This window comes from Bradyrhizobium ottawaense, assembly GCF_900099825.1.
Taxonomy (GTDB): domain Bacteria; phylum Pseudomonadota; class Alphaproteobacteria; order Rhizobiales; family Xanthobacteraceae; genus Bradyrhizobium; species Bradyrhizobium ottawaense_A.
In genome coordinates, this window is the sequence record NZ_LT629693.1 from 4,123,295 (window position 1) to 4,234,825 (window position 111,531).

Annotated in this window: 110 protein-coding genes and 1 pseudogene (2 of these 111 only partly in view); 58 read left to right on the top strand and 53 right to left on the bottom strand. The window is 63.1% G+C overall.

Features of this window, described 5'->3' with window-relative positions; genetic code table 11:
- Together BLR13_RS19240 and BLR13_RS19245 are read left to right on the top strand one after the other, a co-directional pair.
- A protein-coding gene (locus BLR13_RS19240; protein ID WP_244525260.1) for an SRPBCC domain-containing protein crosses the window boundary here: on the top strand, positions 1-220 show its 3' end. Its footprint begins 254 nt before the window's first position; 220 of the gene's 474 nt are visible here — the last part of the coding sequence; its start codon lies off the left edge, out of view; the stop codon is at positions 218-220.
- 20 nt (positions 221-240) lie between these two features.
- Positions 241-708, top strand: coding sequence for a GyrI-like domain-containing protein (locus BLR13_RS19245; RefSeq protein WP_074820546.1), 468 nt, complete (start codon positions 241-243; stop codon positions 706-708).
- 6 nt (positions 709-714) lie between these two features.
- Here BLR13_RS19245 and BLR13_RS19250 read toward each other — a convergent pair whose 3' ends face one another.
- The 3 genes from BLR13_RS19250 to BLR13_RS19260 are packed head-to-tail and all read right to left on the bottom strand — an operon-like array spanning position 715 to position 3,928.
- Positions 715-2,274, bottom strand: a complete 1,560-nt coding sequence (locus tag BLR13_RS19250) for an MDR family MFS transporter (RefSeq protein ID WP_074820544.1) — start codon at positions 2,272-2,274, stop codon at positions 715-717.
- Between the two features lie 9 nt (positions 2,275-2,283).
- Positions 2,284-3,453: an HlyD family secretion protein gene (locus BLR13_RS19255; protein ID WP_074820542.1), complete on the bottom strand. Its 1,170-nt coding sequence runs from the start codon at positions 3,451-3,453 to the stop codon at positions 2,284-2,286.
- Positions 3,446-3,928, bottom strand: a complete 483-nt coding sequence (locus BLR13_RS19260; RefSeq protein WP_074820539.1) for a MarR family winged helix-turn-helix transcriptional regulator — start codon at positions 3,926-3,928, stop codon at positions 3,446-3,448. Before BLR13_RS19260 ends, BLR13_RS19255 begins: the two co-directional genes overlap by 8 nt.
- Before the next feature lie 163 nt (positions 3,929-4,091).
- On the opposite strand from BLR13_RS19260, the gene BLR13_RS19265 reads away from it, so the two are divergent.
- Together BLR13_RS19265 and BLR13_RS19270 are read left to right on the top strand one after the other, a co-directional pair.
- Complete coding sequence (locus BLR13_RS19265) at positions 4,092-4,589, top strand: Fur family transcriptional regulator (protein WP_074831335.1); 498 nt, start codon at positions 4,092-4,094, stop codon at positions 4,587-4,589.
- A gap of 78 nt (positions 4,590-4,667) precedes the next feature.
- Positions 4,668-5,606, top strand: a complete 939-nt coding sequence (locus BLR13_RS19270) for a DMT family transporter (RefSeq protein WP_074820538.1) — start codon at positions 4,668-4,670, stop codon at positions 5,604-5,606.
- A 48-nt stretch (positions 5,607-5,654) separates the two neighbouring features.
- Here the strand turns inward: BLR13_RS19270 and BLR13_RS19275 are convergent, their stop codons facing one another.
- Positions 5,655-6,413 (bottom strand): sulfite exporter TauE/SafE family protein, encoded by a 759-nt coding sequence (locus tag BLR13_RS19275; RefSeq protein ID WP_074820536.1) that lies wholly within the window; start codon positions 6,411-6,413, stop codon positions 5,655-5,657.
- Positions 6,414-6,676: 263 nt separating this feature from the next.
- Between BLR13_RS19275 and BLR13_RS19280 the strand changes: the two genes are divergently transcribed.
- The 3 genes from BLR13_RS19280 (at position 6,677) to BLR13_RS19290 (ending at position 9,731) form a co-directional block, all read left to right on the top strand.
- Positions 6,677-7,789, top strand: a complete 1,113-nt coding sequence (locus BLR13_RS19280; protein ID WP_074820532.1) for a hypothetical protein — start codon at positions 6,677-6,679, stop codon at positions 7,787-7,789.
- Positions 7,790-7,917: 128 nt separating this feature from the next.
- On the top strand, positions 7,918-8,916 hold the full coding sequence (locus tag BLR13_RS19285) for an N-acetylmuramoyl-L-alanine amidase family protein (RefSeq protein WP_244525209.1): 999 nt from the start codon (positions 7,918-7,920) through the stop codon (positions 8,914-8,916).
- Between the two features lie 20 nt (positions 8,917-8,936).
- The gene (locus tag BLR13_RS19290; protein WP_244525210.1) at positions 8,937-9,731 is read left to right on the top strand and encodes a M15 family metallopeptidase; all 795 of its coding nucleotides are present in this window, start codon (positions 8,937-8,939) and stop codon (positions 9,729-9,731) included.
- Between the two features lie 37 nt (positions 9,732-9,768).
- Here the strand turns inward: BLR13_RS19290 and BLR13_RS19295 are convergent, their stop codons facing one another.
- Together BLR13_RS19295 and BLR13_RS19300 are read right to left on the bottom strand one after the other, a co-directional pair.
- The gene (locus tag BLR13_RS19295; RefSeq protein WP_283806902.1) at positions 9,769-10,689 is read right to left on the bottom strand and encodes an NAD(P)-dependent oxidoreductase; all 921 of its coding nucleotides are present in this window, start codon (positions 10,687-10,689) and stop codon (positions 9,769-9,771) included.
- 179 nt (positions 10,690-10,868) lie between these two features.
- Complete coding sequence (locus BLR13_RS19300; protein ID WP_074820530.1) at positions 10,869-11,300, bottom strand: MerR family transcriptional regulator; 432 nt, start codon at positions 11,298-11,300, stop codon at positions 10,869-10,871.
- Positions 11,301-11,348: 48 nt separating this feature from the next.
- Between BLR13_RS19300 and BLR13_RS19305 the strand changes: the two genes are divergently transcribed.
- Genes BLR13_RS19305 through BLR13_RS41765 form a run of 3 tightly spaced genes read left to right on the top strand, consistent with a single transcriptional unit; the run spans position 11,349 to position 12,287 of the window.
- On the top strand, positions 11,349-11,735 hold the full coding sequence (locus tag BLR13_RS19305; protein ID WP_074820528.1) for a mercuric transporter MerT family protein: 387 nt from the start codon (positions 11,349-11,351) through the stop codon (positions 11,733-11,735).
- A 14-nt stretch (positions 11,736-11,749) separates the two neighbouring features.
- The gene (locus tag BLR13_RS19310; protein ID WP_074820526.1) at positions 11,750-12,037 is read left to right on the top strand and encodes a cation transporter; all 288 of its coding nucleotides are present in this window, start codon (positions 11,750-11,752) and stop codon (positions 12,035-12,037) included.
- Positions 12,038-12,041: 4 nt separating this feature from the next.
- Positions 12,042-12,287: a GDCCVxC domain-containing (seleno)protein gene (locus BLR13_RS41765; protein WP_074820524.1), complete on the top strand. Its 246-nt coding sequence runs from the start codon at positions 12,042-12,044 to the stop codon at positions 12,285-12,287.
- A gap of 137 nt (positions 12,288-12,424) precedes the next feature.
- Here BLR13_RS41765 and BLR13_RS19320 read toward each other — a convergent pair whose 3' ends face one another.
- A complete protein-coding gene (locus BLR13_RS19320) occupies positions 12,425-12,835 on the bottom strand; it encodes a DoxX family protein (protein WP_074820522.1) in 411 nt (136 codons plus the stop codon).
- 170 nt (positions 12,836-13,005) lie between these two features.
- Between BLR13_RS19320 and BLR13_RS19325 the strand changes: the two genes are divergently transcribed.
- The 6 genes from BLR13_RS19325 (at position 13,006) to BLR13_RS19350 (ending at position 20,731) form a co-directional block, all read left to right on the top strand.
- Positions 13,006-14,751, top strand: coding sequence for a CocE/NonD family hydrolase (locus BLR13_RS19325; protein ID WP_074820520.1), 1,746 nt, complete (start codon positions 13,006-13,008; stop codon positions 14,749-14,751).
- Between the two features lie 22 nt (positions 14,752-14,773).
- Complete coding sequence (locus tag BLR13_RS19330) at positions 14,774-15,562, top strand: enoyl-CoA hydratase/isomerase family protein (RefSeq protein WP_074820518.1); 789 nt, start codon at positions 14,774-14,776, stop codon at positions 15,560-15,562.
- Positions 15,563-15,626: 64 nt separating this feature from the next.
- A complete protein-coding gene (locus tag BLR13_RS19335) occupies positions 15,627-17,360 on the top strand; it encodes an AMP-binding protein (RefSeq protein WP_079586152.1) in 1,734 nt (577 codons plus the stop codon).
- Between the two features lie 63 nt (positions 17,361-17,423).
- Positions 17,424-18,620, top strand: a complete 1,197-nt coding sequence (locus tag BLR13_RS19340) for an FAD-dependent monooxygenase (protein WP_074820515.1) — start codon at positions 17,424-17,426, stop codon at positions 18,618-18,620.
- The gene (locus BLR13_RS19345) at positions 18,539-19,933 is read left to right on the top strand and encodes an MFS transporter (RefSeq protein WP_079586151.1); all 1,395 of its coding nucleotides are present in this window, start codon (positions 18,539-18,541) and stop codon (positions 19,931-19,933) included. Before BLR13_RS19340 ends, BLR13_RS19345 begins: the two co-directional genes overlap by 82 nt.
- Positions 19,934-20,035: 102 nt before the next feature.
- Positions 20,036-20,731 (top strand): TetR/AcrR family transcriptional regulator, encoded by a 696-nt coding sequence (locus BLR13_RS19350; RefSeq protein WP_074820512.1) that lies wholly within the window; start codon positions 20,036-20,038, stop codon positions 20,729-20,731.
- A gap of 752 nt (positions 20,732-21,483) precedes the next feature.
- On the opposite strand, the gene BLR13_RS19355 is transcribed toward BLR13_RS19350, so the two are convergent.
- Positions 21,484-22,359 carry a sulfurtransferase gene (locus tag BLR13_RS19355; protein WP_074820509.1) on the bottom strand — a complete coding sequence of 292 codons (876 nt, stop codon included), beginning with the start codon at positions 22,357-22,359 and terminating at the stop codon, positions 21,484-21,486.
- Positions 22,360-22,627: 268 nt separating this feature from the next.
- Between BLR13_RS19355 and ispG the strand changes: the two genes are divergently transcribed.
- The 3 genes from ispG (at position 22,628) to BLR13_RS19370 (ending at position 26,351) form a co-directional block, all read left to right on the top strand.
- Positions 22,628-23,920 (top strand): flavodoxin-dependent (E)-4-hydroxy-3-methylbut-2-enyl-diphosphate synthase, encoded by a 1,293-nt coding sequence (ispG, locus tag BLR13_RS19360; protein ID WP_074820506.1) that lies wholly within the window; start codon positions 22,628-22,630, stop codon positions 23,918-23,920.
- 134 nt (positions 23,921-24,054) lie between these two features.
- On the top strand, positions 24,055-24,936 hold the full coding sequence (locus tag BLR13_RS19365) for a TauD/TfdA dioxygenase family protein (RefSeq protein ID WP_074820504.1): 882 nt from the start codon (positions 24,055-24,057) through the stop codon (positions 24,934-24,936).
- Positions 24,937-25,010: 74 nt separating this feature from the next.
- Entirely contained in the window at positions 25,011-26,351 is a 1,341-nt protein-coding gene (locus BLR13_RS19370) for a Rieske 2Fe-2S domain-containing protein (protein WP_074820503.1), read from the top strand.
- A gap of 144 nt (positions 26,352-26,495) precedes the next feature.
- Here the strand turns inward: BLR13_RS19370 and BLR13_RS19375 are convergent, their stop codons facing one another.
- The 3 genes from BLR13_RS19375 to BLR13_RS19385 all read right to left on the bottom strand — a co-directional run bounded on the left by BLR13_RS19375 (position 26,496) and on the right by BLR13_RS19385 (position 28,953).
- Positions 26,496-28,103 (bottom strand): Na+/H+ antiporter, encoded by a 1,608-nt coding sequence (locus tag BLR13_RS19375; protein ID WP_074820499.1) that lies wholly within the window; start codon positions 28,101-28,103, stop codon positions 26,496-26,498.
- A gap of 86 nt (positions 28,104-28,189) precedes the next feature.
- Positions 28,190-28,558 carry a hypothetical protein gene (locus BLR13_RS19380; RefSeq protein ID WP_074831330.1) on the bottom strand — a complete coding sequence of 123 codons (369 nt, stop codon included), beginning with the start codon at positions 28,556-28,558 and terminating at the stop codon, positions 28,190-28,192.
- Between the two features lie 20 nt (positions 28,559-28,578).
- On the bottom strand, positions 28,579-28,953 hold the full coding sequence (locus BLR13_RS19385; RefSeq protein WP_074820497.1) for a nuclear transport factor 2 family protein: 375 nt from the start codon (positions 28,951-28,953) through the stop codon (positions 28,579-28,581).
- A 98-nt stretch (positions 28,954-29,051) separates the two neighbouring features.
- Between BLR13_RS19385 and BLR13_RS19390 the strand changes: the two genes are divergently transcribed.
- Positions 29,052-29,480: a GFA family protein gene (locus BLR13_RS19390; RefSeq protein WP_074820495.1), complete on the top strand. Its 429-nt coding sequence runs from the start codon at positions 29,052-29,054 to the stop codon at positions 29,478-29,480.
- A gap of 226 nt (positions 29,481-29,706) precedes the next feature.
- Positions 29,707-31,491, top strand: coding sequence for a caspase family protein (locus BLR13_RS19395; protein WP_079586149.1), 1,785 nt, complete (start codon positions 29,707-29,709; stop codon positions 31,489-31,491).
- Position 31,492: 1 nt separating this feature from the next.
- Here BLR13_RS19395 and BLR13_RS19400 read toward each other — a convergent pair whose 3' ends face one another.
- Both BLR13_RS19400 and BLR13_RS19405 read right to left on the bottom strand, forming a co-directional pair.
- Complete coding sequence (locus tag BLR13_RS19400) at positions 31,493-32,131, bottom strand: DUF1345 domain-containing protein (protein ID WP_074820493.1); 639 nt, start codon at positions 32,129-32,131, stop codon at positions 31,493-31,495.
- Positions 32,132-32,183: 52 nt separating this feature from the next.
- Positions 32,184-33,104: a polyprenyl synthetase family protein gene (locus tag BLR13_RS19405; protein ID WP_074820491.1), complete on the bottom strand. Its 921-nt coding sequence runs from the start codon at positions 33,102-33,104 to the stop codon at positions 32,184-32,186.
- A gap of 234 nt (positions 33,105-33,338) precedes the next feature.
- Here BLR13_RS19405 and mtgA point away from each other — a divergent pair, with 234 nt between their 5' ends.
- The 3 genes from mtgA to BLR13_RS19420 all read left to right on the top strand — a co-directional run bounded on the left by mtgA (position 33,339) and on the right by BLR13_RS19420 (position 35,164).
- Positions 33,339-34,016, top strand: a complete 678-nt coding sequence (gene mtgA, locus BLR13_RS19410) for a monofunctional biosynthetic peptidoglycan transglycosylase (protein WP_074820489.1) — start codon at positions 33,339-33,341, stop codon at positions 34,014-34,016.
- 152 nt (positions 34,017-34,168) lie between these two features.
- Positions 34,169-34,354: a 50S ribosomal protein L32 gene (gene rpmF, locus BLR13_RS19415; RefSeq protein WP_027540899.1), complete on the top strand. Its 186-nt coding sequence runs from the start codon at positions 34,169-34,171 to the stop codon at positions 34,352-34,354.
- A 171-nt stretch (positions 34,355-34,525) separates the two neighbouring features.
- Positions 34,526-35,164, top strand: a complete 639-nt coding sequence (locus tag BLR13_RS19420; RefSeq protein WP_074820486.1) for a hypothetical protein — start codon at positions 34,526-34,528, stop codon at positions 35,162-35,164.
- 28 nt (positions 35,165-35,192) lie between these two features.
- Here the strand turns inward: BLR13_RS19420 and BLR13_RS19425 are convergent, their stop codons facing one another.
- Positions 35,193-35,480 (bottom strand): hypothetical protein, encoded by a 288-nt coding sequence (locus BLR13_RS19425; protein ID WP_074820483.1) that lies wholly within the window; start codon positions 35,478-35,480, stop codon positions 35,193-35,195.
- A 229-nt stretch (positions 35,481-35,709) separates the two neighbouring features.
- Between BLR13_RS19425 and BLR13_RS19430 the strand changes: the two genes are divergently transcribed.
- A complete protein-coding gene (locus BLR13_RS19430; protein ID WP_074820481.1) occupies positions 35,710-37,401 on the top strand; it encodes a bifunctional diguanylate cyclase/phosphodiesterase in 1,692 nt (563 codons plus the stop codon).
- 137 nt (positions 37,402-37,538) lie between these two features.
- Here BLR13_RS19430 and phaR read toward each other — a convergent pair whose 3' ends face one another.
- A complete protein-coding gene (gene phaR / locus BLR13_RS19435) occupies positions 37,539-38,138 on the bottom strand; it encodes a polyhydroxyalkanoate synthesis repressor PhaR (protein WP_074820479.1) in 600 nt (199 codons plus the stop codon).
- A 315-nt stretch (positions 38,139-38,453) separates the two neighbouring features.
- Here phaR and BLR13_RS19440 point away from each other — a divergent pair, with 315 nt between their 5' ends.
- The 3 genes from BLR13_RS19440 (at position 38,454) to yddG (ending at position 41,633) form a co-directional block, all read left to right on the top strand.
- Positions 38,454-39,632 carry an acetyl-CoA C-acetyltransferase gene (locus tag BLR13_RS19440; protein ID WP_074820477.1) on the top strand — a complete coding sequence of 393 codons (1,179 nt, stop codon included), beginning with the start codon at positions 38,454-38,456 and terminating at the stop codon, positions 39,630-39,632.
- A 183-nt stretch (positions 39,633-39,815) separates the two neighbouring features.
- Positions 39,816-40,541, top strand: coding sequence for an acetoacetyl-CoA reductase (gene phbB, locus BLR13_RS19445; protein WP_074820475.1), 726 nt, complete (start codon positions 39,816-39,818; stop codon positions 40,539-40,541).
- Positions 40,542-40,760: 219 nt separating this feature from the next.
- A complete protein-coding gene (gene yddG, locus BLR13_RS19450; RefSeq protein WP_074820473.1) occupies positions 40,761-41,633 on the top strand; it encodes an aromatic amino acid exporter YddG in 873 nt (290 codons plus the stop codon).
- Between the two features lie 90 nt (positions 41,634-41,723).
- Here yddG and BLR13_RS19455 read toward each other — a convergent pair whose 3' ends face one another.
- The 3 genes from BLR13_RS19455 to gloB form a co-directional block, all read right to left on the bottom strand.
- The gene (locus BLR13_RS19455; protein WP_074820471.1) at positions 41,724-42,404 is read right to left on the bottom strand and encodes a flavin reductase family protein; all 681 of its coding nucleotides are present in this window, start codon (positions 42,402-42,404) and stop codon (positions 41,724-41,726) included.
- 73 nt (positions 42,405-42,477) lie between these two features.
- Entirely contained in the window at positions 42,478-42,906 is a 429-nt protein-coding gene (locus BLR13_RS19460; protein WP_074831329.1) for a cupin domain-containing protein, read from the bottom strand.
- Between the two features lie 5 nt (positions 42,907-42,911).
- Positions 42,912-43,679: a hydroxyacylglutathione hydrolase gene (gloB, locus tag BLR13_RS19465; RefSeq protein ID WP_074820469.1), complete on the bottom strand. Its 768-nt coding sequence runs from the start codon at positions 43,677-43,679 to the stop codon at positions 42,912-42,914.
- A gap of 222 nt (positions 43,680-43,901) precedes the next feature.
- Between gloB and BLR13_RS19470 the strand changes: the two genes are divergently transcribed.
- Positions 43,902-44,645 (top strand): methyltransferase domain-containing protein, encoded by a 744-nt coding sequence (locus tag BLR13_RS19470; RefSeq protein WP_074820467.1) that lies wholly within the window; start codon positions 43,902-43,904, stop codon positions 44,643-44,645.
- 67 nt (positions 44,646-44,712) lie between these two features.
- On the opposite strand, the gene BLR13_RS19475 is transcribed toward BLR13_RS19470, so the two are convergent.
- From BLR13_RS19475 to BLR13_RS19495, 5 genes are all read right to left on the bottom strand, one after another.
- Positions 44,713-45,480, bottom strand: coding sequence for a DUF4167 domain-containing protein (locus BLR13_RS19475; protein WP_074820465.1), 768 nt, complete (start codon positions 45,478-45,480; stop codon positions 44,713-44,715).
- A gap of 490 nt (positions 45,481-45,970) precedes the next feature.
- Positions 45,971-46,861, bottom strand: a complete 891-nt coding sequence (gene prmC / locus BLR13_RS19480; RefSeq protein WP_074820464.1) for a peptide chain release factor N(5)-glutamine methyltransferase — start codon at positions 46,859-46,861, stop codon at positions 45,971-45,973.
- Positions 46,858-47,937 (bottom strand): peptide chain release factor 1, encoded by a 1,080-nt coding sequence (gene prfA / locus BLR13_RS19485; protein WP_074820462.1) that lies wholly within the window; start codon positions 47,935-47,937, stop codon positions 46,858-46,860. Before prfA ends, prmC begins: the two co-directional genes overlap by 4 nt.
- A 52-nt stretch (positions 47,938-47,989) precedes the next feature.
- Positions 47,990-50,257, bottom strand: coding sequence for a phosphoenolpyruvate--protein phosphotransferase (gene ptsP, locus BLR13_RS19490; protein WP_074820460.1), 2,268 nt, complete (start codon positions 50,255-50,257; stop codon positions 47,990-47,992).
- 290 nt (positions 50,258-50,547) lie between these two features.
- Positions 50,548-51,801: an aspartate kinase gene (locus BLR13_RS19495; protein WP_074820458.1), complete on the bottom strand. Its 1,254-nt coding sequence runs from the start codon at positions 51,799-51,801 to the stop codon at positions 50,548-50,550.
- 174 nt (positions 51,802-51,975) lie between these two features.
- On the opposite strand from BLR13_RS19495, the gene BLR13_RS19500 reads away from it, so the two are divergent.
- The 3 genes from BLR13_RS19500 to BLR13_RS19510 all read left to right on the top strand — a co-directional run bounded on the left by BLR13_RS19500 (position 51,976) and on the right by BLR13_RS19510 (position 54,258).
- Positions 51,976-52,455 carry a PH domain-containing protein gene (locus tag BLR13_RS19500; protein WP_074820457.1) on the top strand — a complete coding sequence of 160 codons (480 nt, stop codon included), beginning with the start codon at positions 51,976-51,978 and terminating at the stop codon, positions 52,453-52,455.
- Positions 52,456-52,457: 2 nt separating this feature from the next.
- Complete coding sequence (gene ubiG / locus BLR13_RS19505) at positions 52,458-53,228, top strand: bifunctional 2-polyprenyl-6-hydroxyphenol methylase/3-demethylubiquinol 3-O-methyltransferase UbiG (RefSeq protein WP_074820455.1); 771 nt, start codon at positions 52,458-52,460, stop codon at positions 53,226-53,228.
- A gap of 130 nt (positions 53,229-53,358) precedes the next feature.
- Entirely contained in the window at positions 53,359-54,258 is a 900-nt protein-coding gene (locus tag BLR13_RS19510; protein WP_074820453.1) for an EamA family transporter, read from the top strand.
- On the opposite strand, the gene BLR13_RS19515 is transcribed toward BLR13_RS19510, so the two are convergent.
- From BLR13_RS19515 to BLR13_RS19540, 6 genes are all read right to left on the bottom strand, one after another.
- Positions 54,259-54,699: an EamA family transporter gene (locus BLR13_RS19515; RefSeq protein ID WP_074831327.1), complete on the bottom strand. Its 441-nt coding sequence runs from the start codon at positions 54,697-54,699 to the stop codon at positions 54,259-54,261. It abuts the gene before it with no gap.
- A gap of 147 nt (positions 54,700-54,846) precedes the next feature.
- Positions 54,847-55,314 carry a DUF1178 family protein gene (locus tag BLR13_RS19520; RefSeq protein ID WP_074820451.1) on the bottom strand — a complete coding sequence of 156 codons (468 nt, stop codon included), beginning with the start codon at positions 55,312-55,314 and terminating at the stop codon, positions 54,847-54,849.
- The gene (locus BLR13_RS19525; RefSeq protein WP_074820448.1) at positions 55,311-56,189 is read right to left on the bottom strand and encodes a carbon-nitrogen hydrolase family protein; all 879 of its coding nucleotides are present in this window, start codon (positions 56,187-56,189) and stop codon (positions 55,311-55,313) included. The genes BLR13_RS19520 and BLR13_RS19525 overlap by 4 nt, the downstream gene beginning before the upstream one ends.
- Positions 56,186-56,461: a glutaredoxin 3 gene (grxC, locus tag BLR13_RS19530; RefSeq protein ID WP_074820446.1), complete on the bottom strand. Its 276-nt coding sequence runs from the start codon at positions 56,459-56,461 to the stop codon at positions 56,186-56,188. Before grxC ends, BLR13_RS19525 begins: the two co-directional genes overlap by 4 nt.
- Before the next feature lie 43 nt (positions 56,462-56,504).
- Complete coding sequence (locus tag BLR13_RS19535; protein WP_074820445.1) at positions 56,505-57,314, bottom strand: ComF family protein; 810 nt, start codon at positions 57,312-57,314, stop codon at positions 56,505-56,507.
- Between the two features lie 55 nt (positions 57,315-57,369).
- Positions 57,370-57,675: an NIPSNAP family protein gene (locus BLR13_RS19540; RefSeq protein ID WP_074831326.1), complete on the bottom strand. Its 306-nt coding sequence runs from the start codon at positions 57,673-57,675 to the stop codon at positions 57,370-57,372.
- 155 nt (positions 57,676-57,830) lie between these two features.
- Here BLR13_RS19540 and BLR13_RS19545 point away from each other — a divergent pair, with 155 nt between their 5' ends.
- Positions 57,831-58,673: a methyltransferase domain-containing protein gene (locus tag BLR13_RS19545; RefSeq protein WP_074820443.1), complete on the top strand. Its 843-nt coding sequence runs from the start codon at positions 57,831-57,833 to the stop codon at positions 58,671-58,673.
- Between the two features lie 138 nt (positions 58,674-58,811).
- On the opposite strand, the gene BLR13_RS19550 is transcribed toward BLR13_RS19545, so the two are convergent.
- The 3 genes from BLR13_RS19550 to BLR13_RS19560 form a co-directional block, all read right to left on the bottom strand.
- Positions 58,812-59,222, bottom strand: coding sequence for a (deoxy)nucleoside triphosphate pyrophosphohydrolase (locus BLR13_RS19550; RefSeq protein ID WP_074820441.1), 411 nt, complete (start codon positions 59,220-59,222; stop codon positions 58,812-58,814).
- Positions 59,223-59,249: 27 nt separating this feature from the next.
- Positions 59,250-60,491 (bottom strand): bifunctional glutamate N-acetyltransferase/amino-acid acetyltransferase ArgJ, encoded by a 1,242-nt coding sequence (gene argJ, locus BLR13_RS19555; protein WP_074831324.1) that lies wholly within the window; start codon positions 60,489-60,491, stop codon positions 59,250-59,252.
- A gap of 169 nt (positions 60,492-60,660) precedes the next feature.
- Positions 60,661-61,602: a peptidylprolyl isomerase gene (locus tag BLR13_RS19560; RefSeq protein WP_074820439.1), complete on the bottom strand. Its 942-nt coding sequence runs from the start codon at positions 61,600-61,602 to the stop codon at positions 60,661-60,663.
- 347 nt (positions 61,603-61,949) lie between these two features.
- On the opposite strand from BLR13_RS19560, the gene secA reads away from it, so the two are divergent.
- Positions 61,950-64,787, top strand: a complete 2,838-nt coding sequence (gene secA, locus BLR13_RS19565) for a preprotein translocase subunit SecA (protein ID WP_074820438.1) — start codon at positions 61,950-61,952, stop codon at positions 64,785-64,787.
- Positions 64,788-64,926: 139 nt separating this feature from the next.
- Here secA and BLR13_RS40230 read toward each other — a convergent pair whose 3' ends face one another.
- The gene (locus BLR13_RS40230) at positions 64,927-65,184 is read right to left on the bottom strand and encodes a hypothetical protein (RefSeq protein ID WP_143039714.1); all 258 of its coding nucleotides are present in this window, start codon (positions 65,182-65,184) and stop codon (positions 64,927-64,929) included.
- Between the two features lie 271 nt (positions 65,185-65,455).
- The gene (locus BLR13_RS19570) at positions 65,456-65,674 is read right to left on the bottom strand and encodes a hypothetical protein (RefSeq protein WP_074820436.1); all 219 of its coding nucleotides are present in this window, start codon (positions 65,672-65,674) and stop codon (positions 65,456-65,458) included.
- 594 nt (positions 65,675-66,268) lie between these two features.
- Here BLR13_RS19570 and BLR13_RS40235 point away from each other — a divergent pair.
- The 3 genes and pseudogenes from BLR13_RS40235 to BLR13_RS19590 all read left to right on the top strand — a co-directional run.
- On the top strand, positions 66,269-66,805 hold the full coding sequence (locus BLR13_RS40235) for a peptidoglycan-binding domain-containing protein (protein ID WP_171944902.1): 537 nt from the start codon (positions 66,269-66,271) through the stop codon (positions 66,803-66,805).
- Positions 66,806-66,845: 40 nt separating this feature from the next.
- Positions 66,846-67,791, top strand: a protein-coding gene (locus tag BLR13_RS19585) for an IS630 family transposase (protein ID WP_143039769.1) whose coding sequence is annotated in 2 segments (ribosomal slippage) — positions 66,846-67,183 and positions 67,182-67,791 — 948 coding nt in all. Because the reading frame shifts where the segments join, the coding sequence is not laid out codon by codon here.
- A 9-nt stretch (positions 67,792-67,800) separates the two neighbouring features.
- Positions 67,801-68,382: pseudogene (locus tag BLR13_RS19590) on the top strand (L,D-transpeptidase); the annotation flags it as partial.
- Between the two features lie 3 nt (positions 68,383-68,385).
- Here the strand turns inward: BLR13_RS19590 and BLR13_RS40240 are convergent.
- The 5 genes from BLR13_RS40240 to BLR13_RS19610 all read right to left on the bottom strand — a co-directional run bounded on the left by BLR13_RS40240 (position 68,386) and on the right by BLR13_RS19610 (position 72,683).
- Positions 68,386-68,589 (bottom strand): low affinity iron permease family protein, encoded by a 204-nt coding sequence (locus tag BLR13_RS40240; protein ID WP_283806918.1) that lies wholly within the window; start codon positions 68,587-68,589, stop codon positions 68,386-68,388.
- A 13-nt stretch (positions 68,590-68,602) separates the two neighbouring features.
- Complete coding sequence (locus tag BLR13_RS19595) at positions 68,603-70,102, bottom strand: L,D-transpeptidase family protein (protein WP_074820425.1); 1,500 nt, start codon at positions 70,100-70,102, stop codon at positions 68,603-68,605.
- A 293-nt stretch (positions 70,103-70,395) separates the two neighbouring features.
- Positions 70,396-71,358: an acetyl-CoA carboxylase carboxyltransferase subunit alpha gene (locus BLR13_RS19600; RefSeq protein WP_074820424.1), complete on the bottom strand. Its 963-nt coding sequence runs from the start codon at positions 71,356-71,358 to the stop codon at positions 70,396-70,398.
- Positions 71,359-71,560: 202 nt separating this feature from the next.
- A complete protein-coding gene (gene xerD / locus BLR13_RS19605) occupies positions 71,561-72,520 on the bottom strand; it encodes a site-specific tyrosine recombinase XerD (RefSeq protein ID WP_074820422.1) in 960 nt (319 codons plus the stop codon).
- A 16-nt stretch (positions 72,521-72,536) separates the two neighbouring features.
- Positions 72,537-72,683, bottom strand: a complete 147-nt coding sequence (locus BLR13_RS19610) for a histidine kinase (RefSeq protein ID WP_074820420.1) — start codon at positions 72,681-72,683, stop codon at positions 72,537-72,539.
- Positions 72,684-72,825: 142 nt separating this feature from the next.
- Between BLR13_RS19610 and BLR13_RS19615 the strand changes: the two genes are divergently transcribed.
- Genes BLR13_RS19615 through BLR13_RS19625 form a run of 3 tightly spaced genes read left to right on the top strand, consistent with a single transcriptional unit; the run spans position 72,826 to position 75,956 of the window.
- A complete protein-coding gene (locus tag BLR13_RS19615; RefSeq protein ID WP_074820418.1) occupies positions 72,826-73,458 on the top strand; it encodes a shikimate kinase in 633 nt (210 codons plus the stop codon).
- A 13-nt stretch (positions 73,459-73,471) separates the two neighbouring features.
- Positions 73,472-74,617: a 3-dehydroquinate synthase gene (aroB, locus tag BLR13_RS19620; protein ID WP_074820416.1), complete on the top strand. Its 1,146-nt coding sequence runs from the start codon at positions 73,472-73,474 to the stop codon at positions 74,615-74,617.
- 34 nt (positions 74,618-74,651) lie between these two features.
- Complete coding sequence (locus BLR13_RS19625) at positions 74,652-75,956, top strand: HlyC/CorC family transporter (protein WP_074820414.1); 1,305 nt, start codon at positions 74,652-74,654, stop codon at positions 75,954-75,956.
- A gap of 99 nt (positions 75,957-76,055) precedes the next feature.
- Here the strand turns inward: BLR13_RS19625 and BLR13_RS19630 are convergent, their stop codons facing one another.
- Together BLR13_RS19630 and BLR13_RS19635 are read right to left on the bottom strand one after the other, a co-directional pair.
- Positions 76,056-76,499 (bottom strand): hypothetical protein, encoded by a 444-nt coding sequence (locus BLR13_RS19630; protein WP_074820413.1) that lies wholly within the window; start codon positions 76,497-76,499, stop codon positions 76,056-76,058.
- Positions 76,500-76,677: 178 nt separating this feature from the next.
- Positions 76,678-76,953, bottom strand: a complete 276-nt coding sequence (locus BLR13_RS19635) for a BolA family protein (protein ID WP_074820411.1) — start codon at positions 76,951-76,953, stop codon at positions 76,678-76,680.
- A 110-nt stretch (positions 76,954-77,063) separates the two neighbouring features.
- On the opposite strand from BLR13_RS19635, the gene BLR13_RS19640 reads away from it, so the two are divergent.
- Complete coding sequence (locus BLR13_RS19640; protein WP_074820410.1) at positions 77,064-77,711, top strand: J domain-containing protein; 648 nt, start codon at positions 77,064-77,066, stop codon at positions 77,709-77,711.
- 166 nt (positions 77,712-77,877) lie between these two features.
- Here the strand turns inward: BLR13_RS19640 and BLR13_RS19645 are convergent, their stop codons facing one another.
- On the bottom strand, positions 77,878-78,969 hold the full coding sequence (locus BLR13_RS19645) for a citrate synthase/methylcitrate synthase (protein WP_074820408.1): 1,092 nt from the start codon (positions 78,967-78,969) through the stop codon (positions 77,878-77,880).
- Between the two features lie 73 nt (positions 78,970-79,042).
- On the opposite strand from BLR13_RS19645, the gene BLR13_RS19650 reads away from it, so the two are divergent.
- Complete coding sequence (locus BLR13_RS19650) at positions 79,043-80,254, top strand: citrate synthase family protein (protein WP_074820407.1); 1,212 nt, start codon at positions 79,043-79,045, stop codon at positions 80,252-80,254.
- Between the two features lie 15 nt (positions 80,255-80,269).
- Here BLR13_RS19650 and BLR13_RS19655 read toward each other — a convergent pair whose 3' ends face one another.
- Positions 80,270-80,926 carry a DedA family protein gene (locus BLR13_RS19655; RefSeq protein WP_074820405.1) on the bottom strand — a complete coding sequence of 219 codons (657 nt, stop codon included), beginning with the start codon at positions 80,924-80,926 and terminating at the stop codon, positions 80,270-80,272.
- Positions 80,927-81,291: 365 nt separating this feature from the next.
- Between BLR13_RS19655 and cobS the strand changes: the two genes are divergently transcribed.
- The 8 genes from cobS to BLR13_RS19695 all read left to right on the top strand — a co-directional run bounded on the left by cobS (position 81,292) and on the right by BLR13_RS19695 (position 88,992).
- Positions 81,292-82,290, top strand: coding sequence for a cobaltochelatase subunit CobS (cobS, locus tag BLR13_RS19660; protein ID WP_074820403.1), 999 nt, complete (start codon positions 81,292-81,294; stop codon positions 82,288-82,290).
- A gap of 3 nt (positions 82,291-82,293) precedes the next feature.
- The gene (locus BLR13_RS19665; protein WP_074820401.1) at positions 82,294-82,704 is read left to right on the top strand and encodes a GNAT family N-acetyltransferase; all 411 of its coding nucleotides are present in this window, start codon (positions 82,294-82,296) and stop codon (positions 82,702-82,704) included.
- A complete protein-coding gene (gene cobT, locus BLR13_RS19670) occupies positions 82,701-84,605 on the top strand; it encodes a cobaltochelatase subunit CobT (RefSeq protein WP_074820399.1) in 1,905 nt (634 codons plus the stop codon). The genes BLR13_RS19665 and cobT overlap by 4 nt, the downstream gene beginning before the upstream one ends.
- Before the next feature lies 1 nt (position 84,606).
- On the top strand, positions 84,607-85,677 hold the full coding sequence (locus tag BLR13_RS19675; protein ID WP_074820397.1) for an esterase-like activity of phytase family protein: 1,071 nt from the start codon (positions 84,607-84,609) through the stop codon (positions 85,675-85,677).
- 71 nt (positions 85,678-85,748) lie between these two features.
- Positions 85,749-86,111, top strand: a complete 363-nt coding sequence (locus BLR13_RS19680; protein WP_074820395.1) for a hypothetical protein — start codon at positions 85,749-85,751, stop codon at positions 86,109-86,111.
- Between the two features lie 99 nt (positions 86,112-86,210).
- On the top strand, positions 86,211-86,453 hold the full coding sequence (locus tag BLR13_RS19685; protein WP_074820394.1) for a hypothetical protein: 243 nt from the start codon (positions 86,211-86,213) through the stop codon (positions 86,451-86,453).
- A gap of 92 nt (positions 86,454-86,545) precedes the next feature.
- Positions 86,546-87,658: an NADH:flavin oxidoreductase/NADH oxidase gene (locus tag BLR13_RS19690; protein ID WP_074820392.1), complete on the top strand. Its 1,113-nt coding sequence runs from the start codon at positions 86,546-86,548 to the stop codon at positions 87,656-87,658.
- A gap of 233 nt (positions 87,659-87,891) precedes the next feature.
- Positions 87,892-88,992 (top strand): LLM class flavin-dependent oxidoreductase, encoded by a 1,101-nt coding sequence (locus BLR13_RS19695; RefSeq protein WP_074820390.1) that lies wholly within the window; start codon positions 87,892-87,894, stop codon positions 88,990-88,992.
- Positions 88,993-89,091: 99 nt separating this feature from the next.
- On the opposite strand, the gene BLR13_RS19700 is transcribed toward BLR13_RS19695, so the two are convergent.
- The gene (locus BLR13_RS19700) at positions 89,092-90,216 is read right to left on the bottom strand and encodes a DUF2336 domain-containing protein (RefSeq protein WP_074820388.1); all 1,125 of its coding nucleotides are present in this window, start codon (positions 90,214-90,216) and stop codon (positions 89,092-89,094) included.
- A gap of 195 nt (positions 90,217-90,411) precedes the next feature.
- Here BLR13_RS19700 and BLR13_RS19705 point away from each other — a divergent pair, with 195 nt between their 5' ends.
- The 3 genes from BLR13_RS19705 (at position 90,412) to BLR13_RS19715 (ending at position 96,221) form a co-directional block, all read left to right on the top strand.
- Positions 90,412-92,187 (top strand): flavin-containing monooxygenase, encoded by a 1,776-nt coding sequence (locus BLR13_RS19705; protein WP_074820386.1) that lies wholly within the window; start codon positions 90,412-90,414, stop codon positions 92,185-92,187.
- 213 nt (positions 92,188-92,400) lie between these two features.
- Positions 92,401-94,569 (top strand): RDD family protein, encoded by a 2,169-nt coding sequence (locus BLR13_RS19710; RefSeq protein ID WP_074820384.1) that lies wholly within the window; start codon positions 92,401-92,403, stop codon positions 94,567-94,569.
- A gap of 689 nt (positions 94,570-95,258) precedes the next feature.
- Positions 95,259-96,221, top strand: coding sequence for an IS110 family transposase (locus tag BLR13_RS19715; RefSeq protein WP_091976312.1), 963 nt, complete (start codon positions 95,259-95,261; stop codon positions 96,219-96,221).
- Positions 96,222-96,657: 436 nt separating this feature from the next.
- Here BLR13_RS19715 and BLR13_RS19720 read toward each other — a convergent pair whose 3' ends face one another.
- From BLR13_RS19720 to rpmB, 8 genes are all read right to left on the bottom strand, one after another.
- On the bottom strand, positions 96,658-97,944 hold the full coding sequence (locus BLR13_RS19720) for a DUF2235 domain-containing protein (RefSeq protein WP_074820381.1): 1,287 nt from the start codon (positions 97,942-97,944) through the stop codon (positions 96,658-96,660).
- A 97-nt stretch (positions 97,945-98,041) separates the two neighbouring features.
- Positions 98,042-98,689, bottom strand: a complete 648-nt coding sequence (locus BLR13_RS19725) for a hypothetical protein (RefSeq protein ID WP_143039710.1) — start codon at positions 98,687-98,689, stop codon at positions 98,042-98,044.
- Entirely contained in the window at positions 98,686-99,264 is a 579-nt protein-coding gene (locus BLR13_RS19730; RefSeq protein WP_074820377.1) for a hypothetical protein, read from the bottom strand. The genes BLR13_RS19725 and BLR13_RS19730 overlap by 4 nt, the downstream gene beginning before the upstream one ends.
- Complete coding sequence (locus BLR13_RS19735; protein WP_074820375.1) at positions 99,257-100,198, bottom strand: CBASS oligonucleotide cyclase; 942 nt, start codon at positions 100,196-100,198, stop codon at positions 99,257-99,259. The genes BLR13_RS19730 and BLR13_RS19735 overlap by 8 nt, the downstream gene beginning before the upstream one ends.
- A 263-nt stretch (positions 100,199-100,461) precedes the next feature.
- Positions 100,462-101,172 carry a hypothetical protein gene (locus tag BLR13_RS19740; protein WP_091976602.1) on the bottom strand — a complete coding sequence of 237 codons (711 nt, stop codon included), beginning with the start codon at positions 101,170-101,172 and terminating at the stop codon, positions 100,462-100,464.
- Positions 101,124-101,714 carry a 7-cyano-7-deazaguanine synthase gene (locus BLR13_RS42600; RefSeq protein WP_074831323.1) on the bottom strand — a complete coding sequence of 197 codons (591 nt, stop codon included), beginning with the start codon at positions 101,712-101,714 and terminating at the stop codon, positions 101,124-101,126. The genes BLR13_RS19740 and BLR13_RS42600 overlap by 49 nt, the downstream gene beginning before the upstream one ends.
- Positions 101,715-101,894: 180 nt before the next feature.
- Positions 101,895-102,530, bottom strand: coding sequence for a hypothetical protein (locus tag BLR13_RS19750; protein ID WP_074820373.1), 636 nt, complete (start codon positions 102,528-102,530; stop codon positions 101,895-101,897).
- A 272-nt stretch (positions 102,531-102,802) separates the two neighbouring features.
- Entirely contained in the window at positions 102,803-103,132 is a 330-nt protein-coding gene (gene rpmB / locus BLR13_RS19755; protein ID WP_074831321.1) for a 50S ribosomal protein L28, read from the bottom strand.
- Positions 103,133-103,512: 380 nt separating this feature from the next.
- On the opposite strand from rpmB, the gene BLR13_RS19760 reads away from it, so the two are divergent.
- From BLR13_RS19760 to BLR13_RS19780, 5 genes are all read left to right on the top strand, one after another.
- A complete protein-coding gene (locus tag BLR13_RS19760; protein ID WP_079586139.1) occupies positions 103,513-104,403 on the top strand; it encodes a DUF3108 domain-containing protein in 891 nt (296 codons plus the stop codon).
- A gap of 520 nt (positions 104,404-104,923) precedes the next feature.
- Complete coding sequence (locus tag BLR13_RS19765; protein WP_074820371.1) at positions 104,924-108,382, top strand: helicase-related protein; 3,459 nt, start codon at positions 104,924-104,926, stop codon at positions 108,380-108,382.
- Between the two features lie 54 nt (positions 108,383-108,436).
- Positions 108,437-108,706, top strand: coding sequence for an RNA-binding S4 domain-containing protein (locus BLR13_RS19770; protein ID WP_074820368.1), 270 nt, complete (start codon positions 108,437-108,439; stop codon positions 108,704-108,706).
- Positions 108,707-108,838: 132 nt separating this feature from the next.
- Positions 108,839-109,177, top strand: a complete 339-nt coding sequence (gene fdxA / locus BLR13_RS19775) for a ferredoxin FdxA (RefSeq protein ID WP_074820365.1) — start codon at positions 108,839-108,841, stop codon at positions 109,175-109,177.
- Positions 109,178-109,613: 436 nt separating this feature from the next.
- Complete coding sequence (locus BLR13_RS19780) at positions 109,614-110,435, top strand: CarD family transcriptional regulator (RefSeq protein ID WP_074820363.1); 822 nt, start codon at positions 109,614-109,616, stop codon at positions 110,433-110,435.
- Between the two features lie 324 nt (positions 110,436-110,759).
- On the opposite strand, the gene BLR13_RS19785 is transcribed toward BLR13_RS19780, so the two are convergent.
- Positions 110,760-111,531, bottom strand: partial view of a M48 family metalloprotease gene (locus BLR13_RS19785; protein WP_079586138.1) — the 3' portion only. Its footprint extends 719 nt past the window's final position; 772 of the gene's 1,491 nt are visible here — the last part of the coding sequence; its start codon lies off the right edge, out of view; the stop codon is at positions 110,760-110,762.

The following is a 111,531-nucleotide window of genomic DNA, read 5'->3' on the forward strand; positions in this document are numbered from 1 at the left end:
GCTCGTTCACGTCGAGCGGATGCACATGCCGGATCCGACACCTGACAACCATATCGAAACGACGTTCGCGCCCGACGGCTCCGGCACCTTGATGACGATGCGAATGACGCTGCCGGATGCCACCACGCGAACCATGATGCTGTCGAGCGGCATGGAGCATGGCATGGAAGCGAGTTACGTCCGGCTCGAGACCTTCATCAATTCGTCCGGGCTCGCTTGAGCCGCGTCGGGAGCACAGCCATGATCGAACCGCTTCGCACCGTCAAAACCGCGCCACAGCATATCGCCCTGATTCCGATCCAGGTGCCGCGCGCGGAAATTCAGAAGGTCATGGGCCCGGGCCTCATGGAATTGAAGGCCGCCGTCGCCGCGCAGAACATTGCGGTCGTCGGCCCATGGTTTACCCACCATGTGCGCGATCCCGGCGCTGTCTTCGATTTCGAGATCTGCCTGCCGGTTGCTTCACCTGTCGCGGCGGTCAATCGCGTCAAGCCGGCGCAATGGCCGGCGATGACCATCGTCCAGACCACCTATCATGGCGGCTACGAAGGACTCGGCGGCGCCTGGGGCGAATTCATCGCGATGATCAAGGCCACAGGGCACAAGACCGCGGACGGCCTCTATGAGACCTACGCGGTCGGCCCGGAGACCAGCATGGATCCGGGTGCGTGGCGCACGGTGCTGAGCAAGGAAGTAGCGGCGCCTTAGTCGCCGCTACTCGATCACCGCATGATCGGGGGCCGCCGACTGCGCGCGCAGCGTGGCCTTGGTCGAGCCGATCATGATCGTCAGCGGTATCGAGACCAGGATGAAGACCATCACCAGCTGGTAGTCCTGGGAGAAGGCGATGATCTGCGCCTGCACCTTCACCATGACGTCGGCCATGGCGCGGCCGGCATCGGTCGACAAATCGATCATGCCGCGCACATTGGGCATCTGCATGGCATGGTTGAACGGGTTGATGTGCTCCGACAGCACCGCGTAGACGCGCGTCGATCCCTGCGTCAGTTGCGAGATCACGATGGAAATGCCGATCGAGCTGGCGACGTTGCGCATCAAGGTCAGCATCGAGGTGCCGTCGGTGCGCAAGTGGTTGGGCAGCGTCAGGAACGCCACCGTGGAGAGCGGCACGAACACCAGTCCGAAACCAAATCCCTGGACGATGCTGACCGTGACAATCTCGGTGACGCCGGTCTGATCGGTCCAGCCGGTCATCTGAAACAGGGAAGCCGCGGTCAGGCTGAGGCCGGTAATGATCAGCGTGCGCGCCTCGACATAGCGCATCACCCGTCCAACCAGCATCATGGCGACGAAGGTGCCGGATCCACGGGTCGCGAGCAGCATGCCGGCGGTGATGATGGGGTAGCCGATCACGTTCTGCAGGAACGGCGACGACAGCGCCATGGTCGAATACAGCACCAGCCCCATGACCGCCATGAACACGCAGCCGCCGACGAAGTTCTTGTCCTTGAACAGCGCGAACTGGATGAACGGCTTCGAGGTCGTGAACGAATGCGCGAAGAAATAGTAGAAGCCGATCGCCGAAACGATGAATTCGCCGATGATCTCGTTGGATTCCAGCCAGCCGAGCTGCTCGCCGCGGTCGAGCGCCAGCTGCAACGAGCCGATCGCGATCGCGAGCGCCGAAAAGCCGAACCAGTCGAAGCGCAGGTTGAGGTCCTTCTTGGTCTCGTCCATGAAGATCACGAGGCCGAGCACCGTGAAGATGCCGAACGGCAGGTTGACGAAGAACACCCAGTGCCAGGAATAGGTTTCGGTCAGCCACGCCCCGAGCGAGGGGCCCATGATCGGCCCCATCATCACGCCCATGCCCCAGATCGACATCGCCTTGGCGCGCTCATGCAGCGCGTAGGTATCGAGCATGACCGCCTGCGACAGCGGCACCAGGGCTGCGCCGAATACGCCCTGCAGCAGGCGGAACAGCACCATCTGGTTGATGTCCTGCGCCAGTCCGCACAGCACGGAGGCGAAGGTGAACCCGGCGGAGCAGACGATGAAGATATTCTTGCGACCGAAGCGATTGGCGATCCACCCCACCGGCGCCGTCATGATCGCGGCGGCGACGATGTAGGAGGTCAGCACCCAGTTGATCTGGTCCTGCGATGCCGACAGCGAACCCTGCATGTAGGGCAGTGCGACATTGGCGATGGTGGTGTCCAGCGCCTGCATGATGGTCGCCGTCATGGCGCAGATCGTCACCATGTTCCGGCGCAGGCCGGGAACGGCTGATGGTGACGGACCCGGCGTCGGCATAATGACGGCCTATTCGTGTTCGTTGTTGGCCGCGGCCGGCGAGAAGCCGAACAGGGCTGCCAGCGAACGGCTGTGTTTGGTGTCGATGGTGGCGTAGACGCTCATGCCGGCCTTCAGCTTGCGCACGAACTTGTCGTTGTTGTCGAAATAGATCCGCACCGGCACGCGCTGCACCACCTTGACGAAATTGCCCGACGCGTTCTGCGGCGGCAGGATTGCGAACTGCGCGCCGGTGCCTGGAGACAGCGAGCCGACCGTGCCCTTGAACACATGGTTGGGGAACGCATCGACGTCGAGTTCGACGGTCTGTCCGACCGCGACATAGGTGAAATCGGATTCCTTCGGGTTGGCGTCGACCCACGGGTTCGCGGTGTCGATGATGCTGAACACCGGCGCACCTGCCGCGACGAAGCGGCCGAGCTGGATCTGGTCGACCTGCGTCGCGATACCCGCCATCGGCGCGCGCATCACGGTGTGGTCGAGATTGCGCTGGGCCTGGTCGAGCGCCGCCTTGGCCTGGGCGTAGGGCGGGAATTCCTCGATCGGCAGTTCGGGATTGCCGAGCAACTGGGTCTTGGCGTTGGAGAGCTGCTGCTTGACGAATTGCGCCTGCGCGGCGGCGGTCACCAGCGCGGTGCCGGAATTGTCGAGGTCGAGCTGCGAGCCGACATTGCTCTTCACCAGCGCCTGCTTGCGATCGACGTCGCGCTGCTTCAGATCGATGCCCTGTTGCGTCAGGTCGGCCATCTGGCCGTAGATCTTGATGTTGGCGACCAGGTTGTCATAGGTGACCCTGGCCTGGTCGAGCGTGGCCTTGGCTGATGCGACCGCGAGCCGGAACGGCACCGGATCGATCTCGAACAGCACGTCGCCTTCCCTGACCTGCTGGCCCTCCTTCACGACGACCTTTTCGATCTTGCCGGAGATATCCGGCGTGATCAGCACCTTCTGGGCGCCGACATAGGCGTCGTCGGTGGTCACGTAGCGGCCGCCATTGAGATAGAAGGTGATGCCGGCGATCGCGGCGACCAGCGGCAGCACCACCAGCAGCAGGAAGCGGCGATAGCGGCGCAGGCCCGCCATCAACCGGCGGCGCGGCTCGGCGGCGAGCTTCTGGCGCGACGGCGAAGCCGGGCTGGTTTTCTGCTCGGGCGGGAATTTGAGGACGGGATCAGCCATAGCGCTGCTCCTTTCGGGGAGGTTCGCCGGCTGGGTTTTGGATGGCATTGCGTACGTTCTCTTTGATCAGGTCGAGTTGGTCGAGCAGGCGGTGGGCATCGGCGGGATTGATGCCTTCCAGCGCCATCGTGGTGATTTCCGAGCGCAGCCCGGAGAGTTTTCCCAGAAGCGGCCGGGCCGTCTTGCGGAGATAGAGGCGGTTGACGCGGCGGTCGGTCTCGTCGCCGCGGCGCTCGATCCAGCCATTGTTGCAGAGCTTGTCGACCAGCCGGGTCAGCGTGATCGGCTGCATCTCCATCTGCTCGGCGAGTTCGGTCTGTTTCAGGCCCTCGGTGCGCTCCACCTTGGCCAAAACCGCCCATTGAGCGCGGGTAATGCCGTGGCGCGCGGCCTGCTTGTCGGCATAGGCGCGCACCAGCCGCTGCAATTCGCCCAGCGTAAACAGGAAGTTCATATCCACGGAACCGCGCATCAGCCCTCGCCTCCATAAGCTTTAGCTATAATAAGCTAGCTCATTAATTCTGCATCGCAAGTTAACAAGGACGTGACCCGCGCCTGCGGCATGGCTCGGAACCTGCAAGGAGAGGCAAAGCGGCGGGCTTTGGGATTGGCCGCGAAAATGCTAAGAAATGAACGAGATGACCCTGGCAAAGCCGACTTTCCCCGCGCCCGACCACGATCACGGCCGCTGCACCGCGGACGCGATGTCGCATGCCGAGCAGGTTTGCGTGCGGCGGGCGCAGAAATTCACCCCGATCCGGCGCCAGGTGCTGCAGGCGCTGCTGTCCAGCCACCGTCCGCTCGGGGCCTATGAGGTGATCGACGAACTCGCCAAGTCGATGCCGCGGCCGGCGCCGATCACGGTCTACCGCGCGCTCGATTTCCTGATGGAAAACGGCCTCGTCCACCGCATCGAGAGCCGCAACGCCTTCCTCGCCTGCGCGCATGACCACGACGAAACCTCGATGGTGGCGTTCCTGATCTGCGATCATTGCGGCTCGGTCGGCGAAATTCCGGCGGCGCCGGTCGCGCAAAGCCTCAACGCCGCGGCGCGCGCGACGGGCTTTGCGCCAAAGCTCTCGGTCGTCGAAATCGCCGGCACCTGCGCCCATTGTCAGAAGCATTTAGGGGCATGATCTCAGTCCGAAAACCGGAAGCCCACTCTTCCGGATCCTACCTGTAAGAACACGGCGCCAAGCCGGCCACGAGGATCGATGTCATCCAGTCAACTGAAGCCTTCCGCCGCGCGTGCGCTCACGCCGGGCGCCATCGCCTTGATGCTGATGCTGTGCCTGAGCTGGGGGTTCAACCAGATCGCGGTCAAGCTGGCGCTGCCAGACGTGCCGCCGATGATGCAGGCGCTGATCCGTTCCGCCGGTGCGTTGCCGGTGATGCTGGCGGTCGGCTGGTTCCGCGGCGTCAGGTTCCTTGAGCGCGACGGCACGCTCGTCCCGGGCCTGCTGGCGGGCGTGCTGTTCGGGATCGAATTCGTGCTGATCTTTACGGGCCTGGTGTTCACCTCGGCGTCGCGCGCGGCGGTGTTTCTCTACACCGCGCCGTTTTTCGTAGCGCTGGGCTCCTATCAATTTCTCGGCGAGCGGCTCTCCGCCCTGCAATGGGGCGGGCTCGGCTTGAGTTTCGCCGGCGTGGCGCTCGCCATCGGCGTGCCGCAGCCGAATGTCGATGCCAAGGTGCTGCTCGGCGATCTCCTGGTGGTCGCCGGAGGCGCGCTGTGGGCGGCGACCACGCTGATCGCCAAGGGAACGGGTTTGCGCAACGCCGCACCTGAAAAGGCGCTCGGCTACCAGGTCGCGGTGTCGATACCGATTTTGGCCGGGGCATCGTGGCTGTCCGGCGAGACCATCACCCACATGCCGGGTCTGCTGTCGATCTCGCTCCTGGCCTATCAGGCGATCTGGGTGGTCGGCTGCACCTTCGTGCTGTGGTTCGCGCTGGTCAAAACCTATTCGGCGAGCAAGCTTTCGGCCTTCACCTTCATCACGCCGCTGTTCGGCGTCGTCGCCGCCTACTTCATCATGAAGGATTCGCTGACCATTGCGTTTGGTGCGGCGGCGCTGCTGGTCATTGCCGGGCTCTATCTCGTCAACAAGCCGGATCCGAAGCTGATGCCGGATCCGAACGTGCCGGCGTGATCGGTCAGCAGCGCTTTTGAACCAACGCGGGATATTCGCAGTTCGAATTTATCCGAGATAGCCGGAAACGCCGTCCCACAATAATTTCAATGCGGTCACGACCAGCAATCCGTAACAGGCGCGATAAATCTGTTGCTGGTCCAGCCTGCCGTGAAGCCGCCAACCAAGCCATACCCCGGTGGGGATGGCGAGCAGGCAGGCCGCCATCACGATCCAGACGTTGCCTGCCGGTCTCACCAGCAGCAACCACGGCACCGCCTTGGTCGCGTTGCCGACGGTGAAGAACAGACTCGTCGTTCCGGCATAGACTTCCTTGCTGAGGCCGAGCGGCAGCAGATACATCGCCAGCGGCGGTCCGCCGGAATGCGCCACCATGGTGGAAACGCCCGAGGCGAGACCGGCAGCGACCGCCTTCGGCGACGAACGCGGAGCTATTTTCACCTCCGAACCTCCGGCAAGCCACAGGCCGACAAACATCAACGTGGTCATTGCCATCACGATCGCGACGGCACGGTGGTCCAGCACGCGGAATAGCAGATAGCCAAAGCCGATGCCGATCACGAGCCCGGGCAGCAGCAGCGCCAGGTCGGGCTTCGACCACGTTGACGGCTTCCAGTAGCGAAGCGCGTACAGGTCCATCGCGATGAACAACGGCGCGAGAAGGCCGCCGGCCGTCACCGGGTCCATCACGAACGACAGCAGCGGAATGCCGACGATCGAGAAGCCGCCGCCGAACGCGCCCTTCATGAAGCAGATCAGGAACACGCCGGCGAAAGCGATTAAAACCGTGGCTGCTGTCAGTTCCATGGCTTCTCTCCATAGTGGCCGCGGGTCCAGCACATCCGGGCGTGGGTCAATCGCGGTGCAATCGGTGCAATGTGATCAATGTAGCAATAATGCTCCGATTTATGTCTCGGTTCAAATAAAACATTGTACTCGGTGCAATTTAGCGCGAACGCCTGGTTCCAGCAGGCAGCGCCGTTTGTCGACCGTGGCCTTGGTCGCGCGAGGGGGAGGCTTCGGACTGCGCCGCGTGATATCCACTCCAGCCTGAGCGTTGGGGGACGGCGATGGGAATCAAAAGCTGTTGCGCCGCGTCCGCGGCTCTCGTTCTCGGGCTCTGCCTCGTCCCGGCCGCGGTCGGCCGGTTCGGCCTGGTCTCTCCTGCGATGGCGCAGGCGGGCGCGCTCACGAAACCACAATCGGACGCGCTCAATACCTACGACGCCGCGGTCAAAAATTTCGAGGCGATCCTCGCCCAGCGCCGCGCGCAGCTCGCGTCGAAGCAATTGCCGAACCTGCCGGGCCAGGCGCTTTACCTCGCCCGCAACGTCATGATGGGCGCGCGCAAGGACCTCACCGACGTATTGCCGTCGAAAATCGGCCGGCCCAACAAGTTCGGAATACCGCCGGCCTATTTCGACGCTGACAGCGAGCAGCTGATCGACGACTACAAAAAGCTGTTCGAGATCATGCAGGCCCCGCCGGCCGGCGCGCAGAACTCGGCAACCCCGTTCAAGGACGTGGTCGACCTCGGCACCGCGATTGCGCGCGCCAGGGGCCTCGATACGGCAACGGCCGACGCGGCGGGGCGCATCAGCCTCGGGCTGTTCTTTGCCGAAACCAACGGCAATCAGAACATCGGCAACGCGCGCTCGAATACCTACAAGGGCAGTTTTCAGACCGGCCCGTCCGAGGATCAGAACGGCCGCAAAAAATGGGCGGCGATCAAACCGTCGATCGCAGCGTTCGATGCCGCGCTGATCGCCCGCGACGACAAGGAGGAGGCGCGCGCCGGCAATCTCGATCGCCGCTACAACCACTGGACCGCGGTGCGCGACGGCCTGATGAACGCCCATGCCGAGCTGTTTCTGCAGATACCGGCGATCGTGAAAACGCTGCCCGATCCGGTCGACCAGATGAAGCTGTTCGAACTGATCCAGATCGTGCCGAGCCCGACCCGGTCCGCGCTCAGGTCGGGCAACCTGCTCGGCTATCGCATTTCCGATCCGACCATCATGAAATACCTGCGCAACAACAGTGTGTTCGCCTTCGGGCAGGCTGACAGGGCCAGAACATCCGCAACCTTCCGCGAAGTTATGGATGCGATGTGGCTGTTCAACGAAAAATTCGAACGGGCGCTTGCCACCTTCGACGAGATCAAGGCGCGGCCGAAGGGGTGATGCCAATCGGCCCGCCGCCAATTTCTGTTGGCTCGCGGCCGATAGTCGCTGTTAAAAAGCGTCCGGTGTCGCCATGCTGACAACGCGGACAGGGAATCACTCCGGGGAAGCAGGAATTGCTGTCGGTCGTGCGAAAATCAGCCGGGGCAGGCTTGGGCGGCCATCGCGGCCGTCGCATCATCGTCACTGCTACGGCCGCCTTGCTGCTTCTGCCGATCGAGGCGAGCGACGCCGGCTGGCTTTCGGATATCTTCAAGGGCTCGAAATCCAACAAGCCGCCAAAGCATTCCGTCGCGCCAAAGCAGGCCGCGGAGCCGAGACGGGCCAAGCCGGCGAAACCTGCGCCATCGCCAAAACCCCGCGCTGAAAAACTTGCCGTCGCCAAACCGGCCGCCCCGAATCCGGCTGCCGCGAAACCGGTCACCACACGGTGCGAGCCGCCAAAATTCCGCATCGTCATCGATGTCGGGCATACCGCCGAATCGGAAGGCGCCATCAGCGCCCGCAATGTCGCCGAGTTTGTCTTCAACCTGCGGCTGGCAAAGCGGATCGAGGCGCAACTGAAGGCCGACGGCTTTGCCGGCACCCGGTTGCTCGTGACCGAGGGCAAGGCGAGGCGCAGCCTCGTCACCCGGGTCAACGCCGCCAACAATCTGGCGCCCAATCTCTTGTTGTCGATCCACCACGACTCCGTGCCCGACAAATTCCTCGAGGACTGGGAATTCGAAGGCCAGAAGCGCCACTACAGCGACCGCTTCAGCGGCTATTCGGTCTTCGTCTCCCGCGACAATCCGGATTTTCAGACCAGTCTTGCCTTCGCCGAACTGCTCGCCAGGGAAATGAAGGCGCAGGGGCTCACCTATGCCAAACAATACAGCCAGCCGATCATGGGCCGGTTTCAGCACCCGCTGCTGAACAAGGAGACCGGCGTCTACAGCTACGATCAGCTCATCGTCTTGAGAAAAACCAAAATGGCGGCGGTCCTGCTCGAGTCGGGCTCGATCATCAACCGCGAAGAAGAGCTGAAAATGGACTCCGACGAACACCGCAACGTCGTCAGCCACGGTGTCGCCACGGCCGTGAAGGAATTCTGCGATTCCCGATGGGCCATCCTCGGTCCGCTCTGACGGTGGCGTGAGCGAACACGATGCCACACAACGAGCGCCGCAACATGCCGATACGGACCTGCGCAGCCCTGATAACGCTGCTGCTGCCGGTTGCGGCCTGGGCGGGCGCTGCTTTGCCCAGGGGGTTCGTCTATATGCGCGAGGTTGACCCCACCATCGTTCAGGACATTCGCTATGCCGGATCGCACAATTTCGTGGGCCGGCCGATCAAGGGCTATCTCGCCGCCGAATGCATCCTGAGCGAGCCCGCCGCCCGTGCGCTGAAGGCGGTGCAGAACAAGCTGGCCGCGAAAGCTCTCTCGTTGATCGTCTGGGATTGCTATCGGCCGAAGCGGGCGGTCGATGACTTTTTGCGCTGGAGCAGGGATCCGGCCCGCACCGAGATGAAGACCGAGTTCTATCCGCGCACCGACAAGCAAAGCCTGTTCGCGCTGGGCTATCTCGCGGTCCGCTCGGCGCATTCGCGCGGCAGCACCGTGGATCTTGGCATCGTGCCATCCTCGTTTTCTATGGCACCGCAGCCGGGCGCGCTTCCGCCGCTCAAGCCGTGTACCGCGCCAGAGCGGTTCGTGGACGGCACGATCGATTTCGGCACCGGCTATGATTGCCTGGATGTGCTCGGCACCACGTCGAACCCGCGCGTCGGCGTCATCGCGTCAGCCAACCGCCAGATGCTGAAAGCCACCATGCGGGAGGCCGGCTTTCGTCCCTATTTCAGGGAATGGTGGCACTTCGAATTGGCCCATGAGCCGTTCAATAACGGGTTCGACTTCGAGATCACGGCACCGCCGTCGCGCGAAAAGCCGGTACGCTGAACCGGGTAACGGCGCGAACTGCAGAGAAGCCGTCGCGTCAGTCGCTGGCTTCGTTGTTTGCCTTCAACACCTCGAACACGGCGGCGGTGTCCTGATGGCCCAGTCCCATCGCCATCGCCTGCGTGTAAACCGGCTGCGTCAGCGTAAACAGCGGCGTTTCGCAGCCGAGTTCGCCGGCGAACTCGGCGATGATGGCCATGTCCTTTTTCCAGGTCGAGATTCGCATCGTCGCTGGCTCGTAGCTGCGCTTGGCCATCATCGGCGCCCGCATCTGGAACATCCGCGATCCGCCCGCGCCAGGCGCGACCATCTCGATGACCTGGTTCAGATCGAGGCCGGCCCGCTCGGCCAGCAGCATTGCTTCGGCCGAGGCCACGTTGTGGATGGCGACCAGGTGGTTGGCGACGAATTTCATCCGGCTGCCGTTGCCGTAGTCGCCGAGATCGGCGCTCTGCTTGGCAAAGTCTGCAAACAGGCCGGCACATCGCGCGATCGCGGGCTTGTCGCCGCTCGCATAGACGACGAGGTCGCGGACCGCGGCCTGCGCGCCGGTGCCGCTGAGCGGACAGTCGAGCGCAATATGACCTGCGGGCTCGAGAATGGCCTTGAAGTGCTGCTTGTCGGCGATGGTGAGCGTGCTGGTTTCGACGACGATGCGCGCAGGTGGGCCGCACGCGGCAATTTCCGTCGCGACGGCATTGGCGGCATCGGCGTTGGGCAGGCTGGTGATGATCATCGAGGTTTGGGATGCGACGGCGCGCGCGCCGTCGACGATGGTCACGCCGGCAAGCGCAAGCTCGTTGCGGCGCGACGGATCGGTGTCGAATCCAATGACGACCCAGCCGCGTTCGACCAGGTTGCGGGCCATCGCACCACCCATGATGCCCAGCCCGATGATGCCTGCTTTCCGATCTGCCACGTTACCTCCCGGCCTGCTGCTCCGCTGGAATGGAGCCACACCGTATCGACCGGAATGGGTCAAGTGAAAAGGTGTAACCCCGACCGTGGATCACGGCGCACACGTTGCGACACGCCATACGGGCTGTCTGCTTTGCCGCCGGCAGCAGACATTGGGCCACGCAGCGTGATGTCCACTAAGTGCTGCCAATACCGGAAGCGGCCAACCTCATTCGATGTCTAGCCTTGCCGACCGGCATCCAGAATATCGAGCACCGGGCAGTCGGGGGTAGCGCCATCAGTGCATTGGGCGACGGTTTCCGCCAGGATAGCTTCGAGCTTGATGAGGTCGGAGAGCTTGCTGCGAACGCTCGCGAGATGGGCGCTCGCTATCTTGTGCACGTCGGCGCACGACGCACGTTCTGACCCTCCCAAGGCCAGCAGGGCTCGAATTTCCTCAAGTGGAAACCCGAGTTCACGGGAACGCCGGATGAAAGCCAACGTCCGCTTTTCGGCTGGCCCATAGACTCGCCGCCCGCTCGCCGTGCGCGGCGGCGGCGGCAGCATTTTGATGCGCTCGTAATAGCGGATGGTCTCGATGTTCACGCCGCTATGCTTGGACAATTCACCGATCGAGAAGCTTTCGGCTCCCGAAGGCGTGATGATGCGCATGAAATAGTCCTTGATCCTGTAGTGGCTACAGGATGCATGGCTTAGCCCATGACGATCAATCAAGCCGTTCACATTGGCGACAACCGGCTGCGGCAAAGTCTTATGGCGGCGGGAGGCCTGCTTGGGGCGCTCGCGGCCTCGTCGTGCTGCATCTTGCCCCTCGCCCTGTTTGGCCTCGGGGTCAGTGGGGCATGGATTGGGAATTTCACCCGGCTTGCCGCCTATCAGCCGTACTTCATCGCCGCGACGCTTGCGTTCCTGGGTTACGGCTATTGGCTGGTTTACCGCTCCTCAATGCGCGCCTGTACCGACGGCGAAGCCTGCGCGCGCCCGCTGCCGAACCGCATCGTCAAGACAAGCCTCATCCTCGCAACGATCCTCGTTATCGCCGCGCTCGGCCTCGACTTCGTCGCGCCGCTCTTTCTCAACTCGTGACCGGAGAATTCCCCATGAACAGGCAGCTTCCGGCCCTTGCGGCTCTTGCCCTCGGCATCATCGCATCGTCATCGGTGATGGCAGCAGAGAAAACCCTTACGCTGGCCGTAAAAAATATGGATTGCGCGGCCTGCCCTTCCATCGTCAAGGGTAGTCTGGAAGCCGTCCCGGGTGTTGCCAGCGTCGCGGTGTCTTACAAGGACAGGACGGCCACGATCATTTACGACGACGACAAAGCCGATGTGAACCAGCTGACGTCGGCGACCACCAAGGCTGGTTATCCATCGGCACCCAAGAGTTAATTGGATGCTGCTTCAATCGACCATCACTTGTCCGCACTGCGCCGTCGCGAAAGCGGAGACAATGCCGACCGATGCCTGTCAGTTTTTCTATGAGTGCACAGGCTGTGGCGTAAAGGTGAAGCCGAAGACGGGTGATTGCTGTGTGTTCTGCTCCTTCGGCTCGGTGCCGTGTCCGCCAATTCAGGCACTACGCTCCGGCGAATCGGGTGATGCCCTTCGCACAAAATATTCCGCTTCCGTCGTCGGGTAGAAACACCTTACCAACTCCCGCCATCCTGTCTCACCTGAGGGGCCATCGTAAGGCCCATTGCCGAGCGCGTTCGATGTTCGCCGGCGCCGCGCTCGGTTGCTCTTCCAGGGTTGATTCATCGGCCTGGATTCAGTCCCTCATGTCGTCGCGCCCGCGACTTTTTTCGGATCGCGCGCGTCCAGGCTGAAGCGTCCGGCGCCAAAATGCGCGATCTGCAAGAGGCCGCCGATGATCATGAGGTTCTTGAGAAAATGGATCATCTGATTCTGATCGGCGAAATTCCGGTGAAAGAAGATGGCCGTTGCCAACGTGAACACGGCCATGCCGAACGCGACCGCTCGCGCACGAAAACCGAGCACCAGCAGCAGACCGCCGCCGATCTCGAAGGCAACGGCAATCGCCCAGCCAAGCGGGGCAAGCGGCAAGCCGACACTGCCGATATAGGCCGTCGTTGCGCCATAGGCGGTTAGCTTGCCAACGCCGCTCATGAGAAACGGCAGGCCGATAAGCAGGCGGCCAAGCAGGGGCAGAAACCTCGTGACGTCCATATTCAGCTCTCCTTGCAGGGGTTGAGAATTCGATCCGGTGCGACCGCACGCGGTCGTGATCAATATTATACTTTACGATCGTAAAGTAAAGTGGTATGAGTCCTTCTGTGTGGTGCCGCGATTGCAAGAAGTCGGCAGTCAGCGCCGCGAAAAACGGGCGGAGACGAGCGATGATCGAGGAGCGGGACATTTACGTCGCCATGAGGGACGGCACGCGGCTCGCGGTCGACGTCTATCGGCCGGATGCGCCGGGAAAATACCCCGTGCTGTATGCGTCGGCGCTGCACAACAAGGACATCCAGGGTCCCGACATCGCGGATATCCTGCCGCCGCAGCCGGCACATGCGCCGCTCTGGTTCGGCCCCATCGAGGCGGGCGACACCCGGCGCTTCATCGCCAACGGCTACGTTCACGTGATTGCGCAGCCCAGGGGCTCCGCCAAGTCAGAAGGGCATTACGGCCACGAGGACACCGACCACTACGACCTGATCGAATGGATCACGCAGCAGCCCTGGTCAGACGGCAAGGTCGGAATGGTCGGCATCTCCGGATTTGCCGGAGAACAATGGCGCGCGGCGGCGCAGGGACATCCGGCGCTGAAAGCCATTTTTCCATACGATGCCTGCAGCGCCTATGGCGGCATGTTCGGATTCCGCGACTTCAATCCCGGTGGCGTCCTGCATTCCTTCCCTTATCTGCTCGACGTCTTCAGTACGGTTCACGAGTCGCGCGACCGGCCCGCAGAACTTACCGCCGCGGAGGAGGAACTCTGGCGCCGGGCGATGCGGAATCCCGACTACAAGCAGTACATCAATCTCTTCAACATCCTCACGCAAAAGGGTCAGCGCACCTTCATCATGTATCTCATGATGACGCATCCCTGGGAGCTCGCTGGCACCGTCGAGCGCGCCGAAGAGACCTTCAAGAAAATCAAGATACCGTTCTATACCGGCTCGGGAGCCTACGCTTACACCTACAAGCTCCATTGGCTGGGTGCACAGCACTACTTCGGGAATGTCGATTCGCCAAAGAAGCTGCTGTTTACCGGGCCGGCTCACCTGGAGCGGCCGTTCCATCAACACCACGACGAGATCATCCGCTGGTACGACCATTGGCTGAAGGGGAAGAGCACCGGCATCATGGACGAGCCGCCGGTGCGCTACTGGCTGATGGGCGCCAACGAGTGGCGGACCGGAGCGAATTGGCCGCTGCCGGAGACGCAGTGGACCAAATACTATCTCTCCCATTGGGAGACGCTGTCGACCGAGCCGCCGCGACCGGCCTCCGAGGTCGGCGCTGCGGCGCGCGAGCCCGATGTCTTCACGCAGATGCCGGTGACGCGGACGACCAAGGTCGAGCGGCTGCGCTACATGACCGATCCGCTGCCGCACGACGTTACCGTCGCCGGTCCGATCACGCTGACGCTATACGCGGCAATCGATCAGGAAGACACCAACTGGATTATCGTGCTCAAGGACGTTGGGCCCGACGTCTCGGTTCGGACCGCACGCGAGGGTGAGCGCGATGTTCCGTCGACGCTGCCCGAACGGGAGCTGACGCGAGGCTGGCTGAAGGCATCCTATCGGGCACTCGACGAGAAGCGTTCGAAGCCGTGGGAGCCGTTCCACAAGCTGACGCAGGATGCGGTAGCTCCCGTGAAGCCGGGCGAAGTGGTCGAGTACCAGATACAGATTCTCGCTACGGCGAACCAGTTCAAGGCGGGTCATCGGATCTGCCTCGACATCACCTCCATGGATGTCCCGACCGGCACCGGGGCGATGACCAACGTCGAATACATTCCGTACCACGTCTGCAGCAGCCAGACGGTGACCCACCGGATCTATCGGGATGCCGAGCGTCCATCACATCTGCTGCTGCCGCTCATCCCCGCATCCGCCAACCAGCGCGCGGCCTGAAGCTCAAGGAGGAGCATTTGCCATGACAACGATCCGATTTGAACGAGACGGTGCCATTGGAAATATCGTGCTGGCCAATCCGCCTTTTAACCGGCTCGACCTGCGCTTCACGGAAGCGTTGAGAGTGGCCGTGCACCAGGCCAGCGCAAGCGACATCCGTGTGCTTGTTATCAGCGCCGAGGGGCCGCACTTCAGCTTCGGCGGCGAGGTGCGCGAATGGCCGGGAAAGGACGTCAACTGGTTCAGGACGTTTGTCGCCGAAATAAACGCCTCCTATCGCGCGATCGAAATGCTGAAGATACCGACGGTGGCCGTGGTGCAGGGGATCGCCTTCGGCGGCGGCTTCGAGCTGGCGCTGGCGTGCGATTTTCTGGTCGCGGCCGACAATGCGACGCTTCGCTGCGTCGAAGTCACGACGGCGATGCTGCCGATCGCCGGCGCCTTGCAGCGGATTGCCGAACGCGCCGGGCGGGCGCGCGCCACGCGTCTGGCCATGCTCGGTGAGCCGATTTCCGGACGCGACGCCGGTGTGTTCGGAATTGCGACCCATGTGGTGCCCGAGAACGAGCTTTCGGCAACGGCGGCCGCCTTGGTCGGACAACTCGCGACCGGGCCGACCAGGTCGTACGCCGCGACGCGCACGCTGCTCAAGGCCTGGTCGAGCGGAGGCGTTGCCGCCGCGGATCTGGTGATGCTCGATATCGCGATGGAGCTCTACAACGGTGCCGACGCCCAGCGCGGCTTCGCGAGCACAGCGGTCGCCTTCGACAAGGACATTGAACCGCCAACGCTCGTATTCGAAGGAAAATGAACCGGCGCAAGTTTGGGTGCGCGCCGGCGGTTACCCAGGATTTCGTTATCGACGGGAGGTATTCGTGCAACGCGAAAGCTACGTACATGGCAACAGTGGACCGCCTCTGATCGGAAAGACCATCGGCGCACTTCTGGACGAAGTAAGCGCGAGCGATGGAACGCGTGAAGCACTGGTCGTCGCGCACCAGAAGATTCGCTGGAGCTACGCCGAGCTCAAATCGCGTTCTGACGCATTCGCGTCGGGGCTGCTGGCTCTCGGCCTGGAGCCGGGGGATCGGGTCGGGATCTGGTCACCGAACTGCGCGGAATGGACGATCGCGCAATTTGCGACGGCGAAAGCCGGCCTGATTCTGGTCAACATCAATCCCGCCTATCGCTTGAGCGAGCTGGAACACGTCTTGCAATCGGTGGGATGTCGCGCGTTGATAACCGCTGCCCGGTTCAAGTCCAGCGACTATATCGCAATGGTCCGCGAGATTGTCCCGGAATTGGGAAACGGAGGCGACGAACTGCATAGTGCGTGCCTGCCGGAGCTGCGATACGTCATCGCAATCGCGGGCAAGTGCGATGGCTGCCTGTCGTTCGACTGGATACTGGAGAACGGCCAGCGGGCCGGTAACTCGAGACTGGAATCCGTGTCGGCGGCGGTCCAGATGGACGACGCCGTCAACATCCAGTTCACCAGCGGGACCACCGGATTGCCGAAGGGCGCAACGCTTTCGCACCACAATCTGATCAACAATGCCTTCTTCGTGGGCGAAGCGACCGGGATCGGACCCGGTTCTCGCGTGTGCATCCCGGTGCCGCTATATCACTGCTTCGGCATGGTGATGGGTAACCTCGGCTGCGTCACCCATGCGGCGACAATGGTCTACCCATCCGATTCCTTTGATCCGCTGAGCACCCTGCAGACCATCGAGGCAGAGCGTTGTGACGTACTCTATGGGGTACCCACGATGTTCATCGCCCAACTGAACCATCCTGAATTCTCGCGCTTCGATCTGAGCTCGCTCCAGCGAGGGATCATGGCAGGCGCACCATGCCCGATCGAGGTCATGAAGGAAGTCGCATCGGCCATGCACATGGGTGGAATAACGATCGCCTATGGGATGACCGAAACCAGCCCCGTCAGCTTCCAGAGCAGTCGCGACGATCCGCTCGAACTGCGCGTCTCGACGGTTGGAAGGATTCAGCCGCATCTCGAAGTCAAGATTGTCGACCGCCACGGCCGGGTCGTGCCGCGGGGAGAGGCCGGCGAGCTGTGCACGAGGGGATACTCGGTCATGCTCGGCTACTGGAAGGACGAGGAGCGGACAAAGGAAGCCATCGATGCGGCGGGCTGGATGCACACGGGCGATCTGGCAACCATCGACGACGATGGGTACTGCCGCATCGTCGGAAGAATCAAGGACATGGTGATCCGCGGTGGCGAGAACGTCTATCCCCGTGAAATCGAAGAGTACCTGTATCGGCACCCGGATATTCAGGATGTTCAGGTTTTCGGCGTACCGGACCCAAAGTACGGCGAAGAACTCTGTGCCTGGATCATTTCAAAAGCCGGCGCCACCCTCGACGAGGAAAGCATCCGCAAGTTCTGTCAGGATCGCATCTCACACTACAAGATTCCTCGCTACATCCGGTTCGTGGAGCAATTCCCGTCCACTGTGACCGGCAAGATCCAGAAGTTTGCGATGCGTGAGACGATGATTGAGGAATTCGCCCGCGCAACAAAAATTGCACATGAGCATGACGAAAAGCGCATCCGTGGCATGTCGGCCGGGAGGTCCCGCGGATAATCGCAGCCAATCGGTACCCTCGCGCGGCTTGTGGTTGGTGCGCATAGAAAAGGTCTGAAGGAAATGCCTGGTTCAGTCCGTGTTGCAATCATCGGCGGCGGTATTGGCGGTCTGACTGCTGCGCTCGCACTTCGGGCGCGGGGTCTCGATGTCACCGTGTTCGAGCAGGCCGAGGTTGTCAGGGAGATCGGTGCCGGGGTCTCGCTCCATCCAAATGCCGCCCGATTGCTGAAGCGCATCGGCCTCGATGACCAGTTGCGGAAGATCGGCTCACCGATCAGCAACATTACGCTACGCACGTCGCAGGGCGATGCGATCACCACCCCGGCGGGGCCGGCAACGCCTGCATTTTCGCGGGATGGTGGTCAGGGGTACAACGTTCATCGTGCTGATTTCCTGAACCTGCTGTTTGCCGCGCTACCGAAAGGAACGGTCAATCTCGGTCATCGGTGCATCCAGCTTAAGGAAGACGGCGATCGGGTCCGCTTTTCGTTTGCGAACGGCGTTGCTGCGGACGCAGACGTCGTGATCGGTGCTGACGGAATTCGTTCCGTCGTCCAGCGCGAAATCGGGCTGCACAGTCGCCCGACAAGCGAAGGAATCATGGCCTACCGGGGACTGATCCCCGCCGAGCGGCTCGCGTGGGCCCGCGATCTCACGGACCCCGCGCTTTGGCTTGGGTCCGGCCGGAGTTTCCTGCTTTATCCCGTCGCGGGCGGGCGCTTGATCAACATGGTGGCTTTCGTTCCCACCGACACCGAGTCAGAGGAATCCTGGTCTGCGCCAGGCGACCTCAAGGCGCTGGCGGCCGAGTATGCCGGTTGGGACAAGCCGGTCCAGGACACCATCCATTCGCTCGACGAGACCTTTCGTTGGGGAATCTACGATCGCGCCCCGTTACCGTACTGGTCGACTGGCCGCATCACGCTGATGGGCGATGCGGCACATCCCATGGTCCCCCACGTGGGCCAGGGTGCTGGTCAGTCAATCGAAGATGCAATGACACTCGCGGTTGTTCTGGAGGGATGTACCGCCGCCGACGTCGCAGGCCGCCTGAAGCTGTATGAGGCGCTCAGGCTGGGGCGGACCAGCCGCGTCCAGGCGCTCGCGCGCGCCGCGGGCAAACTCTATCGCTCCGAGCATGACAACCCTTCGGAAAAGGCCGAGCGCCTGCACGAATGGATGGCGCAGGGAAAGTGGGTATTCGAGCACGACGCGGAAGAAGCCGCCCGGGATGCTCTCGCGAAGTCGGGGCACTGAGCAAAGTCGATCGAAAAGCGCGGGAGGGGGAAGACATGTCTCAAGGAACAGTTTTCGCAAGCAGATGGTGGATCGTGTTCGGCGCGACGCTGTCGATGCTGGTGGCTCAAGGACCCGTCATTCTGTATACCTTGGGCCTGTTCATCAAACCGCTGAACCAGGAATTCGGCTGGGATCGCGCGAGCATCTCTGCCGCCGGAGGCATTGCCGCAATCTGCTCTGCGATCACCATTCCCTTCGTGGGATCGATGATGGACCGCTGGGGTGTCCGGACCGTTCTGCTTCCGGTCGCTGTGCTTTGCGCTTCAAGCGTCGCACTCATTGCGCTGACCCCGAAATCAATCGTGGTATTCATGTTGTTGTTTGCGATCACCGGCGTCTTGGGATCAGGCCAGGGACCGCTCGGTTATGCAAAATGCGTCTCTGCCTGGTTTGACGACAGGCGAGGACTGGCGCTGGGAATAACGATGAGCGGGATCGGTCTGGGAGCGGCCTTGATTCCCCAGTACACCCAGTTTCTCATCGGCAATCTCGGCTGGCGCGCAGCCTATGCCGGTCTCGGCCTGCTCACGCTGATGGTGGCCTTTCCGGCCGTATTTCTGTTCATTCGCGAGCCGAAGGCAAAGACTGCGGCCGACAGTGTGCTCGCGCCATCTTCGGCCTCCGAAGACCGGCCGCCCGACCTCGAGGTGCGGGAGGCACTTGGCGGCCGGCGGTTCTGGCTCATCGCTTCCGCCTTGTTGCTGGTTTCGACCGTGACGCAAGGATTGGTCGTACACACGGTGCCGCTCTTGACGGACAAGGGCTATTCGCCTGAAGCGGCGGCGACCCTGATGATTGCCGTCGGCCTCTCCACGATGGCTGGGCGCCTGCTATCCGGATATCTGGTTGACAGGATCTTCGCGCCTTTCGTCGCAGCGTTCTTTTTTCTGCTCCCGTGCCTGGGAATCTACTTGCTCGACAGCGCTGTTTCACCGGTCGTGGGCATCATCAGTCTCGGTCTGGCATCCGGCACCGAAATTGACATGATTGGATTTCTGACGTCCCGATATTTCGGAATGAAACGCTTCGGTCAGTTGTACGGATACCTGTTCGCCAGCTTTGTCGTCGGTTCGGCTGTCGGACCCTACATGATGGGCCTGGCTTTCGAGCGGCTGCATTCCTACGAACCCGCCCTCTGGACGTTTTGCGCGTTCATGCTTCTCGCAAGCGGCGCGATACTCTCGCTCGGTCCCTATCGCTATCCGGCTGAAGAAAAACCTCTGGTCGGCTCCGGACGAGACGTGAACGCTCCCGCCGCCGAACACGCCTGAGGGGGCATGTGCCGACCAACCAGCGGCCTGTGATACATTCATGAAGAGCCATTCAACACTCCGCGTGGCGTTCGGTTGGGAGCTATGTTAACTGAAGGCCCGATGCCGAAGAAAACGAAACTGGCTGCCGGGCGCCGGGAGCGCCCGCGCAAGAGAGCCGAACAACAGCGTTCGGTCGAGACGCGGGCGGCGATCCTCAATGCCGCCATCGCGGAATTTGCCGAGCGAGGATTTGAAGGCGCGAGCATTCGCGCTATCGCCGATCGGCTCGATCTGCAACATCCACTGATCACCTATCATTATCGCAGCAAGGACATTCTCTGGCGGGCCGCGGCCGAGCATGCTTTCGCGCAGATACGGACCGCGTGGGATATTTTGCCGCCCGAAGGATCTGAATTGTCGCCGCTGGTGCGGCTGCGCCAGGAGTACACGGCGCTGTTTCGGTATACCGTCGCGTTTCCCGAATTTCATCGGTTCATGCGCCAGGAAGCCTTGACCAATAATCCGCGGCTGGAATGGCTGGCGGAAACGGTCCTGGCTCCGCTTCTGGCGCGGTTGCTGCCTCAGATCATTGAGGCCCAGAAACGAGGTCTGCTTCCTGCGGTCGATCCGATTCTTTTCCACTATATGATGGTCAGCCTTACCGCCGCGCTTTCGGAATTCGGTCCTGAAATGCAGGTGACGAGCGGACTGTCATCCGGGGACACCAAGGTGGTCGAAGCGTATTGGCGCCTGGTTGACGAGACGGTCTTCGGAGAGCAGCCGAAGACCGATCGCGCAGCGGCAAGGACGCGCTGAAGGCGTGCGTTGCAACAAGCAAGGCGTGAGCCGGCCAGCGCCATCTCCATCCCTGTTGGGACGCACTGATTTGCCCGACGAGGCAACCCACAAGGCCCGCGACAAATTGGCACGACGGGCAAATCACCAAAGTCTGTCCAGCCCTTCGCATAAAAATATTTCGCTTTTCCCGTCGCGCAAATCAGATTTACGACTCGCGCCATCCTGTCCCACCAGAGGGGCGTAGGCCATCGTCGCAGACGTGGGGGCGGGTAGCGGTGGACGCGATAGCGGCGAAGACGAACGCTGCTGTTGCGTACGGTGAAGTCGTGTGGGCCTGACGCCCCGGTGCTGGCGTCAAGTGAGCGGAGCAATTCGCTGATGATGGTGGCAAGAAAGCCGGTCACCAGGGCGAACGCGTATAAGCCGTAAAGCCATTGCGCAGGGAAGGCCGGGTGTTCTCCGCTGAACCTGTATGCTCGTGTGCAGTATTTGTTTGTGCATCAAGCACGCGAGACCGCGGGTGCAGCGCGCACCCGGTCTTCCCTGCGCCCTCTGTTCTCAGGAGGGACAACGAAATGCAAAACTTCGGGCGCGTGGCGCCGCGAGAATACGAGGTCGTATTCAGTTGTCATCGTCCGCCTTGTGCGCAATTGCGCACTGGGGCGGACGATCCAGTATCCCAGAGACGTTCATGATTGAATCGATAAGCCACGGCGTACTGGATACTCCGCCTTCGCGGAGTATGACGACGGTGGGTGGAACGCGTTTCGTCAATCCGTCTCGATCGGCAGCGACGCATCCTTGGCCCATTCGCCCATCGAGCCGTCATAGAGCGTGAGATTTTGGTAGCCGAGCCGATGCAGCAAAAACAGGTCGATCGTGGCCGAGATGCCGCCGCCGCAATAGGCGACCACGCGCTTGTCCCTGGTGATGCCTTGCGTGGTGAATTTTGTTTCCGCTTCCGCCAGCGGAATGAACGCCTTGGTGGCGGAATCGAGCAGCGTCGCGGCCGAGACGTTGCAACTGCCGGGGACGCGGCCGGGCCGGCCGTAGCGGCTCGGCTCGAGGCCCTTGTGGAATTGCGGGCCGAGCGCGTTGACGACGACGGTGTTGCGCGCGGTGGTGGCCTCAAACGTCGCGTGCTTGTCGACGAAAAATCCCGGTTTCGGTTTCGCGGTGAAGGTCGCGGGTGTGTGGCCCTTCGCCGGTCCGGTCTCGAGCGCGCGGCCTTCGAGCTTCCATTTGTCGAGGCCGCCGTCGAGCACGGCTGTGTTTTCAAATCCAAGCGACGTCAGCATCCACCAGAACCGCGTCGCCCACATCGGGGTGCCGATGCTGTACAGCACCACCTCGCTGTCGCTGGAGATGCCATGACGGCCGAACGCCGCCGAGAGCAGCGCGACGCCGGGCATCATGAAGCGAAGCTCGGTATCCTCATCGGAGAACTCGGCTTGCAGGTCGAGGAAATCCGCGCCCGGGATATGCCCGGCCTCGAAGGTGTGCCGTCCGGGCACGGCCAGATAGGGCAGGCTGCTGCCTTCAGGCGCGGGTTCGAGGTAGGTCGTGCAGTCGAACAGCCGCAGGTTCGGCTGGCCGAGAATATCAGCGAGTTCCGCCGTGCTGATCAGCCCGTTACGTCCCGACATGCCTGCCTCCCATTATATCTGGGCCGATGCTACGGCGTGGACCCCGCCATGAAAAGGCGGCCGCAGACCCCGGCTCGCCCTTCCAATCCAGCGATTCCTGTCCAATATAGTGGGTTACGGGAAGGCGTCGCCGATGGTGGCGCCTTCGACCGTCGTGGCTTGTCTAAGTCATTGAATAAACAGAGTAAAATTTCAATTCGGGAGAAGGTGGGCGCTGTCGTCCCCGTTCCCTTGGTGAATGTCACCAAAACCTGATATTCGAGGCCCCATGAACAAGCCCGAAAAACTCCCGCAAGACGACGTCGCCGGCCCGCGCGCCCGGCATCAAACCACCCAGGTCATGGTCGGCAATGTCGCCGTCGGCGGCGGCGCGCCGATCGTCGTGCAGTCGATGACCAACACCGACACCGCCGATATCGCCGGCACCATCGCGCAGGTCGCGGCACTGTCGCGCGCCGGCTCGGAAATGGTCCGCATCACGGTCGATCGCGAGGAAGCTGCCGCTGCCGTTCCGCACATCCGCGACGGCCTGCGCAAGCAGGGCATCACCACGCCCCTGATCGGCGACTTCCATTACATCGGTCACAAGCTGCTCGCCGACTATCCGGCCTGCGCCGAGGCGCTCGACAAATACCGCATCAATCCCGGCAATGTCGGCTTCAAGAACAAGCGCGACACCCAGTTCGCCGACATCATCGAGATCGCCAACAAGAACGGCAAGCCGGTCCGCATCGGCGCCAACTGGGGCTCGCTCGACCAGGAATTGCTGACCAAGCTGATGGACGAAAACGCGCTGTTGCCGCAGCCGAAGGATGTCCGCGCGGTGACGCGTGAAGCGATGGTGCAGTCGGCGCTATTGTCGGCCGCCCGCGCGCAAGAGCTCGGCATGCCCAAGAACAGGATGATCCTGTCGGCGAAGGTTTCCGCCGTGCAGGACCTGATCGCGGTCTATCAGACGCTGGCGTCGCGGTCGGACTACTGCATTCATCTCGGCCTCACCGAGGCCGGCATGGGATCGAAGGGCATCGTCGCCTCGTCGGCCGCGCTCGGCATCCTGCTGCAGGACGGCATCGGCGACACCGTCCGCATTTCGCTGACGCCGGAGCCCGGCGGCGACCGCACGCTGGAAGTTCAGGTCGCGCAGGAATTGCTGCAGACCATGGGCTTCCGCACCTTCGTGCCGCTGGTCGCGGCATGCCCCGGCTGCGGCCGCACCACCTCGACCACGTTCCAGGAACTGGCGCGCTCGATCCAGGATTTCATCCGCACCGAAATGCCGGGCTGGAAGACACAATATCCCGGCGTCGAGGAACTCAACGTCGCGGTCATGGGCTGCATCGTCAACGGCCCCGGCGAATCCAAGCACGCCAATATCGGCATCTCCTTGCCCGGCACCGGCGAAGCCCCGGCGGCGCCCGTGTTCGTCGACGGCAAGAAGTTCCGCACCCTGCGCGGGCCCTCGATCGCCACCGACTTCAAGGCGCTGGTGATCGACTATATCGACCAGCGCTACGGCGCCGCCAGCAAGACCCCCGCGAGCACGGTGACGGCGGCGGAGTAACGCGTCGCCCGTAGCCCGGATGAGCGTCAGCGAAATCCGGGGGCTGGGTTGTTGGCGGATTGTTCGATCCCGGATTGCGCTTCGCTTCATCCGGGCTACGATGGCGCAAATAAACAAGCCATCGGAGGACGTCCATGAGCTCGCTGTCCAGCAAGCAGGGACCTCGCTACCGGCACGTCGCCGGCGAGACCGAGCCCTACGAGACCATCGGCGTCGAGAAGCTGACGCCAATCATCGGCGCCGAGATTTCCGGCGTCGATCTCGCGGGTTCGCTCTCCAACCGCACCATGGACGAGATCCATCGCGCGCTTGCCGAAAACCTCGTGATATTTTTTCGCGACCAGCACATCACCCCGGCCCAGCACCTCGCCTTCGGCCGCAAGTTCGGCGACCTGCACATCCATCCCGCCGCACCGCATGAAGGCGACGATGCGGCGTTGATGAAGATCTATGCCGACAAGGATAGCCCACGCGCCAATGGCGAGGGCTGGCACACCGACGTGTCCTGCGACGAGGAGCCGCCGATGGGCTCGATCCTCTACATCAAGCAGTGCCCGCCGCGCGGCGGCGACACGCTGTTCGCCAACATGTACGCGGCTTACGAATCCTTGTCGGACCGGATGAAGGCCTATCTCGATGGGCTCACCGCGCTGCATGACGGCGAGCAGACCTATCGCGGGCTGTACGCCAATTACGGCGTCGCCGACCGGCCGCAATATCCGCGCGCCGAGCATCCGGTCGTGCGCACCCATCCGGTGACGGGCAAGAAGGCGCTCTACGTCAACCGCGGCTTCACCCGCTTCCTGATCGGCGTCCCCCGCGACGAGAGCGACGCCATGCTGGCCTATCTCTACCAGCACGCGGAAAATCCGCTATTCCAGTGCCGCTTCCGCTGGACCGAAAACGCGATCGCGTTCTGGGACAACCGCTGCGCCCAGCACCGCGCGATGTGGGATTACTGGCCGCACACCCGTTCCGGCACGCGGGTAACGGTGAAGGGCGAACGGCCGGTCTAGTTGGAATGCGTTGACGGCTCGCGCGACCTGCGCCAAGCTTGGCCAAAAGCAAGACAAACATCGGAGGACGCCCCATGCTCCGCGCGGAAGACAACAAATTCCTGACCGAGAGCGGCGCCGGAACCGGAATGGGCGAATTGCTGCGGCGGTTCTGGCTGCCGGTGCTGCTGTCAAAGGAATTGCCCGACGCCGACGGCACCCCGAAGAAGATTGTCGTGATGGGCGAGGAACTGCTCGCCTTCCGTGACAGCCGCGGCGTAGTCGGCGTCATCGACCAGTACTGCCCGCACCGCGGCGCCAATCTCTGGCTCGGCCGCAACGAGGAATGCGGCATCCGCTGCGTCTATCACGGCTGGAAATTCGACACCGATGGCCGCTGCGTCGACATGCCGACGTCGTATCCCGACCTCAACGCCAAGGACCTGATCCGCATCAAGTCCTATCCGGTGCGCGAATGGGGCGACATGATCTGGGCCTATATGGGCCCGGCGGAGCAGGTTCCGGAATTGCCGGCGCTGGAGATGGCGCTGGTGCCGGCCTCGCACCGCTACGTCACCAAGAAGTGGCAGGACTGCAACTGGGTGCAAGCGCTGGAAGGCGCGATCGACACCGCGCATTTCACCTTCGCGCATCTGAGCTTCGAAAAAGAAGAGAACGAAATCCTCGATATCAAGAAGCATTTCGTCAATCCGCTGACGCGGGTCGCCACCGACCATATGCGCTGGATCGCCGAAGATCCGCGCCCGGTGATCAAGATCCATCCGCACGAGGCCGGCCTGACGGTCGCCGGCGGCCGGCTGACCGGCACCGACAATATCTACTGGCGCATCGCCCAGTTCCTGATGCCGGTGCACGCCTATGCGCCGAGCTCGATGCCCGGCGAGAATATCTTCGGCCAGAGCTTCGTTCCGGTCACCGACACCGGCTGCTGGATCTACACCTATGCCTGGAACCCGGAGCGCCCGCTGACGCAGGCCGAACGCGACGGTTATGACCGTGGCAATGGCGTGATGTCGGAGGTCGACGACAACTACATACCGTTGCGTAACAGGGCGAATGATTACCTGATCGACCGCAAACTGCAGAAGACCAGCAGCTACACCGGCATCAAGGGCGTGTCCGAACAGGACGCCGCCGTGCAGGATAGCCAGGGCCGGATTGCCGATCGCACCCGCGAGCATCTTGGGCCGACCGATCTCGGGATTCTGCATTTCCGCAAACTGGTGATGGAAGCCGCCCGCGCGCTGCAGAAGGGCGAAGCGCCCTCACACGTCGCGCATCAGGACCGCTACACGGTGCGCTCCGGCGCCTGCGTCACCAGCAAGGCCAAGGACCTGACCGCGGTCATGATCGAACGGTTCGGCGATGCGGCCGGATACGTCGGCGCGCCGGGCAGGAATGCGGCGGCGGAGTAGGGCTCTCTCGTCGTCCCCGCGAAGGCGGGGACCCATAACCACCGGCTGCAATTGTTGAAGAAGGTGGCAACTCCATCGCCCGATCGATAGGCCGCGGCGTATGGGTCCCGGCTCAAGGCCGGGACGACAGGTGGTGATATATCGTCACAACGGTATCCGCCGGTACTCCCGGTTGCTCAGGCTCGCCTCCTCCAGATCGAGGTCGCGCTCGATCCGGCGGCGCGTTTCGTCGGTGATCTTGCCGTCGCGCAGCAAAACGTGGATGAATTTTCGCTCCGCCGCGATCAGTTCGCGTGTCAGCGCGGTGCCGGCTGCCGAGACGTCGTGCTTGTCGGGATCGAGCGTATCCGGCAACTGGTTGGCGCGAATCTCGTGCCGCGCGCGCAGCAGCTTCACGACTTCGTCGGATAGTTCGCGGTCGTCGGTGATGGCATCGAGCGATTTGAGGGCGGCAGCGAGCGCCTCGCGCCGCGCCTCGATCTCGGCTTCATGCTCGGCGATGTGTTCGTCATGGCCGGCTTGCGCGACGCCGAGCCATCGCACCAGCGGTGGCAATCCCAATCCGGTCCCGACCAGGGTGATCAGGATGACACCGAAGGTGACGAACAGGATCAGGTCGCGATAGGGAAACGCCTCGCCGTTCGACAGGGTGTAGGGCAGCGCAAGCGCTGCGGCCAGCGACACCGCGCCGCGCACGCCGGTGAAGGCGATTACGAACACCGTGCGCCAGGATGGGTAAGGGTCGCGCTCGCGCAGCCGCTTGTTGAAGGTTCGCGGCAGATAGGTTGCGGGATAGACCCAGGCAAAGCGCGCGACGACGACGATGACCACGACCAGCCCGACCGCAAACAGAATGTCGTGGAGCGGAAACGCCTTCGACTTCTCCAGCAGCGAGCGCATCTGAAAGCCGGTCAGCAGGAACAGCAGGCCTTCGATCAGGTAGATCACGAGGTCCCAGACGAAGATGCCCTGCAGACGCGTCGCCGACGAGATCCATAGCGGCCCGTTCCAGCTGATATAGAGGCCGCAGGCGACGGTCGCGATCACGCCGGAGCCGCCGAAATGCTCGGGGATCCAGTAGGCGACGTAGGGCGTGATCAGGGACAGCGTGATCTCGACCTGCGGATCGCGGGCGCGATGCCGGACGCGGAGCGAGAGCCAGCCGACCGCCGCGCCGAACAGGATCTCGCCGACCACGATGGCCGCAAACGTGCCGGTCGCCTGCGGCAGCGAGAACAGCCCGGTCGAAATCGCAACTACCGCGAAGCGATAGAGGGTCAGCGCGGTGGCGTCGTTGGCAAGACCCTCGCCCTCGAGCACGACGAGGATGCGGCGCGGCAGCCCGAGCTTGCGTGCGATCGCCAGCGGCGCCACCACGTCCGGCGGGGCGACAATGGCGCCGAGCAGGAAGCCGACGCCCCAGGGCAACCCGATCAGATAGTGCGTGGCGGCGGCGACCGCGAAGGCGGTGAAAATCACGCATCCGACCGACAACAGGATGATGACGCGCAGGTTGAACTTGAACTCGCGCCAGCTCATGGCAACGCCGGCCGAATAGATCAGCGGCGGCAGCACCACCAGCAGCACCAGTTCGGGCGGCAATTCAATCGACGGCATCCCCGGCACGAAGGCGAGTGCGATGCCGGCCAGCAGCAGCAGGATGGCCGGCACCGCGTTGATGCGCCGCGCCAACAGCGCGGTCCCTGCCAGCACGGCGAGCAGGATCAAGAAGATCTGAAACTTGGCTTCCATAGTGGTCCCCATTCGCAGGGAAACACCTGCAAGGTCAATGCCGCCGGGGGCGGGCGCACGGACGCAGGACAATCCGGAACCCGGGGTTATGGTGCGAGGGCCGCCTGTCGAAGCGGTCGCTCCGTTTGCGCCGACGTGTCCGGCGCCGTCGCGCCCAGCGAAAAGCCGAGTTCGATATCCTCGGGCGTCTGCTGGAACTGCTTTCTGACCGAGGCGCGCACCGCGTCGGCAAGTTCGCGGAGCGGCTTGGCGTCGTACAGCTTCGGGAAGGTGACGGTCACCGAGACGAGCCGCCCATTGTGCCAGTTGAAACCTACGCCCGGCTTCAGCCCGGTCACCTGCTCAAGATCGCTCGCGACGGCCTGCGAATGCTTGTAGCCGTCCACAAGCGTATTGATCATACCGCAGGCGGCGAGACAGGAAGCGAGAACGAGGATGGCGATAATCTTGCGCATGGTTGCACTCCGCGCGGCCGTCATTCCCTGAGATCGTAGCGATAGGATTTCGATACGATCTTCCAGCCGTCGGCCAGCTTCATCGCCACCAGATAGTCGGTGAAATAGCGCGGCGGCAACTGGCAGCGCACCTTGACGAAGGCGGTCTGGTCGTCCGAGCGGTCGATCGTGACGATAAAATCCTCGCGCGGCTTGCCTTCCGCTTTCGCCGACGGCCGCTTGCGGACGCGGTCGAGCCAGTCCGGCACGGTCAGGACCTGCAACGCGCCCTTTTCGACCCAGCGCAAATCCGCGGTCGGGTCGAAGATCGCGCTGAGCTTGTCGGCGTCGCCCTCATAGAGGCCATCGAAGTAGTTCTTGACCACGGCTTCGACGGTCGATCGGTCATGGCTCACGGCGTATCCTCCGGGATTCAGGTTTGTTTGGGCTGAATTAAGCCACGAACCGGCCCAATGCGCTATGGTGAGTTCGTCATCACCGCGAGGAATAATTCGTGTCGGGTTCAGCAATTCAAAATGCTCGCATCCTGGTCGGAGAATGCTTCTGCCGTACGGTGGGCTACGCCGTCGCTGACGCCTTCGAATACGCCCTCAACTGCCACTGTTCGAATTGCCGGCGGACCACCGGTTCGGCGTTCAAGCCGTTCGCGGGCATTGCGCGCGACAAGCTTCGTGTCACCAAGGGCGATGACGGCCTCATGATCCATGGCGACGCGACCGGCCACAACGCGCACTGCCGTCGCTGCGGCTCGCTGCTCTATTCGGTGGTCCGCGACGGCGCCTACGTCCATGTCGCGATGGGCACGCTGGTCGACGATCCCTCGATCCGCCCGACCGCCCACATCTTCGTGGGATCCAAGGCGCCCTGGGTTTCGATCACGGACGATTTGCCGCAGTATGAAGGGCATGTCGTGCCGCGCTGAGCGGGCGCGCGTTTCGGGAATACCCTGCCGCCATGAGGGGTCTATACCCCTTCGGGAACCCGACGAAAAAGCGAAGGCGGGCGAACCGGCGGCGGGTTTGCCGGACTAATAACAGAGCGGTCGCACGATCGGCACCGGAGCGGATCGTGACCCAACTCACAAAGCCCGGCTTTGGCTTCTGGTAGGCAGGCCGGTGTGTTAGAAAGTGCGAGGATCAGGACGCGTCATGATGAAATCCGGATCTCTAAAATTGTATCGATGGATTCTGACCGCCGCAGCCCTCCTGCTGGTGAGCGAACCGGCTCTTGCCGAGAAGCGCGTGGCGCTGGTGCTTGGCAATTCCGCCTACCAGAATGTCGCGCCGCTCGCCAATCCGGCCAACGACGGCGCCAAAATGGCCGCCACCTTGAAGGATGCCGGCTTCGATGTCGTCGACTCCCGCCGCGACCTTCCGGCGGCCGAGACCCGGCGCGCGCTGCGCGATTTTGCCGACCGCGCGCGCGATGCCGATATTGCGGTGGTCTATTACGCCGGCCACGGCATCGAGGTCGACGGCTCCAATTATCTCATTCCGGTGGATGCCAAGCTGGAACGCGATACCGATATCTATGACGAGGCATTTTCGCTGGACCGCATCCTGATCGCGATCGAGCCCGCCAAGAAGTTGCGGCTCGTCATTCTCGACGCCTGCCGCGACAATCCGTTTTCCAAGAAGATGAAGCGCACCGTTGCCACGCGCGCGGTTGGCCAAGGCCTCGCCAAGGTCGAGCCGACCAGTCCGAACGTGCTGATCGCCTATTCGGCCAAGGCCGGCTCCACCGCCGCCGACGGCGATGGTACCAATAGCCCGTTTACGTTAGCGCTTTCCCATCACCTGACGACGCCCGGCCTCGACGTGCGCCGTGCGTTCGGCTTTGTCCGCGACGAGGTGCTCAAGACCACCAACAACCGGCAGGAGCCGTTCGTTTATGGTTCGCTCGGCGGTGAAGACGTGCCGCTTGTGCCGGCGCCCGCCCGCGCGGCCCCCGCCGCGGCAGCCGCGCCAGCTGTGCCCGCGCTCAGCGCGCAGGCCGAGGCTCGCCGCGATTACGAACTGGCGCTGCAAGTCGGCAACAAGAGCGCGCTCAACGCCTTCCTGGCGCAATACCCTGATGGATTCTACGCCAGCCTCGCCAAACTTCAGCTCGAGAAGATCGCGGCCGAAGAGGCCCGGGTCGCCGCGACCGAGAAGGCGCGGCTGACCGAACAGGAGCGGGCGCGGCTCGCTGCCGAAGGCGCCCAGAAGACGCAGCAGGCGAAAGCCGAGGCTGACGCCAAGGCCGCCGAGCAGGCGCGCATCGCGGCTGAGAAAGCCAAGCAGGTGGCGCAGGATCAGGCCGCCGCCGCCGAGCAGAAGCGCGCCGCGGCTGAAAAGGCCGCTGCCGACAAGGACAAAAGTGTGAACCTCGCGGCCCTCAGTGCCGGGCCGCCGCAGGCCGATGTCACCAAATCGGTACAGACCGAGCTGCGCCGCGTCGGTTGTCTGACAGGGGCTGCCGATGGCGAATGGAATTCGGCCTCGCAGCGTTCGCTGAGTCAGTTCAACCGCTACGCCGGGACCAAGCTCGACGTCAAAGTGGCGAGCGTCGATACGCTCGACGCCGTCAAGCTGAAGACGTCGCGGGTCTGCCCGCTGATCTGCGAACATGGCTTCAGGGCCGATGGCGACCGCTGCAGCAAGATCAGCTGTGCCGAAGGCTCGTTCCTCAACGGCGACAATGAATGCGAGAAGCGCCCGGAGAAGAAGCCGGTCGCCAGGCGCGATACGGACGATCGCCGGGAGCGCGAGCGGTCAGTTCGGGAGCCGCAGGAACCGAGGCGCGTTATTGTCAGGCGCGCTCCAGAGCCCGCTTCCCCGCGCACTTCATCATCCGCTCCTGGGATCGGGGCTTCCGGCCAGCCACTGACCGGGCGGGAACGTGAAGTTGGTTGCAACGGTTACGGCGCCATCATGTCCGGAAAGTGCCCGTAACCTAAATCGCACTGGCGGCGATATTGACCATCAACGCGACCAGCGCGGTGTTGAACACGAACGAGATGATGCCGTGCACCGTCGCGGTGCGGCGGATGATCCGGTCGGTGATCCCGACGTCGGACACCTGCGCGGTCATGCCGATCACGAACGAGAAGTAGACGAAGTCCCAATAGTCAGCCTCGTCATCCGCGTCGCCGCTCGGAAACTGCAGGCCGCCGGGCTTGGACCCGCGATAATAGTCATGTGCGTAATGCAGCGAGAACGCGGTGTGAACCGCCGTCCATGACAGTGCGATCGTAATCGTCGCCAGCGCCAGTCCAGGCCCGCTGCGGTTCGAGGCGCCCAGTTCGAACACGATAGCGGCGATACTGGCGAAGGCGCCGAGCGCGGTCACCAGCAGGATCAGGAAGCGGCCGTCATCCTGCAGCACCGCGTTGCGGCGGATGTGCGCGATGCCGCTGCGCAGCACCATGATGTAGACCAGCGCCAGATAGAACGAGACGAAGACGTCCCAGCCGACCAGCAGCCGGGTCACCAGCCGCAGCGAACCCGGCAGCAGGAAGAACGCGACGATGCCGATCGCCATCGAGATGAACGTGCGCGGCCGCGCATAGACCACGCGGAGCGGGACCGGCATTTTCCTGAACCGGTCGATAAACCCGTCGATGTCGTGCTTGGGGGTTGGCACGTCAGCTGTTGCGTTCGGCGACGAAGCGCGCCGCCGCCCGCAGCACGTCGCCCTTGGCTCCGAAGATCGACAGCGCCGAATCGGCGCGCGCCAGCAGGTCGCGCACGCGCTGCTTGGCGCCGTCGATTCCGAGCTGGGTGACGAAGGTGGTCTTGCCGAGGGCGGCGTCCTGGCCGGTCTGTTTGCCGAGGGCTGCGGCATCGCCTTCGACGTCGAGCAGGTCGTCGGCGATCTGGAAGGCTTCGCCGAGCGCGCGGCCGTAATCGTCGAGCGCCTGATATTCCCCAGGCGTGGACTGGCCGAGGATCGCTCCGGCGATGCAGCCATAGCGCAGCAACGCGCCGGTCTTCATCTGCTGCAGCCGCGCCACGTCGACCGGCTCGCGGTCGCCGAAGCGGCCTTCGCCGGCGAGATCGAGGATCTGGCCGCCGACCATGCCGCCGAGACCGGAGGCACGCGCCAGCGCGCGCGTCAGCAGCAGGCGGACGGTCGGGTCCTTGTGCAGCTCGTCGCGGGTGATGATGTCGAACGCCAGCGTCAACAGCCCGTCGCCGGCGAGGATCGCGGTGGCGTCGTCGGTCTTCTTGTGCAGGGTCGGACGTCCCCGGCGCAGATCGCTGTTGTCCATCGCCGGCAGATCGTCATGGATCAGCGAATAGCAGTGGATGCATTCGAGCGCTGCGCCGGCCAGCAGGGCGGCCTCGCGCGGCACGCCGAACACGGCAGAGCTTTCGACCACCAGAAACGGACGCAGCCGCTTGCCGCCGCCGAGGCTGGAATAGCGCATCGCGTCCATCAGCCGCTTCGGCCGCGCGATCTCGTCCGGTAGCAGCGTGTCGGACAGCAGCTTCGCCAGCAGGGCTTCGGTATCCTCCGCGGTCTGGTCCAGTCGTTTGGCAAAGTCGAAAGTCACGGTCGTCATCCAGAATGGCTCCAAGAACGGCTACACGAATAGCTACAAGAATAGCTCTAGCTCGATTTGGCCGGACAATCGTTGATGGCACGCCCGACGTCAATTCCGGCGAGGCGACGGAAACGCCTTAAAAGTGCTGGAAAACGCTCGAATTATCATGGAGATGTCATTTGCGTGGGGGCCTATTGATCGGCGGGCCTTGTTGATCGGTCCCCCGGCGGGGCCGAACCGGAAATATTCAATTTGCGCATTGTCCGAATTCTGGGGCTGATCCTGCTGGTGGCGCTGTTGCTGCCCTATCTGGTGACGCCGTTCTATCGCACCGGTCATCCAGTCTCGACGCTGATGGCCTGGCGCTGGCTCAAGGGCGCGCCGGTGTCGCGGCCATGGATCGATTTCAGCGCGATCTCACCCTATTTGCCGCGTTCGGTGGTGGGCTCCGAGGACGCCAAGTTCTGCAGCCATCACGGGGTCGATTGGGACGCACTGCGCGACGTCATGGACGACGCCGAGGACGGCGAGGTCACGCGCGGCGGCTCGACCATTACCCAGCAGGTCGCCAAGAACCTGTTCCTGTGGCCGGGCCGCAGCGTGGTGCGCAAGGCGCTGGAGCTGCCACTGGCGCTGTGGATCGACCTGGTGCTGTCCAAGCAGCGGATTTTGGAGATCTACCTCAACATCGCCGAACTCGGACCGTCCGGGCAGTTCGGGGCCGAAGCAGGCTCAGCCTACGCGTTCGGCCATTCGACCGCGACCCTGTCGGCGCGGGAGGCGGCCTTACTGGCGGCGATCCTGCCCAACCCGGTCAGGCGCAGCGCCCGCAATCCGGGCCCCGGGGTGCGCCGTCTGGCCGCGACCTATACGGCGCGGGCCAATGCGGCGGCGTTACAGCGCTGCTGGAGCGAAAATCGCGCATTTTGAGCCAATTTTCGGCCGCTTTAACCGCAACCTGGCCTAGCTTTACGCCAGCCCATCCTCTATAAACGCGGCCTTATCGGCATCGCAGCCCGCGCCAAGCGCTGGGCGGTCCTGATCAGGACGATGCCCTCCGACAACACCCCTAGAGGACCGTTATGGCCGTTCCCAGAAGAAAAACATCGCCCTCGCGGCGTGGCATGCGCCGCTCGGCGGACGCCCTGAAGAAGCCGACCTATGCTGAGGACAAGGATTCGGGCGAATTGCGCCGTCCGCACCACCTCGACCTGAAAACCGGCATGTACAAGGGCCGGCAGGTTCTGAAGGCCAAGAAAGAATCCTGAGCGGGAATCCCGAACGGGGCTCCTCGATGAGGAATCCTGATCGGGCATTGGATAAGTCGCCGTCGATGGCGGCGTCTGCCTGAATTCGGCCAACGAGTAGGGTAACGGTTCCCGTGGTGAAGCGCGACGCTTCGCCCGGGGACGGTCCGGTTTTCCTAGCAAGGCCTCGCCATGGTCGGTTTTCCGCTACTTCTGATTCCGCTCGCGATCTACAACATCATTGTCTTCCTGATGCCCGGCGTTTCCTTCACGGATCCACTGGTCAAGCTGACGTTGATGTCGGGCACCGAGTGGCCGCTGACGCTGAGTGACGTGCTGCTCGCGCTCGGCATCCTGCTTTTGATGTGCGAAATCATCAAAGGCGCGCGCCCCGGTGCCAAATATCTCACCGACCATCTGCTGTCGCTGATCGTGTTCGGCGCGGCCGCGGCCGAATTCGTGCTGTGGCCGAAATTCGGTACCTCGACCTATTTCCTCCTTGCCGCGCTGTCGATGGTGGATTTCCTCTCCGGCCTGGCGCTGCGCACGCGGCGCGGCGCCGTTGCGGCTGCGCCTGCGGTCTCCGGCAAGCGCGCGAGAGCACCCGAGCCGCCGGCTGCCGAACCCGCATTCGATCCCGCGCCGGCGCCAACGGCGGTGCCGTCAGCGCCCCCGGCGACCCCGGTCGCCGAATCCGTGCTGCTGGATCATTCCGAGCCGACATTCGCGCAACCCGCCGTCGTGCCCCATCCGGTGTCGCCGGAAGTGCCGTCACCGGGCCTGCAGCCGGGCAGCGGTTCACATCCCTCGCCGGACACGCCGCCGCGCTAAGCTGTTCTCAAGGGTCGGCTGACGTGATCTAGACGACTTGCCGCGTCCGGTAGCCGATGCCATGGCGCAGGGGCAGACGGGCGCCGTAGGCGGTCTGTGCATCGGCCAGCGAGCCGCGCCGCAGGCTGCGGGTCTGCGGTGCCTGCGCCTCGGTCGCGATCAACTGGGTGACGAAGCCCGGATCAGGCCGCGCGACCGGGCCTTTCGGCGTCCAGTGCACGGATTGGGTCACCGGCACCAGCGCGACACAGCGGGGTTCGTCGGCGCCCAATACCTCGCCGTCCAGTACCTGTTCTGATCGATCGACATCCAGCATCGCACACCGTAACCGGTTAACTGTCACGTTTTGGGACGATACGCCCCTTAGCGATCTGAGCCTCGCAAGGTCTATGCCGGTTGGTTGCTACTAGTTCCCGGCCGGTCCGGGAATGCTATGAAACGTGGTTTCCAGATTATTTATGAACTTTGCCTAGCCTGTGATTCGAAACAGCCAGTATCCTCTTGCGTGGGAATCATCCGGCGATGTCCCGAATCGAGGCGATCTGATGCCCCCTGTCCCGCAAGCTGCCAGTATCCTCGCCTCGCTCGGGCAGGCGGCGTTCGTCTGGGATATCGCGGCCGACACCATCGCCTGGAGCCACAATGCCGCCGCCGTCTTCACCGACGTTCCGGCACAGGCGCTCGCCAGCGGCGCGGAGTTCGCAAAACTGATTGAACCGACGCGGTCGATCCGCGTCGACGCGCTCGGCCAGTCGGCGCCGCCGCGGAGCGGGGAAGGGGTGGCCTACCGGATCGAGTATGGCGTGCGGACCACGACGTCGGCGCCCGTGATCTGGATCGAGGAAACCGGCTGCTGGTTCGCCGGTTCCGACGGCAAGCCGGCGCGTGCGCAAGGCATCGTCCGCGTCGACAATGAGCGCCACGCCCGCGACGAGCAGCTCTTAAGGCTGTCGCGCAACGATCCGCTCACCGGCGAACTCAATCGCACCCACCTGATCGCCGCGCTGGCCGAAGCGATCGAGGAAACCGCGCGCTCGCGCGCGTCCTGCGCCTTCATGCTGATCGGGATCGATCATCTGGCGCGCGTCAATGACGCCTTCGGCTTCGACGTGGCCGACGCCGTGATCGCCGAAGTCGGCAGACGGATTCGGGCGCGGCTGCGCGGCGGTGACGTGCTCGGGCGCTTCTCCGGCAACAAGTTCGGCCTGATCCTGCGCAACTGCACCATCGATGACACCAATGTCGCGGCCGAGCGCTTTCTCGCCGGCATCCGCGACGAGGTGGTGCCGACCGTGTCCGGACCGGTATCGGTGACGGCCTCGATCGGCGCGATCAGCGTGCCGCGTTTCGCGCGCACCGCCGACGAGGCCGTCAACCGCGCCCAGGAAACGCTCGATGCCGCCAAGCGCCGCCGCGCCGGATCGTTCTCGCTGTGGCGTCCGAATGTCGAGCGCGACGCCCAGCGTCGCGTCAACATCCGCGTCACCGACGAGATCGTGACCGCGCTGAACGAACGCCGGATCGTCACCGCGTTCGAGCCGGTGGTGGAGGCGCGTTCGCGGCAGCCGGCGTTCTACGAATGCCTGGTGCGGATGGAGCAGGCGGACGGCCAGGCGCTGCTGGCCCCCGATATCGTTCCGGTGGCGGAGCGGCTCGGTCTCATTCGACTGGTCGATCACCGCGTGCTCGAACTCGCGGTCGCCGAACTCGCGGCCGCGCCGAACGTTCAGCTCAGCCTCAACATCTCGCCCGACACCACGATGGACCCGGACTGGTCGACCACGATCGAGTCGTTGATGCAGGCGCATCCCGGCGTCGGCGAGCGGCTGATCGTCGAGATCACCGAAACCGTCGCGATCCAGGATATCGACGACGTCAGGGGCTTCATCACGCGCCTGAAGAATTTCGGCAGCCGGATTGCGATCGACGATTTCGGCGCCGGTTACACCTCTTTCCGCAACCTGCGCAAGCTCGGCGTCGACATCGTCAAGATCGATGGCGCCTTCGTGCAGAACATCGCCCGCTCGGCCGACGATCGCGCCTTCGTGCAGACGCTGATTGATCTCGCGCGCCGGCTGCAGATCAAGACGGTGGCGGAATGGGTGCAGGACGAGGAAGCCGCCGTCATGCTGCGCGAATGGGGCTGCGATTACATCCAGGGCCGCCTGATCGGCCTGGCCTCCCCGCAGCGGCCGTGGAGCGCGGCAGCCGAGACGGTGTTGCCCGCGGCGGGATAGCTCGAAAACGGTAGTGGTCGTCATGCGCGGCCTTGTGCCGGGCATCCGCGTCTTGATGTCTTGCAGCCCAAAAACGTGGATGGCCGGGACAAGCCCGGCCATGACGCCTCAAACGATACTGTGCGCGAGAAAGAGAACTACTCTTCCTTCTTCGGCTCTTTCGACATGCGCTCGAGGCGGTCCTGCATGTCCTTCATCTGACGGCGAAGGTCGTCGATATTGTCTTCGTCGGCCGCGGGTTCCGGCAGTTTTTCCGGTTCGAGCGCGACCGATCCGGCGCGCGGCGGCACGAACGGCTTGAACATCGAGAACGTCTGCTGGAACAATTCCATGTTGCGGCGGACATGTTCCTCGAGCGGCGCGAACGGCGTTCCGCTGAAGGTGTTGGTGAGCTGCTTGCGGAATTTTTCCTGCTCGCGCGTCAGCGTGTCGATCGACTGCTCCAGATATTTCGGCACCACCATCTGCATGCTGTCGCCGTAGAAGCGGATCAACTGGCGCAGGAACGTGGTCGGCAGCAGATTCTGGCCGGCCTTGTTTTCCTGTTCGAAGATGATCTGGGCCAGCACCGAGCGCGTGATGTCGTCACCGGTCTTGGCGTCATAGACGAGAAAGTCCTCGCCATCCTTCACCATCGCTGCGAGATCCTCGAGCGTCACATAGGTGCTGGTGCCGGTATTATAGAGCCGCCGGTTAGCGTATTTTTTGATCGTTGTAGGTTGGTCTGACTTTGCCATGGGCTCACACATACACACCGAGAGCGGGGAACCCGACGGCTTCGCCGGCGGGCAGACGAGCAGCGCAACGCAGCAAAGTAAGCATTTTCAATGCGGTTCGGCTACCGTTTTGTGCGGCACGGTTAATTCCAAGGCATGGAGACTGCTCTGGAAACCGCCAAGCGCGCTATTTTGAATGCGCCGCGGCGGGATTTTGACCTCTGGCCGATTGACACAACATCCGGAGGTTAACAGGATGGGCCCAAGAGACAGGCCCGCCATCCGGCCGCCCGCCGTCGAGAAACCTCAAGCCCCAAAACGTCAAAGGAGATGTCCATGTCAGACGATGTCGTCATCGTCAGCGCCGCCCGCACCCCGGTCGGCAGTTTCAACGGCGCGTTCGCCACCACCCCGGCGCACGACCTCGGCGCGATCGCCATCAAGGCGGCGCTGGAGCGGGCCGGCATCGAGCCGGGGCGGGTTTCCGAAGTCATCATGGGCCAGATCCTGACCGCGGCGCAGGGTCAGAACCCGGCCCGCCAGGCCTCGATCGCGGCCGGCATCCCGGTGGAAAGCCCGGCCTGGGGCGTCAACCAGCTCTGCGGTTCGGGCCTGCGCACCGTCGCGCTCGGCTATCAGGCGCTGCTCAACGGCGACTCCGAAATCGTCGTGGCCGGCGGCCAGGAATCCATGAGCATGGCCCCGCACGCCCAGTACCTGCGCGGCGGCGTCAAGATGGGCGGGCTCGAGCTCGTCGACACCATGATCAAGGACGGCTTGTGGGATGCCTTCAACGGCTACCACATGGGCAACACCGCCGAGAACGTCGCCCGCCAGTACCAGATCACCCGGGCGCAGCAGGACGAGTTCGCGGTCCACTCGCAGAACAAGGCCGAGGCCGCGCAGAAGGCCGGCAAGTTCAAGGATGAGATCGTCCCCGTCACCATCAAGACCCGCAAGGGCGACATCATCGTCAGCGACGACGAATATCCGCGCCATGGCGCCACCGTCGAAGCGATGGCCAAGCTGAAGCCCGCCTTCGAGAAGGACGGCACCGTCACCGCCGGCAGTGCGTCGGGCATCAATGACGGCGCTGGCGTGGTGGTGCTGATGACCGCCAAGCAGGCCGCCAAGGAAGGCAAGAAGGTGCTCGGCCGCATCGTGTCGTGGGGCCAGGCCGGCGTCGATCCCAAGATCATGGGCACCGGCCCGATCCCGGCTTCCCGCGCCGCGCTGAAGAAGGCCGGCTGGAACATCGGCGACCTCGACCTGATCGAGGCCAACGAGGCCTTCGCCGCGCAGGCCTGCGCGGTCAACAAGGATCTCGGCTGGGATACGTCCAAGGTCAACGTCAACGGCGGCGCGATCGCGATCGGCCATCCGGTCGGCGCTTCCGGCGCGCGCGTGCTGGTGACGCTGCTGCACGAGATGCAGAAGCGCGATGCCAAGAAGGGCCTCGCGACGCTGTGCATCGGCGGCGGCATGGGCATCGCGATGTGCATTGCACGCGACTGAACTAGAGGCAGATTGGCGCGTTGAATGATGAAAAGATCATCTGTCAACAATGGCGATTGCTGATAAATAAAATGCCCGGCCTCGCGCCGGGCATTTTACGTTTTGGAAGTTGTCGAAGATCGAATGCAGTCAAAAGACCGGGATAATTCCGGCTTATGAGGGACGACCAAGGAGGAGAACGACATGGCACGTGTTGCATTGGTAACGGGCGGTACGCGAGGTATTGGTGCGGCGATCAGCAAGGCGCTGAAGGCTGCGGGCTACAAGGTGGCGGCAAGCTATGCCGGCAACGACGCCGCGGCCGAGAAGTTCAAGGCCGATACCGGCATTCCCGTCTACAAATGGGACGTCAGTTCGTTCGACGCCTGTGCGGCCGGCGTCAAAAAGGTCGAGGCCGATCTCGGTCCGGTCGATGTGCTCATCAACAATGCCGGCATCACCAAGGACGGCGCCTTCCACAAGATGACGCTCGATCAGTGGAACGCGGTCATCAACACCAATCTCGGCTCGCTGTTCAACATGACGCGCCAGGTGATCGAAGGCATGCGGGCCCGCAAGTTCGGCCGCGTCATCAACATCTCCTCGATCAACGGCCAGAAAGGTCAGTTCGGTCAGGTCAACTATTCCGCCGCCAAGGCCGGCGATATCGGCTTCACCAAGGCCTTGGCGCTGGAGAATGCCAAGGGCGGCATTACCGTCAATGCGATCTGCCCCGGCTACATCAACACCGAAATGGTGCAGGCGGTGCCGAAGGAAGTGCTCGAGAAAAGCATCCTGCCGCTGATCCCGGTCAACCGCCTCGGCGAGCCCGAGGAAATCGCCCGCGCGGTGGTGTTCCTCTCCGCCGACGAGGCCGGCGGTATTACCGGCTCGACCATGACGATCAATGGCGGCCAGTACATGGTGTGATCGGCGTTCGTCGCTGATTTGCCAGCGATGTTAGAAAGTCGTCATGCCCGGGCAAAAGCGCGAAGCGCGTCTTCGCGCCAGATGTCCCGGGCATCCACGTCTTTACAACCGACAATGAGAACACCTGGATGGCCGGGAGCGCAGACAAGTGTACGTAGTCTGCGCAAAGCAGACTACTATGCCCGGCCATGACGGAAATGCTGACTGTTGCCTGAATTCATGACCTCCCGCACCGCCACGCTGATCGGACTGACTGCGATCCTGATGTGGTCGCTGCTGTCGGTCATGACGGTCGCGACCGGCAAAATTCCGGCGTTCCAGCTCGCGGCGATGACGTTTGCGATCGGCGCTGCCGTCGCCTTCGCAAGCTTCATCTTCCGCCCACAGGCTTTCGCCGCGCTGAAACAGCCGCCGCGGGCCTGGATCGTCGGCGTCGGCGGGCTGTTCGGCTATCACGCGCTGTATTTTCTCGCGCTGCGCTTCGCGCCGCCGGCCGAGGCCGGACTGCTGAATTACCTGTGGCCGCTGTTGATCGTGCTGTTCTCGTCGCTGTTGCCGGGCGAACGGCTGGCGCCGCATCACATCATTGGCGCGCTGCTCGGGCTTGCCGGCACGGTCTTGCTGTTCGCGGGCAACGGCGGCAGCGGCTTTGCACCGGGCCAGATTCCGGGCTTGGCTGCGGCCTTTGTCGCCGCCTTCGTATGGGCCGCCTATTCGGTGATGTCGCGCAAGCTCAAGGCGGTGCCGACCGATGCGGTGGCCGGTTTCTGTTTGGTGACCGCGCTGCTTGCAGCGCTCGTCCATGGCGCGGTCGAGACCACCGTGTGGCCGGAGACAACGGGGCAGTGGCTCGCGATCATCGCGCTCGGTGTCGGCCCGGTGGGCGCTGCCTTCTTTGTCTGGGACATCGGCATGAAACGCGGCGATATCCGCGTGCTGGGCGCCGCGTCCTATGCAACGCCGCTGCTCTCGACCGCGTTCCTGATTCTGGCGGGATTTGCCAAGCCGAGCGCGGCGATCGCCATCGCCGCGGTGCTGATTGCCGGCGGTGGCCTGATCGCAGCCAGGGATATGGTGTGGCGGAAATCTTAGAACCCGGTTCTGACCAGAACCGGGTTCTAATTTTTTGTTTGACGCGTTTTCTTTTCGCGAACCGGTCGCCACTTCGCTTGAAAACGCTTTTTATGCCGCCGGCTTCCAGCCCGGCGGCTTGTACATCGCTTCCGGAATCTGCCCCAACTCGGAACGTTGCAGTTTGTCCGGTGCCAGTCCGTAGAACCGCTGAAAGCTCATGATCAGCGGGCGCCATTTGTCGGGATCGATCCGGTTGGGCTCGCCTTCCATCATCAGGCCGGCATGCGCATGCACGCGGGTGACGCGCACCTCGATCGCCGAGAGATTTCCACGCCAGACGGCATCCTCCTGCGCCATCTCATGGACCTGCGCCACCCTGGCTTCGATCTGCACCGGGCATTCCAGCGCGCGCGGTACGGCAACCGTTTCGCCTGGCACCGGCGTCAGGCCGCAGAGGCCGAACTTGTCGCGTTCATGCCGATAGCCGCGCATCGTCTTGCCCGGCGGCACCGGGTCCGAACCGGTGGTGCGCGCCAGCAGGTCGACGGCGCCGACAAGGGCGGCCGACGGCAAATTGAGGACGCATTCGCCCGAGCGAATCATGTTCTCGGTGGTTTTGGAATTGCGCGCGAGCCCGAGCATGCAGCGCCAGCCGACCCACCATGCCGATGACATCGGCGCGAGGTTGAATGAGCCGTCCTCATTGTTCGAGCCGATCAGAACGACAGGCGTGCCGAAATAGAGAATCGCCGGCTCGATCTGGTGTGAAACGCCGAAAGTCCCGTGCATCTTCCGCTCCTCTTGTGAGAGCGGAAACTAGGCGCGGGTGGCTGCGAAACCCACCCGATTCCCGAATGCAGTTTTAGTGCGAAGGCGACCAGCCGGGTGCGGCCAATTCAAATTTTGCAAACTCGAATCCCGGCGCCACGGTGCAGCCGACCAGCGTCCATTCGCCGCTGCTCTGCGCCGCCTGCCAGGCGTGCGCGGGCACGACCGCCTGCGGTACTTCTCCGGCAACGAGATCAGATCCGAGCGTCACGCGGCGCTGTCCGCCGTCGTCGGCGATTTGCAACATCAGCGCGTCGCCGGCGTAATAGTGCCAGACTTCCACCGCATCGACGCGATGCCAGTGCGAGCGTTCGCCGCGTGCCAGCAGGAAATAGATCGCGGTGGAGCGCGAACGCCCGCTGCTGTCGACACTGGCGTCGCGAAACGTCTCGCGATAGTGCCCGCCTTCCGGATGCGGCTTCAGTTCGAGCCGCTTGATGATCTCGGCTGCCGCTGTCGGGATCGCCATCAGGACTTGTTCTTGCGTTCGCGCAGTTCGCCGAACACCTCGGCGGCGCCGGCGCCCTTCATGTGCAGTTTCACTGCTACGGAAGCATCGTCCGCGCGAAGGAACACGTTGGCCTTTTTCTCTTCGCCCAGCAGCACCGGGATCGTCGGCTTGTTTTCCGCGCGCAGCCGCGTCACTTCCGCGGCACGCGCCTGCAGTGCCGGATTGTCCGACTCGACGGTCAGCGCGAACTTGACGTTGGAGGCGGTATATTCGTGGCCGCAATAGAGTTTGAAATCGTCCGGCAGCGCGCGCAGCTTCAGCAGCGAATCCCACATCATCGGGTAGGTTCCCTCGAACACCCGGCCGCAGCCGATCGAGAACAGCGTGTCGGCGGCAAACAGCGCCTTCTCGCTGTCGAACACATAGGAGATGTGGTCGAGCGTATGGCCCGGCGTTTCCAGCACCCGCGCCAACAGGCCGCCGACCTTGACGACGTCGCCATGGGCGGCGCGCAGATCGACATTGGCGATCGAGGCTGTCTTGTCGTGCGGCGCCACGACGCGGCAATTGTATTTCCGCTTCAGTTCGGCGACGCCGCCGACATGGTCATGATGGTGATGGGTGATGAGGATATCCGTCAGCGCCCAGCCCTCGCGCTCCAGCGCCTTGATGATCGGGGCGGCTTCCGGTGCGTCGATCGACGCGGTAGCCTTGGTCGCGGGATCGTGGATCAAATAGCCGAAATTGTCGCTGAGACAGGTGAAAGTACGAATTTCCGCGGCCATGATCACTCCGTAAGTAAGGCGGTTAACCCGCTTATTAGAGCGTTTTCAAGCGAAGTGGGAACCGGTTCGCGTAAAGAAAGCGCGTCATACAAAAATCCGGGGCCCGGTTCTGATCCAATCACAACCGATCAGGCTCCGGGCTCAGAAATATGGCGTTAACGCTCACACGGCAATGCCAATTTCGGCGCGCCGTAACGAAACCTGCCGTGTTAGATTGCGCCCATGACCATCGACGTCATCGATCTCCGTGACTTCTATTCGCGGCGCCTCGGCATTGTGGCGCGGCAACTGATCAACCGTGGCATCCGGGCGCGCTGGCCCGATGCCGAAGGTCTGCGCGTGCTCGGGCTCGGCTATCCGACGCCCTATCTCGGGCTGTTTCGCGAGGACTCCGAGCGCTGCATCGCCTTCATGCCGGCGGCGCAGGGCGTGCTGAAATGGCCGACCGCGCGGCCGGCGCTCGCGACCCTGATCGACGAATTTTCAATGCCGCTGCCGGATGCCGCGGTGGACCGCATCCTGCTGGTCCACTCGCTGGAAATGTCCGACGATCCGGAGCGATTGCTGCGCGAGGTATGGCGTGTGCTGGCGCCGTCCGGGCGCCTGATCGCTGTCATCCCCAACCGCCGCGGCGTTTGGACGCGCACCGACAATACGCCGTTCGGTCACGGCCGGCCCTATTCGCGCGCGCAGATCACGCAATTGCTGCGGCAGACCTGGTTTACGCCAACGGCGTGGGGTGAGGCGCTGTTCTTGCCGCCGGTCGGAAAAGGCTGGTTCCTGCGTTCGGCGATGGCGTGGGAGCGCCTAGGTGCGGCGCTGTCGCTGCCGTTCGCCGGCGTGCATATCGTGGAAGCGACCAAGCAGGTCTATCGCGCGATCCCTGCGCACCGCGAACGCACGCGGCTGATTCCGTCGCTGCCGCCGGTACTGGTGCCGTCGTCATCGACGACGGCGAGGGGATAAAAAAGGCGGGCACGCTTTCGCTGTGCCCGCCCCTGGATTGCTGAACGCCTGTCGGCGATCGCGCTATTTACTCATTTCCCGGATTGAAATCTTCGCTGGGCGCGGCCGGTGCGGCCATGCCTTCGGGGCGCGGGCCGTGCGGCCGGCGACGACGGCGCGGGAAACGTTCGCCGCCGGCATTGCCCTCGAAGCCGGGGGCGCCATTCACCTGCGGCTGCGGGCCGGTGATGAAGGACGGCAGGCGATCGACGCCGCCGGTGTCGGCGATGACGGGCTGCGGCTGCGGTTGTGGCTGATATTGCGGCTGCGGACGATGCTCGCGGGGCTGATGCTGTTCGCGCGGCGGCTGGTCGCGATAGGGCTGGCCCTCGCGCGGCTGGAAGTCGCGTTGCGTGTGGTCGCGCTGATTGTTTTCGCGCGGCACGAACGGCTGCGGCTGCTGCGGAACGAAGCCGGGCTCCTGGCCGAAATTGGAGAAGCTCTCGCCCTCGTCCTCGCCTTCGTCCGTCGAAGGCATTTCGTTTTCGGTGCGCGGCTGCGGCTGATTCTGCCGGAACTGCTCCTGGGCGGCTGCGATCAGCCGGAAATAATGTTCGGCGTGCTGGTAGTAGTTCTCGGCAGCAACCGGATCGCCCGAGGAGCGCGCATCGCGCGCGAGCTGGACGTATTTTTCCGCAACGTGGGAGGCGGTGCCACGGATCTTGATGTCGGGTCCGTTCGATTCGAACACCCGGGTCATCGGGTTTTGACCGCGCCGGTTATTATTATTGTTGTTGTTACTATTGTTGTTGTTATTCCGGTTACGCATCCGCTTGTTATTCTGACCGTTTCTCATGTCTCGCCTTTATTCCAGCCCTGAAAGTTATGCAGTTGCCGTCGTAGCCTCATCCGATTTCGCGCGCGCCGAGGCGCACCGAATCGCGATGCCGTTCAATTTCATGTCGTCGGTTTCGCCAACCATCGCGTTCAACAAAGACGCGTTCCCCAACCGCCGGCGTTCACTGCCAGCCGGACCAAATCATTCAGCCTGCCACAACCAGCCTGGTCATCAAGCATGACGTCTTCGCGTGGCGGTTTGTTGCGTAAGTCTTCAAGCGCAAAATCAGGCTTTCGTTCGCTTTGCGGTCGAGAGCAGCACAGCTTCAGCCATTGCGCTCAATTGGACCTGCGTTTTGGAACCTTTCACCCGGCGGGCTCTCGTTTCGAGAACTCTGGCCTCACCCGTGACATCTTACGGGGCCAGTAACCCTGGACCGATGCTGTGAGCGGAACGTAGTCGCTCCCGGGCAATATTCCAAGTGGTTTTTTTTCGTTCCAATAAGACTTTATCGGGGCATTTTGCGGCCCGCGACGGCCCTCGGAATGCCCGCCAGATCGGCTTTCGGGCCCCCTGTGGGCGCCAGGCCGGCCAGCCTCATCAAACCGTTAATGGGGCCGCTTTGGCCCTCACCGGCCTCCACAACCAGGGCGGCACCCGGTGCCAGAAGACCGGCGGCCTGCGGAATCAGCGCCCGATAGGCGTCCAGCCCGTCGGCGCCGCCATCGAGGGCTGCGCGCGGGTCGTGGTCCCTGACCTCCACCGCCAGACCGGCGATATCAGCTGCGCGAATATAGGGCGGGTTCGACACGATCAGGTCGAACGGGCCGGACAGTCCGGTCGCGAAATCGCAGGCGATGAACGTCGCACGCGGTGCGAGCCCGGCGCTGATCGCATTGGCGGCGGCGGTTTGCAGCGCCTGCTCCGAGATATCGGTGCCGAATCCTGCCGCCGCGGGCAGTTCCGACAACAGCGCCAGCAGGATTGCGCCCGACCCGGTGCCGAGATCGGCGATCCGCAGCGGTTGATTGGTGGCGCCGTCGGCACGCAGCAATTCCAGCGCCAGTTCGACCACGGTCTCGGTATCCGGTCGCGGCACCAGCGTCGCCGCCGACAGCCTGAGCGGCAGTCCCCAGAATTCCTTCTCGCCGACAATGCGTGCGACCGGCTCGCCCGCAAGACGACGGCGCGCGCAGTCCTCGAGCCGCGCCGATTCATCCTCCGTGAGCCGCCGCTGCGCCGATGTGATCAACCCGGTGAGATCGAGGCCGAACACATGGCCGACGAGCATCCGTGCATCGAGTTCGGGAGATTCGATCGCGGCTGATTCGAATCGCGCGGTGAGCGCGCGCCGCGCGGTTTCGACGGTTTGTCCGGCGAAGGAGTAGCTGGCGCTCACGCCGTCGCGCCTTGGGCGGCGAGCTGGGCGGCCTGATGTTCCGTCGTCAGCGCATCGGTCAGTTCACCCAGGGCTTCGCCCGCGATCACCTGCGGCAATTTGTAGAGCGTCAGGTTGATGCGGTGGTCGGTGACGCGGCCTTGCGGGAAATTGTAGGTACGGATGCGCTCGGAGCGATCGCCGGAGCCGACCTTCTCCTTGCGTTCCGCGGAGCGTACCGCGTCGATGCGTTGTTGCTCGGCGTCGTAGATCCGCGAGCGCAGGATGTTCATCGCGGAGGCGCGGTTTTTGTGCTGCGAGCGGCTGTCCTGCATCATCACGACAATGCCGGTCGGGATGTGCGTAATGCGGATCGCCGATTCCGTCTTGTTGACGTGCTGGCCGCCGGCGCCCTGTGCGCGCATGGTCTCGATCCGCAAATCGTCGCTCTTGATGTCGACGTCGACGTCCTCGACCTCGGGCAACACCGCAACCGTCGCCGCCGAGGTGTGAATGCGTCCCTGGGTTTCGGTGTCGGGCACGCGCTGCACGCGGTGCACGCCGGATTCGAACTTCAGCTTGGCGAATGCGCCGCGGCCCTGCACCTCGGCGACGATTTCCTTGTAGCCGCCCATGGTGCCCTCGCTGGCGGAAACCACCTCGACCTTCCAGCCCTGCAAGGCCGCGAACCGCTCGTACATCCGGAACAGGTCGCCGGCGAACAGCGAGGCCTCGTCGCCGCCGGTGCCGGCGCGGATTTCCAGCACCACGTTGCGGTCGTCCATGGCGTCCTTGGGCAACAGCGCCACGCGGATTTTTTGCGCGAGTTCGTCGACCTGCGCCTGCAAGGTCTCGAGCTCGGCCTCCGCCATGCCGCGCATATCGGGATCGGCGGCGGAATCCGCCAACAGGGTTTTGGTGTCCGCGATCTCGGCCAAAGCGGCGCGATAGGCTTTCACCGCGTCGATCAGCGGATTGAGCTCGGCGAGCTCGCGCGTGATCTGGACGTATTTTTCGGAACTCAACTGGCCCAGCAGTTCGGCCTCGAGCGAGGCGTGGTGGGCGAGCAGGATATCGAGTTTGGCTTCGGGTAACATGGCGGTGGTCTCAAGCGGCGGATAAGGGTGGCGTCGTCGGGCGAGAGCCTCGCTACAACGACAGCCCCTCGGCTTCCGCGAATTCCGTCAGCTTCTGCCGGATCGAGACGCTGCCGGCCGGCGCGTCGAGCAACGGCATCAAGACAGCCTCGGCCTTTTTGGCATCGAGGTCGAGAATCAGCGCCTTGACCGGCCCGTGTCCGGTGGCGGACATCGACAGCGAGCGATAGCCGAGCGCGATCAGCGCCAGCGCGCCGAGCGGCTTGGACGCCATCTCGCCGCACAGCGAGGCCGTCTTCTTCGCGGCATTGGCCTTGCGCACGATATCGCGCAGCGCCCGCAGGATCGGCGCCGACATGGTGTCGAACCGTTCGGAAACCTTTGCGTTGCCGCGATCGACCGCGAACATGAACTGGAACAGGTCGTTGGAGCCGACCGAGACGAAGTCGACCTTCTTGAGGATTTCGTCGAGCTGATAGAGCAGGGCCGGGACTTCGATCATGGTGCCGACGTCGATGCGCTCGGGCAGGGCATGGCCATGCTGGCGCAGATAGGTCAGTTCGCGCTCGACGATGGCTTTGGCCTGGTCGAATTCGGCGACTTCGGAAATCATCGGAAACATGATCTTCAGCGCGCGGCCGCCGCCGGCCCGCAGCAGCGCGCGAATCTGGCCGCGCAGAAGTCCGGGCCGGTCCAGCCCGAGCCGGATCGCGCGCCAGCCGAGCGCGGGATTTTCCTCGATCACCGTTTCCATATAGGGCAGCGCCTTGTCGCCGCCGATATCGAGCGTGCGGAACGTGACCGGCTTGCTGCCCGCCGCGTCGAGCACGGTGCGATAGAGCGCGAGCTGGTCCGAGGTGCGCGGCAGGCTCTGGCCGACCATGAACTGCAGCTCGGTGCGGAACAGCCCGATGCCGGCGCTGCCGGTGTCGTCGATATGCGGCAGGTCGATCACGAGGCCGGCATTGATCATCAGTTCGACCGGCTGGCCGTCCTTGGTGATGCAGGGCTTGTCGCGCAGCGCCGCATATTGCGCCTGACGCCGCGCCCTGAACCGTACCCGTTCGGCATAGGCCGATTCGATCTCGGCCGAAGGACGCACATAGATCGATCCCGAGGTGCCGTCGACGATGATGGCGTCGCCGGGATCGGCAATGCCAGGCGCGTTCGCGATCTCGCCGACGGCGGGAATGCCGAGCGCGCGCGCCACGATCGAGACGTGGGAGTTGGCGGTGCCTTCCTCCAGCACCAGGCCGCGCAGCCGCTTGCGGTCGTAGTCGAGCAGCGCCGCCGGGCCCATCGCGCGCGCGATCAGGATGGCGTTTTCCGGCAATTGCTCGCGCGACGGTGCGTGGTCCTGGCCGACCAGTTGCCGCATCAGGCGGTGGCCGAGATCCTCGAGGTCATGCAGGCGGTCGCGCAGGTACGGATCGGTCGAGCGCAGCATCCGCGCACGGGTATCGGATTGCACGCGTTCGACGGCGGCTTCGGCGGTGAGGCCGGTGGCAACCGCTTCATGCAGCTTGTGCGACCAGCCGTGGTCGTTGGCGAACATGCGGTAGGCTTCCAGCACCTCGCGGTGTTCGCCGCTCTCGGCGACGTCGCCGCGCTCCAGCATGCGGTCGAGGTCGGCGCGCAGCTTGGTCAGGGCCGCGTCGAGCCGCTTGATTTCCTTCGGCAGGTCTTCGGCAATGTAATTGGTGATGACGACGCGCGGCTCGTGCAGCACGACATGGCCGAGCGCGATGCCGTCCGACAGGATCGCGCCGGTCTTGTGCAGGGAGTGCCGCGCCGCGGGCTCGGCGCCCGGCTGCGCCAGCGCCGCCAGTTCGCCGGAGGCGATCATCTCCGCCAGCACCATGGCGGTGGTCTGCAGCGCCTCGACCTCTTCCTCGACATAGGTGCGCTTGGCGCGGTTCTGCACGACCAGCACGCCGAGCGTGTTGCCGGCGCGCAGGATCGGCACGCCGAGGAACGAGTGGTAGATTTCTTCGCCGGTTTCCGGGCGGAACGAGAACGCCGGATGGCTATGCGCGTCGGACAGATTGAGCGGCGTCGCCTCGCTGGCGACGAGGCCGACGAGGCCTTCATGCGCGCTCATGACGGTTCTGTGCACGGCGTCGCGGTTCAGACCTTCGGTGGCGTAGAGTTCGAGCGTGTTATCGACGCGCAGCACATAGGTCGAGCAGACCTCGGCCACCATGTTGGCCGCGATCAGCACCACGATCTTGTCCAGGCGCTCCTGCGCGGAGACCTGCTCCGCCATGGTTTCGCGGAGCCGTCTCAACAAGACGCGGGGGCCTCCCGACGCGCTCCGCATGTGCTGATACCCTCCCCGCAAAGCCAGCCCGCCGGGTCGCCGGTAGCTGGCGTAAAACGCACAAAAAACAACAATTTTAGTCATTCGGCGCCGCCGCAGGCCCCTGATCCCGGCGAATCGGGATCGCCAAAACTGTGGCACAGTTTGCGGCAGCCCACCTATCAGGCCGTATAGCCAATCAAGGCTCGCTTTGCCAAGCAAAACGCCTGCCAGAAGCAATAACGTCTGTGTCAGCACAATGCTGCGGTAGCGAAGCGCATCCGATGCGCGAAAACCGGGGAAATATCGTTCTAGGTTTTGTCGAGCCCGTAGAGCGTATGCAGCGTGCGCACCGCGAGTTCGGTATAGGCGGCGTCGATCAGCACCGAGAACTTGATCTCGGAGGTGGTGATGGCGCGGATGTTGATATTGCGCTCGGACAACGCCTTGAAGGCCTGGGCGGCGACGCCGGCATGGCTGCGCATGCCGCTGCCGATCACGGAAACCTTGGCGACGTCGGTGGCGCTGTCGAGCCGCGCATAGCCGATCTTGCCCTTTGAGGCGGTAATGGTGTCGCGGGCGCGGTTATAGTCGGAGGCCGGAACGGTGAAGGTGAGGTCGGTGGTCTTGCCGTCCTCGGAGACGTTCTGGACGATCATGTCGACATTGATGTTGGCATCCGCGAGCGGCCCGAAGATCGAGGCGGCCACACCCGGCTTGTCCTCGATCTGGCGCACGGAAATCTGGGCTTCGTCCTTGGAGAAGGCGATGCCGGTGACGACGTGGCTTTCCATGATTTCCTCCTCGCTGCAGATCAGCGTGCCCGGCGGCGTGCCGTGCGGGTCGATATCTTCGGGCTCGTCGAAGCTGGAACGGACGAATATCGGCATGTTGTGCACCATGCCGAGTTCCACCGAACGAACCTGCAGCACCTTGGCGCCCTGCGAGGCCAGTTCCAGCATGTCCTCGAACGCGATCTTGTCGAGCCGCCGCGCCTTGGGAACCACGCGCGGGTCTGTCGTATAGACGCCATCGACGTCGGTGTAGATATCGCAGCGGTCGGCATGGAGCGCAGCCGCGATCGCCACCGCCGACGTGTCCGAACCGCCGCGCCCGAGCGTGGTGATTCGGTTGGTCTGCGGATTGATGCCCTGGAAGCCGGCAATGACGGCGACTTCCTGGCGATCCTTGAAGCGGTGGATGATCTCGGTGCCGTCGATCTCGAGGATCCGCGCCGAGGCGTGGGCGTCCGAGGTCCGGATCGCGATCTGCCAGCCCTGCCAGGAACGGGCCTGAATGCCGATCGCCTGCAGCGCGATGGCCAGCAGCCCGGAGGTGACCTGCTCGCCGGACGCCACCACGGCGTCATACTCGCGTGCGTCATGCATCGGCGAGGCGTCGCGGCACCATTCCACCAGTTCGTTGGTCTTGCCGGACATGGCCGACACCACCACGGCGACGTCATGTCCCGCGTCGACTTCGCGTTTGACATGCCGCGCGACGTTGCGGATTCGATCGATATTGGCGACGGATGTACCGCCGAATTTCATCACGAGGCGGCCCATGACGACGCGTGCATTCCCTGTGAGGATAAGTAAGGTGACCCGCACGGAAATTGGAGCGCCCGGGCCGAAAGCGGCGTATACATAGCGGCGCGCTCCGGGGCAAGCAACCGGGCAGGTTTTCACCCCGGAATCGGCGTAAATTACTGTAGTGGCGGGTTAATTCAGGACGGGCGTATGGGGCGTTATATCGACGAAATCCTGCAACCCGGCGAGAAGGTGCTGTATTCCACCAATGCGCACTGGATGTTCTACCTGCCGGCCATCGCGGCGTGGGCCGTGGCCGTGGCCCTGCTGATTTTCTCCCGAACGGTAACCGCCGACGCGATGACGCTGGTTTGCCTCGCGCTGGCGGCGATCGCCGGGCTTGCGGCGCTGTACTGGACGGCAACCGCATGGTTCCATCGCTGGACCACCGAGACCGACGTCACCAATATGCGCGTTGTCCACAAGACCGGCTTCATCAAGCGCCGCACCTTCGAGATGAGCCTCGACAAGGTCGAGAGCGTCGACGTCAACCAGAGCATCCTCGGCCGCATCATGAACTACGGCGATGTGACGATCCTCGGCGTCGGCGAAGGCAAGGAAACCATTTCAACCATTGCGTCGCCGCTGGCGTTCCGCAATGCCATCACCGCACGACCGGTGGGCGCATAAACATGGCCATCCAGCATAATCCTTCTGCAAATCCCTCGGGCGTATCGGGCAGCACGGTCGACCCCGCCGAAGTCGCGAAATTTTCAAAATTGTCCGACGAGTGGTGGGATCCCAAGGGCAAGATGGCCCCGCTGCACAAGATCAACCCGCTGCGGCTGACCTATATCCGCGACGCCGCCTGCCGCAAGTTCGAGCGCAACGTCAAAAGCCTGAATTGCCTCTCGGGGTTGCGCATCCTCGATATCGGCTGCGGCGCCGGCCTGTTGTGCGAGCCGTTTACACGGCTGGGCGCGCAGGTGATCGGCATCGATCCGTCGGCGACCAATATCGCCGCCGCCAAACTGCATGCCGACAAGGGGCACCTGTCGATCGATTACCGCTGCACCACGGCCGAGGAGATGGACGTGCGCGAGCGCTTCGACATCGTGCTGGCGATGGAAGTGATCGAGCATGTCACCGATGTCGGCGCGTTCCTCGCCCGCTGCACGGCGATGCTCAAGCCGGGCGGCTTGATGGTGGTCTCGACCCTGAACCGCAACTGGAAGAGCTTTGCGCTGGCGATCGTCGGCGCGGAATATGTGCTGCGCTGGCTGCCGCGCGGCACCCATCAATGGGACAAGTTCGTCACCCCCGACGAACTGGCGCAGCACCTCGCCAACAACAAGCTCACCATCACCGATCAGGCCGGCGTGGTCTACAACCCGCTCGCCGACAAATGGAGCGTCTCGTCCGACATGGACGTGAACTACATGGTGGTGGCGGAGGGGATTTAACGTTCCTGTCGTCCCTGCGCTCAAGGGACGGCGATGGCAAACCGCATCCCTGTCATGCGCAGGCCCCGTTGACCGCGTTAGCCGTGCCCGGCACGGTGCGTCACCTTACCTGCCGGTAACCTGTTCCCCCATGTTCTCCATCGCCACGCTCTGGATTCCCTTCACCATCATCGCTGCCCTCGGGCAGGTGGCGCGCAATGCGATGCAGCGATCGCTGACGGTACCGCTCGGGACCTGGGGCGCGACCAATATCCGTTTCCTGTTCGGCTTTCCGTTCTCTGTGATTTTCTTCGTGGTCGTGGTGGCCGTGACCGGCGATCCCATTCCGTGGCCGACGGCGGCGTTCTGGCCGTGGCTGCTGCTCGGCGCGCTCTGCCAGATCGTCGCCACCGGCATGATGCTGCTGGCGATGAACGACCGCTCGTTCGTGGTGACGACGGCTTACTTGAAGACCGAGGCGATCCAGACCGCGATCTTCGGCTTCATCTTTCTCGGCGATCATCTGACCGTGCTGAAGGTGATCGCGATCCTGATCGCGACGGCAGGCGTGGTCATTGCGGCGCTGCGCCCGGGCGCCGAAAAGGGCTTTGCGGATATGAAGCCGACGCTGCTGGGCCTTGCCGCCGCCGCGGCGTTTGCGCTGTCGGCGGTCGGGTTTCGCGGTGCCGTGATCGTCGTGCCCGGCGTTACCTTCGTGACGGCGGCGTCCTATACGCTGGTGTTCGGCCTGTTCGTGCAGACGTTGGTGCTGACGATCTACCTGCTGGCGCGGGCGCCCGAGGTGCTGAAGAAGATTCTCCGGCTGTGGCGGCCCTCGATGTTCGCGGGCTTCATGGGCGCGTTCGCCTCGCAGTTCTGGTTCCTGGCATTTGCGCTGACGGCAGCCGCCAATGTGCGCACGCTGGCGCTGGTCGAGGTGCTGTTCGCACAGGCCGTGGCGTATTATTCGTTCAAGCAGCCGCTGTCCGCGCGTGAACTGGCCGGCATCGTGCTGATCGTGGTCGGCGTGGCGCTGCTGGTTTCGGTGTAATCAACGCCTGATGACGATGATGACGGCGCCGGCGGCGATCAGCGCGATCCCGAGCCAGCCGCTCATCGACGGGCGCTCGCCGAGAAACACCACGCCGAACAGCGCCACCAGCACCACGCTCAGCTTGTCGATCGGCGCCACCAGCGTCGCCGGACCGAGTTTCAGCGCCCGAAAATAGCATAGCCACGACGCGCCGGTGCCGAGACCGGACAGCAGCAGGAAAATCCATGTCTTGGTCGAGATCGGACCGGTCTGGCCGAGCTTGCCGGTGGCAAACAGGATCAAGGCCAGGCTGATCAGCACGATCACGGTGCGGATCAGCGTCGCGAGATCGGAATTGATGTCCTCGACGCCGATCTTGGCGAAGATCGCGGTCAGCGCCGCGAAGACGGCCGAGAGCACGGCCCAGGGCAGCCAGGAGGGGAAGGTGTCCGGGCTCATGTAGGGGTCCTTCAAATGGATCAAGTCGTCATTGCCTGCAACAAACGCGAAGCGTTTGTGCAAGGGAGCGAAGCGACGAAGCAATCCATTCTTTCTTCTTGCGGCGCGATGGATTGCTTCGCTTCGCTCGCAATGACGGCGGAAGCGTCAGTTCCGGTCGTCCGGCAGCACCGGCAGCGGCGAAACTTCGACGCCTTCGTCGATCAGCGAACGTGCTTCCTCGGGCGAGGCCTCGCCATAGATCGGGCGATGTTCGATATCGCCGTAATGCATCTTGCGCGCTTCGTTGGGAAAGCGCTCACCGACATTGTCGGCGTTCTTGACGATATGGTCGCGCAATTCCTTGATCTTGGCGCGCAGCTCGAGCTCCTGCGCCATCAGCAGCGGTGTCGATCCCTGTGCGGTCGCGTCCGCCGTCGGCGCCTCGGGCACGGCGGCCTCGCGGCCCTTCTTGCTGACGATCTGCGGGGCCATGATAGCGCGTTCGACCTTGACCGAGCCGCAGGCCGGGCAGCTCACCAGCTTGCGCTTCTCCTGGCTCTCATACGCCGCAGAGCTTTGGAACCAGCTTTCGAAGCTATGGCCCTTCGCGCAGCGTAGGTTGTACCGGATCATGCCGAGCCCCGGACCAGGTGCAGATGCTCCGGGCCGGCCTTGGGATCGGCAATACCGAAGCGCCGTCCATGCTGCAGCGACGGCACGGTTTTCCGCGCGGTCTCGACTTTGGAGGGATCAATCTTGGCGAGGAATACGCCGGGTTCGACGCCGCCTTCGGCCAGAATCTCGCCCCAGGGTGCGATGATCAGCGAATGCCCGTAGGTCTCGCGCTTGTTCTCGTGCATGCCGGCCTGGGCTGCGGCGAACACGAAGCAGCCGTTCTCGATGGCGCGGGCGCGCAGCAGCGTGTGCCAATGCGCCTCGCCGGTCTTTTTGGTGAAGGCCGACGGTACCGCGAGGAACGACGCGCCGGTTTCGGCGAGCGCGCGATACAGCGCGGGAAAGCGCACATCGTAGCAGATCGTGAGACCGATGCGGCCCCACGGCAGGTCCGAGATCACGGCGGTCTCGCCCGGCTGGTAATTGGCGGATTCGCGATAGCTCTCGCCGCCGGGCAGATCGATGTCGAACATGTGGATCTTGTCGTAGCAGGCGAGCACGTTGCCGTCAGGCCCGATCAGGAACGAGCGGTTGACCGCCTTCTCCGGCGAAAAGCGCAGCGCCAGCGAGCCGATATGGAGATGGATCTTCAGTTCCGCCGCCAGCGCGCAATAGGCCTTCAGCGACAGGTCGTCTTCCTCGGCGGCGAGATGCTCGAACAGCGCCTTGCGGTTCAGTTGCATCATGTTGCTCACCTCGGGGGTGAGCACATAATCGGCGCCCTGGGCGGCCGCCTCACGGATCAGTCGGGTGCCTTGCTCCAGGCTCGGCTCGGGCAACAGCCCGGTGCGCATCTGCACCATGGCCGCGGTAAAGCTCTGGTCAGCGCTCATGATGAGGCCTTTTCTCCCGCCAGCATGGCGTCTAGCTTGCCTGCGCGGTCCAGCGCATAGAGCTCGTCGCAACCGCCGACATGGGTTGCACCGATGAAGATCTGCGGAAAGGTCGAGCCGTCGCCGGCGCGATCATACATCTGATCGCGATGCGCGGGGTCGCTGGCGACGCTCAATTCGGTGAACGCGGCATTCTTGCGCGTCAGCAGCGATTTGGCGGCGGTGCAATAGCCGCAGCCCGGACGGGTGTAGATTTCAACGGCAGCGGTCATGGTGCGCTCTGGTTCGCAAGACTTTGAACTACAAGACTTTGAATTATATGGGAGCCCGGTGGGTGTCCACAACCCGCGCGAATACCAGCACGTCGACCTGCGCGGCCTTGGCGCGCAATAGGGCACGGGCGCAGGCATCCGTGGTGGCGCCAGAGGTCAGGACGTCGTCGACCAGGACGACGCGGCGTCCGGCGATATCGGCGCTGCGCTCGGGCGCGACCTTGAAGGCGCCCTGCACGTTGCTGGCGCGCTGCGGCCGCGACAGCCCGATCTGCTGCTCGGTCGCGCGGACCCGCCGCAGCGCCTCGGTGGCCAGTTTCACGCCGGTTTGGCGCGAAATCACCCGTGCCAGTGCGCCGGACTGGTTGTAGCGGCGGCTCCAGCCGCGGCGCCAATGCAGGGGAACCGGCACCAGCACGTCGGCCTCGGCGAGCAGTTCGTGGCCGGCGCGGGCCATCCAGCGGCCCATGGCGGGCGCCAGATCGGTGCGGTCCTGGTATTTCAGGGCATGGATCAGCGTGCGTGCGACGTCGTCGTAGCGCACGGCGGCGCGGGCTCTGTGGTAGGCTGGCGGATTGGCGATCGCCTCCATCGACAGCAATTCCGGCCCGGGATCGTAGATGAAGGGAATGCCGAGCCGCGGACAGAACGGCGGCGCGACGAACGACAGTTTGGCCCAGCATTCCGCACAGACGCCTTCGCCGTCGACCGGCTCGCGGCAGGAGACGCACAGCGTCGGCAGCGCAATGTCGAGCGCGAGCCGCGGAATATGCGCGAACGCGCCGCGGCACGCATTGAGCGCGCCGCGCAGATGGCCGGCGATGGAGTGTGGTGGTGATGCCTCGGCGTCCATGGTGCGAGGCTAGCGCCGTCCGGCGTCAGGCTCAAGCCGATCCCGCGGCCGCCTCTCAGGGAAACACCGGCCGGAAGAATGATCGTTCATACCGGATGAAGCAGCGGGTTTGCTTCGCAAAGTCGATCGCTTTCTGAACGTCCGGATCTCCGGCGCTGTCCTTCCGGTATTGTTCGTAGGCTGCAAGGCTCGGGAAGCTGAACATCGCGAGAGCAATGTCGCTCGCGCCTTCGGACGGCAGGAAGTAGCCGTGATGGATGCCGCCGAATCTCGGCACCAGTTCGATCCACATCCTGCCATAGGCCTCGAATTCGGCGAGCTTACCCAGAGGGACTTCGTATCGCAGGTAACAAGTGATCATCGTCCGATGCTCCGTCGCGCCGCGAACCGCGCGCGCATTGATAGCTTGGCTGGGAGGCGCGGTCATGCCGAATTTCGTTCGATTCAGTCCGGATTGGCGAAGCCGCGCGCATCGTGAGGGATTGAGATGGACTGCTGACCGTCGTACCAACCGGCATGGCTTCAGACCCGAACACTGCGCCCCATCTGTTCGACCGCGCCTTGCTGCGGGCGCGGATGGATCGTGCGCGGCGGGCCGGGCCGGTGGCGTTCCTGCTCGATCGTGTCGTGGAAGACATGGCGGACCGGCTGCAGGCGGTGACGCGCGGGTTTTCCGACGTGGCGGAAATTGGGTCACCCGGTGAATTGCTGCCATGGCCGCTCGCAGATCGCTTTGCGTCGATCACCCGCGTCGATCTCGATGAATCCGAAACCCTGCCGCTCGAGCCGGAATCGCTCGATCTCGCACTCTCCGCGCTCGCGCTTCAGTTCGTCAACGATCTGCCCGGCGTGCTGACGCAGATCCGCCGCGCGCTGAGGCCGGACGGGCTGTTGCTGGCGGCGATGGTCGGCGGCGATACGCTGACCGAACTCCGACAGTCCTTTGCCGCGGCGGAAGCCGAGTGCGAAGGCGGCGTCTCGCCGCGGGTCGCGCCGTTTGCCGATCTGCGCGACATCGGCGGCCTGCTGCAGCGCGCTGGCCTGGCGCTGCCGGTCACCGACGTCGACCGCGTCGTGGTGCGCTACGACAGCGCGTTCGCGCTGATGGCCGATTTGCGCCGGATGGGTGCGACCAACATTCTGATCGAACGGCGGCGGATACCGACCCGCCGCGCCACCATGCTGCGGATGGCGCAGATCTACGCCGAGCGTTTCGCCGACCCCGACGGGCGCATCCGCGCCACCTTCGACATCATCTGGCTCTCGGGCTGGGCGCCGCATGACAGCCAGCCCAAACCGCTGCGGCCGGGCTCGGCGAAATCGAGTCTCGAAGCGGCGGTGAAGCGGGCGCCGAAGTAAAGTCGTCATTGCCGGGCAACAGCGCGAAGCGCGTCTTCGCGCTAGGTGACCCGGCAATCCATCTCGCTTCGCAAGATTCTTTTCAGATGGATGCCCGGATCAAGTCCGGGCATGACGGCAGTGGGCGCGGTTGCCGCCTCACATCAACAAATCGATCAAATGCGGGATCAGCGGAATGTCCGCAGGCGGCATCGGGTAATCGCGCAGTTTGTTGGCGCGGACCCACGCCAGTTGCTGGCCCTCGCGGGCGGTCACGATGCCTTCCCAGCGCCGGCAAATATAGAGCGGCATCAGCAGATGGAAGGTTTCATAGGCGTGGCTGGCGAAGGTCAGCGGCGCCAGACAGGGCTCGGCGACATCGATCCCGATCTCCTCGCGCAGTTCGCGGATCAGGGCCTGCTCCGGCCGTTCGCCGGGATCGAGCTTGCCGCCGGGGAATTCCCACAGCCCGGCCAGCGCCTTGCCTTGCGGGCGTTGCGCGATCAGCACGCGCTTGTCGGCGTCGACCAGGGCACAGGCGACCACGAGGGTAAGTTTGATCTCAGCCATGCGCGGTCGCTTCGGGCTGCGAGCTATTCACGACCGGTAATCGCCGTTGATCGCGACATATTCCTTGGTGAGGTCGCAGGTCAGTACGCGGTCGCGGCCCTTGCCTAATCCAAGCGAAACCTTGATCTGGATCTTCGGGTTCTTCATCACCTCGGATACTTCCGCCTCGTTGTAGGACGGATCGCGCGCGCCGCTCTTGGCGACGCGGATGCCGTTGAACGAGATCGAGAGCTTGTCGCGGTTGGCAGGCTCGCCGGCCTTGCCGACCGCCATCACCACTCGGCCCCAATTGGCGTCCTCGCCGGCGATCGCGGTCTTGACCAGCGGCGAGTTGGCGATCGACATGGCGATCTTGCGCGCCGACGACTTGGTGGTGGCGCCCTCGACAATGATCTCGACCAGCTTGCGGGCGCCTTCGCCGTCACGCGCCACCTGCTCGGCGAGATCCGCCAGCACTTCGCGAAACGCTTTTGCAAATGCCTTCAGCCTGGGATCGCTGGCGCGGGTGATCTTTGGTGCGCCATGGGCAGCGGCAGCACCGGTGGCGAAAGCGAGCAGGGTGTCGGAGGTCGAAGTGTCGCTGTCGATGGTGACGGCGTTGAAGGTGTCCTCGACGCCGCTCTTGAGCAGCGATTGCAGCACGGCGGATGACAGCGGCGCATCGGTGAACACGAATGACAGCATCGTTGCCATGTCGGGCGCGATCATGCCGGCGCCCTTGGCCATGCCGTTGATGGTGACCTTGGCCTTGCCAAGCTTCACCGTCGCGGTCGCGACCTTCGGAAAGGTATCGGTGGTCATGATCGCCTTCGCGGCGCCCATCCAGTCGTCTGGCGTGGCACTGTCGGCCAGCGTCGCCAGCACGCCGTCGAACTTGGTGGCGTCGAGCGGTTCGCCGATCACGCCGGTGGAGGCCAGGAAGATTTCATTGGCGCTGCAGCCGACCGCTTTTGAGGCGATCGAGGCCGTCAGCGCCGTCGACTGCCGGCCGGTCTTGCCGGTGAAGGCGTTGGCATTGCCGGAATTCACCACCAGCGCGCGCGCCTTGCCGGGACCGAGCTTGGCGCGGCACCATTCGACCGGCGCGGACGGGCATTTCGACCTGGTGAAGACGCCGGCGACGGCGGTGCCCTTGTCCATGACGGCCAGTAGCACGTCGGTGCGCCCCTTGTAGCGGATGCCGGCCGCCGCGGTGGCAAGCCTGACGCCCGCAATCGCGGGCATGTCGGGGACATCGGTCGGGGCGAGGGGAGAGACAGCGGTGGACATGCGAGCACCTTCTTCGACCGGTTCGACAATCGGCAGATCCGGATTCATGCCGGCCTTCCACGTCCCCGGGGCCGGTCGACGGCATCCCCAGACGTAGAATGGCCGGGCACTTCGGCCCGGCCATGACGATGGTAAATACTATTGGTCTCGAAGAAGTGACAGCGAATTTTTACTTCTTCGCCGGCGCCATCTTGGAATCCTTCGCCGCGTCGGGTTTCGCCGGGGCGGTTTCAGGCTTGGGCGCATCCGGCTTCGCCGCGGTCTCGGCCGGCTTGTCCATGCGCTCGATCTTGGCCGCTTCGCGCAGCTTGCCGACGTATTCGGCCTGCGCCTTGCGCGTCACATAGGTCTCGATCTGAGCCTTGACCTGCTCGAAATCGGGCGCCTTGCGGCTGCGCTTTTCCTCAACCTTGATGACGTGCCAGCCGAACTGCGACTTGACCGGATCGGAGATCTTGCCGGGCTCGAGCGTGAAAGCGACGGCGGAGAATTCCGGCACCATCTGTTCCTTGGTGAAGAAGCCCAGATCGCCGCCATCGGACGCGCCGGGATCCTTGGACTTCTTCTTGGCCAGCTCGGCGAAATCCGCGCCCTTGTCCAGCTCGGCCTTGATCGCCTTGGCCTCATCCTCGGTCTCGACCAGGATGTGGCGGGCATGAACTTCCTGCTCGCCGGTGATCTGCTTGGAGGCCTCCTCGTAGACCTTCTTCATGGCGTCGTCGGTGGTCGCGGCCTTGCCTTCGGTGGCCAGCAGGCTGTCCATCAAGAGGCGGCTGCGCGTGAACGCCATCCGCCGCTTGAAATCCTCGGAATTCTCGACCTTCTTGTCCTCGGCGGCCTTGGCGACGATCTTCAGGTCGATCAGGAAGGACAGCACGTTGTCCTTTTTGGTGGCCGGATCCATCTGGGCGAGGCTGGGACCGAGTTCCTCTTCGGCGAGGGCGACGTCGCTCTGGCGGATCTCCACGCCGTTGACCTTGGCGAGAACGGGATTGTCCTCGGCTCGGACCGGCAGGCCGGTGGCCAAAAGCGCGGCCAGGCAGCCGGTCACGGCCAGGGAGGCCAAGCCGAAGCGCAGGCCGGTTTTCGTTTCCGGGAACGAGGAGGTCATGCAAAATCCTTGTCTTGAAGAAGGGGAACGCCAAAGGCGGCGGGACACTCGCCCAATCGTGAGGGCTTGGCAACGCGAAAAGTCTGTCAAAATGATGAATTCCTTGACATACGGGCCACGTTGACAACCCCCCGGCCCAGCCATATCTCTGCCGGAACCTATCGACGGTATTAAGCTTATTTTGCTGTGGTTTTTGCCGTTGAACCTTGGATTGCTTAATTCCCACTCATCAGGCGGATGGCCCCTCAAAAGGGGCGTTCGCCACGACGCGTCACGGTGAGTTGATAGGCAGCCCGGTGGGACCACGTCACGGCTGAAACGCAAGTACGGCAAAGGCAGGAATTGGCATGATCGGCGCGCTCGCCCGCAAGTTTTTCGGCTCCGCCAACGATCGGCGGGTGAAGGGATATCAGTCCCGCGTCAACGACATCAACGCGCTTGAGCCCGAGCTCGCCGCGCTGTCGGACGAGGCGCTGAAGGCCCGCACCGCCGAGTTCCGCCAGCAGCTCGCCGACGGCAAGACGCTCGACGACATCCTGGTGCCGGCCTTCGCCACCGTGCGCGAGGCGGCCAAGCGCACCCTCGGCCAGCGCCATTTCGACGTCCAGCTGATCGGCGGCATGGTGCTGCACGAGGGCGACATCGCCGAGATGAAGACCGGCGAAGGCAAGACGCTGGTCGCGACGCTTGCGGTCTACCTCAACGCGCTCGCCGGCAAGGGCGTCCACGTCGTCACCGTCAACGACTACCTCGCCAAGCGCGACTCCGAATGGATGGGCCAGATCTACGGCTTCCTCGGCATGACCACCGGCGTGATCGTCCACGGCCTCGACGATGCCGAGCGCAAGAATTCCTATGCCTGCGACATCACCTACGGCACCAACAACGAATACGGCTTCGACTATCTGCGCGACAACATGAAGTACCGGCTCGAGGACATGGTCCAGCGCAGCCACTTCTACGCCATCGTCGACGAAGTCGACTCGATCCTGATCGACGAGGCGCGCACGCCGCTGATCATTTCCGGCCCGCTCGACGATCGCTCGGAATTCTACAACACCATCGACACCTTCCTGCCCAAGCTCGACAAGACCGACTACGACGTCGACGAGAAGCAGCGCACCGTGACGCTGACCGAAGCCGGCATGGAGAAGATCGAAACGTTGCTGCGCGACGCCGGCCAGCTCAAGGGTGAATCGCTCTACGACATCGAGAACGTCTCCGTCGTGCATCACATCAACCAGGCGCTGCGCGCCCATTCGCTGTTCAATCGCGACAAGGACTACATCGTCCGCGACGGCGAAGTCGTCATCATCGACGAGTTCACCGGCCGCATGATGCAGGGCCGCCGTTATTCCGAGGGCCTGCACCAGGCGCTGGAAGCCAAGGAGCACGTCCAGGTCCAGCCGGAAAACCAGACGCTGGCCTCGATCACCTTCCAGAACTATTTCCGGATGTACGAAAAGCTCGCCGGCATGACCGGTACGGCGCTGACCGAAGCCGACGAATTGTTCGACATCTACAAGCTCGAGGTCGTGGAGATCCCGACCAATGTGAACATCGCGCGTCTCGACGAGGACGACGAAGTCTACCGTACCCAGAACGAGAAATACGCCGCGATCCTGGCCGAGATCGAGCGCGCCAATGCGCGGCTGCAGCCGGTGCTGGTCGGCACCGCCTCGATCGAGAAGTCGGAAGTGATCGCCGAATACCTCAAGAAGCACGGCTACAAGCAGATCGATTTCGGCGCGGAATCCGGCATGGACAAGCTCTATGCCGCGGCCCGCGCCGGCAAGCCGGCCAAGCTGTTCGCGGTGCTGAACGCGCGCTTCCACGAGCAGGAAGCCTATATCGTCGCCGAAGCCGGCGTCCCCGGCGCGATCACGATCGCGACCAACATGGCCGGCCGCGGTACCGACATCAAGCTCGGCGGTTCGCTGGAGATGCGGATCCTGCACGAGACCGCCGACATCACCGACGAGGCCGAGAAGGCCGCCAAGATCGAACTCATCAAGGCCGACGTCGAGCGTTTCCGCGACATCGTGCTGAAGGCCGAGGACGAGGTCGAGATCGAGCCCGCCAAGGGCGGCAAGCCCGCGAAGACCGTCAGGAAGCCGGGCGGCCTCTACATCATCGGCTCGGAACGGCACGAATCCCGCCGCATCGACAACCAGCTTCGCGGCCGCTCCGGCCGCCAGGGCGATCCCGGCCGCTCCAAATTCTTCCTGTCGCTGGAAGACGATCTGATGCGGATCTTCGGATCCGACCGGCTCGACTCGATGCTGACGCGGCTCGGCCTGAAAGAGGGCGAGGCGATCATCCATCCCTGGATCAACAAGGCGTTGGAGAAGGCGCAGCAGAAGGTCGAGGCCCGCAACTTCGACATCCGCAAGAACCTGCTCAAGTTCGACAACGTCCAGAACGACCAGCGCAAGGTGATCTTCGACCAGCGCATCGACCTGATGAAGGACGACAGTGTCGCCGAGACGGTGGCCGACATGCGCCACGCTTTCGTCGAGGACGTCGTCGCCAAGCACGTGCCCGAGCATGCCTATGCCGAGCAGTGGGACGTCGCCGGGCTGAAGGACGAATTGAAGCGCGTGCTCGACGTCGACCTGCCGGTCGAGACGTGGGCCAAGGAAGAAGGCATCGCCGACGAGGAGTTGCTGGCGCGCATCGAGAAGCATGTCGACGAGCACATGGCGGCGAAGGTCGCGCAATGGGGTCCCGACGTGATGCGCTACGTCGAGAAGACCATCCTGCTGCAGACGCTCGATCATCTCTGGCGCGAGCACCTGATCATGCTCGACCATCTGCGCCAGGTGATCGGCCTGCGCGGCTACGGCCAGCGCGACCCCTTGCAGGAATACAAGTCGGAGGCGTTCAGCCTGTTCGAGGCGATGATCGCGCATCTGCGCGAGGCGGTGACGGCGCAGTTGATGCGCGTCGAAATCGTGCCGCCGGAGGAACAGCAGCCGGCCTTGCCGCCGATGGAAGCGCACAAGCTCGATCCCAATACCGGCGAAGACGAGATGGCCTTCGCCGGCGCCTCGCTGGTGCCGGCGACCGCCGCCGCCGACCGCGATCCGAAAAACCCCGCAAGCTGGGGCAAGGTCGGCCGCAACGAGGATTGTCCGTGCGGATCCGGCAAGAAGTACAAGCACTGCCACGGGCGCTATGCTTAGGCGCACAATAGGCAATACTTTGAGTTAAGCTGGCGAATCGATCGCCGACTCATTGAAGGTATTTCAACCTGCTTGCTGATCTTCAGGGGCACCACGGCTGGAAGGCGCTCGCTCCGTCAACGAAAGGATATGGAAGACCTTACCGCTTCGGTCGGGCCAATATTACACCAACAAGAAATGCGACTCCGAGTGCTTGCAAAGGTGCCTGCCGAGTCCATTTTCTAACGACATGCAACGGCATTCCCGGCAAGTTTAATTTCCTTGCTGTTGTGTGGACCTTTTCAACCACGGAGAAAAGATCCTCCGCAAACTGGTCCACCAATGCTCGATTCGCATCTTCGGGACGCCCCTTGCCCAAGGTTTTTGGAGCGTTGAGCTTGTCAAGCAACTCACCCATTAGCAGAACTTTCTGTTGTTGAGTCTACTGCGCCTCGGGTGACGGTTAAGGCGCCGTCTTCATCCGGCGCCGAAAGTACAATGTGAAATCCGGCATCGCCAAGTTGCTGGACGTCGCACTTCGCCATCTTGGCTTCACTTTCAGGCACAACATAGTCGTGCCAACTGATGGGTTGAGCCACAGCAACCAGAGGCGTGCACGTAAGCGCTATAATAAAAAACGACCCGGTTCTCATTTCCCACCCTTCGAACAAATTGGCGGGCGACCAAAGTCAGCTACGGGGCATAATTTGTAGCTCCAGCAAAGCCAGCCGTTGCAGCGCAACAGGATCTCGTTCGCCGTCTTTGGCACTGCGGAGGATAGACTGGGCTATCGATTGTACGTTCGATGAACTCACCGGATCTGGAAGTGTTGCGACGGCCGCCTCCATCGCAGACTGCAGGATAGCGACGGTATCCGGTGAAAAGGATGCGTTAGCGAAGTCTTTCATGGCTTTGTTCCCGGCCAAGGATGCGAGCGGCGCTAAACAGGCGATGCAGGCTATGACCTCAACGGTCCAATAGGTGCGTCGTTCCGAGCTTAGCAGGTGGTTTCACGCAGAAAGCCGAGAGGGGCGGCCAGACAGCTCGACCAGGAGAGCTACGTTTAAATTGGCCTGTTCAGTGGATCGGGAACCAACGTTCTTCTCGCCGCATTGTTGAACAGTTTCATTGACCCTTCGAGGCACATCCGTGAGATTTTTGACAGTCATGCTCGTTGGAGCGTCGCTTTCGCTTGCCGCTTGCGGAAAAGACCCCGGGCCCAAGGGCGACCCAGGACCGCAGGGTCCCGCAGGGCCTCAAGGGGCGCAAGGTATTCAAGGAGTTGCCGGGACACAGGGCCAAACTGGCGCCCAAGGTCCGCAGGGGCCGCAAGGTGCTCCTGGGGACAAAGGAGTGAAGGGTGAAAAGGGAGAGAAAGGCGATAAGGGTGACCCCGGTACCCCAGTTCGTGTCGTGCAGGCCGACGGGCAGGTAAGTTGCGAGGCGACCGAGATTTTGGCCTCGGTGTTCTGCCCGAGCGGTGGTGCTCCCAATGGAGCAAATTGCGCCACCCCACCGACCGTCGCTCTCTGTTTGAAGAAGCCCTCACCGTGACCGAGCATATACCCAAGGTTCGACGCATAGCTCGCTTGTTGCCGGCTTCGAGCCTATGGGTTTGCCTGGTATTGCCCGCTTGGGGAGCAACGCTCGATGCTTCGGCAATCAATAATGCTCAATATAGCTCCAAGCGGACATCTAAAGATTCCGTAGACCCAGCAGTCGTCAAAGCCGAAATTCTCCTTGACCGTGCGCAGTTCTCGCCGGGCGAAATTGACGGCAAGCTTGGTGCGAATGCGCAAAAAGCGTTGAAGGCGTTTGCCCTGGCCAACGGTCTTCCGACAAGTGACGCTCTGACGGCGGATTCGTGGACGAAGCTCGTCGCGACTAGCCAAGACCCGGTCATCATTGAATACAAGATTACAGAAGGCGATGTGAAAGGACCTTTTTTGAAAAGGCTGCCTTCGAAGCTCGAAGATATGAAAGACCTAAAGTCTCTAGAGCATTTTCCATTTTCTGTGAATCGAAGGGATTCCCATTGAGCTGCGAATAAGATTCTGTGGCCTTCTCGGACTGAGGAGGCTGGCAATGGGGTATTCGAACGACTTACGAATTCGAGTGATCCAGGTTGTTGAGGGTGGCGCGGCGGCGCGGGCTGCGGCAAGACAGTTTGTGATTGGGGATTCGACGGCGATCCGCTGGGCACAGCGCTGGCGGGAGACCGGTAGCTTTGAGGCCAAATCCAACAAGGGTCAGAGCCGGTCGCCGTTGAAGAAGCATGAGGAATGGTTGCTTGGGTTGGTTCGGCAGGAACCGGACCTGACTCTGGAAGAGATCCAGCGCCGTCTGCTCGATGAGCATCAACAAAAGGCGGGAATCGGGTCGGTCTGGCGGTTCTTCGACCGCCACGGCATCAGCTTCAAAAAAAAGCGTTCGGGCGGCCGAGCAAGATCGGCCTGACGTCGCCGCGGCGCGGACGGCATGGGCGGACAATCAACCCAAGCTCGATCCCGACCGACTGGTCTTCATCGACGAAACCGGCACCTCGACCAAGATGGCACGGCTGTACGGCCGGGCTCCGCGCGGCGAGCGGCTGGTCGGCAAAATCCCGCATGGTCACTGGAAAACCAGCACCTTTGTTGCGGGCCTGCGCTCCACAGCCCTTACCGCACCATGCGTCATCGACGGCCCGATGAACGGCAATGCCTTCCTCGCCTATGTCGAACAGGTCCTGGTACCGACCCTCAAGCCAAACGACATTGTCGTGCTGGACAATCTCAGTGCCCATAAGGTGCCGGGGATACGTGAAGCGATCGAAGCTGCAGGCGCAAAGCTGCTTTACCTGCCTCCCTATTCGCCGGACTTCAATCCGATCGAGCAGCTCTTCGCAAAACTCAAAGCCTTGTTACGAAAGGCTGCCGAGCGCTCCGTGGAGAGCCTCTGGAACCGCATCGCCTGCCTGCTCGACGCCTTCCTGCCGGACGAATGCGCCAACTACTTCCGCAACTCCGGATATGCCGCATGCTAGGTGGAAAATGCTCTAGACTACTCCAGCCCACGGGAGGGCATCGCAGAGCGATTTCATATGAGCGAAGCTCTGCTGGTACTTTTGAATCCTGGTAAGCAGTTTGACAAAGCAGGCGACACAATTTCGGTGGCGAACGTCTTGAACAAGCGTTCAGCAACGATCGGCCGAATTGAAGTCTACAAGACGATTCAAGCCGTTAAGGTCTTCGACCCCTCGGGCGCGATGGTTGCATTTTTTCCGGCGTCTGTTGGCAGCGAAGAGAAGCCCACACCTACCGGTACGTTTAAAGTCAGCTCGTCTGATGCCAACCCAAATTATCGCTATAATCCAGATTACAAATTCAAAGGCGTGAAGACCAAAAAGCCGTTCACAATTGGGCCAGGACCAAACAATCCTGTCGGGTCATATTGGATTGGCCTGTCTGCAGAAGGCTACGGCATCCATGGCACGCCCAATCCAAGCAAGGTAGGCAAATCTGAGTCTCATGGGTGCGTCCGGTTAACCAACTGGGATGTGGCTTGGCTCGGCAAAAACGTAAAGAAAGGTACGCCTGTTGCGTTTATCGATGAGCCGCAAGCTGATCGAAAATAACGATCAAGTGGTTTTCGACACGCCCATCGTGCCGCCTTCACCGATATGGCTTCCCTTCTCACTGTTCATCTCCTTACGAACTGATTCAATTTCCCTTTCGGAAAGCTTCTCAATTCCCGCGAGCTTGTTACGAGCTTCCGTGGCTCTGATCAGCTCGTCCATATTCAGGGAATACTGGACTGGAGATTGTTGTTTTGCAGGAGTCAGAAGCGCTTCGCGCTTACTTCACTGCCCCGAAGCGGCTGTCGAACGAGTTCGACGACACGATCGGCGCCGAGCCCGCAACCTGGCTGGGTGCTGAGGGCGCAGGGGCGACGGCTTGCGCCGGCGCATCGGAGACGGACGGTTTTAACGCCGGCTTGGCGGCGGCAACCTTGGGCGCTGACGTCTTCGGGACCGATGCTTCCGGGCGCGGCGTTTCGGTTCGCTTGGCCTCGATCACCTTCGGCTTCGCGGGCGGCGGCGGTGCGCTGGCCGTGGTGGCGGTCGAATCCGCGGTGCCGCCGATGCCGACCTTGCGGGCGAGGCTGGAGAAGAAGCCGTCGTTCTGCGCTGTCGGCGCGGCGTTCGCGACCCGGGTCGGTCCGGCCGTCGGCGCCGGTGCTGCCGCCAGTTTCGGCTCTTCGGGCGCGCCCTGCAGCAGGTTGTCGGACGGCGACGCCGGCGCACGGGGCGGATTGACGGTTGACGGAATGGTGCCCGGCGCGCGCGACAGCGCCAGCACCGACAGGCCCTGGCTGTCGCCGCCTTCGGACAGGCCGGTGTTGCCTTCAGGCACCCGGGCGGCGAATATCTTGTTCATGCCGCCGTCGATGCCGGTATTGATCCGCGCAACCGGTGTTCCCTTGGCAATCAGCTTGGCGGTCTCGGCGAGATCGGTGGCCTGCTTCTCGCGCACGGCGTCGGCGACCTCTTCCGGAATCGCGTAGGCCGGGCACTTGGCGGAGGCGTCGAACACGGGGTCACGCGTGGCGTTCGGCGCCCGCATGGCATCAAACACGTATTTCTTTTCGCAGAAATCGACCTTGGGCTCCTGCTTTGTCACCTCGAAATGATCGTAGCCTTCCTTGATCATTTTCCAGAACGGCATGTTCGGGTTGTTGCGGTGCTTGGCCATGTTGATCGGCGTCATCCGGAACGGATAGGCCTGCAACTGGAACGATTTCTGGCCGCCAAAGAACGATTCGCGGCCGAGCGAATAGATTTCCGCGATCTGCTCGTCGGTCATGGCGTAGCAGCCGCGCGAGGAGCAATCGCCGTGTACCATCAACTGCGAGCCGGTACGGCCGAGCGAACGGTCGAACGCGTTGGGATAGCCGGTGTTGAAGGAGAGGTAGTAGGCCGACTGCGGATTCATCTGCGCCGGCGAAATATTGTAGAAGCCTTCCGGCGCCTGACGGTCGCCTTCGCGGACCTTGGGTCCGAGATCGCCGGACCAGCGGCAGATCGGATAGGTCTTCAGCAGCGCAAAGCGTCCTGAGCGATCCTGCTTCCAGACCTCAAGCTCGGCTTCCTGCTTGAACAGCCGGACCAGGACCGGCGAATTCAGGTCCATGTCCTTTTCGACCATCGCCTGGATCAGCTTCGGCGGGACCGGCTGATTGGCCTTGGCGTTAGTGGCGAGTGAGATTTCGTCGCTGTTGCAGCCGGCCAACAGCACACCGGCACCCGCAAGGGCAGCCGACGTGACGAGCGCGCGAACCAGCGAGCGGTATTTCAAAGGCTAAGCTCCACACCCATCGGGCAATGTTCGCACCCCAACCATAGCGTCATGCCCTGAAGCCAATGTATAAAATCTTACCCTTTGGCCCTTTTGGTCGCAACCTGAACCAACCGTGCCGGCCGGCTCCACGGCGGGCATGGTCAACAGAAGTTAAAGAACGGGCTCGGGGCCTAATTGCGGCCGAAATCAATGATTTGATCAAAAATTGGCGGTTTTGGGGGCGGCCATGGCGTTTTCGAGCGAAGTGGAGCCCGGTTCGCGTCAAGAAAACGTGTCAAAGCAAAAGTGCCCTAGCCGAGCTTGCGGCCGATATCGAGGAATTTCTGCCGGCGCTGCCGGCGGACGCCGTCCGCATCGAGGTTGCGGAGGTCGTCGAAGGCCTGCGCGATGGCATCGCCGGTGGCCGCGATCATGACGGCCGAATCACGGTGGGCGCCGCCGGCGGGCTCTTTCAGGATCTGGTCGATCACGCCGAACCGCAGCATGTCCTGGGCCGTGATCTTCATGCTGGTCGCGGCTTCCTGGGCCTTGGTGCCGTCGCGCCACAGGATCGAGGACGCCGCTTCCGGCGAGATCACGCTGTAGATCGCATGTTCGAACATCAGCACCTTGTTGGCGGTGGTGATGGCGATGGCGCCGCCGGACATGCCTTCGCCGGTGACGATCGCGACATTGGGTACGCCGAGCGACAGGCAGGCATCGGTGGAGCGCGCGATCGCTTCCGCCTGGCCGCGTTCCTCGGCGCCGATGCCGGGATAGGCGCCGGCCGAATCGACAATCGACAGCACCGGGATGCCGAACCGGTCGGCCATCTCCATCAGGCGCACGGCCTTGCGGTAGCCTTCGGGGCGCGCCATGCCGAAATTATGCTTGATGCGGCTCTCGGTGGTGGCGCCCTTTTCCTGGCCGATGACGCAGATGCTCTCGCCGCGGAAGCGGCCGAAGCCGCCCATCAGCGCCTCGTCCTCGCCGAACTTGCGGTCGCCCGCCATCGGCGTGAATTCCGATATCAGCGCGTTGACGAAATCGGTGAAGTGCGGCCGCTGCGGATGCCGCGCCACCAGCGTCTTCTGCCAGGGCGTCAGGTTGGCGTAGAGGTCCGTCAGCGCCTGCGACGCCTTGTCCTCGATCCGCGTGATCTCGTCGCCGATGTCGCTGCCGGTCGCGGCAAGCGCACGCAACTCGTCGACCTTGGCCTCGAGTTCGGCGACGGGTTTTTCGAAGTCGAGATAGCTGCGCATCTGATCCGGCATCAAATCAATATAGGGAACAACGCGACAGGACGCGAAGCGGTTTCGATCCGTCCCCAGAAAGCACGCATCTTCAATGATTTAGCGTGGATTTCAACTGCGGAGAGCCTGATTGCGAAACGCACGCCGAGCACGGCCGCGGGCGGGAGACGGCTCTTTCGGGGGAGACGGCGCGGAAGTCAAGGCGTGCGGGTCACGGCGAAGTCTACTTCTCCGCCAGCGGATGCAGGTCGCGCACCAGGCTCTTCAGCCGTTCCTCGACCACATGGGTATAGATCTGCGTGGTCGAGATATCGGTGTGGCCGAGCAGCGTCTGCACGATGCGCAGGTCGGCGCCGTTGTGCAGCAGGTGGCTGGCAAAGGCGTGGCGCAGCACGTGCGGCGACACCAGCCGCGGCGCGAGACCTGAGGCGGCCGCCAGTTCCTTCAGGTCGCGTGCAAAATGCTGTCGCGTCAGATGTCCGCTCTCGCCGAAGGAGGGAAACAGCCATTTCGAGGCGGGGGTGTTTTTCTTGTTCTCGGGCTTCAGTACCTCCATCGCGGCGAGATAGTCGGCCATCGCCTGCCGGGAGGCTTCGTTCAGTGGCACCAGCCGTTCCTTGTTGCCCTTGCCGCGCACCACGATCATGCGGATGTCGCGGCGCGAGGCCGACAGCGGCAGCGCCACCAGTTCCGAGACGCGCAGGCCGGTGGCGTACAGCACTTCCAGTAGGCAATGCAGCCGCAGCGCGCGCAGCCGCTGCTGCGGCGAGGCGTCCTGCTCCGTCAGTTCCTTGGCCCGCGTCAGCATGCGATCGACGTCCGCTATCGACAGCACCTTGGGCAGGCCGCGGCCGCGCTTCGGACCCGACAGGATCGCTGCCGGATCGTCGCTGCGGATTCGCTCGTTCAGCAGGAAGCGAAACAAGTGCCGCATCGCCGACAGCCGCCGCGCCACGCTGGAGGACTTGAAACCTCTCGCATCGAGATCGGCGAGGTAGTTCCGCAAGGCTTCCGTTTCGGCGCCGGCAAAGCTCTGGCTGCTGCGACCGAGGAATTCGGAAAAATCCGTCAGGTCGCGGCGATAGGCGTCGAGCGTATTGTCGCCAGCCCCCTGTTCCGCCGCGAGCATGTCGAGGAACAGGTTGATCAGTTTGGCGTCGGAGGTCTTCGATGGGTTCCGCATCGTCAGACCATAGCGCCTATTTCTTGAGGAACTTGTCTGCCGGAATGGTGACGGTCATTTCTCGGGGCTTCGGATTGACGAAATTCGCCAGCGCGAAAATAGCACCGTAGATCACCCCGGCGATGACGCCGACGACCGTCAGAAAGCGGAACAGACTAGGCATATGGGGGCTCAGGCGGCGAAATTAACCATTGAAATCATCCAACATGTTCCCCGCCGGCTTGCAAGAGTCTCTGGCAAGGGCGTCGCTGGGGGTAGTATAGGTGGCCCCGAACGCCCAAAAATCCATCGATGACCGAGTTTTGATGCCCGAGACCGCCGCCCAGGTACCCGCCAGTACCCCTCAGGATGCCGAGATCGCGGCCGCCCTGGGAACGCGGTCGGTCGTGCTGGTCGGCATGATGGGGGCCGGCAAATCCACCATCGGCCGCCGGCTGGCGGCGCGGCTGCGGCTGCCGTTTCTCGACGCCGACATCGAGATCGAGGCGGCGGCGAGCATGACGATACCGGAAATCTTCGCGGCCCACGGCGAGCCGTATTTCCGGGACGGCGAGGCGCGGGTGATCGCGCGGTTGCTCGACAACGGACCGGCGGTGGTTGCGACCGGCGGCGGTGCCTTCATGCGCGAGGAGACCCGCAACCTCATTCGCGCCAAGGCGGTTTCGATCTGGCTCAAGGCCGACGCCGACGTGATCATGAAACGCGTCAAGCGCCGCGCCGACCGGCCGCTGCTGCAGACCGAGGATCCGGCTGCGACCGTTAGCCGTCTGCTCGAAGCGCGCGAGCCGGTCTATCAGACGGCCGACCTGACAATCTGGTCGCGCGACGTGCCGCACGATCGCATCGTCGACGAATGTATCGATGCCTTGCGCGCCCGGCTGGGTGTCGGCTCTGCGGCGGTCCAACCAACACCGGATGGGATCAGCGCCACGCCATGACTTTGGGACCAAAATGACTGCGCCACTGAAACATTCCGCCGATATCACCGTCGACGTCGCCCTCGGCGACCGCGCCTATGACATCGTCATCGGCCGTGACGTGCTGCCATCGCTGGGCGCACGCGTCGCCGCGTTGCGGCCCGGCGTGCGGACCGCTATCGTCACCGATCGTACCGTCGCCAAGCACTGGCTGGAGCCAACCGAAAGCTCGCTGGCCGCTGCCGGCATCCCGACCTCGCGCGTCATCGTCGAGGAAGGCGAAGGGTCGAAAAGCTATTCGGGTCTGGAAAAGGTCAGCGAGGCGCTGATCGCGGCGAAGATCGAGCGCAACGATCTCGTCGTCGCACTCGGCGGCGGCGTGGTCGGCGATCTCGCCGGCTTCGCGGCGGCGATCCTGCGCCGCGGCGTCGATTTCGTGCAGGTGCCGACCTCGTTATTGGCGCAGGTGGATTCCTCCGTCGGCGGCAAGACCGGCATCAATTCGCCGCAGGGCAAGAACCTGCTCGGCGCGTTTCACCAGCCGGTGCTGGTCATCGCCGACACGTCCGTGCTCGACACGCTGTCGCCGCGCCAGTTCCGCGCCGGCTATGCCGAAGTCGCCAAGTATGGCGCGCTCGGCGACGAGGCGTTCTTCGCCTGGCTCGAGGCCAACCATGCCGATATCTTTTCGGGCGGTGCGGCGCGCGAGCACGCGATCGCGACGTCGTGCCGGGCCAAGGCGGCGATCGTGTCGCGCGACGAGCGTGAAACCGGCGAGCGCGCGCTGCTCAATCTCGGCCACACCTTCGGCCATGCGCTGGAAGCGGCAACCGGCTTCTCCGATCGCCTGTTCCATGGCGAAGGCGTTGCCGTCGGCATGGTGCTGGCGGCGGAATTTTCCGCCAAACTCGGCATGATTGCCGAACAGGATGTGGTCCGCATCGAACGCCACCTTGCTGCGGTCGGTCTGCCGACCCATTTGCAGGATATCGCAGGCTTCGCCCAGGAAGGGCTGGCAGATGCGGATGCGCTGATGGCGCTGATGGCGCAGGACAAGAAGGTCAAGCGCGGCAAGCTGACCTTCATCCTGCTCGAGGCGGTCGGCCGCGCCGTGATCGCCAACGACGTCGAGCCCGCACTGGTTCGCGATTTTCTGCAGGCCAAACTGGCCAAAGCGTGAGTGCTGTCGCTTAACTCTGTCCGGATGAAATAAATTGGACTGGTTTACCTTCTCCATCGTCATCGGTTGTCTGCTGGTCTCCGCCTTTTTCTCGGCGAGCGAGACCGCGCTGACCGGCGCCTCGCGCGCCAGCATGCTGCGGCTCACCAAGCAGGGCAACCGCGAGGCCGGCGTGGTGTCCAGCCTGTTTGCGATGCGCGAGCGCATGATCGGCGCGCTGCTGCTCGGCAACAACATCGCCAATATCGGCGCCTCAGCGCTGGCCACCGGCATCTTTACCGCGTGGTTTGGTGAGGTCGGCGTGCTCTATGCGACCGGTGTCATGACGGTGCTGGTCGTGATCTTCGCGGAAGTGCTGCCGAAGACCATCGCGATCAACGCGCCCGACCGGGTTTCGCTGTTGGTCGCCCGCCCGATGAAGCTCGTGGTCTATCTGCTCGGCCCGCTGCTGACGGTGATCGAGGCGATCGTCGTTGTGCTGATGAAAATGCTGGGCATCAAGATCGGCGCCAACCAGCCCATCCTGTCGCCGACCGAACGCCTGCGCGGCGCGGTCGACCTGCTGCACCATGAGGGCAAGGTCGAAAAGCAGGACCGCGACATGTTCGGCGGCTTGCTGGACCTGCGCGAATTGCAGGTCTCCGACGTCATGGTCCACCGCACCGAGATGGTGATGATCAACGCCGATCTGCCGGCTGAAGAGCTGGTGCGCGAAGTGCTGGCGACCGAATACACGCGCATTCCGCTGTGGCGGGAAAAGCCGGAAAACATCATCGGCGTGCTGCACGCCAAGGATCTGTTGCGCGCGATCCGCGCCGCCGAGGGCGATACCGCCAGCATCGACGTCTCGACCATTGCGCTGCCGCCATGGTTCGTGCCGGAAATGCGTTCGGTGGCAGAGCAGCTCAAGGCGTTTCGCCGCCGCAAGACCCACTTCGCACTGGTCGTCGACGAATATGGCGAAGTCGAAGGCATGGTGACGCTCGAAGACATTCTGGAAGAGATCGTCGGTGACATCTCCGACGAGCACGACGTGGTGGTGGCCGGCGTCCGCGTCCAGCCCGACGGCTCTGTCGTGGTCGACGGCTCGGTGCCGATCCGCGACCTCAACCGCGCCATGGACTGGCATCTGCCTGACGAGGAGGCAACGACGGTTGCAGGCCTCGTGATCCATGAGGCGCGTTCGATCCCCGACCGCGGCCAGAGTTTTACCTTCCACGGTTTCCGCTTCCGCGTGCTGCGCCGCGAGCGCAACCGCATCACCGCGCTGCGCATCGTTCAAGTGCCGCGCGATGCGGCGGCGCAAGAGAGGAAGCCGAGGGCCGGGACGGCGTTCTAGCGCGCTATCGGTTCTTTTGTTCGGACGCGTTTTCTTCACGCGAACCGGCGTCCACCCCAGATCAAGTCCGGGGCAGGCGTTCGCTCGAAAACGCTATGGCTATTCAATATCGATGGTAACGCCGCTGAGCCTCCACTGGCCGTCGGAAGGAATGAAGCCGAGCTGGTATTTCACCTTCTTTGGGGCGGTGTCGAAATGGCCCTTCAGGCGCAGGACGCCCTGCTCGTCGATCTTCGCATCCTCGTCGGACACGATCGGGCTCGCCACGACCGCATCGAACACGGCGTGCTTCTCGATCAGGTCCTTGAAGATGGCCCGTAGTTTTTCGGGCGGGAACTGCTCGCGGAACGGCTTTGATATCCTGGCGTGGAACACCGTGAAGTTGTCGGCGGCGACGGCGTCGTTGAGCGTAACGAGAATGCTCTTGACCAGCACTTCCTGCACAAAGGGGCTCGGCATATCCAGCGCCCGAGCCCTGGTCGAGGCCAGCGCAGCCAGCACCGTCACGGCTGCGACCCAACTGAAGCGTGCCCAATACGGCATCGGACGACCCCACGGACCAGCGATGGCCTTAAGGGGGCAGCCCGACCCCGCTAAACCCTGGGAATTGCGTCCATCGACCGGTTGGTCGCCAATCATAAATGAAAACGGCGCAGGCGTCTGCGCGATCTTGCGCGAAAACCACAGCCGCCGCCCGACGGCCGCGGCGGCGCTGCGGCGTTCAGCCCTGCTTTTCGCCTGGCGCCTGCGCTCTTAGCGCCAGCGCGTGGACGGAGCCCTTGAGTTCCGCTTCCAGCGTCGTATTCACCATGCGGTGACGTTCGATCCGGCTCTTCCCTTCGAAGGCCGGAGACACGATATAGACCCTGAAATGCGTCTCGCCGCCTGGCCTGTGACCGGCATGGCCCTCGTGCAGATGTGATTCGTCCGCAACGTCGAGGCTTTCCGGCACGAAAGCTTCACGCAACTTGTTTATGATAGCGTCCCTGGTGCTCATGATTGCGGCAGATACGTCTGCTTCCGTCTTCCGTCAATGGGTGTATCGAGAGAGAGGTATTCGCAATGTCAAGACTTGAAGCCTTGGGCATTGCGTAGTCAAAGTCAGCCATGCCGATTGATTCATCCAAATTCTTCGATTCCATTCGCATCAAGCCCAACAAGGTAAGTGCGAAGCAGCAGGCGCAGGCGCGCGAGGAAGCCGCCATGTGCGAGTGGGCGGGCTGCCCGAACAAGGGCCCGCACCGCGCGCCGAAGGGCCGCGAGAACTCGCGCGAGTACTTCCACTTCTGTCTCAATCACGTCCGCGAATACAATCAGAACTACAATTTCTTCCAGGGCATGAATGCCGACGCCGTCGCGCGCTACCAGAAGGATGCGCTGACCGGCCATCGTCCGACCTGGAAGATGGGCGCCAACACCGCCGGCAAGAAGGGCAAGCTTGCCGCCGAGGAAATGGACGGCGCGGCCGATCCGTTCAGCATGTTCTCCGAGCTGAACGGCCGTGGCCGCTGGCGGCCGGGTCCGGGCGGCGAGGCCAAGGCCGAAACCCGCAAGATCATGAATGCCGAGCGCAAGGCGCTGCAGGTGATGGGGCTCTCCACGGAAGCGACGCTCGAAGACGTCAAGGCGAAGTACAAGGCGCTGGTGAAACAGCACCATCCCGACGCCAATGGCGGCGACCGTTCCACCGAGGATCGCCTGATCGAGATCATCAAGGCGTATAATTATCTCAAGACCGTGGTGCGCGGCGCTTAGTCTTGTCGTCCCTGCGAACGCAGGGACCCATACGCCGCGGCTTCTCGATCCTAGACAGCCGGTCGCCGACTTTCATTCAACAACATCAGCCCGTGGTTATGGGTCCCTGCGTTCGCGGGGACGACAGCGGAGATTGTGGCTCCGCCGTCGCATTATCTCACTCATCTCACGCCGGCATCGGCCCGATATAGGCCGAGCTCGGCCGGATCAGGCGGCCGCCGCGCTGCTGTTCGCGGGCATGCGCGGTCCAGCCGGCAGCGCGCGCCACCGCAAAGATCGGGGTAAACGCCTGCCGCGGGATTTTCAGCGCGTCGAGCAGGATCGCGGTGAAGAACTCCACATTGGTGTCGAGCGGGCGTTCCGGATTTTTCCGCCGCAGCGCGCCGCGGATATAGGCCTCGACCTCGCCTGCAAACGGGAGATCGGTGCCGCCGCCGGCGAGCCGTTCGATCGCGTGCTTCAGCACATCGGCGCGCGGATCGCGGACGCGATAGACGCGGTGGCCGAATCCCATCAGCCGCTCGCCGCGCGCCAGTGCACTGTCGACCCAGGGCTGGATCCGCTCACTTGAGCCGATCGCATCGAGCATTTCCAGCACCGGTTCCGGGGCGCCGCCATGCAGCGGCCCGGTTAGCGCGCAATAGCCGGCGGTGACGGCCGCGAACAGATCGGCATGTGTCGAGGCCACGACGCGGGTCGTGAAGGTCGATGCGTTCATGCCGTGGTCGCACACCGTGACGAAGTAGGCGTCGAGGGCCGCGACCGCGCGCGCGTCGGGCTTGCGGCCCAGCATCATCGACAGCGTATCGGCGGCATGGCTGGCATTGGGATCGGGCGCGACCGGATCGTTGCCTGTTGAGCGCTGTACCAGCGCCCCCGCAATCACCGGAAACGCGCCGACGATGGTGGCCTCGTGCGCCAGCCCGGCCTCCGCGCGCAGGCCGGCGATCGCCGCCCGGAAGCCATCGACCACCGACAGCCCGCGCGTAATGCCGAGCAGATCCGGCAGCCGCGCAAAGGCGCGCTCCCGCCCCGCGCCCAGCGCCGCGCGCACCGCGGCCTCGCCGATCGGCTGGCCGGTGCCGCCGCTCCATAGCCTCGAGGTGACGCCCTCGAAACCAGTGTTGCGGGCGAGGTCGCCGACGCGCTCGCCGGCAATGATCAGTTCGCCGCGCTCGCCGTCGACATGGCTGAGCACGGTTTCGGCGGCGGGAACGCCGTCGAGGCCGATCGGGGTTTTTGACAGCTGAATGTTCATGGCAGGTCTCCTTTTGCGGTTCCAAAAGTCGGCCTACTCGACAGATTGATCAATCTTGATTATGTAAATCAATATGAAAAAATCAGCCGGCCTTTACCTGTCGGCCCGCGAGGCCTCCGCCGAGCTCGCGATCTCGCAGGCGACGCTCTACGCCTATGTCAGTCGCGGGCTGATCCGCTCCGAGCCGTCGCAGGATTCGCGCAGCCACCGCTACCGCGCCGAGGATGTCCGTACCCTGAAGGAGCGGCGCACGCCGTCGCCGGAGCCGCGCGGTTTGCGAAGCTTCGATGCCGATCTGCCGGTGCTGGATTCGGCGGTGGCGACCATCACCCAGGACGGCCCGATCTATCGCGGCGTCAATTGCGTCGACCTCGCCGAGCGCGACACGCTGGAACATGCCGCGACGCTGTTGTGGGACGTGACCGGCGCCGATCCGTTCGAGCAGGACAACTGCCCTGTGGTGTCGGACGCGATGCGCGCGGTCGCGGAAGCCACGCGCGCGGCCAATGCGATCGATCGGGCCATTGCGGTACTGGCGCTGGCGGCCGCTGCCGATCCGCGGGCCTTTACCCGCGCACCCGAGGGCCGCGCGATGGTCGGCGGCCGCATCATGCGGCTTGTGGTCGCCACCATGCTGAACGCGAAATCATCGCCGAAACCGCTTCATATCCAGATCGCGCGCGTCTGGGCGCCGGACCACAAGCACGCCGCCGATTTGATCCGCCGCGCGCTGGTGCTGCTGGCCGATCACGAACTCAATGCCTCGACCTTCACGGTACGCTGCGCGGCTTCGACCGGCTTGAACCTCTATGATTCCGTCATTGCCGGCCTCGTCGCGCTGAAGGGCCCGAAACATGGCGGCGCCGGCGTGCTGGCGGCGCAGCTCCTGAAGACGCTGGCGGGGGGCGAGGTCGCGCCCATGATCCGTGAGCGGGTCGCGCTCGGCGAGCGTTTCGCCGGCTTCGGCCACGGCGTCTACAAGCTCGGCGATCCCCGCGCGCATGCGCTGCTGGAAGCGTTGGCGCGCGCCGGCGCGGATCGCAAATTCACCCACGAAATTCCGGAACGGATCGCGGAGGCGACCGGCGAATTTGTCAATATCGACTATGCGCTCGCGGTGCTGATCCATACGCTCGGCCTGCCGCCCGGCCATGAACTGGTGCTGTTTTCGATGGCGCGCACGGTCGGCTGGATTGCGCATGCCTGCGAGCAATTGCAGCACGGCAAGCTGATCCGGCCCCGCGCCCGCTATATCGGTCCGGCGCCGGGACGGGGCGCGGCCTGATTATTTTTTGCCAGACTATCTCTTCGCCGGTTCGATGATGCCGCCGCCGTGGCGGCGCCGGATGGTCCAGACGCCGAAGGCAACGACTAACGCGCCGCCGAGCACGGCCAGCATCCAGAGATGCTTGCCGACATGCTCGTGATGCGGCAGGCCGGCATATTCGTGTAGTGCCGTGATCGCCAGCACGCCCGGCAGCACGTGGGCCAGTGCCCAGACCAGGATCGCGGGAATGTTGACGCTATAGAATTTCATCGGCGGCATCCCGAGCGCGCCCGCCGTGATCGGGACGAAGGCGCGGATCGGCGGCACGAAACGGGCAAAGAACACCGCCAGCGCGCCCCAGCGATTGAAAAAGGTCTCGCTCTGCGCCACTACGCCCGGATAATTCGTCAGCGGCCAGACGTTGAGGATCTCGCGTTGCGAGCGGTGGCCGGCCATGTAGGCCGCGCCGTCGCCGAGCAGGGCGCCGGCAATCGCCGACGCCAGCACGCCCCAGAGGTTCAGTTCTCCGCCCGGCACCAGCGCGCTCAGGGCCAGGATGATGGTCGAGCCCGGCACCAGTGCGCCGACCACCGGCACCGCCTCCAGCAGGGCAGCCAGAAATAGCGTGAGATAGGCCAGCCAAGCATGCGCCGAAACGAACGCGATCAGGGGATCAAGGAATGAGGTCACAAAGTTCCTGTTTCGGTGGGGCTAGAGCCGTTTCCGTTCCGATGGGATCGGAACGGGGCTCTAGATTTTCGCCGGAAAACGCTCTGACCGGCATCCAGACCTAACAACTCCGGACCGGGGTTGAAAGTGCCCTTGGCGCCCAAGATCGGGCCGGCCGGCGGTCGGGTGGCGAAAGTGCGGCGTGATTCGCAGGGCAGCCCTCCAAAAACCTTAGACATCACCTATCTCAATGATAAGGCAACGGAACTTTGATTGCGCCGCGGGCTTCTGCCGGCCGTTGCTCTCTGCTAGGTTTGTGGCAGACCCCATCCGCAGCCATTCAGCAAATCTGGTTTCGGGAAAAAGCCCGGGACCTCGGAGGATTGATGACGACCGCCGCTATGACCAAAGTTACGCAGCCCGTCGGATTGCCCGATATGAAGGTGTCGGTTAGGCAGGTCTTCGGTATCGACACCGATCTCGAAGTGCCGGCCTATTCCGAAGTCGACCCGCATGTGCCGGATGTCGATTCGGACTATCGCTTCGACCGCGCCACCACGCTCGCGATCCTCGCCGGCTTCGCCCACAATCGCCGCGTCATGGTCACCGGCTATCACGGCACCGGCAAGTCAACCCATATCGAGCAGGTTGCAGCAAGGCTGAACTGGCCCTGCGTGCGCGTCAACCTCGACAGCCACATCAGCCGTATCGATCTGGTCGGCAAGGATTCTATCGTCGTGCGCGACGGCAAGCAGGTCACCGAATTCCGTGACGGCATCCTGCCCTGGGCGCTGCAGCACAACATCGCGCTGGTGTTCGACGAATACGACGCCGGCCGTCCCGACGTCATGTTCGTGATCCAGCGCGTGCTGGAAGTCTCCGGCCGCCTGACGCTGCTCGACCAGAACAAGGTGATCAAGCCGCATCCGTCGTTCCGCCTGTTCTCGACCGCCAACACGGTCGGCCTCGGCGATACCTCGGGCCTCTATCACGGCACCCAGCAGATCAACCAGGGCCAGATGGACCGCTGGTCGATCGTCACCACGCTGAACTACCTGGCGCATGACGAGGAAGTCGAAATCGTGCTGGCGAAGGCCAAGCACTACCGCAACACCGAAGGCCGTGACATCGTCAACAAGATGGTGCGGCTCGCGGATCTGACCCGCAACGCGTTCGCCAATGGCGACCTGTCGACGGTGATGAGCCCGCGCACCGTGATCACCTGGGCCGAAAACGCCGATATCTTCTCCGACATCGGCTTTGCGTTCCGTGTCACCTTCCTCAACAAGTGCGACGAACTGGAGCGGCCGCTGGTGGCTGAATTCTATCAGCGCTGCTTCAACCAGGAACTGGCCGAGAGTTCGGTCAATGTGGCGCTGAGCTAGAACATGCCGTCGATTTCCGTCGAGCGCACCATTGGGAAGACCAAGAAGGCGGTGCTCGACGGATTGATTGCCTACAACGCCGAAAAGATGGGGAAGCAGAAATACAAGCGCCTCGCCATCTCGCTGCGTGAAGGCGACAAGATCGTCGGCGGGATTGTCGGCGAAGTCTGGAGCGCGGTGCTGTTCATACAGCTGTTCTGGATGGAGCAGAGGCTTCGCGGCAAGGACTATGGAACGCGGCTGATCAAGGCGATCGAGGACGAGGCGAGAAAGCTGGGGGCAAAACGTTCCTATCTCGACACGATGAGTTTTCAGGCGCCGGGTTTCTATCGCGCCTGCGGTTATGAGGAATTCGGCTCGATCGACGGCTATCCGGGCGACGTCACACGTCATTGGTTTACGAAAGCGCTATGAGCACATCCAACTCCAAATTCCGCACTGGATCGAAGGAAGCGCCGACCGAGCCGTTCAAGCGCGCGGTGACGTCGTGCCTGCGCGCGATTGCGAAGGCGCCGGAGCTGGAAGTGTCGTTCGCCGCCGAACGCCCCGGCCTCGCGCCCGGCAAGGCGCGGCTGCCGGAGCCGGCCCGCAAGATGACCAGGCGGGACGCCGCGATCGTGCGCGGCCATGCCGACTCCATCGCGCTGAAACTCGCCTGTCACGATCCCAAGGTGCATCGCAAGCTGATGCCGGGAAATCCGCAGGCGCGCGGCGTGTTCGAGGCGGTCGAGCAGGCCCGTGTCGAGGCGATCGGCTCGCGGCGGATGGCCGGGGTTGCGAAGAATCTCACCGCGATGCTCGACGATCATTTTCATCGCGGCAAATATGACGAGATCACCGATCGCGCCGACGCGCCGCTGTCGGATGCGCTGGCGATGCTGGTGCGCGAGCGCCTGACCGGTCTGGCGCCGCCCGCGGCCGCCAAGAAGATGGTCGATCTCTGGCGGCCCGCGCTGGAAGACAAGATCGGCACGCGGCTCGACCAGTTGAGCCGCGTCACCGAGGACCAGGCCAAGTTCGGCGATCTCGTGCACGATCTGTTGTCGGCGCTCGATCTCGGCGACGACCGCAATGCCGACGTCGATGACGACGAGAACCAGGACGACAATCAGGACGGCGAGAACGATCAGTCCGGCGCCGAAGGTTCGCCTGACTCTGACGCTGCGCAGGAAATGAGCGCCGACCAGGCACAGGCCTCCACCGACGAAATGTCGGAGAGCGCGATGGAAAGCGCGCAGGCCTCCACCAGCGATACCTTCGACGACGGCGAACTCGGCGACGACGAGACGCCGGGCGAGGCGACGCGGCCGAATTCGCGCAGCGCCAATGAACCGCGCGGACCGGAATATCACGCCTTCGCGCCAAAATTCGATGAGGTGATCGCCGCCGAAGATCTCTGCGACCATGACGAGTTAGAACGGCTGCGCAGCTATCTCGACAAGCAGCTTGCACATCTGCAAGGCATCGTGGCGCGGTTGGCCAACCGGCTGCAGCGCCGGCTGATGGCGCAGCAGAACCGCGCCTGGGAGTTCGACCTCGAGGAGGGCATCCTCGATCCCGCGCGGCTGTCGCGCGTGGTGACCGATCCCTATCACCCGCTGTCATTCATGCACGAGAAGGAAGCGACCTTCCGCGACACCGTGGTGACGTTGCTGTTGGACAATTCGGGTTCGATGCGCGGCCGTCCGATCACGGTGGCAGCGACCTGTGCCGACATCCTGGCGCGCACGCTGGAGCGTTGCGGCGTCAAGGTCGAGATTCTGGGCTTTACCACGCGCGCTTGGAAGGGCGGGCAGTCGCGCGAGGCGTGGCTGGCCGCCGGCAAGCCGGCCAATCCCGGCCGGCTGAACGATTTGCGCCACATCATCTACAAGTCCGCCGATGCGCCGTGGCGTCGCGCGCGGAAGAACCTCGGGCTGATGATGCGCGAGGGGCTGCTGAAGGAAAATATCGACGGCGAGGCGCTCGACTGGGCCCACAAGCGCCTGCTCGGCCGCGCCGAACAGCGCAAGATCCTGATGATGATTTCGGACGGCGCGCCGGTCGACGACTCCACATTGTCGGTCAACCCCGGCAATTATCTCGAGCGCCATCTGCGCCATATCATCGAGGAGATCGAGACCCGTTCGCCGGTCGAGCTTATCGCGATCGGCATCGGTCACGACGTCACGCGCTATTATCGCCGCGCCGTCACCATCGTCGATGCCGAGGAACTCGGCGGCGCGATCACCGAAAAGCTCGCCGAATTGTTCAGCGAGACTTCGGGTGCCGCGCCCACCACCACCAGCCGCCGGCCGCGCAGACTCCATTCGTGAGATGCGCGACCTCGTCAGCCGCCGCCGCTTCCTGAAATACTCGGCGGCGGGGCTTTCGGTGAGCGCCGTGCCCGGCCTCGCGCGGGCGCAGACCGCCGTTCAAGCACCGCCGAAGCAGGCAACCCCGGACGAATTCTCGGTCACGGCGCCGGTCTCGATCGAGGTCAATGCGCGGCCGCTGCCGTCGTTCGACACCCGCGACCGCTCGCATGTCCGGTTCGGTTCGCTGGAATATCGCAGCGGGCTCATTCTGACGTCGCGGTTTCGCGGCTTCGGCGGATTGTCCGGCCTGCGGCTGGATGCCAAGGGCGAACGCTTCATCGCCATCAGCGACAAGGGAACCTGGTTTACCGGCCGCATCGTCTATAACGGCCGTGTGATGACCGGGCTCGACGATGTCGAGGCTTCGCCGATGCTCGGCCCCGACGGTAAGCCGATTACCTCGCGCGGCTGGTTTGACAGCGAGTCGATCGCGCTCGACGGATCGATGGTCTATGTCGGGCTGGAGCGCGTCAATCAGGTGCTCCGGTTCGATTTTGCCAAGGGGTTCACCCGTGCGGCGGGCGAGGTGGTGCCGTTGCCGCCGGCGGCGCGCAAGCTGCCCTTCAACAAGGGGCTCGAGGCGCTGGTGATGGTGCCGAAGGGATTTGCGCTGGCGGGAACGCTGCTTGCGATCTCCGAACGCGGCCTCGATGCGCAGGGCAACATCCTCGCCTTCCTGGTCGCCGGCAAGTCACAAGGCCAGTTCACCGTCCGCCGCACCGATAATTTCGACGTCAGCGACGCGGTGCTGCTGCCGTCGGGCGACTTGCTGCTGCTGGAACGAAAATTCTCGCTGCTCGGCGGCATCGGCATCCGGATCCGGCGCATTCCGCTGGCTTCCGTCGCCCCCGGCGCCGTGATCGATGGCCCCTCGATCTTCAATGCCGACCTCGGCAACGAGATCGACAATATGGAAGGCATCGACGCCCACGTCACGCCGGACGGCGAAACGGTCCTGACCTTGGTCTCCGACGACAACTTTTGGATGATCCAGCGCAATCTGCTGCTGCAGTTCACGCTGGTGGAGTGAGCTTCCTGCTTTGTGGGAGAGGGGAAGGGGAAAGCGTCGAACCCTAATTCCCTTAAGGCCGACATATCAGGATGAAGTCCCGCATCATCCTCACCGTCCTTGCCGCATTGCTCGCGCTCGCCGTCGTGCCGGCCCACGCCACCGACGAACATACCTACGGCAAGGATGAATACGCCATCATCCGCGATGGGCTTTCACCCAACGAGAAGTTGTCGCTGGCCTCCCACGGCGACGGCGAAGGCGGCAATGAGAATTTCCATGTCTGGCTGATGTCGGAGCCGGCCCATCGCCGCATCGCGCGGCTCGAGGACATCGGGTCTCGCGGCATTCTCGATACCGGGCCCAAGGCCTATTATGCGTTCTGGTCGGCGAACTCGCGCTATGTCGCGCTCACCTACCGCAGCGAACGGCATGTGGTGGAATTCGAGCTGTAAGCGATCGAGGGCCACCGCGTCCGTCGCGTTCTGGGTCCGGGCCTGTTTAAGGACGCCACCAGCCGCGACGTCGGGCGGGAAGAGGATCAGCGCCGCGGCGTGCCCGAAGTCGAATGGAAGGGAAACGGCCGCTTCCTGCTCAAGGAGAACCGTCTGTTCCTGACCCGTGAATCGGGCTTTGCAAAAATGCTCGGCGCCTATGGGCGGATCAGGGACAAGCGCGACGACGGCAGCTTCTTCGTCGAGTTTTCCGCGGAAGCCGACTGCGTCGTGTTGCGGGGAGGCCGCTACCGGATCGTCGATCTCAGGGTCGGCAAATTCGGGGACGGCGATAACTGGTAGACGGAGGAGGGTTGCAGGGCTGGCGGTTGAGGAGGGCGGAACGTCTCGCTACACAGGAGGCGACCATTTTCCTCCCGTCCGGATATCCCCCAATGAGCGCCCTGTTTTCCCCGATCAAGCTGCGCGGCCTGACCCTTTCCAACCGCATCGTGGTATCGCCGATGTGCCAGTACTCGGCCGTCGACGGCGAAGCCAATGACTGGCACTTCACGCATATCAATTCACTGGCGCTGTCAGGTGCCGCGATGTTCTGCATCGAGGCCACTCACGTCGAAGCGATCGGGCGGATCACGCCGGGTTGCCTTGGGCTATGGAACGATGCCACCGAAGCCGCACTGAAGCCGATCCTGGCCTCGGTACGCAAACGGTCCAAGGCGGCGGTCGCGATGCAACTCGCCCATGCCGGCCGCAAGGGCTCAAGCCACACCCCCTGGGATGGCGGACAATTGATACCGCCCGCCGAAGGCGGCTGGCAGCCGGTCGGCCCCTCCGCCATTCCGCACAAGCAGGGGGAGGCGCCACCGCTGGCGCTCGATACGGCAGGGCTCGCGCGCATCCGCGATGCATTCGTGTCGGCCACGAAACGCGCCGAACGGCTCGGCATCGACGCCATCGAAATTCATGGCGCGCACGGTTACCTGCTGCATCAATTCCTGTCGCCGATCGCCAACCAGCGAACGGATCAATATGGCGGGTCGCTCGAAAATCGCATGCGCTATCCGCTGGAAGTGTTCGATGCGGTGCGCGCGGCGTTTCCCGCCGACAAGCCGGTGGGCATGCGGGTTTCCTCGACCGACTGGGTCGACGGCGGCTGGGACCTGACCCAGACCATCGCGTTCGCGAATGAACTGAAAAAGCGCGGCGTCGACTGGATCGATGCGTCCTCCGGAGGTGTTTCGCCGTTGCAGAAAATCCCGCTTGGTCCCGGCTATCAGGTGCCGTTCGCGCAGGCGATCAGGGAAGCCACCGGGCTCACCACCATGGCGGTCGGGTTGATCACGGATCCCAAGCAGGCCGAAGAGATCGTGGCATCAGGCAAGGCCGACATGGTCGCGCTGGCGCGTGGCCTGCTTTACGATCCGCGCTGGGGCTGGCACGCCGCCGCCGAACTCGGCGGTACCGTTGATGCGCCGCCGCAATATTGGCGCTCGCAACCCTCGACGCAAAAGGCGCTGTTCGGCGCAACGACGTTCGGGACGCGGTAGTTAGTCACCGCTCTTCTTCCCTTCTCTCATCGAAGTCGGATCTATCCGACTTCGACATACCGAGACGCCCAACTCGGGTAAACCCGAGTTGGGGTGGGAGAAGGGGAGTACGCACCGCTCCGCTGCACGAACTTCTGCCCGGCGGTTTTGTCATATCTCGGCCACACGCCAGGGATGCTATGCTCTCGCTTGCGCGCATCAGACGCGAATAACAAACAGCGAGAGGAAGCCCCATGGAGATCGGATATTTCACGATGCCGTCCCATCCGCCGGAATGCGGATTGAAAGAGGGTCACGACTGGGACCTGCAGACGCTGCGATGGCTGGATGAACTCGGCTATCAGGAAGCCTGGATCGGCGAGCACCACACGGCACCCTGGGAACCGCATCCGTCGCCCGATCTGCTGCTCGCGCAGGCGTTCTTGCAGACCAAGAATATCCGTCTCGGCCCCGGCGGCTTCCTGCTGCCCTATCATCACCCGGCGGAACTCGCCAACCGCGTGGCGATGCTCGATCATCTCTCCGGCGGTCGGCTGAATTTCGGCGTTGCCGCATCGGGTCTGCCAAGCGACTGGGCGATGTTCAACGTCGACGGCATGTCCGGCCAGAACCGCGACATGACCCGCGAGGCGCTGGAGATCATCCTGAAGATGTGGACCGAGGATGGCCCGTGGAATTATACCGGGAAGTTCTGGACGGTGAACAAGCCGGACACGATGTTCGATTTCCTGAAGCCGCACATCAAGCCGCTGCAACCGCCGCATCCGCCGATCGGCGTCGCCGGTCTCTCCAAGGGGTCGGACACGCTGAAGCTCGCGGGCGAGCGCGGCTACATCCCGATGAGCCTCAACCTCAACCCGGCCTATGTCGGCAGCCACTGGGAATCTGTCGAACTGGGCGCCGCCAGGACCGGACGCAAGCCGAACCGGCAGGACTGGCGGCTGGTGCGCGAGGTGTTCGTCGCCGATACCGACGAGGAGGCGTGGAAGCTCTCGACAGGTGACATGATGGGCCGGATGATGGGCGAGTATTTCCTGCCGCTGCTGGGTCATTTCGGCTTCAAGGACTATCTCAAGCACGCACCCGACGTGCCGGACTCTGACGTCACCGTCGAATATTGCGCGCGCCGCAACTGGATCGTCGGTTCGCCCGCGACCGTGACCGAGAAGATCGAGAAGATCTATCACGAGGTCGGCGGCTTCGGTACGCTGCTGGTGTTCGGTTTCGACTACAAGCACAAGCCGGAAGCCTGGCACAATTCGCTGCGGCTCTTGAAGCAGGAAGTGATGCCGCGGCTGAAGCACCTCAACGCCGACATGATCCGCGCGGCGTGACTTGATGGAGTCATTCCGGGGCGATGCGAAAGCATCGAACCCGGAATCTCGAGATTCCGGGTCTGGTCCTTCGGACCATCCCGGAATGACTCGGTTGGATCAGTTCACCTTCACCGGCGCGTCGGTCGCACGCACCTGCCAGAATCTCAGCATGCGCTGTGCGTTCTCCAGCGTCATTTTGGCATACGCGTCTTTGGCCTTGGCGAGTTCGTGCGGCCCCATCGAGCCGCAGGCGAAGCGGCTGTTGAGCACGGCCGCAACCGTGTCCCAGCCGAGCCCCGCGACCCGGCACGGAATCAGCACGCCGTCGTCGCGCAGGCTCTGCATCAAGGGACGAATGACCTCGAGGTCCGACCGCGACAGCAGCGCGAGCGCAGCTACGGTCTCCTCGTATTTTCGCTGCCTGGCAAAGCTCAACAGCGCGGACTCGTTGAGATGGCCGCTCTTGCCGAGCGACGCCACATAGTGCCGTGCGGCGTCGAAGTCGCGCGCCTTGGCCATTTCGCGGTTGGCGCCTTCGGAGGCGGCCGTGATCGCGCTGCGGATTTCCTCGAACAGATGCGGCGGCGCGCGCGACAATAGCCGCGACCGCACGGCTTCGGTGGCGTTGTGCAATAGTTTCTGCCGCAGTTCGGAAGGCAGGTCGATCCGGATGCCGGTCTGGACGGCGAGCTCGGGATCGGATTCGGCCTGCTGCAGCACGATGGCAAATCCTTCCGCCGAAACCCGCGCGCCGGGATTGTTGACGACGCGCCGGCTGACCGAGGGATAATGGCGGGCCAGCAGCGCATCGGTGACGACTTCCGTCAGCCACCAGCGGCCGGAGATCGCGAGCAGATGCTGCTCGCCCTTGGTCTGCGCCAGCTCGACCAGATCCTCCGGCGTCAACCGCGCGGATTCCGTCAGCACCGGGCCGGCGATGGTGATCTCCTCGTGCTGCGCCAGCCGGCGAACGGCAACCGGTGGGGCCTGCTTGACCGAGGCCAGTTGCGTGCTCAGCTCGGCCAATGCAATGCGGGCGCTGACATCGGCAAGCGCGCGAATTTCGATGGTCTTGATCAGGCGCTCGAGCACGTCGCCGAACAGTTCGATCTGTTCGCCGGAATAACCATCGGCGGACAGCAGAAACAGGTCCGTCACCCGCCTGATGGTCTCGAGATGTTTTTCCGCCGAGCCGGCCGCGATCGCGGCCTCGACTTCGTCGGCGATGGATCGTTCTAGCATCGCTCGTCCTGAGCGTTTCGGGAGCCAATTCTGGCTGACGGTCAAAGGTATGGGGAAAGGCTGAATGTTCGGTAAAATTCGCTCTTGTCCCCGCGCCCGGCGCATGCCGCCTTGCAGCGGCATCTGGGCGGTTGTGCCGCGGCGGATCCTGCGGTCTGATGGGGGATAACAACGAGAAATCAGCGAGATACCGCCATGCTGGACAGACCGGGGCCAAGGGGCGAGCAATCCGCCCGCGAAATTACCGAGCGCTGGACCGAGGCGCTGAACGCAGCACTTGCGGGCGGGCAGGCGGCCGCGCTGTCCGGACTTTTCGAAGCCGACAGCCACTGGCGCAACCTGTTCGGCATCTCCTGGTATTTCGCGACTTTTAGCGGCAACGCTGGGGTGGTCGAGCAACTGCTGGCCCGGGCGACCGAGGTTCACGCCAAGAATTTCCGGATCGACCCCGCCGCCCTTGCGCCGCGCCACGCCGTGGTCGCCGGCCGCGATGTGATCGAGGCGGTCTTCCGCTTCGAGACGGCCAACGGTCCCGGCTATGGCGCGGTCAGGCTCGTGCGGCAACCCGACGGCGGGGCCAAAGCCTGGACCTTCTCCACCTCGCTCGATTTCGACGCCATCTGCGCCGCCCGCGCGCGCGCGTCTACCCAATCCCACACCCGCGATTTCGCCGCGCCCGACTGGCTCGAGCAGCGCCAGGCCTCGGCGGCCTACGAGACCAGCGATCCCGACGTATTGATCGTCGGCGGCGGCCATGCCGGCATCTCGGTCGCGGTCGAACTCAATCGCATCGGCCTTTCCGCGCTGGTGATCGACCGCGAGCAACGCATCGGCGACAACTGGCGGCTGCGCTATCGCGGGCTGAAGCTGCACAACAAGACGCCGGTCAATCACTTGCGCTATCTGCCGTTCCCGTCGACGTTTCCGGACTACATCCCGAAGGACAAGGTCGCCAACTGGCTGGAAAGCTATGTCGACATTTTGGAGGTCGACTTCTGGACCCGCACCGCGTTCGACGGCGCCGATTACGACGAAGCCGCGCAGCGCTGGACCGCGCGGCTGACCCACGAGGGTGCTGCGCGCACCCTTCGCCCCAAGCATATCGTGCTCGCGACCAGCGTCAGCGGCACGCCGAATATTGCCACCATCGACGGCATCGAGAATTTCAAGGGTCCGGTGCTGCACTCCAGCCGCTTCGCCGCCGGCAAGCAGTGGTCCGGCCGCGCGGTCGCCGTGTTCGGCACCGGCACCAGCGCGCATGACATCTGCCAGGAACTGCAGGCCGCCGGCGCCGACGTCACCATGGTGCAGCGAAGCCCGACCATGGTGGTCAATGTCGAGCCGGCGCAGCTTTACGACAGGACCTATCTCGGCGACGGCCCGCCGATCGCTGTCCGTGACATCCTCAATTCCGGCGTGCCGCTGCCCGTCATGAAGGCCGCGCACAAGATCATCACCGACGAGGTGAAGAAGATCGACGCGCCGCTGCTCTCGCGGCTGGAGCGCGCCGGTTTTCGGCTCGAATTCGGCGAGGATGGCACCGGCTGGCCGCTGAAATTCCGCACCCGCGGCGGCGGCTATTATTTCAACGTCGGCGCCTCCGAGCTGATCGCCGACGGCAGGATCAGGCTGGTGCAGGCCGCCGACATCGCCGGCTATGAGCGCGATGCCATCGCCTTCAAGGACGGCACGCGCCTCACATGCGAACTCATTGTGCTCGCCACCGGCTACAAGGGCCCCGATCACCTGCTGCAGCAATTGTTCGGCGCGGATGTCGCCCAACGTGTCGGCCGGGTCTGGGGTTTTGACGAAGCCAGCCAGGAATTGCGCAACATGTGGACCCGCACACAGCAAGCGGGGCTGTGGTTTGTCGGCGGCGCGTTTTCGCAGGCCCGCATCTACAGCCGCTATATCGCGGCGCAGATAGCGGCGATCGAGGCCGGGCAGTTGTCCAGGGAATTGGCGGGCTAGTTGCGAACGCAAATGTGACAGCCATTGCCCAGGGAATGACCTTGGGGAATTGCCGGGACCGCCGTAATATTGCTGAAACCATGGCCCCGGGTGTGGGCTTGTGGCGGCTTGTGATGGCAACCGAAACGGGGCAGCATTCGTCCCGCGCCGGGTGCCGCGCGGCCGGCATTCGATTTTTCGCGATCGATCTTTGCCAACGAAGCCGGGTTTGCCTTGCCTGTTTCCGTCGACAACTTCGAATTCCAGCGCAGCGGATTCTGGCGCCGCGCCTTCGCGCTTATGATCGACGGCATCATCGTCACCCTGCTGGTGCAATGTCTGGCGATGGCGCTGTTCCCGCTCACCGGCGGGCGGGTGCAGTTCGCCAACGGCTTCAACCTGATGTACTGCGACAAGCTCGACGCGGTGCCGGCGGGCGTCAACGTTCCCGCCGATTTCGGCGCCACCGACATCACCGATTGCCGGCAGGGACCGGTGCCGGGACTGCCGTCGTCGCGGATGTTGCGGGTCAACCGGTTCACCCAGAACGGCGCGGTGACAACGACGGTCACGATCGGACGATTTCTCGACGCCGATGGCAGACTGATCGCGCCGCTGACGCTCGACAGCATGGTGCTGCCTTTGCTGTTGCTGCTGCGCTTCCTGTTCGACCGCGGCCGGGGCACGCCGGGCCGCCGGATCTGCCGCATCCGTCTCGGCGTCGCTGCCGATGGACAGATTCCGCCGCCGGCCGCGGTAGTGACCCGCCGCTACGCCGCGCTGGCCGCGACGCTGGCGCCGATCCTGCTCTGGGCGATGCTGTACGACTGGCTGATCGGCGCGAAGGCGACGGGTTCGGGCTGGCCGCTGCTGGTCACCATCGTGCTTGCCATTCCGGCGTTGATCACGCTGCTCGAGGCGCTGCATGCGGCGGCGTTCGGCAGCGATGCCTGGTACGATCGCCTGGCCGGCACGCGCATGCTGCGTGTCACGAAGAGCGGAGAGGCGATCGCCGTTCCCGTCCTGATCTCCGAGCCCGCCGCAGTCGTGGCCGCCGCGTCGTCTGAGCACGACACGCCGGCCGCGGCTGAACCGGACTGGTCGCAACCTCTCGTCCCCGAGCAGGCGGTGGCGGACGCGCTCGGCGTCGACCGCGCGCCGCTTGGCGTCGACCGCGCGCCGCTTGGCGTCGCGTACACGCCGCTGGCATTGCCGCCGCCTTTGCCGCCTCCCTCATCGAACAACTATTTCGCGCGGCACTGGCGCGGCGAGCTGTCGCTGCCAAAATCCTACTGGATCAACGGCATCGTGTTCGGCTTCATCGTCGGCATCGCGGTCGCGGCCCTCGGCTTTGCCGTCAACAGCCGCAGCGAAGCCCAGCCCGTGCTGTGGTTGGTCACGCTGATCGCAACCTGGGTGATCGTGGCCTTGTTCACGATGTGGCAAGCGGTCGGCGTCTGGCGTTCGGCGACCAACTACAAGGCTGGCGGCAAGCATTTCTGGGGCGGCCTCGCCAAGACCGTCACCGTGCTCGGCGTGCTCAACCTCGCCTATAACTGCCTGTTCGTCGGCACCGCACAGCTCGCGGATATTTATGAAATCATCGACGGTGACGCCCGCGTCGGCGCGCACCAGTTCAAGGTGCTGGCGAACGGCCAAGTGCTGGAATTTTCCGGCGGCATCACTTTTGGCGTCGCCAACGAACTCAACGGCTTCCTCGCCGCGATGGAGAACCTGCGCACCGTGCGGCTCAATTCGATGGGCGGCCGCATCCTCGAGGCGCAGCGGATGTCGGACCTGATCCGCGCCAAGGGGCTCGCGACCTCTGTCGCGCAGAATTGCATGTCGGCCTGCACCATCGTGTTCCTCGGCGGCAAGGAGCGCGTGGTGCTGCCGGCCGCGCGCATCGGTTTCCACCAGCCGGCGTTTCGCGGCATGACGGCGGCGTCGCGCCGCGCCGCGATTTCGACCGAAATCGGGCGGCTGCAGGGCTTCGGCCTCAGCCGGGATTTCGCCGAGCGCGCCAACACCGCAACCCCGAGCGGCATGTGGTTTCCCGACAAGGACGAACTGGTGCGCGAGAAGGTCGTCACCCGCGTGATGCAGCCACAGCCGGCGGCGGCGAAGCCGGCGCCGAATTCAACGCCGCCATCGCCGAGCGCGAACGCCGCATCGCCAGCGGCGGCTCCCGTGGCCGGCACACCGCAGGCGATGCCGGGCGTTGCAGCCCGCGCCGCCGCCGAAGAGGGCCGCGCCACGATTCCCGCCGACGTCATCAAGCGCCTGTCCGGCGAGATGTCGCGTTTGGGGATGAAGAAGGTGCAGCCTGTGGCGCCTGCGCCCGAGGCGGCGCCGGCGAATGCCGCGCCGGCCGACGCGGCGCCGGTGGCGGCGCAGAAGTAGCGCGCCGTCATACCCCGCGCATGCGGGGGATCCAGTACGCTGCGGCTTATCGGTTCAATCATCGGCGTCTCTGGAATACTGGGTCACCCGCCTACGCGGGTGATGACAACTGAATGTGGGTTCTCGATCTCGCGGCATGACCTGCCCGAAGTTTTGCTGGAAACCTTGCCCTCGAAATCAGAGGGCGCAGGGAAGACCGGATGCGCGCTGCACCCGCGGTCTCGCGTGCAATAGTTGCAACAAGAACACGCACACGAGCATACAGGTTCAGCGGAGAGCCTCCGGCCTTCCCTGCGCAATCGCTTTACGGCTTATACGAGTTCGTCCTGGTGACCGGCTCTCTTGCCACCATCGTCAGCTGGGCTTTCGCTTCCGCCAACTTGACGCCAGCACCGGGGCGTCGGACCCAAACGATTTCGCCGTACGCTACAGCTCGTTCGTCTCGCGTGCTGCCGCGTCCACCGCTCCCTGCCCCTCGTTTGCGACGATGGCCAACGCCCCTTGTGTCGGCAAAAACTGGCAGAATGTGCGAACGGGCGGTTGAAGCAGAACCGCCCGTTGCTGGAACTGAGCCCGTAACGCCCCAAAGCGGCAGAGCCTGTATGAGAGCGAGGGACAGCTCCGGTGTCTTCCTCAACCCGAACAGTTGCAAGGGCCGTTGAGCCCGTACCGAGCAAGGAAGGGAGTGGATGATGGCACAAAATGGTCTCGTTGTCGTCGGCATCGATGTAGCAAAGGACAAGGTCGATGCGTGCATTCGCGAGTTGGCGCTGCGGCAGACGTATCCGAGCACTGCCCAGGGTCATCGCAAGCTGGTTGCCTGGCTTCGCAAGCACAAGGTGAACAGGGCGGTGATGGAGGCCAGCGGCGGCTATGAGCGCGATTGGGGGAAGGTGCTCCGTCTGGCCGGCATCGCCGTACGGATCGTCGACCCCAAGCGAGTCCGCAGCTTTGCGCAGTCGGCCGGACGCCTGGCCAAGAACGATACGATTGATGCAGAGATGATCGCTTGGTTCGCAGAGACGTTCAGCGAGGCGCCGGGCCAAGTGCACGATGCCGCGCGCGAAGAGCTGCAGGCGCTGGTGAAAGCTCGTCTCAATCTGGTCGATCTCAAGATACGACTGGAAGCTCAAAACGAGCATGCTGCACCAGGACAGGCTCGGAAAGCGCGGACCCGTATCTTGAAGAGCTTGCTCGAGGAAATTGCCAAGCTCGAAGTCGCGATCTCGGCCCAGGTCAGGGCCACACCTCATCTTGCCGAACGCGCCGAGATCGTCGAGAGCGTGCCAGGCTTTGCCGAAACGAGCTCAGCGAACCTCATTGCTGGAATGCCGGAGCTTGGCCAAGTGAGCGACGAGATCGCCGCGGCGTTGTTAGGCGTTGCCCCTTATGACGATGATAGCGGAAAGCGCCGCGGCGAACGCCACATCAAGGGCGGCCGCCGTTGGGTCCGAAACGCCCTCTACATGCCGTGCCTCGGCGCGGCCACACAGAACAATCCTGTCTTCAAGGCCTACTATCAACGGCTACTTGCCAAGGGGAAGGAGCCGAAGGTTGCGCTCGTCGCCTGCATGCGAAAGCTGATCATCATCCTCAACACAATGATCGCACGCCGGCAGAAATGGGATCCCAGCCGTTACGCACTGAATTGAGCGAGCGCACTTCACCGCGCTCGGTCCTCGACCGAGCGCATGCCTAGCCAACAGACCGGGGAGCGGACGGCGTCAAGGCCGTAAGCCGCCGAAGGCGGGGGCGCGCCTCGCGCCAGCCTTGAGGCCAGCCGATCACCGGTCTACTTCAGCACAGTTGCTCTGGTGGGACAGGATGGCGGGAGTTAAACTTCTGATTTGCCCGAAGCTGCAACGGAAATATTTCTGCGCGAAGGGCTGGACAGACTTTTGGTGATTTGCCCGTCGTGCCAATTTGTCGCAGTACCTCGCCCCGCTTGCGGGGAGAGGTCGGCGCGTAGCGCCGGGTGAGGGGGACTCACCGCGAGTCCCACCCGTGGAGACAGCCCCTTACCCCAACCCTCCAAGAGCGAGCTTCGCTCGTCTCGACCCCGCAGGCGGGGCGAGGGAGACGAGAGAGTCACGCTTCTTCGTCCACACCTTCCGCCGCCGCCGGCCGCACCGGCATTTTCACGGTCTCGAACTTCGCCGGAAGATTGATCGGGCGATAGTTCATGTTGGGATCGTCGCGCCGGATCACCACGGATTCGTGCACCAGCGCGCCTTCCGGAATCGGGCGCGGTTCGGCGTCGGGGATGTAGAAGCCGAAATGGGCGTGTCGATCAGGCCATTCCTTGTAGCTTGCGCTCTTCGGCAGAAATTCCAACAGCCACCACGCGCCGTGCAGCGACTGGTGCAGCATCGCCTCCGGGTTCGGTGCGACATAGGAGAACGGGCTGCCCTTGCGCTGAATGCCCCAGGCGAGCTGGTTGACGGTCGAGGTGTTGACCTTGAGCCCGGCCGCGACCGCTTCGTCGATCATCCACAGCAGCGGATATTTCGACAGCCCCGATTCGGTTTCCGGATAGCCGCCGCCGATATCGGAATGCACGCCGGCGAACCACACCTGCCGGATATCCTGCGGCTCGGAATGGACGTCGTTGAACCGGTTGTGCCTGTAGACCTGCGGGTCGTCCCATTTCTTCAGGCGGAACATGCAGCGCCGCTCGTCGATCGAGATCGCCTGCCGGAACGTCTGCACGCTCGGATTCTGCAAGGTGTAGGCGAGCTCTTCCAGGCTCGGCCAGTACAGCCGGTCGGGCCGCGGCACGATCACGCTCGCGACCGTGTCCCAGACGCCGACGAAACGGATCAGCGGCCATGACGTCGAGGTGATGCGCGCGAACTGCGCGGCCTGGTCGTCCTTCGAGGCCGCCAGCGGCCCGTCGGCGTCGCCGGCATCGGTGAGCTGCTTCAGCTCGAAGCCGAGCCCGTGCTGGCCGTCCGAGGAAAACTGCTTGTAGGCGGTGAGGCCGCTGCCTGCGAGATTGGCCTGCTCCGGCGCGATCAGCCCGACCTTGTGGATCAGCCCCGCCAGCACCCGCACGGTGTAGGCGCCGCGCGAAAAGCCGAACAGGTAGATCTGGTCGCCGGGCTCGTAATGCCGGACCAGGAACAGGTAGGCCTGCAGCACCTTGTCATCGAGGCCATAGCCGGTGGCGAGGCCAAGGATGGCGGTGAAATCCTGCGCCAGCTTGCGCCACGGATTCGGCCGCGCCAGCGTGCCGACGCCGGGATCGTAAAACACCATCTGCCGCGGACTGGTTCTGTCGGTCTTGCGCAGGCAGCGATAGAACTTGAGGACGTTGGAAATGTTCTCAGAGATCTCGTTGCCGGTGCCGTCGCAGAGGATGATGATGTTTTTCATGGCGGCCTCGCGTAGGGCAGGGTGATGCTACCTTGGCGAGTATAACACAGATCAGAAACCTTGCGAGGTTGGAAGTGGTTATCGCTAAAGTGGTGTTCTAACCGACATGCGTTATTTGGTTTGCACTTGTTCGCTCCTGGAAGCGCCACAAAACTATGTCCGCAACGCTCATACTGTCGCCAGTAACTTTCGATATAGCCGTGCACATTTCGTCTACGCTGTAGTAACCGAATTGCCCGGCTAGTCGTACCAAGTGTCGATCAGGCTTTGCAGCGTCAATGCCCAAGTTCTTTGCGAGATGGCGGGCGGTGATCGAGCCAATAAATGGCAATGTAACGGCAACCCCAAAGAAATCTTCGATTAGGCTACGCTTTAGTTGTTCAAACCCTACGCGATGGACAATTCCTGCCATATCTGAAATTGCCCGCAATTTTCGTTTGTTACCGAAGGCGGACGAAGCCGCGCTAATACAAACGTCAGCGAGTTCATGAATCTCTTGCGCGGACTGCCAGTCGCAATAGCAGAGGGATATAAAATCGAAGTGTTTTCTAACTACCGCTTCTCGAAATCCAGAGTTCAATACGACCCACGCGTGTTCGCGAAGGATGTCAGACTCTGAAAAATTTGGTTGACGTAGGTTGGCTTGCCAGCGGAGTTCCTCCGCGAACATCGATCGCTCGACCCACGATTTCGCGGATTGATAAAATTCAAGTAGGCCTGAGCTGATTTGGGGAGCTGACATCATTTGTAGTTATCGCGTAGAAGAAGTTTAAGCTTTATTAACCATAAGCTTGATCCGGGCTTTTCGTCTAATATTCTGCTAATTGCTACCTTAAGTTTGTGGCGCCGCTTGAGCTTCAAAAAGTCCTTCTCGGGGACGCCAGCGCCCACATCGCTCGCCATATCGTACCGATCTGCGAGACGTTGGAAGTCACGATCCGAAACTTTCCCCAAGTTAGCGAGCAGATAGCCGGCTTCACGCTTAACTTCCGAGTACATCGTGAAACTTCGCTTGTGAGCCTCGCTTCGGCCGCGCCAGTCAGCTTTGAATTGGATAAGCGCTAGTCCGAACGTAATGCTTCCGAGTATCCCTATCCAAAGCTGGGCGTCCAAGTGTGGCGGCGTGAGCCATGGAGTCAGTCGCGGATCAACAAAGCCCATCGATGCCGTCCATGCCGAGAGTAGAAGCACCACAATATCAATCGCAGACTGCCGAGAAGCGAAGCGATCACGCAAAGCCGCATGGGCCGTGCAAAGTTGGTCAGCAACGCGCCGAATGCGCTCTATCTCGCTGCTCCGCGCGTTTTCCGTTTCAGTCATCGGTCAGCCCGAAGATAGCTTTCCATTGATCGCCAGACATGTGGGCACTAGCATTCCTCATCCGCTTCGCAATTCGCCCAAGAACGTGACTCGCCGCGGCTCTTTGAGCACTGTCCGCATCACCAAGGTAGGCATCGACGTGCACCGATTGTCCCGAACTATCTCGGATCGGTCGCAAAACAAGATCGCGAGACTTTTCAAAGAAAACGGGCAACATTCCTGTCGTCACTTTTGGCCCAGAGTAATCTTTGAAGGCAGCGATAGCTAAACTCTCGACATGATAGCCAGAAAGTCTCTGCTTTTCTGGCAAGGTACCAATGATGGCCTTCGCGAGCTTAATCGTCGGAATCAACTTGCCATTACATTCTTCATTGCGAGCGGAGAGGGCTTTCTGGAATGCACTCGGAGATATATGCGACCAGCCGTCTCGCAGGAACGAGGGCACTTTCAGTCCATCCTTGGATCGAAATGCCGGCAGTAACTGGATTTGCATTCCATCACTGTACTGCACGGTAACAGCAAGTCGGCCTGCTCCAACGGAAGCTGAGGTCGGAGCAGCGGCACGTACGATGTCTGCGACCTTGGCGAGAGCAGTTGACGGCTTCTCTGCCGCAAGGTCCGAATCGTTCAAGATCAAAAGCGAATCGATGTCGCTAAGACCATCGACGTAAGTGTGCTTCGCCACCGATCCACCAAAAAGCAAATCTGTTGAGGTCTCGAGAGAATCGTTAATTTCTCCTTTGATGTCGTCTAAGCGCTCTTGAACAAGGCTGATGTCTCGACTATTTGCGGCTGAAAGTAGTTCGCTAAGCAGTGAGTTCAACTCCGTCTCAAAAACCTTGACAGCAGTATCGTCTTCGGCTTGCCGGACTTGTTTTGCGAGTTGCTCTGGGGACCTGTTCACAAAGGGTCCGCCTCCGCCGCCTCCGCCCATCTCAATCTCCTGACAATTCGGCGCACATTTCTTGATAAGCGCTCTTGATGAGTTTGTGGTGCTTTCCGAAGTGCTCGAAATTTTCGTCGTTTAGGTGCTTCGCCATGTTGAGCTGCATTTGTCGCATGTACTGATAGTTATTTGACCAGCAGCGCCCTTCCACAACATCTGAATTGGTGCTTATGGGCAGCCTTAAAGCTCCATACGAATGGCGATATATTGTATCGCCGTCAGAAAAGGCATATCGGAGCCAGGTTAGGCCATCAAAATATCGGCACCTGCCAGAAAGAATAGGTAAGTCGAGATGGTGTCGAGGCTACCAAAACGTGGATAGGCATGTCAGGGTAGTGTCGGTCCAGCGCCTTTCTTAGCCGAGCAACGTTCATCATCCGGCTTAGAATGGAATTGCCGATTTCTTTTTCGGTCACGCCAATGATAGCGAAGTCTTTGAGCCTAGCGAGATGCGGAGTTATTCGATCTAAGCGCAGCCGAATTGAATCCTCACTTTCTGGCTTCAGTAAGAACGATCGAGCGTGCTCGCCGGCCGGAAGTACAAGACGTCTCGCTCGGTCGATCTGCTCCTTTGTGTCGGTCCTGTACTTCGGATGATCGAAGCTAACAAACACCGTCGGCGAAGAGCAGCGCCAGTTTCGTACTATTTCAGCATACCTTTCGGGAGACCATTCTTTTCCAACGTGATCGCCCTCATAGATCTCAGACAGATCCGCGTCTCTGGACGCTTCATATCCGCCGCTATCCAGAAATATAGCGGATGCGAAATCAAATTCTGGCGACAGCGTTCCGTATGATACGTCGTATGCGCTTACGAGGATTTCATCAGAAATATACTCCTCGCAGGCTTTGATGATCTTCTGAACCTTCGGGAAACCCTTGCTTGAGAACGAAGGGAGCAGAAGCGGCGTTCTCAGTTCTGTGGCGTTTCCGAGTCGGACGGTGCGCCTCTTAGCGAGCATTCCAACCTCTTTCGGTCGAGGCACGAAGCACACTGTCCACAGGAAGGTGCGGTTCCAGCTTCGCAGCTATAAGTCTCGTCGAGAGGTATGCTTTGCGATAAAAAGTAACTGTAAACATCATCTTTGCTCCAACGGACAAATGGCGCGAGGACGAACAACTTTCCTGCTGAACATTCTTGAACTAAGGCATCGACCTTCTCCAGAAAGTCTGGAGAGCAGTCGTAGTAAGGCGTGCCACTATGTATGCCGATAGCGATCGCGCCTGATCTGCAATTTCCGAGCAGTGCTGCACTGAATACGAGAAACGCATTTCTTCCCGTCAGTTCGCCGACTCCTTGGGAAGAGAGGGAGCTAGCGCAAATCTCGTCGACCGTGATCCCGATTAAATGTCTGAGGCGGTCGACCGCCTTTTGCTCTAAGACTAGTGATGCTTGCCCGTAATCAACAAACAGTCCCCGGACGGCGAACCCGCTTGATTTCAAAAACAAGGCTGTCGCCGCAGAATCAATGCCGCCACTAAGAAGAACGGTAGCTCGTTTCATGAGAATCAGTTTACCGTCGAATCTAGCAGAGGGTGTAGAAAATTCGTCAACCTATCTGTGAATGATATCAAGATATCGGCCGAGATTCCCCAAAACAAGGCCGGTCGGGTCTTCTGACCGGCCGCTTCAAAACTTCAATCTGGTAGTACAGTGCGGTGGTTGGTGGCGCGGACCTTCTTTCTAAGTCCCAGCCGGTCCCTGCGCGATATCCACCACATGGCGATCCTGCCCAACCGTAATAATGATCGTGTAGCTCTTCTTCGCGCCGTCCTGCTCGGTCGGCGGTGCAATGTGCAATTGCCCGCCGTACCATTCGCCGGGCATCAGCGTGTTGTCCTTGATGACGGACTGTTCGAGCATCGCCATGTTGCGTTGCCCGGTTTCGACGGTCGACGCGATCACGGCCTCGTTTTGGTACGCCGCGTTGTTCTGCGCGATCGCTGCAGCGGTCGGGCTGTAGAAAGTGCCGCTACGGCCACTCGGCGTGGTGTAACTGCCGTAGCCGGCGCGTGAAGCGCTGTAGGAGTTCGCGGCGACAGAAACGCCTGCCAGCACGGCGCGCGCGATCTGCCGGTTCTTTTCTTCCTGTTGCAGCATTTCAAAGGTGACGACCTGCATTCCGTAGTCGGAAGCTCCGACATGTTGGGTGGCTTCCACCTGCGAGACCACAAAGTCCGTCGGCTGTCTTCCGATGTTGTTGATGCCGACGACAAACACGGGTCGTCCGTTCGCCTGCAATTGGCGTGAAGCCGGGCGGACCAGCACCAGCGAATTTTTCTGGCGTGAGACGAGCGCAGGTTGCCCGTCGCGCATCATCGCTTGTTGCTGTGGATTAGTCGTTCGAAATGAAATGGTTTCGTTGGTCGAGACGCAGCCGCCCAACGCGGCGCAAAGCACCACGATTCCAAGATTACGCATGTTAGGAGCCTCCCCAGACCCACGGGCATACAAGCGCAACCGCAGGAGGTGAGCAAGGATGGATGCACGAGCCTTAAGTCGTATGGCCAAATACAAAAAACGGCCGGGTCTTTCGACCCAGCCGCTTCCAAACTCTAATCCGCTAGTTGCAGTGCGGTGAGGCTTGCGCCTTAGCTCGCCTTCTTAACGTCCTTGATTTCTTTCTTCACGAACACCGGCTTGCCGACCTTCTTCTCGATCGCGCGCTTCAGGTCGAGCGCACGGGGCGAGAGGTTGGCGGCGCGGGCCTTCTGCAGGAAGGCATCGAGGCCGCCATTGTGGTCGACGCTCTTCAGCGCGTTGGTCGAAACGCGCAGGCGCACGTTGCGGCCGAGCGCATCCGAGATGAAGGTGACGTTGACCAGGTTCGGCAGGAACCGGCGCTTGGTCTTGATGTTCGAGTGGCTCACCTTGTGGCCCACCTGGGGGCCCTTGGCGGTCAATTCGCACTTACGGGACATCGCAAAATCCTCTTCCATCCCCGCCTTCGGGCAGCGCATCATGCGCCGCGCGGGGGTCCAAAATCGCGTCCATTTGCAGGAACCGCGGACGTATAGGGGGAGACGCCCGAACCGTCAAGGTTTGAGGGCCAAGGAAATGCGCCGAATACGGCAGTTTATCGGCGGTTCCGGCGGCGGTTTTTCAGGCCTGTTGCGGGTGCGGCCGGCAAGGCCCGGCGGCCCGAAAACGCTGTGTTAACAGACCATATAAACGGCACATTCCCCGCCGCATCATGATGGCCGCATTCCCCGATCGCCTGCCGGGGGCTGGATCGCCCGCCGCGGGTTTTGAGGCCTGCTTTTCGCGAAATGCGCGTTGTCTGCCGGATATTTCTGCTTAGATGATCCCTGACCCGCGCCAGCTCTGGATTTCGCCGTTCGTGACCAATCCCACCGCCATCTCGCCCCGTCTGGGGCTGTTTTTCGGCCTTTGCGCCGGGGTCTGGCTCGCGGCCGCGCCGCAGGCGGCCTTCGCGCAGGGGCGGGTGGATGCCCATTATGAGGCCTCCTTGTCCGGCATTCCCGTGGGCAAGGGGACCTGGACCATCGAAATCGGCGACGACGTGTTTTCGGCCTCCGCCCAGGGCGGCAGCGCCGGGCTGTTGAAGGCGTTTTCCGGCGGCTCGGGCTCCGGCGCCAGCCAGGGCCGGGTCGTCAACGGCGCGCTGGTCTCCACTTCCTATGTCGCCACCACCACGACCCAAAAGAAATCCGAGACCATCCGGCTGAACCTCGCCAATGGCGGGGTGAAGGATTTTTCGATCGATCCGGTGCCGCCTGTTGATGCCGACCGCATCGCCGTCACCGAGGCGCAGCGCAAGAACGTGCTCGATCCCATGACCGGCTCGATGATCCGCGTGCCCGGCACCGGCGAGCTGCTGACGCCCGATGCCTGCCGCACCGGCACCGGCGTGTTCGACGGCCGCCTGCGCTACGACCTCAAGCTCGATTACAAGCGCATGGAAACCGTCAAGGCCGAGCACGGCTATCACGGCCCCGCGGTGGTCTGCGCGATCTATTTCACGCCGGTGGCGGGCTACATTCCCGATCGCCCGGTGATCAAATGGCTCGCCAACCAGCGCAACATGGAAGTCGCCTTCGTTCCCGTCGCCGGCACCCGCATCCTGGTGCCGTTCCGCATGATCATCCCGACGCCGCTGGGCCCCGCGATGCTGGAAGCGACGTCGTTCGTGACCTCAGCGGCGCCGCCAAGGGTCGCGAAGACGCAGTGATTTTACACGGTAAAGGAGCCGACCTCCTCAGCTGTCATTGCCGGGCTTGACCCGGCAATCCATCGCCTTCGAAAGAAGCTTTTGCGAAGAGGATGGATGCCCGGGTCAAGCCCGGGCATGACGAGATTGGACCTGAATCCATCTTGACTCTTCATCGCTTCTGATTCGACTCCGCGCCTGCGCCGTTCTTAACGTTTCCGCCGAAAAACCTGTTCTTGTGGAGGCCTCTCAAACTTGATCTAGTGTCGTCTCGATCGCAGCCACGCGAGATGTTGCGGAGAACGAACCCGGTTTGGGGTGGAGTCAGCGATTCGGACGCGATTCGTTCCAGACTCGTTCCAGAACTTAAGCGCGACCGCATCGCCGTCGCAGAATGAAACAGAATCGGCGAAAACCATGCCGAGGCACAAAGGTTTTCCGTCATTGCGAGCGAAGCGAAGCAATCCAAAGAAAGAATGGATTGCTTCGTCGCTTCGCTCCTCGCAATGACGCCGCAGACAGCAAGAAACACCCGTAAAATATGGCTTTCTCTCATTCCCCGTTCGGCCACGAACGCGCACCCGGCGCAGGCGTCACCGCCGTGCTCGGGCCGACCAACACCGGCAAGACGCATCTGGCGATCGAGCGGATGCTGGCGCATTCCTCCGGCGTGATCGGCCTGCCGCTGCGGCTCTTGGCGCGCGAGGTCTATAACAAGATCGTCGATCGCGCCGGCGCCGAGAGCGTCGCGCTGATAACCGGCGAAGAGAAGATCAAGCCGAAAAATCCGCGCTACTGGGTCTCGACCGTCGAGGCGATGCCACGCGATATCGACGTATCTTTTTTGGCCGTCGACGAAATCCAGATCGCGGCGGATCTGGAGCGCGGTCACGTCTTCACCGATCGCATCCTGCACCGCCGCGGCCGCGACGAGACGCTGCTGCTGGGGGCTGCGACGATGCGCCCCATCATCGAGCGGCTGCTGCCGGGCGCTTCCATCGTCACAAGGCCGCGGCTGTCGCAGCTTGAATTCGCCGGCGACCGCAAGATCACGCGCCAGCCGCGACGAACTGCCATTGTCGCGTTCTCGGCCGACGAGGTCTATGCGATTGCGGAACTGATACGGCGGCAGCACGGCGGTGCGGCCGTGGTGCTGGGCTCGCTGTCGCCCCGCACCAGGAATGCGCAGGTCGCGATGTTCCAGAACGGCGACGTCGACTATCTCGTGGCGACCGATGCCGTCGGCATGGGCCTCAACCTCGATGTCGATCACGTCGCCTTTGCGTCCGACCGCAAGTACGACGGCTACCAGTTCCGCCGCCTCAACCCGTCCGAATTCGCGCAGATCGCCGGCCGCGCCGGGCGCGCCACCCGCAACGGTACTTTTGGCACCACCGGCCGCTGCGCGCCGTTCGAGCCGGAGCTGGTCAACGCGCTGCAGAACCACACCTTCGACAGCGTCAAAATGCTGCAGTGGCGCAATTCGAAGCTGGATTTTGCTTCCCTGGGGTCGCTGCAGGTCTCCCTGGCGGTGTCGCCCAGCCACGAGGCTCTGACCCGCGCGCCGATTGCCGAGGATCTGCGCGTGCTCGACCACGCCGCCCGCGACGGCGATGTCAGGGACATGGCCCATGGCGCGGCCGCCGTGGAACGGCTGTGGGACGCCTGCCAGATCCCGGATTACCGCCGGCTGGCGCCGGCCGCCCATGCCGAACTCGTGACCACGCTGTACGGTTTTCTGATGAAAAACGGCCGGATTCCCGATGCATGGTTCGCCGCCCAGGTCGATCAGGCCGATAATGCCAATGGCGATATCGACACGCTATCGGGCCGGATCGCGCAAATCCGCACTTGGACCTTCGTCGCCAACCGACCGGACTGGCTTTCCGACCCCGATCACTGGCAAGGGATCACGCGCGAGGTCGAAAATAAATTGTCCGATGCGCTGCATGAACGGCTCACGGAGCGTTTCGTTGACCGCCGTACCAGTGTATTGATGCGCCGCCTGCGGGAGAACAGTGTTTTGAATACGGAAATTGGCAAGACCGGCGAAGTGATTGTGGAAGGCCATGCGATCGGCCGCCTCGACGGATTCACCTTTGCGCCGGATGCAGCAGAAGCCGGCAGCGATGCCAAGGCGCTGCAGGCGGCGGCGCAACAGGTATTGGCCGGCGAGATCGACGCGCGCGCGGAGAAACTTAGCACGGCCCCCGACGATCAGTTCGTGCTGGCCTCCGACGGCACCATCCGCTGGACCGGCGATGCGGTGGCCAAACTCGTCGCCGCCGACGACGCGCTGCATCCGCGGGTGCGCATCATTGCCGACGATCGCCTGAACGGCGCGCCGCGCGAGGCGGTGCAGACGCGCCTCGATCTGTGGCTGAAGACGCATATCGAAAAGCTGCTGGGTCCGCTGTTCGGGCTGTCGAAGGCTGAAGACATCACCGGCATCGGCCGCGGCATCGCGTTCCAGCTGGTCGAAGCACTCGGCGTGCTCGAGCGCACCAAAATCTCCGCCGAGATGAAGGATCTCGATCAGGCGTCGCGCGCGACCTTGCGCAAATACGGCGTCCGCTTCGGCGCCTATCACATCTATTTCCCGGCGCTGTTGAAGCCCGCGGCGCGCGCGCTGGCGTCGTTGCTGTGGGCCGAGAAGCAGGACAATGTCGACATGTCGGCGTTGTCGGGCGCGCAGCATCTGGCGAGTTCGGGCCGCACCTCGTTCCCGGTCGACAAGGCGCTGCCGCGCGACGCCTATCGGCTGCTCGGCTATCGCCAGTGCGGCGAGCGCGCGGTGCGCGTCGATATTCTGGAACGTCTCGCCGATCTGATCCGTCCTGCGCTAGCCTGGCGCGAGAGTTCGCCCGGCGAAAAGCCGGCCGGCGCGTTCGACGGCCGCAGCTTTGTGGTGACGCAGGCGATGACCTCGCTGACGGGATCGGCGGGCGAAGATTTCGCCTCGATCCTGCGCGCGCTCGGTTATCGCATGGACCGCCGCGCGCCGCTGCCGCCGAAGCCGGTACACCTGGCTGAAGCCGCGCCCGCAGAGCCCGTCGCGGATGAGGACGCGGGACCGGCCGAAATCACGATCGCGGATATTATCGATCAGCAGATGTCCGGCGATCCCGCGCCGTCGGCAGGGCTGCTGCCTGCGGTCGACGCCGTGCCTGCCGCGAGCGAGGAAGCTCCTGCTGCTGCGCCGGAGCCTGTTGTGGAAGTCGCGCCGACGCTCGCGCCTGTCGAGGCCGCGCCCGTCGAGGCCGCGCCTGTTGAACCCGCTGTCGCGGAAGCGCCTGCGGAGACTGCCTCCGAGCCCGTACCGGAAGCTGCTGCCACTGACGCTGCGCCGGCCGAAGCCGCCGCTGGCGCCGAGGCAAACCCCGATGCGCCGGCAGAACCGGTGCTGATCGACGTCTGGCGGCCCGGCGGCCGTTCGGACGAGCGCCGTCCGCATCACGACCGCAACCGCCAGCGCCATCACGGCCGCCCGCAAGGTGACGCGCAGCCCGCTGCCGCCGCCGGCGAAGGCGTTGCCGAGGGGGCGCCACGCGAGCAGCGCCACCGGCGCGGCCGTCGCAACAACGAGTTCAGAAAGCCCCGCGAAGGCGCGCCGGCAGACGGCGCCGTCGCGGCTGCCGCACCGGCTGAAGGCGCGCCGGCTGCGCCCGAGGCGCGCACCGAGCGTCCGCGCTTCGAGGGCAAGGGCCGCGACAGGGACAAGAGCGGGGCTGATCGTCCCGACCGGAAATTCGGCGGCGGCGATCGCAACAAGGGCGGCGACCGCAACAAGGGTGGCGGTGACCGCGCTCCGCGCGACAAGGGCCGCGATTTCGGCGGACGTGACAAGGGCGGTCGCGACAAGCGCGACAGCGGCCCGTCGCACCGTCAGTGGGCCACCACGGCAGCACCTCGCGACCGCGACCGTCCGGCCGATCCGAATTCGCCGTTCGCCAAACTGGCGGCGCTGAAGGAACAGCTCGCCGGCAACCGGAAAGAATAGAGTTTTATTTCTGACGCGTTTTCTGCGCGAAAACGCTTTGCCTGCGAGACATATTTGGAGCGACAGCGTCTCGATAAATGGCTGTGGCACGCGCGGGTGGTGAAGGCGCGCACCTCGGCTGCTGCGCTGGTCGAGGCCGGTCACGTCCGCATCAACGGCGTGCGCGAGAAAGCGCCGGGACATGCCGTGAAGCCCGGCGACGTCCTCACCATCGCGCTCGATAACAGCGTGCGCGTCCTCAAGGTCGCGGGATTCAGCGAGCGGCGCGGCGATGCGGCAGCCGCGCGCGTGCTCTACGAGGATTTGCAGAACGCCAAGCCGTAACTATCTGCAAAGGGCTGGCGGGACGGATGAAAACGCCCGGTTTGAGCGCGTTGCTTCCCTTGCGGCAGCGCACTTCATGCGCTACGCAAACCCCGGAAAACTATCCCCTTCGGAGCCTGTTCGGAGTCCTGGATGACTTACGTCGTCACTGAAGCCTGCATCAAATGCAAATATACCGACTGCGTTGAAGTCTGCCCCGTCGACTGCTTCTACGAGGGCGAGAACATGCTGGTCATCCATCCCGACGAATGCATCGACTGCGGCGTCTGCGAACCCGAATGTCCCGCCGACGCCATCAAGCCGGACACCGAGCCGGGGCTGGAGAAGTGGCTCGAGGTCAACACCGAATACGCCAAGAGCTGGCCCAACATCACCCAGAAGAAGGACCAGCCGCCGGACGCAAAGGAATTCGAGGGCGTCGAAGGCAAGTTCGAGAAATATTTTTCCAAGGAACCCGGTTCCGGCGACTGATTCGCGGGTCCCACGCCGACCCAAAAAAGCCGGTTAGGTCCGCTCCGGACCTGATCCAGCCCCGATCTGAACCAAATAAAGCCTGCTGATTTAACCCTGTTGACGGACTTATGACGGAAAGGTCTCCGTAAAGGTCCGGAATGGGGCGTAAATCATTGATTTTTGCGGAAAATGTGCTATATTGGGCACAATACAAGCCAAACCCGGTCATGCGTACCATGTGGCCGTCGGTGGGTTCCCGTAAAAACATCGAACAGGGGCGTGGCAGTTCCGCGCGCAGGCTGTGTCACAGAAAACGCGTAAAAAGAGTGCTTCTAAGACCACTAAAAAAGCCGCTGCGGCCAGCCGCAGCGCACCCAAAGGCCGTGCGAAGGCGCCTGTAAAGGACGCCAGGAAGGTCGCGGCCACAAAGTCCTCGAAAAATAAAAGAAGCGCAATGCCAGATAAGACTGCCAAAACTGCCGCGAAAGCGACGGGCTCGAAGGCCACTGCTTCGAAGGTCGCTCCCAAGATTGCCGCTGTTGCTCCGAAGCACGTAGCCCCCAAAGCTTTGGCCCCCAAGGCTGTGGCTCCCAAGGCCGCTGCCGTGGTCGCGCCGAAGGCTGCCGTGAAGCCGGTGGCTGCCGCCCCCAAGATCGAAGAGCCGAAGAAGGTCGTGACCCAGCGTCAGGGCTTCAAGGCCAATGAATTCGTGGTCTATCCCGCTCACGGCGTCGGCCAGATCCTGGCGATCGAGGAGCAGGAAATCGCAGGCGCCCGGCTTGAGCTGTTCGTGATCAATTTCATGAAGGACAAGATGACGCTCCGCGTGCCGACCGCCAAGGTCGCCAATGTCGGCATGCGCAAGCTGTCCGAGCCGGCGCTGGTCAAGAAGGCGCTCGAAACCCTCAAGGGCCGCGCCCGCGTCAAGCGCACGATGTGGTCGCGCCGCGCGCAGGAATACGAAGCCAAGATCAATTCGGGCGACATCGTCGCCATCGCCGAAGTGGTCCGCGATCTCTACCGTTCGGAATCGCAGCCCGAGCAGTCCTACAGCGAACGCCAGCTCTATGAAGCCGCGCTGGATCGCCTGTCGCGCGAAATCGCCGTAGTCCAGCATTCGACCGAGACCGAAGCGGTCAAGGAAATCGAAAGCCAGCTCGCCAAGAGCCCGCGCCGCGGCGCCAAGACCGACGCGACGGACGCGACCGGTGACGCCGACGAGGCCGATGTCGAAGCCGACAGCGATGACACTGCGGTGGCGGACGAAGCCGCCTGAAAGAATCCCACGGATTAAATGAAAAGCCCGGTCGAAAGACCGGGCTTTTTGTTTGGGGGCCGTATCTCGCCACCCGTCATTGCGAGCGTAGCGAAGCAATCCATACTTTCTTCGTGGCTGTGGATTGCTTCGCTACGCTCGCAATGACGGTGAGGATGACACGCTTCCGCCTTCGCTCGTTAGCTTCGGCGGACAAGTCGCTTGTCCGGGATGACGAGTAGTTTCGCAGGGTGGGCAAAGGCGCTTTTGCGCCGTGCCCACCATTCTGCTCGACATGTTATGCAAGATGGTGGGCACGCTTCGCTTTGCCCACCCTACGAAAACTCAATCCACCACGATCTTCACGCGATCGCGCGTCTTGACCTGCGCATGCTGGTCCAGCCCGTTGAGAATCCGGAACCGTTCGGCGGGGCGGTCGACGCCGGCCATGCGGTGGGCGAGGGATTCCACGGTGTCGCCGGGCTGCACGGTGATGACTTTTATGCGCAACGGTCGAGCCGCTTGAATCTCTTCGAGCGTCAGGCGGCGGAACGAGTTGACGGTTTCGCGCGCGTTGCGCTCGCTCTCGGTGGACTTCTGCTTGGTGGCGAAGATGAAGCGGTAGACGTCGCTGCCGAAGCGCAGCGCGTAGACCTTGAACTGCCAGCTGTCGCCATGCGCGGTCGCCGCCGCCGCCGGGAAGCCGTTGATGGTGATGTCCTCGGTCGAAGACTTCTCGACGCCTTCCATCCAGCCGGAATTGAGATACTCGCCGAGCGACTGCTCCGCCGGCACCCGCACCACGTCGAAGCGCATCGCCTGCGTGCCGCCCTCGCGCACGCCGATCACGGCTTGCGCGGTGTTATCCAGCGTGAAGGTGTCGGGGGCCTGGAAGGTGAAGCCGAGTTTCGGATGCAGGAAGCGGCGGCCGCGCACGAAACCCTCGCTGGGGTCTTCGCCATAGACGATGTTGTCGATCGCGGCGAGGTAGGTTTCGCGGTCGCGCTCGCCGCCCTCGGGCGAGGTGTATTGCCGGGCGCTGGCCTGCGCGTTCTGCACCCGTTCCGGCGTCGCCGGATGCGAGGACAGAAAATCCTGCGCGCGTGGATCGAGCGAA

Excerpts from the sequence above, each read along its gene's own strand:
- BLR13_RS42600 (WP_074831323.1), bottom strand. The coding sequence starts at position 101,714 with ATGAAACGAGCTACCGTTCTTCTTAGTGGCGGCATTGATTCTGCGGCG.
- gloB (WP_074820469.1), bottom strand. The coding sequence starts at position 43,679 with ATGGCCGCGGAAATTCGTACTTTCACCTGTCTCAGCGACAATTTCGGC.
- phbB (WP_074820475.1), top strand. The coding sequence starts at position 39,816 with ATGGCACGTGTTGCATTGGTAACGGGCGGTACGCGAGGTATTGGTGCG.
- BLR13_RS19365 (WP_074820504.1), top strand. The coding sequence starts at position 24,055 with ATGAGCTCGCTGTCCAGCAAGCAGGGACCTCGCTACCGGCACGTCGCC.
- BLR13_RS19615 (WP_074820418.1), top strand. The coding sequence starts at position 72,826 with ATGCCCGAGACCGCCGCCCAGGTACCCGCCAGTACCCCTCAGGATGCC.
- grxC (WP_074820446.1), bottom strand. The coding sequence starts at position 56,461 with ATGACCGCTGCCGTTGAAATCTACACCCGTCCGGGCTGCGGCTATTGC.
- BLR13_RS19630 (WP_074820413.1), bottom strand. The coding sequence starts at position 76,499 with ATGCCGTATTGGGCACGCTTCAGTTGGGTCGCAGCCGTGACGGTGCTG.
- yddG (WP_074820473.1), top strand. The coding sequence starts at position 40,761 with ATGACCTCCCGCACCGCCACGCTGATCGGACTGACTGCGATCCTGATG.
- BLR13_RS19355 (WP_074820509.1), bottom strand. The coding sequence starts at position 22,359 with ATGTCGGGACGTAACGGGCTGATCAGCACGGCGGAACTCGCTGATATT.
- BLR13_RS19330 (WP_074820518.1), top strand. The coding sequence starts at position 14,774 with ATGACAACGATCCGATTTGAACGAGACGGTGCCATTGGAAATATCGTG.
- BLR13_RS19650 (WP_074820407.1), top strand. The coding sequence starts at position 79,043 with ATGAAAAAATCAGCCGGCCTTTACCTGTCGGCCCGCGAGGCCTCCGCC.
- BLR13_RS19680 (WP_074820395.1), top strand. The coding sequence starts at position 85,749 with ATGAAGTCCCGCATCATCCTCACCGTCCTTGCCGCATTGCTCGCGCTC.
- BLR13_RS19420 (WP_074820486.1), top strand. The coding sequence starts at position 34,526 with ATGGTCGGTTTTCCGCTACTTCTGATTCCGCTCGCGATCTACAACATC.
- BLR13_RS19640 (WP_074820410.1), top strand. The coding sequence starts at position 77,064 with ATGCCGATTGATTCATCCAAATTCTTCGATTCCATTCGCATCAAGCCC.
- BLR13_RS19305 (WP_074820528.1), top strand. The coding sequence starts at position 11,349 with ATGACGATCAATCAAGCCGTTCACATTGGCGACAACCGGCTGCGGCAA.
- BLR13_RS19325 (WP_074820520.1), top strand. The coding sequence starts at position 13,006 with ATGATCGAGGAGCGGGACATTTACGTCGCCATGAGGGACGGCACGCGG.
- BLR13_RS19765 (WP_074820371.1), top strand. The coding sequence starts at position 104,924 with ATGGCTTTCTCTCATTCCCCGTTCGGCCACGAACGCGCACCCGGCGCA.
- BLR13_RS19265 (WP_074831335.1), top strand. The coding sequence starts at position 4,092 with ATGACCCTGGCAAAGCCGACTTTCCCCGCGCCCGACCACGATCACGGC.
- BLR13_RS19705 (WP_074820386.1), top strand. The coding sequence starts at position 90,412 with ATGCTGGACAGACCGGGGCCAAGGGGCGAGCAATCCGCCCGCGAAATT.
- BLR13_RS19700 (WP_074820388.1), bottom strand. The coding sequence starts at position 90,216 with ATGCTAGAACGATCCATCGCCGACGAAGTCGAGGCCGCGATCGCGGCC.
- BLR13_RS19245 (WP_074820546.1), top strand. The coding sequence starts at position 241 with ATGATCGAACCGCTTCGCACCGTCAAAACCGCGCCACAGCATATCGCC.
- rpmB (WP_074831321.1), bottom strand. The coding sequence starts at position 103,132 with ATGTCCCGTAAGTGCGAATTGACCGCCAAGGGCCCCCAGGTGGGCCAC.
- aroB (WP_074820416.1), top strand. The coding sequence starts at position 73,472 with ATGACTGCGCCACTGAAACATTCCGCCGATATCACCGTCGACGTCGCC.
- BLR13_RS19760 (WP_079586139.1), top strand. The coding sequence starts at position 103,513 with ATGATCCCTGACCCGCGCCAGCTCTGGATTTCGCCGTTCGTGACCAAT.
- BLR13_RS19635 (WP_074820411.1), bottom strand. The coding sequence starts at position 76,953 with ATGAGCACCAGGGACGCTATCATAAACAAGTTGCGTGAAGCTTTCGTG.
- fdxA (WP_074820365.1), top strand. The coding sequence starts at position 108,839 with ATGACTTACGTCGTCACTGAAGCCTGCATCAAATGCAAATATACCGAC.
- BLR13_RS19370 (WP_074820503.1), top strand. The coding sequence starts at position 25,011 with ATGCTCCGCGCGGAAGACAACAAATTCCTGACCGAGAGCGGCGCCGGA.
- BLR13_RS19395 (WP_079586149.1), top strand. The coding sequence starts at position 29,707 with ATGATGAAATCCGGATCTCTAAAATTGTATCGATGGATTCTGACCGCC.
- BLR13_RS19750 (WP_074820373.1), bottom strand. The coding sequence starts at position 102,530 with ATGATGCGCGACGGGCAACCTGCGCTCGTCTCACGCCAGAAAAATTCG.
- BLR13_RS19320 (WP_074820522.1), bottom strand. The coding sequence starts at position 12,835 with ATGGACGTCACGAGGTTTCTGCCCCTGCTTGGCCGCCTGCTTATCGGC.
- BLR13_RS40230 (WP_143039714.1), bottom strand. The coding sequence starts at position 65,184 with ATGGGTGAGTTGCTTGACAAGCTCAACGCTCCAAAAACCTTGGGCAAG.
- BLR13_RS19645 (WP_074820408.1), bottom strand. The coding sequence starts at position 78,969 with ATGAACATTCAGCTGTCAAAAACCCCGATCGGCCTCGACGGCGTTCCC.
- BLR13_RS19520 (WP_074820451.1), bottom strand. The coding sequence starts at position 55,314 with ATGATCCGGTACAACCTACGCTGCGCGAAGGGCCATAGCTTCGAAAGC.
- ubiG (WP_074820455.1), top strand. The coding sequence starts at position 52,458 with ATGGCCATCCAGCATAATCCTTCTGCAAATCCCTCGGGCGTATCGGGC.
- BLR13_RS19440 (WP_074820477.1), top strand. The coding sequence starts at position 38,454 with ATGTCAGACGATGTCGTCATCGTCAGCGCCGCCCGCACCCCGGTCGGC.
- BLR13_RS19535 (WP_074820445.1), bottom strand. The coding sequence starts at position 57,314 with ATGGACGCCGAGGCATCACCACCACACTCCATCGCCGGCCATCTGCGC.
- BLR13_RS19255 (WP_074820542.1), bottom strand. The coding sequence starts at position 3,453 with ATGGCTGATCCCGTCCTCAAATTCCCGCCCGAGCAGAAAACCAGCCCG.
- BLR13_RS19475 (WP_074820465.1), bottom strand. The coding sequence starts at position 45,480 with ATGAGAAACGGTCAGAATAACAAGCGGATGCGTAACCGGAATAACAAC.
- rpmF (WP_027540899.1), top strand. The coding sequence starts at position 34,169 with ATGGCCGTTCCCAGAAGAAAAACATCGCCCTCGCGGCGTGGCATGCGC.
- argJ (WP_074831324.1), bottom strand. The coding sequence starts at position 60,491 with ATGTCCACCGCTGTCTCTCCCCTCGCCCCGACCGATGTCCCCGACATG.
- BLR13_RS19350 (WP_074820512.1), top strand. The coding sequence starts at position 20,036 with ATGCCGAAGAAAACGAAACTGGCTGCCGGGCGCCGGGAGCGCCCGCGC.
- BLR13_RS19720 (WP_074820381.1), bottom strand. The coding sequence starts at position 97,944 with ATGAAAAACATCATCATCCTCTGCGACGGCACCGGCAACGAGATCTCT.
- BLR13_RS19525 (WP_074820448.1), bottom strand. The coding sequence starts at position 56,189 with ATGAGCGCTGACCAGAGCTTTACCGCGGCCATGGTGCAGATGCGCACC.
- BLR13_RS19540 (WP_074831326.1), bottom strand. The coding sequence starts at position 57,675 with ATGATCACTTGTTACCTGCGATACGAAGTCCCTCTGGGTAAGCTCGCC.
- BLR13_RS19665 (WP_074820401.1), top strand. The coding sequence starts at position 82,294 with ATGCCGTCGATTTCCGTCGAGCGCACCATTGGGAAGACCAAGAAGGCG.
- xerD (WP_074820422.1), bottom strand. The coding sequence starts at position 72,520 with ATGCGGAACCCATCGAAGACCTCCGACGCCAAACTGATCAACCTGTTC.
- BLR13_RS19715 (WP_091976312.1), top strand. The coding sequence starts at position 95,259 with ATGATGGCACAAAATGGTCTCGTTGTCGTCGGCATCGATGTAGCAAAG.
- phaR (WP_074820479.1), bottom strand. The coding sequence starts at position 38,138 with ATGGCAAAGTCAGACCAACCTACAACGATCAAAAAATACGCTAACCGG.
- BLR13_RS19250 (WP_074820544.1), bottom strand. The coding sequence starts at position 2,274 with ATGCCGACGCCGGGTCCGTCACCATCAGCCGTTCCCGGCCTGCGCCGG.
- BLR13_RS19340 (WP_074820515.1), top strand. The coding sequence starts at position 17,424 with ATGCCTGGTTCAGTCCGTGTTGCAATCATCGGCGGCGGTATTGGCGGT.
- BLR13_RS19735 (WP_074820375.1), bottom strand. The coding sequence starts at position 100,198 with ATGGGCGGAGGCGGCGGAGGCGGACCCTTTGTGAACAGGTCCCCAGAG.
- BLR13_RS19690 (WP_074820392.1), top strand. The coding sequence starts at position 86,546 with ATGAGCGCCCTGTTTTCCCCGATCAAGCTGCGCGGCCTGACCCTTTCC.
- BLR13_RS19695 (WP_074820390.1), top strand. The coding sequence starts at position 87,892 with ATGGAGATCGGATATTTCACGATGCCGTCCCATCCGCCGGAATGCGGA.
- ptsP (WP_074820460.1), bottom strand. The coding sequence starts at position 50,257 with ATGCGGAGCGCGTCGGGAGGCCCCCGCGTCTTGTTGAGACGGCTCCGC.
- prfA (WP_074820462.1), bottom strand. The coding sequence starts at position 47,937 with ATGTTACCCGAAGCCAAACTCGATATCCTGCTCGCCCACCACGCCTCG.
- BLR13_RS19515 (WP_074831327.1), bottom strand. The coding sequence starts at position 54,699 with ATGAGCCCGGACACCTTCCCCTCCTGGCTGCCCTGGGCCGTGCTCTCG.
- BLR13_RS19380 (WP_074831330.1), bottom strand. The coding sequence starts at position 28,558 with ATGCGCAAGATTATCGCCATCCTCGTTCTCGCTTCCTGTCTCGCCGCC.
- BLR13_RS19275 (WP_074820536.1), bottom strand. The coding sequence starts at position 6,413 with ATGGAACTGACAGCAGCCACGGTTTTAATCGCTTTCGCCGGCGTGTTC.
- BLR13_RS19280 (WP_074820532.1), top strand. The coding sequence starts at position 6,677 with ATGGGAATCAAAAGCTGTTGCGCCGCGTCCGCGGCTCTCGTTCTCGGG.
- BLR13_RS19425 (WP_074820483.1), bottom strand. The coding sequence starts at position 35,480 with ATGCTGGATGTCGATCGATCAGAACAGGTACTGGACGGCGAGGTATTG.
- BLR13_RS19740 (WP_091976602.1), bottom strand. The coding sequence starts at position 101,172 with ATGCTCGCTAAGAGGCGCACCGTCCGACTCGGAAACGCCACAGAACTG.
- BLR13_RS19455 (WP_074820471.1), bottom strand. The coding sequence starts at position 42,404 with ATGCACGGGACTTTCGGCGTTTCACACCAGATCGAGCCGGCGATTCTC.
- BLR13_RS19600 (WP_074820424.1), bottom strand. The coding sequence starts at position 71,358 with ATGCCGGATCAGATGCGCAGCTATCTCGACTTCGAAAAACCCGTCGCC.
- BLR13_RS19400 (WP_074820493.1), bottom strand. The coding sequence starts at position 32,131 with ATGCCGGTCCCGCTCCGCGTGGTCTATGCGCGGCCGCGCACGTTCATC.
- ispG (WP_074820506.1), top strand. The coding sequence starts at position 22,628 with ATGAACAAGCCCGAAAAACTCCCGCAAGACGACGTCGCCGGCCCGCGC.
- BLR13_RS19780 (WP_074820363.1), top strand. The coding sequence starts at position 109,614 with ATGCCAGATAAGACTGCCAAAACTGCCGCGAAAGCGACGGGCTCGAAG.
- BLR13_RS19570 (WP_074820436.1), bottom strand. The coding sequence starts at position 65,674 with ATGAAAGACTTCGCTAACGCATCCTTTTCACCGGATACCGTCGCTATC.
- BLR13_RS19310 (WP_074820526.1), top strand. The coding sequence starts at position 11,750 with ATGAACAGGCAGCTTCCGGCCCTTGCGGCTCTTGCCCTCGGCATCATC.
- BLR13_RS19290 (WP_244525210.1), top strand. The coding sequence starts at position 8,937 with ATGCCACACAACGAGCGCCGCAACATGCCGATACGGACCTGCGCAGCC.
- BLR13_RS19430 (WP_074820481.1), top strand. The coding sequence starts at position 35,710 with ATGCCCCCTGTCCCGCAAGCTGCCAGTATCCTCGCCTCGCTCGGGCAG.
- BLR13_RS19405 (WP_074820491.1), bottom strand. The coding sequence starts at position 33,104 with ATGACGACCGTGACTTTCGACTTTGCCAAACGACTGGACCAGACCGCG.
- BLR13_RS19560 (WP_074820439.1), bottom strand. The coding sequence starts at position 61,602 with ATGACCTCCTCGTTCCCGGAAACGAAAACCGGCCTGCGCTTCGGCTTG.
- BLR13_RS19345 (WP_079586151.1), top strand. The coding sequence starts at position 18,539 with ATGGATGGCGCAGGGAAAGTGGGTATTCGAGCACGACGCGGAAGAAGC.
- cobS (WP_074820403.1), top strand. The coding sequence starts at position 81,292 with ATGACGACCGCCGCTATGACCAAAGTTACGCAGCCCGTCGGATTGCCC.
- BLR13_RS19730 (WP_074820377.1), bottom strand. The coding sequence starts at position 99,264 with ATGACTGAAACGGAAAACGCGCGGAGCAGCGAGATAGAGCGCATTCGG.
- BLR13_RS19675 (WP_074820397.1), top strand. The coding sequence starts at position 84,607 with ATGCGCGACCTCGTCAGCCGCCGCCGCTTCCTGAAATACTCGGCGGCG.
- BLR13_RS19495 (WP_074820458.1), bottom strand. The coding sequence starts at position 51,801 with ATGGGCCGCCTCGTGATGAAATTCGGCGGTACATCCGTCGCCAATATC.
- BLR13_RS19270 (WP_074820538.1), top strand. The coding sequence starts at position 4,668 with ATGTCATCCAGTCAACTGAAGCCTTCCGCCGCGCGTGCGCTCACGCCG.
- BLR13_RS19500 (WP_074820457.1), top strand. The coding sequence starts at position 51,976 with ATGGGGCGTTATATCGACGAAATCCTGCAACCCGGCGAGAAGGTGCTG.
- BLR13_RS19470 (WP_074820467.1), top strand. The coding sequence starts at position 43,902 with ATGACCATCGACGTCATCGATCTCCGTGACTTCTATTCGCGGCGCCTC.
- BLR13_RS41765 (WP_074820524.1), top strand. The coding sequence starts at position 12,042 with ATGCTGCTTCAATCGACCATCACTTGTCCGCACTGCGCCGTCGCGAAA.
- BLR13_RS19550 (WP_074820441.1), bottom strand. The coding sequence starts at position 59,222 with ATGGCTGAGATCAAACTTACCCTCGTGGTCGCCTGTGCCCTGGTCGAC.
- BLR13_RS19725 (WP_143039710.1), bottom strand. The coding sequence starts at position 98,689 with ATGATGTCAGCTCCCCAAATCAGCTCAGGCCTACTTGAATTTTATCAA.
- BLR13_RS19300 (WP_074820530.1), bottom strand. The coding sequence starts at position 11,300 with ATGCGCATCATCACGCCTTCGGGAGCCGAAAGCTTCTCGATCGGTGAA.
- cobT (WP_074820399.1), top strand. The coding sequence starts at position 82,701 with ATGAGCACATCCAACTCCAAATTCCGCACTGGATCGAAGGAAGCGCCG.
- BLR13_RS19610 (WP_074820420.1), bottom strand. The coding sequence starts at position 72,683 with ATGCCTAGTCTGTTCCGCTTTCTGACGGTCGTCGGCGTCATCGCCGGG.
- secA (WP_074820438.1), top strand. The coding sequence starts at position 61,950 with ATGATCGGCGCGCTCGCCCGCAAGTTTTTCGGCTCCGCCAACGATCGG.
- BLR13_RS19545 (WP_074820443.1), top strand. The coding sequence starts at position 57,831 with ATGGCTTCAGACCCGAACACTGCGCCCCATCTGTTCGACCGCGCCTTG.
- BLR13_RS19510 (WP_074820453.1), top strand. The coding sequence starts at position 53,359 with ATGTTCTCCATCGCCACGCTCTGGATTCCCTTCACCATCATCGCTGCC.
- BLR13_RS19375 (WP_074820499.1), bottom strand. The coding sequence starts at position 28,103 with ATGGAAGCCAAGTTTCAGATCTTCTTGATCCTGCTCGCCGTGCTGGCA.